The sequence below is a fragment of the Streptomyces sp. 7R007 genome (assembly GCF_054850255.1).
Window position 1 is genome coordinate 1 of the sequence record NZ_JBTWMV010000003.1, and the last position, 112,239, is coordinate 112,239.

The following is a 112,239-nucleotide window of genomic DNA, read 5'->3' on the forward strand; positions in this document are numbered from 1 at the left end:
CTAGCTGCCGTCCATCAGCTTCGTGACCTTGAGTGTGTCTTCTCCATCTGCTTCACGCAGGTGGTCAGCTGACGATGGATGTCACGTAGCAAGTGCGTGCTGCCCGGCGCCGGGTTGAACCCGATATGCGTGTACGGGTTGTCGACGCAGGGATTTCAAACCTTGCGGGCGCTCCGAACCGCGAATTCCTGCATCCGTTCGGCGATCTCCTTGGCTCCGTAACGCCAGTCTTTCTGGAACTCGTCATACGCCTTGTACCTGTTTCAGTCTTGCTTCTGTTCGCGCCGAACATCACCGGTTGACGGCCTGGATTTCCTGGACGACGACGTTCTGGGTGGCGCCGAAAGTGCCGTCGGGAAGATCGCCGCCCGCTCCGCCGGAGCCGGTCCAGTGGATCTTCCAGGTGAGGGTGGCCTTGAGCGGGTACGAGTCGCCGTCCGAGGAGCGGAGGTATTTCACGCCGCAGGGCGGGGTCTCGTCGGCCTGGCCCTTCGCGTACGGCTCGCCGATGCGGCCGTTGTCGAACCGGCAGACGCCGGAAGCCGGGTAGGTGACTGCGTCCGAGGTGCCCGGGTCTATCTTCAGCGACACCGGCTCGGCCGTCGTCGTCGCGTAGATGCCGAGCACCGGCACGGAGGCCGTGACGGAGACCGGCTTGAAGGCGGCACTGTCCAGCCACGCCCAGGTCGGAAGGTTGACCTTGGTCGTGTTCGCGGGAGCCATGGTCACCTTCGTCCCCGGGACGCGGATCTCGTTGTAGGCGAGTTCGGCGAGGATCTCGGGAGTGACGGCGTTCGGAACGTCAGCGGGGGGCGGATCTCCCTTGTCCACCCAGAAGTAATCCTTCGTGCACGAATCCCAGCCGGGGGGATAGGTCTTGTTGACGTACGACCCCCACCAATACCCCTTGCCGCTCTTGTCCTTGTTGAAGGCCTTGTCGGGGTCGTTCGCGTTGTACTTCGCGCGCTGCTGGGCGTCCCACTCGTAACCCGTCGAGTCCGCCCCCCAGATCGGCTCCAGATACGCCTGCAACCCCTCCGGGGTGTACATCGGCGCGTACCAACAGGGAGGCGGAGCCCAGGATGTGGTGGATGTGACAGGGCCGGCGGTGCTGCCAGAGCCGTTGTTCGAGCGGTCGAAGACGATGACGCTGGCGGAGATGTTCCCCTGTCCGTCGGAGCTGCCCTGCTGTTCAGGCTGGCCGGCGGTGCCGGCGTCACCGCGACCGCCGGCGTAGGCGGCCTGAGAGGCCAGCACGGGCATGCACACCAGCGAGGCCACGATCGCTGTTCTGACGTACTTGTTTACGGCTGGCACGCCTTGTCCCCCCGGTTCGACGCGATGTCCGTCGTCTGCCAGACGCCCTGAGCGTTCTTCGCGAGGGCGGTGTGGTAGAGCACATAGCTGTCGGCTGTGGTCGGCGTCTTGTCGACCTTGCCGGTCTTCTTGTTCTTGAGGAACGACTTGCTTTCGTCGGAGCAGTAGGTGACGTACGCCTTGCTGTCTCCGGACAGGGTCACCTCGCGATCGAAGTACCGGGTCTCACCGATCCAGGTGTCGTTTTTGTCGATGTATCCCTGCACGAACGTGATCGCCGCGTTGAGGGCCTTACCCGTGTTGTAGAAGCCGAGGGGCTTCGTCCCCGTGCTGCCCTGGAAGATCGCGTCGTCCATCGAGTTGACGCTCATGGCGCTGTCCGCCAGGACTGCATCCTTCGTCGCGTTACCTGTCTTCTCGTCCTCGAAGACATTCTTGGCATAGGAGGGGAACGTGATCTCCGGGCGGCCGGCGGAGTCCGACGCGCTGGGTGTGGGGGAAGCGGGCGTCTTGCTGCCCGTGTCGGCTCCCGCGATCTTGTCGTTGTCTTTGCTCTTGGGGCTGTCGTCGCTTCCGCACGCGGACAGCGACAGGGCCGCAGCGGCGGTCAGCGCGATCGCTGCGAGCAAGGTGGGGCGGCGGTTCACGGTCGACTCCCGGTGAGACGAGGCTTCTCTTGAGCGAACCAAAGCTATCCGGGGGCATCCGGTGAAACCAGCGCGAGGCCTGTCAACCTATGGAGCGTATGCGGCCAAATCCGCCTCGCAGGCGCCCTTTTGAGGCGTCACAGTTGCGTAACACGATGACTGACTCATGCGGCGCTGTACTGAATCCGCCGTTCCACTCATGAAGAAGCAAAGCAGAACGTCCGGCGGTACGTGAGCTGTTGAGTTGCAGCTGCGTCGATGGGACGATCCCGCCGGCGCCCCGGGCAGCCCTCATGTCTTCACAGTCACTCAAGGCCCCAGGGCCGCGAGCCAGTCAGCAATCCGCGCCAGGACCGGGCCGGTCAGGTGCTCGGCGTCGGATGTGTAGACGGGCCATCGGAGTTCGGCGCAGGCGAAGAAGGACTCACCCCATGAGTTGCCCCAGGTGCGGGCCTCGCGTTCGCCTGTCTGTGGTGGATCCCGCCAAGCCAAGCCCCGGGAATCGGGGTCGGAGTCGGGGTCGAATTGGTGCAGCCATTCCGCTGGCTTCCGGGCCTTCCCACGTGGTTCGGGGTGAAAAGGGGGCATCTTGCGGCGACGCCCGATGTGACAGCCAACGCTTCTCCTGTTCGAGATCCTCGGTGTTGTGCTACATCCGTCCTGCTCCGTCAGCCTTTCTGCACAGCTCACTCCGGGTGTAGCGGTACTTCTTCTCTCTGGGCAATCAGTCTGGCCAGTTCATAGGAGTCAAGGGTGCCGATTGGACGCCGTCGCAGTTCATGGATGTGGATTTCACCAGAGAGGTCGAATCCTCGGGCGGGTCCGGCCAACGACCGCCTTCCAGTTGTTCCAGTGACTGGGAGAGGTCTGGGGACTCGTTCTTGGCAAGGCCCCTTTCCGGCCGACGTGGCTTGGCCCCTCGACGTACGGGAGCACGCTGTGCTCGACGTGTCCGGGGAAAACACCGCCTGCGTCGTTCCCGGAGCCTTCCGCTCTCACGAGCCCCAGGTCGCCCGTCGCCCTCAAATCAGCAACCGCTCCGGATCGACGAGTCCCGCAACTTGATCTCGCGGGAGTGGTCATCCGCGGCGGGGATGATCTCGTCGAGGACGACCACAGTAGCGGCTTCCATCCAGTCGATGGATTGGTCGCGGTCGATTGAGAAGTGACTGACGCGGAAGAACTCGACGCGCAGTCCGTGCTCGTGATTCCGCTTAGATCCGGTATGCACGCCGCCCCCGTACCTCTGGGAGCTGCGTCGGAGACGCACGCAGGTCTCTTAGCGGTTGACGGCTTGGATTTCCTGGACGACGACGTTCTGGGTGGCGCCGAAGGTGCCGTCGGGGAGGTCGCCGCCCGCTCCGCCGGTGCCGGTCCAGTGGATCTTCCAGGTGAGGGTGGCCTTGAGGGGATAGGTGCCGTCGCCGGAGGAGCGGAGGTATTTCACGCCGCAGGGCGGGGTTTCGTTGGCCTTGCCCTTCTTGTACGGCTCGCCGATGCGGCCGTTGTCGAACTGGCAGACTCCGGAGGCCGGGTAGGTGACGGCGTCCGCAGTGCCCGGGTCGATCTTGAGGGACTGCGGTGTCGCGGTCGCGGTGGCCTCAATGCCCAGGACGGGTACGGAGGCGGTGACGGAGACCGGCTTGAACTGGGCGCTGTCCAGCCACGCCCAGGTCGGGAGGTTGACCTTGGTCGTGTTCGCCGGGGCCAGGGTCACCTTCGTGCCGGGCACGCGTATCTCGTTGTAGGCGAGTTCGGCGAGGATCTCCGGGGTGACGGCGTTCTTGACGTCGGCGGGAGGGGCGTCGCCCTTGTCCACCCAGAAGTAGTCCTTCGTGCACGAGTCCCAGCCCGGGGGGAAGCTCTCGTTGACGTACGAGCCCCACCAGTAGCCCTTGCCTGACTTGTCCTTGTTGAAGGCCTTGTCGGGGTCGTTCGCGTTGTACTTCGCGCGCTGCTGGGCATCCCACTCGTAACCCGTCGAGTCGGCCTCCCAGATCGGCTCCAGATACTTCTGCAGCTCCTCCGGCGTGTACATCGGGGCATACCAGCAAGCCGGCGGCGTCCAGGACGTGGTCGACGTCAGCGCGCCAGTGGAACCACCGCTGCCGTTTTTCGAACGGTCGAAGACCACACCACCGACAGTCACGGACACCTTGCCATTGCCGTCGGTGTTGGCCTCTTCCGTACTCGATGGATTCTGAGTCTTGCCGTCCAACTTGTCGTCAGCGTGCGCCACGCTGGGGAGAACGAAAAGGGAAAGGCACAGCCCTGTGACGACAGCTGCTGCAAGCATCTTCGAGTTGTGACTCAGGGCTGGCACTCGGCACTCCCACTCTGCGAAACCATCTTCTCGATGACCCAGACGCCCTTGCTGTTCTTTTTGAGCGACGTGTGGTAAATGACGTAACTCTGCGCCGTGACCTCGGTCTTCTTGATCTTGTCGGGAAGGTACTTCACATATGCCTTACCCTGGTCCTCACAGTAGCTGAGTGAAGCCGTACCGTCTTTGTTCACGGCAACTTGGGGGTCATAAAATCGATAAGCGCCGGTGATGCTGGCCTTGTGGTCCACATAGTTCTGGATGAACTTCTGTGTGCCGGCGGCGGCTTCGCCCTCGTAATAGTAGAGGTATGCCTTGTCCAGCGCGTTCTGATGAACGATCGCCAAGTCGACGGCCTTGATGGACTGCTCGCCGTCCGCCAGGACCGCATCCTTGGCGGAGTCGCCCGTCTTGGGCCAGTCGAACGTGTAGGAGAGGTCCGACGGCATGTGGAGCACCGGTCGGTCGGCGCTGGTCGAGGCCGAGGAACTCGGAGAAGCAGACGCCGTCTCTGCCGTGTCGGCTCCCGCGATCTTGTCGTTGTCCTTGCTCTTCGGGCTGTCGTCGCTTCCGCATGCGGACAGCGACAGGGCCGCAGCGGCGGTCAGCGCGATCGCTGCTAGCAAGGTGGGGCGGCGGTTCACGGTCGACTCCCGGTGGGGCGAGGCTTCTCTTGAGCGAACCAAAGCTATCCGTGAGCATGGGGTGGCACCAGAGCGGAACCCTTCACCGAAGGAACGTATGAGGCCAAATCGGGTGCCGACAGCGCTGCTTGGGGCGTCACGGTTGCGTAACACACGGACCAGTCCGTTCCGGGTCACGCCGAGGGAGTTATTCCACTCTTGAACCAGCAAAGGGAGGTGGCCCGGGTATGGGGCGGCGTTGGCGGGACGGGCGGGGGACGTTGGTCGTGGGCGGGGAGAGTGGACCCGGTGCGGTTTCCGTCCCGTTGGAGATTGCCACGTCGTATCGGGCCCGTACGAGAGGGCTGTTGGGGCGGGATTCGGTCGAGGGGGTCATGCTGCTGTCGCCGGCCAGCGGTGTGCACACCTTTCGTATGCGCATGCCCATCGACGTCGCCTACCTCGACCGCCGGCTCGACGTCATCGCCGTGCGCACCATGAAGCCGGGGCGACTGGGGCTGCCCCGGCTTCGTTCCCGGCATGTGCTGGAGGCCGAGGCCGGTGCGATGGCGGGGTGGGGGATCAGGGCCGGGGTGCGGGTGGCCGTGGAGACCGTGGCGGCCGACGGCACCTGATCCGGACACCTCTCACGACGTGCCCGAGCGGGGGAACGTCACCTCCACTCGGCGGTTCTTCTTGCGGCCTGCTTCTGTCGAGTTGTCGGCGATGGGGTACTGCTCGCCGTAACCGCGTACCTCGAACGTGATGTTCGGATCGTTCAGGTCCTGGTCCAGCACTCCCTGTACGGCGTCCGCGCGCTGCTTGGACAGGACGTCGCCGTGGGCCGACGAGCCCAGGTTGTCCGTGAAGCCGAAGACCCGGACCTGGGTCGCGTTCTGTTTCTTGATCTCGTCCGCTATCGCGGCGATACGGGCCTTCGCCTCCTCGCTCAGCTTCGCGCTGTCCTTGCTGAACAGGACCTCCGCCTGCAGCGCGAACGTCACCGACGTGTTGGTGTCCTCACGGCGTTCCTCGCCGCCCTGGTCCTCCACGACCGACTTGATGTCCAGCACCTTGGGCTCGGCGAGCGTGGCGCCCTCCGGCAGCTTCAGGTCGGGGTCGTTCGGGTCGACCTGGACGGGGGCCGACGCCGACGGTTCGGTGCCCGGCGGGGCGCTCGCGCCCGGGGTTTCGTCCGCGTGGGCGGTCACGGCTCCGACGATGTTCGTCGCGACCATGAGGGTGGCCGCCGTGATGAGGAGGGGGAGGCGTGGTGGGGTGGTCATGGTCGCAGTCACGATCATGGGGCGCCTCATCCTGAGATCTTGATCGTGCCGCTGGAGAAGGTGGGTAGTTGGAAGGTCACCTCGGTGGTGGATGCCGGCGGGGAGGGGAACTGCATGAAGACCGGGACGGTCTGGCCGGCTTGGAGTGTTCCGAGGCCGGTTGTCGTCAGCGGTCGGCCCTCGGTGTCGCGGAGGATGTAGTAGCGCTTCTTGCCCTGGGAGTCCACGAGCGTGGCACCACCGAGAGAAATGCCGTGCTTGACGATCTCCGTCTCGTCGCCGCTCACCTGGGGCGGAATGACGAGAGACTTCGCGCCGTCGTTCTTCAGATTGCCGCTCACGGTGACGAAGCCACCGGAGTCCCTCTCGGCGGAGGTGATTTGGAGCAGCAGACCGTCCGTGCCCTTGAGTTCGAGCATCGGCGCGTCCGACTGGCCTTCCTGAGCACTCGGCTGCGATCCACCGCTCTTCGAGGCGGACGCCGACGAGTCCGGCTTCTTGCCGTCGTCGCCGCCCCCGCCTCCGCAACCGGCCACCCCGAGGGCCAGCCCGGCCGCAACGGTCAACGCGACCATCCCCCTGCGGGCCTGCGCCGTGAACCGAATGCTCATCGCTCCGCTTCCTTCTTCAACTCGTCGTTCGCTTGTCAGTCGGCCAGGTGGACGTCGAAGAGGTCCTTCGGTTCCGGGAGGTCGGTGAGGTCGTTCGGGTCCAGGTCCCAGTTCCGGTCCTTGCAGGTGAGCTGCGGCAGCGTGTCGTGCCCGGCGTCCTCACCGGGGAGCTGGAACGTGCACAGCGGCTCGATCACGGCGACGGCGTGGGCGTCCGACCTGATGTTCTCCGTGCCGGGCACGGTGGACTCGCCGACGGACTTGTTGGTCTGGACGTCGACCGTGTAGCGCATGTCCACGGGGCCGTTGCAGCCGGTCACACGGGCATCGTTCGCCGCGGCGAGCTCGTAGGCGCGCCAGCAGGTGTTGCCCGCCCCGACACCGTCGAAGATGTCCTGCCACTTGGTCGGGTCGAGTACGGCGTCCAGCCAGTCGCCCGCCAGTTGGTCCCGTGTCTCCTGAGCCGCCGCCAGCGCGGCGGCGTCAGCCGCCGTCTGCGATCCGTTCCGGTTCGCCGCGGCCTGGCCGACCGCGAAGTAGGCGAACGCGAGAAAGAGCAGGCCCGCCACCACCGTGATGTAGATGGGGAAAGCCTGCCCTGCGTCGCTGTACCTGCGCGAAACCGTCAAGTGATCTCGTTGATCTTCGCGAGGATTTTCTGCAGGATCGTCTGCCCGATGTTCGTGCCCGTCACCGCCAGCACGATCGCCACCACCACCGCGATGATGCCCAGGTACTCGACCGCCGTCTGCCCCGCGTCCCCCGTGCGTCGCCGAAGGGCCTGCGTCGTCGTGTTTCGCCAGCCGTTCACGCGCACCTTCGCCGCCACGGCCTTCTTCAGCATCAGGTCGCTCATGGTGCTCCCCTCGGGGTTCGTTTCCGACGCCGGAACCGTACGGTGACGCACCCCGGGCGGCAGAGGGTCCCAGGGCCCAATTGCGGGCCCAAACACCACGCTGGACTCTTCCCCGGGCCGTCATCGCGGTGCCGTTCCCAGCCACTTGGCCGTGGCCTCCGCGCGGCTGGTGCTGTGGAGCTTGGCGAAGATGCGGTTGATGTGGTTCTTGACCGTCTTCTCGCTGATGAAGCAACTGGCGGCGATCTGCTGGTTGTTCATGCCGGATGCGATGAGGTCCATGATCTCCGCCTCCCTCGCGCTCAGTCGGAACCGCGACTTGGACTCTTCAGAGAGTGCCACAGGTGGTTGCGTTTGCGAAGGGGGTTTCTCAAAAATACTTGTATGCAGAGGATGTTGAGGGGTGAATTCGTGTGCGATCGCATCGCTCGGTGGCGCGGTCCGCCGCAGCTGCGCCAGCAGCGCACCCGCCGCCGTGTGCGTGAGGTACGCCCTGCCCTCCTTCACGTCCCGTACCGCCGTCACCAGTTGGTCCGCCGTGAACTCGCCGTGCACCAGGTAGCCTCCCGCCCCCCGGCGCAGCGCCTCCTGGACGATCTCCGACTCCCTGCTGTACGTGAGCATCAGGACCGGGGCGATCCGCACCAGGTGTGGGAGGGCCGCGATGCCGTCCACCCCGGGCATTCTGACGTCGAGGAGGACCACGTCGGGGCGGTGGCGCCGTACCGCCTCGTACGCCTCGCGGCCATCCGCGGCCTCCGCCACCACGCTGATGTCCTCGCGGCCGGAGAGGAGGGCCGTCAGGCCCGCGCGGACCACCGGGTTGTCGTCGGCCACCACCACCGTGAGCGATGCCGGTGCTGGGGTCGCCTCAGTTGCGAACGGGCTGGTCATCCCCCGGTCCCTCCCTTCTCACGGCCGCCAGCGGCAGCTCCAGCCGCACCTCCGTGCCCCTCGGATGGGCACCGCGCCCGATGCGGATGCGGGCGCCCACCGAGGCGGCCCGTTCGACCATGCCCAGCAGGCCGAAGTGGCCCTCCTTGCGGAGCTGTTCGAGGGTGGTGTCCGGCGGGAGGCCGCGGCCGTCGTCGTAGACGCTGATGCGGAGCAGGCCCTCGTGCACGCCCGCGGTCACCTCCACCCGGGTTGCGGACGCGTGCCGGTGGGCATTCTCCATCGCCTCGGCGGCGATGGAGAGGAGTTGGCGGCCCACGGCGGGCGGGATGGGGGTCGTCAGGCGGTCTCCGGTCGGGGAACACGTCGCCGGTACGCCCGTGCGTGCGCTGAAGTCGCCTGTGCGGTCCGTCAGTTCGCTCAGGACGTCCGTGCCGTGGTCGGGGTCGTGCTCGCGGCGCAGGTCCGTGAGGAGTTCGCGGGCCTCCGTGGCGGCGCGGCGGGCCGAGCGGGCCACCAGGTCCGCCTGCCGTCTGATCAGGGCCGGGTCCATGGTGTCCGTGGCCGCCGAGTGCGCCAGGCCGTCGGCCGCGAGGGCGACTCCGTGCAGGGTCTTGGCCACCGAGTCGTGCATCTCCCGTGCCAGACGGGCCCGTTCCGCGCTGACCGCCTCCGTGACCGCCAGCCGTGCCTGGACCTGCGTCAGCGCCTGGGTGGCGGTGCCGAAGCGGAGCATCAGGCCGCGCAGCGACGAACCCACGGCGCCCGCTATCACGCACAGGCCGGGGAGGAGGAGGGACTCCGCCAGGTTCGCGTGCAGGTCTCTCGTCGTCGCGTAGACCAGGAGCAGGATCAGCGACTGGAGCGAGGCGAAGCAGGCCGCTCCGCGCCAGCTGTAGACGATGCCGGCGAGCAGCGGGGTGCAGACGCTGACGTAGGCGAGGGTCGTGTCCGGGCCCGCCGAGACCAGGAGGAGGGAGCCGAAGAGGGTGTCCACCGCGAGGAGGGTGGGGTGGCGCAGGAGGAGGGGGCCGAAGCGTTCCCAGTCGCGGTAGAGGACGTACGAGCCCATGAAGGTGACCACGACGGCGGCGCCGACCAGGCGGGTGGGCACGCCGGGGGCGGCGTTGAGGAGGGCTGCGGGGGCGGCGAGGGCGATCATGGCCAGGCGGAACGCGAAGACCTGGCGGCACATGGCCTGCAGGGCGTTGATCTGGAGGGGGATGGTGGGGGCGGCGTGCGTACGGCTGCCGGATGCGGCCCTACGACGCCGCCCCGGACGCCACCGCGGCCGCCGTTGCGGGACGTCCACCCCACCCGACGCCTCCGGCCCCGCCGCTTCCGCCACCGACTGCTCCGCACCTGCGAGTGCCCCCGCCGACTCCTCCGGACCCGCGAGTGCCCCCGCCGACTGCCCCGGACCTGCCAGTCCCGCCGCCGACTCCTCCGCACCCGCGAGTGCCCCCGCCGACACCTCCAGCCCTGCCAGTCCCCCCGCCGACTCCTCCAGCCCTGCCAGTGCCGCCACCGACTGCCCCGCACCTGCCAGTGCCACCACCGACTCCTCCGGACCTGCCACTCCCCCCGCCGACTCCTCCGGACCCGCGAGTGCCCCCGCCGACACCTCCAGCCCTGCCGGTTCCCCCGCCGACTCCTCCCGGACCACCAGCCCTTCCGGTCTCCCCGTCGACTCCTCCGGCCCTTCCGTACCCGACCCCGGCCTCCCCGGCCCCTGCGGCTGCCGCGGCACCCCCGCCAACCGCACTCCGGCCGCCGCCCCCCGGTCCACAGCCTCCTCCGCCGCCACCGGCACCGCCGTCTCCGCCGCCACCCCCGACGCAGTGATCTCCGGCGTCACAGGCCGCCGTCGCCACAGCAGTCCCGTCGCTTCCCTCGTGTCGTCCCTCGTGGCCCTCGTATCCCGTGTGCCCCCTGTGCCCCTTGTGCCCTGTATGTCCTTCGTACCCCTTGCGCCCTGTGTATCCCTCGTGCCCCTCGTCATCGCCATCCGTCGTCGCCCCCGTTCACGGGCCCGTGATGGTGCCGAAGTCGGTGCCCGAGCCCAGTAGCAGGCCCGCGCCGAGCAGGAGCAGCGTGGCCGGCACCATGAACGTGGTGATCATCAGCGTGGCCCGGGGCACGGCGCGCGCCGCCTTGCGGCGGGCGTTCTGCGCGTCCGTGCGGCGCATGTCCTTGGCCAGGGATACCAGCGTGTCGACGATCGGCGCGCCGAGTTCCTCGCCCTGCTGCAACGCCGTGACGAACATGGCGACCTGCTCGGAGTCGTTGCGCCGGCGCAGTTCCGCGAAGGCCTCGCGGCGGCTCATGCCGAGGTCCATCTGGCGCAGGGTGATGCGCAGTTCGTCGGCCCAGGGGCCCTCGTAACGGGTGGCGACCCGGTCCAGGGCCTGGCGGAAGCCGAGGCCCGCGCTGACCACGACGGCCAGGACGTCGAGGAAGTCCGGGAGGGTGCGCTCGATGACGTCCTTGCGGATGCGGATCGCCGCCCAGATGCCGACCTCCGTCCACAGGGCGCCGAAGGCCAGCAGGAGCAGGGCGACGAAGTACTGGCCGCGCATGAGGAAGACCAGGAAGCCGACCGCGCCGAGGAAGCCGTAGACCGCCCGGCGGGCCGCGTAGCGGTCGATGGTCAGGCCGCCGGGGTTGCCCGCGAGGTCGATCTTGCGCCGGTACCTGGCGACCAGCGTGGGGCCCATCAGGCGCAGCACCGCGGGTGCGTAGCGCATGCCGAGGCGGTCGATGAGGGAGTCGACCGCGCCGGTGCGGGTGGCGCCGACCTCCAGGGCGAGCACCAGGTCGCCGGGGAGTTTGGTCTCCGCGCGGTACATGCGGATGCCGGCGAAGACGCCCCAGACGCTGAGGCCCATGGCGAGGGCGAGCAGGAGAGCCATCGGTGTCGCCCTCCTCAGACGTCGATGCGGGACATGCGGCGGATGAGGACGAAGCCGACGGCGTAGAGCGCGAAGGCGATGAGGACGCAGGCCTGTCCGATCGGGGATCCGGTCATGCGCTCCAGGGCGCCGTCCTTGACGCCGTTCATGAGGAACAGCGCGCCGATGCCCATGACGGGGACGGCGTACGAGGTCATGGTCACCTGGGAGAGCTGGGTGCGGATCTCGCGCCGGGTCTCCTTGCGTTCCTCCAGGGTCTCGGTGAGGTTGCGCAGGGCGCCGACGACCTGGCCGCCGGCCCGGTTGGAGAGGACGAGTGTGGTGACGAGGACGACCAGTTCGCGCGAGGGCAGCCGGTCGGCGAGGTCGCCGAGCGCCTCGTCGAGGGACTGGCCGATGGCGAGTTGGTTGGCGACCTTCTCCAACTCCTCGCCCGCGGGCGCCTCCAGTTCCTCCGCGGCCATGCCGATCGCGGTGCGCAGGGCGAGTCCGGCCTGGGTGGCGTTGGCCAGGATGCGGGCGAGTTCGGGGAGTTGGTTGATGAACTTCTCGATGCGTTTCTGCCGCTGCCAGTTGAGGAACTGCACCGCCACGCCGATGCCGAGCAGTCCGGCGAGGGGGCCGAAGAAGGGGGCGAGGGAGGCCTGGCCGACGAGCCAGAGGGCGGCGACCGTGGCGAGCATGTAGGCGAAGAACTCGCCGGGGGTGACGTCGAGGCCGGTGGCGGCCAGCCGCAGTTCGAGTTTCTTGCCGAGCCTGGTGCGGCGCAGGCGGCGGTCGAGGCGGCGGAAGCGGCGGGTGCGGCCTGCGGCCGGTATCTGACCGGTGTGCGAGAGGCGTTCGACGAGGGCGGCGCGGTCGGCCTTTCCGGCGGCGTAGCTGTGCAGGCCGGCGACGGCCAGGAGGCAGGCCAGCAGGGTGACGCCGGTGGTGAGGGTGACGAGTTTCTGCAGTTCCATGGGGGACGGCACCTACCTGGCTTCTCGGGTGGCGAGCTGGTCTGCGGACTGGGCGACGCCGAAGGCCTGCGGGATGGGCTGGTTGGCCATGTAGAGGCGGTCGGCGGTGCGGCGGGTGAGCGGGAAGTGCTGGAAGGCGCCGTGGATGCGGCCGTCGGGGGTCATCGGCCGGGCGTTGAAGCGGGCCACGGTGGCCAGGCGGTACGGCTCTCCGCCGTGGCTGTCGAGCAGGGCGACCTCGGTGACGCGGCGGACGCCGTCGGCGAAGCGGGTGAGTTGGATGATGACGTCGACGGCGCTGTTGATCTGGTCGTGCAGGGCGACGAAGGGGACCTCGACGTCGGACATCGAGGCCAGGGTCTGGAGCCTCATCAGGGCGTCCTCGGCGCTGTTGGCGTGCACGGTGGCGAGCGAGCCGTCGTGGCCGGTGGACATGGCCTGGAGCATGTCGAGGGACTCGCCGCCGCGGACCTCGCCGACGACGATGCGGTCGGGCCGCATGCGCAGGGAGTTGCGGACCAGGTCGCGGATGGTGATCTGGCCGTTGCCCTCGACGTTCGGCGGGCGCGACTCCAGGCGGATGACGTGGGACTGCTGGAGCTGGAGTTCGGCGGAGTCCTCGATGGTGATGATGCGCTCGCCCTCGGGGATGAGGCCGGACAGGGCGTTGAGGAGGGTCGTCTTGCCGGTGCCGGTGGCGCCCGAGACAATGATGTTGAACTTCGCCTGCACCAGGCCCGCGAGCAGGAACAGGATGTGCTCGTCGAGCGAGCCGAAGCCGATCAGCTCGTGCAGGGTGAAGGAGCGCGGGAAGCGGCGGATGGTGAGTGTGGCGCCGGTCAGGGACAGCGGCGGGATGATGACGTTGACGCGCTCGCCGGACGGCAGGCGGGCGTCGACCATCGGGTTCGACTCGTCCACGCGGCGGTTGACCGTGGACACGATCCGCTCGATGGTCTGCATCAGCTGGTCGTGGGAGGCGAAGCGCAGGGGCAACTGCTCGACGCGGCCGCCCCGTTCGACGAAGATGGCGTCAGGGCCGTTCACCATGATCTCGGTGATCGAGGCGTCCTCCAGCAGGGGTTCGAGGATGCCGAGGCCGAGCGCCTCGTCGACGACCCGCCGGATCAGCTGCGAGCGTTCGACGGTCGACAGCACCGGGCCCTCGCGGCTGATGATGTGCCCGAGCACCCGCTCCAGGCGCGCCCGGCGCTCGGCCGCCGCCAGCGAGCTCATCTCCGCGAGGTCGATCTCCTCCAGGAGCTTGGCGCGGTAGGAGGCGACGAGGTGGCCGTCCTCGCTCCGGTGGCCGTTCTCCTCGGGGGAGTTGATGCGTGCCCGCAGGCTCATGGTCGGTGCTCCTGTCGTGCCGGGCGGTTCAGTGGTCGAGCGGCATGGTGGCGGTCTTCCTGGCGTCCCCGAAGCCGTCGTAGCCGGGGATGATCGAGGGGATGTGGATCGTGGCGGTGACCGTGACCTCGTCGCCGCCGCCCGAGGCGGGGCAACTGGTCTGGTCCGCCAGCCAGTCGCTGACCGCCTGCCGGCAGCCGTCCTGCGCGCTGTTGCCGAGGGAGGCGCTGCGCGCGCCGGCCCGGGCGGCGGTGCCGGCCTGCTGGACGGTGTAGGCGATCAGGCCAAGCTGGACGACGGCCAGGGCGACGAACAGCAGGACGGGCAGGAACCCGAGGTACTCGATGGCGACCTGACCGCGGTCGCGCCCGTCACGGTCGTACGACATCTCAGGGCTTCGCCTCCTCCACCGCGCCCGCGTGGCCGTGCACCGTGAACGGCAGGCTGATCGCCCCCGGGAACAGGACGGGCACCTTGATGCCGACGTCCGCCCGGACGTAGCCGCCACCGGTCGTGCATCCCGCGTCCGCCCCCTCCCGCCACGCGCCGGACAGCTTCGACAGCCCCGCCTCCCGGCACTTGCCGTCCCGGTCGCCCTCGGCCGCCGTGCCCGCCCGTACCGCCTCGTCGGCAGCATTCCCCGCGAGCGAGAACGCGTACCCCACGAGCACGAGCTGCCACAGCACCACCAGCGTGACGATGATCGTCGGCGCCATGCCGAGGAACTCGACGGTGACCTGGCCGCGGTCGTCGCGCCGCCCGCTCATGGCCCCAGCTCCCTGCGCCGCCGGAAGCTCACCGACCCGCGGTCCCCCCGGGCCCGTCCGCCGCGCTGCGCCCCTTCGACGGCCTTCACCAGCCCCAGCTCCCCTGCGAGGGTCCACAGGGCCTGCTTGACCGTGCCCTTGTGGTCGAGTTCGTGTATGCGGCCGGCGTCGACCGCGCCCTGGAGTTCCTTGAAGTTGGCGGGGATCGCGGTCCCCGCGAGGGCGGTGCCGGTGATCTTCCGGATCAGCGAGGGCTGGATCTCCGTGCCGCGCGAGTGCCGGTTGACGACCACCGTGGTCTCCTCCGCCTTGCGGATCTGGAGGCGGTCCCACATCCGCACGGTCCGTTTGGCGCCGCGGACCGCGACCACGTCCGGGGTGGTGACCAGCAGGGCGGTGTCGGCCATCTCCACCGCCGCCGCGCCCGCCCCGCCGAGCTGCGCCCCGCAGTCGATGACCACGACCTCGTAGCGGGTGCGCAGGGCGCTGACGATCTGCCGGGCGGCCCGGTCGGTGACCTCCTCGCCGCGTTCGCCCTCGCCCGGTGCGAGCAGCAGCGCGAGGCCGGTGTCGTGCCGGAAGACGGCGTCGGCCAGCACCCGGGGCGAGATGTCGGTGATGGCGGCCAGGTCCACGACCGAGCGGCGGAACTGCACGTCCAGGTAGGAGGCCACGTCGCCGGTCTGCAGGTCCATGTCGACCAGGGCCGTGGCGCGGCCCGACGCCTGGGCGGCGAGGGCGAGCTGGATGGCCACCAGGGTCGCGCCGACGCCGCCCTTGGCGCCGCTGACGGTCACGACCGTGCCGCCGACACCGGTGAACACGTCGCCGCCGGCGCCGAGATGGCGGCGTACGCCGACCGACCACTGGGCCACCGCCTGGACGCGGCTGGCGAGTTCCTCGTAGCTCAGGGGCAGGGCGACCAGGCCGCGGGCGCCGTAGTCCATGGCCGCCTGGAAGAGGCCGGGGCTCGCGTCGGAGGTGATGAGGATGACGCCGACGGCCGGGAAGCGCAGGGCGACTTCGCGGATCAACTCCAGGGCCGGGACGGGGCCGATGCGTTCGTGGACGACGACGACCTCGGGCAGTTCGTCGATGGACTCGGCGGCCAGCCGGGCGAGGGTGTCGACGAGCTGGGTGGAGTCGGTGACCGGGGTGACCGGCTCGGCGTCGGGGAGCTGGCTGAGCAGTGTGGTGAGGGAGCGGACCGCGTCCACGTCGCCGACTGCCGGGAGGATCCTCGTGGGCATGGCGGCCTCTCACTTGTCCTTGGCGAGTTCGTAGGTGCGGTCCTGCTCGGGGATGCTGCCGGTCTCCCCCGGCGCCACCAGGGCGAGGCGGACCCGCTTGGCGAAGGACTCGGCGTAGGTGAGGCGCTGGGCGTCCAGTGCGGAGAGCGCGAAGGTGATGGGGACGACCTCGGTGGCCTGGTTGGTGCGGTCGGCGGAGTCGGGCTGGAGGGACTTGAGGTCGCCGACGTCGAGGACTTCCGCGTTCGTTACGATGATCTTGGACTGGTCGGGATCACCCTCCCGCTGTCCCTCGAAGGTGGCGTAGACGTTGACCTTGGAATCCGGCGTTATCTTGCCGGCGACGCCGGTCGCCGCATCGATCATGATGGCGACCTCCTGCTGCCCGGGCTGCAGGGCGGGCTGATCGACGATCATGTCGCTCTGCAGCAGGGAGCCCTTCTTCAGGGTGGTCACCGCGATCTTGCCGCGGACGGCGTCGAGATCGGTGACCGCGTTCGCCGACAGCCACCGCTTGGGCATCGTCGTCTTCTCGAACTGGGCGGCGTTCAGGCTGGTGTACGGCTTGATGTCGTCCTTGACCTCGTACGCCGTGACCTCGGGCCCGACCTTGGACTTCACGTCACTGATGACGGACAGCACGCCGGCGAAGGCGCCGAGGGCGCAGACGACCGACAGAATCAGGAGTAGCACGCCGCGGCGCTGACGGGAGTTCATGAACCGTACAACCTCATTGGGGGATATCGGTCGAGCGGAATCGAGCGGGGACGTGCCGTGGGCTCACCCGGCGGGGAGCTGGTTCTCCAGGAAGGGCGGTGTGGCGGAGCAGAAGACGCAGCGGTCGCCGATGACGTCGAGCCCGCACCAGTGGCAGGGGCTCTGCCGTACCGACGTGACGAGCTGGTAGAGGACGGAGAGATCGGGGAGGAAGGCGGCGAACTCGACGAGCCGGCCGGTCCCCCACCACTGGACGGACTCCGCCGGCAGGGCGGCCTCCCGCAGTCCCTGGACGCTCCACTGCTTGGCCAGGTCCGCGCCGACCCAGTCGGACTGGAGCTGGCCCTTGGCGACCAGCATCCAGGTGCCGAACTCCGGTCCGGCGAGGGCGGCGCCCGGGGCGACCTTGACCAGGTGCGGCTCGGGATGGGCGAGGACGGCGAACTGGCTGCCGGGGACCCAGGACTTGGCGTGCGACTTCAGGTTGACGGGGACGCGGTCGAGCCGGGCCACGGAGCCCAGCAGGGCCCCGGCGTGGATGTAGTGGGTGAGCAGCCGGCCGGCCGAGGCGAGCACGCCGGGGCCGAGGTCGCAGGACGCCAGTTGCCGCAACTGGCGCACCAGGACGGCGAGTCCGAGCGGGGGCAGATCGGGGCGGAAGAGGGCGATACGGTCGCTTTCCAGCAGCGAGCGGATGGTGTGCAGGCGCCGCTCCACCTCCGGGGCGACCGCCCGGGAGCAGACGACGACCACATGGCCGTAGCTCTCGATCAGCCCCTGCATCACGCCGAGCGCCCGGTCGAGGGGCTGTCGGTCCAGGTCCGGCAGGACGACGGCGGGCAGGGTCCGGTCGTCCAGCGGCGGCAGCGCCATGTCGGCACTCGTCACGGCGATGGCAGTGGGCACGCGCGGCTCCCCGTGTTACGCCTGTCGGATTGCCGGTGTTACTCCGGTGCACCGAGATGACTTCACTGCGTGACTACCTCAGCACTGTATCCACGCCTCTGTGACCGGAGAACAGCGTTTGTGTAGCTGGCGAGGAACTGTCATTTCACAAGAGGCGTCAAAACGGGGCAGGTTCGAGCTTTTCGTCGGTCTCGGTTCGACGTCGCCCCCCGGTTCGGTTTGGTCTGGACCTATTGACAGACACATTGGTCTGGACCAGCTTATTGTCATGTCCCCTCACACACGATCCCTGCGGCTGTGGTCCTCGGCCGCCCTCGCCGCTCTCGCCCTCTCCTTCGCGGGCACCGGCCAGGCGTCCGCCGCGGACGTCAACAACGTCAAGAACGCCGGCTTCGAGTCCGGCCTGAGCAACTGGACCTGTTCGGCGGGCAGCGGCACCACCGTCTCCTCGCCCGTGCACACCGGATCGGCCGCCCTGAAGGCCACCCCGGCCGGGCAGGACAACGCCCAGTGCACCCAGACGGTGGCGGTCAAGCCGAACTCGGCGTACACGCTGAGCTCCTGGGTGCAGGGCGGATACGCCTTCCTGGGCGTGACCGGCACCGGCACCACCGACGTGTCGACCTGGACCCCGGACTCCTCGGGCTGGAAGCAGCTGTCGACGAGCTTCACCACCGGCGCCGCCACGACCTCGGTCACCGTGTACACGCACGGCTGGTACGGGCAGGCGGCGTACTACGCCGACGACGTGTCCGTGTACGGCCCCGACGGCGGCGGAGGCGACCCCGCCCCCACCGTCCCGGCCGCGCCGGGCGGCCTCGCCGTCTCCGGTACGACGTCCTCGTCCGTCTCCCTGTCCTGGAACACCGTGTCGGGCGCGACCGGTTACAACGTCTACCGGGACGGCACCAAGGTGAGCGCGGTGACCGGCACGTCGGCGACCGTCACCGGCCTCGCCGCCGCCACCTCGTACTCCTTCCAGGTCACGGCGACGAACTCGGCCGGCGAGTCGGCCAAGTCCGCGGCGGTGACCGGGACGACGGCCTCCGGCGGCTCCGGCGGCGGCAGCGCGCTGCCCAAGCACGCGGTCACCGGCTACTGGCAGAACTTCAACAACGGGGCGACGGTCCAGAAGATCTCCGACGTGCCCTCGCAGTACGACATCATCGCGGTCGCCTTCGCCGACGCCACCACGACGCCGGGCGCGGTGACCTTCACGCTGGACTCGGCGGGGCTGGGCGGTTACACCGTCGACCAGTTCAAGGCCGACATCAAGGCCAAGCAGGCGGCCGGCAAGAAGGTGATCGTCTCCGTCGGCGGGCAGAACGGCACCGTCTCGGTGACCGACTCGGCGTCGGCGACGAACTTCGCCGACTCCGTCTACTCCCTGATGCAGACGTACGGCTTCGACGGCGTCGACATCGACCTGGAGAACGGCATCAACGCCACCTACATGACCCAGGCCCTGCGCGCCCTGTCCGCGAAGGCCGGCTCCTCGCTGGTCATCACCATGGCCCCGCAGACGATCGACATGCAGTCGACGTCCAACGGCTACTTCCAGACCGCGCTGAACATCAAGGACATCCTCACGGTCGTCAACACCCAGTACTACAACAGCGGTTCCATGCTGGGCTGCGACGGCAAGGTCTACAGCCAGGGCTCGGTCGACTTCCTCACGGCCCTCGCCTGCATCCAGCTGGAGGGCGGGCTGTCGCCGTCCCAGGTCGGTCTGGGCGTGCCCGCCTCGACCAGCGCCGCCGGCAGCGGGTACGTCTCGCCGACGGTCGTGAACAACGCCCTCGACTGCCTGGCCCTGGGCACCAACTGCGGTTCCTTCAAGCCGTCGAAGACGTATCCCGGTCTGCGCGGCGCCATGACCTGGTCGACGAACTGGGACGCGGCGGCGGGCAACGCCTGGTCCAGCGCGGTGGGACCGCACGTGCACGGGCTGCCGTAGCCGGGAGGACGTGAAACATTTCCCCGGGCTCACCGCATCAATGAAGTGAGAACGGTACCGGCGGACAGGGGGAACGGACGATGAGACAGGCACGCGCGGACGAGTACGCGGAGTTCGCCTCGGCGCGCGCGGGCCATCTCTACCGTTCCGCCTGTCTGCTGACCGCCGGTGACACCCATCTGGCCGAGGATCTCGTGCAGGAGACCCTCGGCCGGCTGTACGTCCGGTGGGGACGCGTGGCGCGGGTCGGCAACCCCGCGGGGTACGCGCAGACCGTTCTCGCGCGTACGTTCCTCGCCCATCAGCGCCGGCGCAGCAGCACCGAGCGCGCCACCGACGTGCTGCCGGACCTGGCCCAGGACGGCTCCGGCGACACCCCGCTGCGGCTGACGCTGCTGGAGGCGCTCTCCCGGCTGCCCGCGAAGGACCGGGCGGTGGTCGTCCTGCGCTACTGGGAGGACCGCTCGATCGAGGAGACCGCGGACGTCCTGCACGTCAGCTCGGCCGCCGTGCGGACCCGCTGCGTGCGGGCGCTGGGGCGGCTGCGGCAGCTGCTGGGCGAGGACCTCGGCGAGTACGCGCGTCCCTGAACCGTTGCTGACCCCTCACCCTCACTTCGCGAAACGGTGGTTCGTCATGCCCGACGTCGCACAGCACAGCGATCCCTTCGAGCAACGGCTCGCCGCCGGCCTGCGGGAGACCGGCGCCGTCTTCGAGACCGACCGGGCCGCGCTCGTCACCGCCGGCGCGCTGCGCGGGCGGCGGCGGCTGCTCAGGCGGCGGGCGGCCGTCGTGGGCGGGGCGGCCTCGCTCGCGCTCGCCGGCGTGGGCGGGGCGCTGCTCCTGCCGGGCGGCGGCACCTCCCCGCGCCGGGCCGAGTCCTCCGTCGGCACCAGCGGCCGCTCCGCCACCCCGGCGCCCACGCACGTCTCCGGCGCGCAGCTGGTGCGCACGCTCGAAAAGCTGCTGCCGGACGGCCAGTTCAGCCAGGCCGCGGCGCGCGGCACGGACGAGAAGCCGGGGCCGTACGTGCGTCTCGTGTACGACGACGGCCGGGGCGCGGCGGCGATCGGGGTGAGCCTGGGGCGGGTCGAGCCGGGCAGCGACGAGGCGCGGCAGGCCACCGAGTGCCCGGGGAAGGCGTTCGCCCACTACGACGCCTGCACGACGACCCGGCTGGCGGACAGCTCGGTCGTCATGGTCCTCCAGGGGTACGAGTATCCGGACCGGCGGGTCGACACCAAGTGGTGGACGGCCGAACTCGTCACCCCCGAGGGGCAGCACGTCAGCGTCAGCGAGTGGAACGCCGCCGCCGAGAAGGACGCGCCGGTCACCCGGCCGCAACCGCCGCTGTCCGCGAGCCGGTTGCGCACGCTCGCCGCCGATCCCGCCTGGCGTGCCGCCGTCGACGCGATCCCGCCGGACCCGGCGAAGCCCGCCGCCGAGCCCGGCGCGACCGCCACGGCCGCCGAGGTGCCGATCGCGCCGGTGCTCAGGAGCCTGCTGCCCGGGCGGACGTTCACGGTGTCGGAGGACAGCGGCGACGACAGCGGCTTCGGCTATCTCGTCCTCGACGACGGCAAGGGCAGGAGCCTGGTGCAGGTCAACGTGCAGAGCGACATGTCGGACGTCGAGGACCAGCTCTTCGGCGCCGACGCCGAGGTGCTGGCGGACGGCACGAAGGTCGCCACCCACCAGGGGCCCGGCGAGAAGGGCGGCTCGGGGGTGGTGATGTGGACCGTCGACACCCTCCGCACCGACGGCCGGCGGGTGGTGATCAGCGCCTTCAACTCCGGTGCGCAGGACACCCCGGCGACCCGCGCGACGCCGGCGCTGACCATGAAGGAGCTGCGGGCGATCGCCCTGAGCCCCAAGTGGGGCTGAGCCCCGGGTGTCAGGAGGGGCGGTAGCAGTCGCCGCCCCCGCAGGTGCCCAGCTCGAACCAGACCGTCTTGCCGTCCCCCTCCCGGTGGCAGCCCCAGCGCAGCGCCAGCGCGTCCACCAGGAACAGCCCCCGTCCGCTCTCGGCCGTGCCCGCGTCGAGCAGCCGCGGTACGCGCCGGCCGGTGTCGTGGACCTCGCAGCGCAGGACGCCGTGCGCGGCGGACAGGGTGAGGCGGAAGGGGGTGGCCGCGTGTACCAGCGCGTTGGTGGCCAGCTCGCTGACGAGGAGTTCGGCGACGTCCGCCACGTCCTCGCGGTCCGCGAGCCCCCATCCCTCCAGCTGTCGGCGGACCTCCGCGCGGGCCTCGCCGACCGCGGAGGGGCGGGGGTCGTACGCGACGCTCAGATGCCCCGCCCCCATGGGCGGCTGGGGGTACGGAACGGAGGCGTGCAGCATGCATCGAGGATCGCCCCTCCGGGGCCGGGACGCACGGGGAGGACTACCCGAATCCATACCTGCACCGCCTCCCGGCTACCCGTACTGCAGCCGTACGGCCGCCCCGTCCCGTTCGTCGCGGACGTCGACGTACGCGCACACCTGCCGGGTGAACCACAGCCCCTGTTCCGGCTCCAGTTCGCCGGTCGGCGGCGGTACGAAGCCGGCGAGCGGGTCGTCGACGCGGCGCGCGAGGCGCAGTTCGCACACGCAGGCCGGCGCGCGGCCCCACAGCAGGGTGCCGGTGACGGGTCCGAGGGAGGCGGCGGCCGCGGTGACGGCCTCGGTGAACAACTCGGCGTCCGCCGGGCCGAGTCCGCGGGCGGCGGCAGCGGCGCGGACGGCGTCGGCGTACGGCCCGTCGAGCGGCTGCGCGTCCGGCGGGGGCTCCGGCAGCGGGCCGGCGTCGAGTTCCGCGGCGACGCGGTGGGGTTCCTCGTAGGTCCCGGTGCCGGGGTGGGCGCGGCGGGCGGCCTCGACGACGGCGGTGCCGGCGAGGCGGGTGTCGTAGGCGCACAGGACGGTGGTGGCCTGCGCGGCGAAGAGGAGGTTGGCGAGGGCCTCGTAGCGGATCCACTCGGCGGCCTCGCGCGGGGAGCGTCCGGCGCGGCCGTTCCAGACGGGTTCCATGAGCAGGTGGACGCGGCCGCCGGGGCCGGCGTGCGCGGCGAGGTAACCGGCGGCCTGGGCCACGGCGTTGGCGGCCGAGCCGGTGTACCAGTCGGTGTGGTCGAGGAACTCCACCCGCTTGGCGTCGGCGCCCAGGGAGTCGCGCAGGGCGTCCAGTTTGCCGGGGGCGGCGATGGCGACGGGCGGCGGTTCGTCCGGGGCGCCGAGGCCCTCGGCGAGGAAGGGGAGGGCGGCGGCGACGAACGCGTCGTCCGCGCCGAAGACGGCCATCCGGTGATCGAAAGCGGTCGTGCGGTGATCGGAAGGGGTCATGCTTCTCCTCCGGGTCGGGATGTGCGGTCCGGGTGGTGTCAGCGCTGCGCGGCCACCCAGGCGGCGATCTGGCTGCGGTTGCTGAAGCCGAGCTTGCTGAGGATGCGTTCCACATGGCCTTCCGCGGTGCGTCGGGCGATCACCAGGTGGTCGGCGATCTGCTGGTTGGCGAGCCCCTGGGCGACGAGTCCGGCGACCTCCGTCTCCCGGCGGGTGAGCCGGACGCCCTGTGCGGACGGGGAGCCGGGCGGCGCGGCGGCTCCCTCGGTCTCGGGGACGCCGTCGCCGAGCGCGTAGGCGGCGATCCGGGCCAGGCCGAGGCAGCCGCCGCGCGCGTACGCCCGCTCGTAGGCGTCCGGGCCGAGGGCCGCCCTGGCCTGTGCCTCGCCGGTGCGGCGGGCGGCGCTCAGCGTGTCCGAGCCCCAGCGGTCCTGGTCGATGTCGGCCCAGACCCGGTCGGCGCCGCCGTGCAGCACGGCGGCGCGTTCGTGGGCGCCCTGCTCGGCGGCGATCTGGCCCAGCAGGTCGAGGGTGAGGGCCATGCCGGTGACGTCGTTGACGGCGAGCTTGAGGCCGAGCGCCTCACGGGCGTGCCGGTCGGCACGCGGCCAGTCCTTCTGCACGGTGCGGGCCAGGGCGAGCATCCGCAGGACGTAACTGCGCACCCATTCGTCACCGTGCTCCTCGCACAGCCTGCGGGCCCGCTCGCACACCTCGACGGCCCGCTCCGCCTCGCCCAAAAAGCCCAGGGCGCAGGCGAGTTCGACCTGGTCGAGGCCGTACAGGCTCAGGTGCTGGCCGGGCACGGGACCGCGGGCGACGGCGGCCTCGAAGTGGGCGAGCGCGTACGACAGGTCGTCGCCGAACAGCCGGATGACGCCGACGACGTACTCGGCGTGGGCCGCCTCGGCCGCGTCCCCGAGGCGGCGGGCGAGGGCGCGGGCGCGCTCGGCCAGGCGCAGCCCGCCGGGGAAGTCCTGGCAGACGGCGGCGAGCAGGCCGGCCACCCACAGGCCGCGGGCCCGCTCGCGGGTGGGCTCGGGGTTGACGTCGAGGGCGCGGTCGATCCAGTACCGGCCCTCGCGGGGCGCCCCGCAGGCGTGCCAGTAGAACCACAGGGTGCCCGCGAGCCGCAGCGCGGCGGGGCGTTCGCCGGGCGCGGTGAGGCTGAAGTCGAAGGCGGCGCGCAGGTTGTCCCGGTCGGCGTGGAGGCGGGCGACGATCTGCCGCTGGCCGGGCCCGAACCAGGCGCGTTCGCAGGCGGCGGCCCGCTCCTGCATCCAGTCCCGCTGCCGTCTTCGGACCGCCGCCTCCTCGCCCGCCACGAGCCGCAGCCGGTCGAGACCGTACTGGCGCAGGGTGTCCAGGAGCCGGAAGCGCACGCCGTCCGGGCCGGTCTCCCGGCTCAGTACGGACTTGTCGACGAGCCCGGCGACGGCGTCCAGCACCTCGTGCGGGCGCACCCGTTCGCCGTCCGCGCACACCGCCTCCGCCGTCGGCAGGTCGAAGCCGCCGGCCAGCACGGAGGCCCGCGCCCACACCAACTGCTCCTGCCCGCTGCACAGTTCGTGGCTCCAGTCGACGGCGGCGCGCAGCGTCTGGTGGCGCGGCAGGACGGATCTGGAGCCGGCGGTCAGCAGGCGGTAGCGGTCGTCGAGGCGTTCCAGGAGCTGGTCGAGGCCGAGGACGCGCATCCGCACGGCGGCCAGTTCGATGGCCAGCGGCAGGCCGTCGAGGCGGTGGCACAGGCGGGCCACGGCGGCGCGGTTGGCGGAGGTGAGCCGGAAGCCGGGCAGGACGGCGGCGGCCCGGTCGGCGAACAGCGCGAGCGCGGGGTAGCCGTCGGCCGCGTCGAGGTCGCCGTCCGGGTCGGGGACGGGCAGCGGGCGCACCTCCATGAGGTGCTCCTCGGTCAGGCCCAGGCGGTGGCGGCTGGTGGCGAGGATGCGGACGCCGGCGGTGCCGCGCAGCAGGGCGGCGGCGAGGTCGGCGCAGGGCGGCAGGAGGTGTTCGCAGTTGTCCAGGACGAGGAGCAGGCGCCGGTCGCGCAGATGGTCGGCCAGGACGTCCAGCGGCGGGCCGGCGGAGTGGTCGTGCAGGCCGAGCGCGTCGGCGACGGCGACCGGGACCAGGGCCGGGTCGTCGAGGCCGGCGAGGGGGACCAGGCGTACGCCGTCGGGGAAGGCACGCTCGACGCGGGCGGCGATGCGTCCGGCGAGGCGGGTCTTGCCGACGCCGCCCGGGCCGGTGAGGGTGACCAGGCGTGCCCGGGCGAGCAGTGCACGTCCTTCGTCCTGCTCGCCGCGCCGGTCGACGAAGCTCGTGGTCTCGACCGGGAGATGACGACGGTCCCGTCGTGGCGCTGATCCGCCCATGATCAGCACTGTCCTCTGCGGAACGGCATATATGCACGTTCCGATCACACCCGTGGGTGAGGTTCGGCCGCGGGCCTACCGGGGGTGGCCGGCAGGCGTAGACTGCGCCGCTACTCCTTGTCGAGGGCCTCGTCCCCGGTGTCCGCCGCGCCGTCCCCGGCCGCCTCCGCGTCGTCCTCGAAGTAGGCGTCCAGGACCGCGTCCAGTTGCTCGTCCCACTCCTTGAAGCGGGAGCGGGACGCCGCTTCGATCTCGATGGGATACCAGCGGCGTTCGGGGGTGTGGACGGTGATGGTGATCCGCTTGCCGAAGCGGGGGATCTCGGTCTCCACCGCGCCGATCTCGTCCCAGCGGAACTCGCACTGCTGGTCGTCGAGGGAGAGGCGTACGCCCCTGCGGTCGGCGACGATCCTCGCGCGGCGGTCGGCGGCCTCGAAGACGGGCCCGTCGGCGGGCTCGCCCTCCGTCTCCTCGCCGGCGGCCTCCTCGGCCTCCGCCACGACGGCCGTCCCGGCCGCGTCCTCCGGCTCCCCGGACTCCGCGGACTGTCCGGACTCCTCGGTCGCTTCGGGCGCGGCGTCCTCCGGCTCCCCGGCTCCGGGCGTGGTGAGGCCGGGGATGAAGGCCGGGTCGAACCCGGCGCCCGTCACGGGCTCGCCCTTCAGGGGCTGGCTGCTCGAACCTATGCGCTGCTCCACAGCGGGCAGTATGGTCGACGATCCTGTGTCGGACACAGCCAGCCCCAACTTCGTTATCAGACTCCTACACGACCACACTGACCGCGCCGGCCACCACGAATCCCACCACCGACAGCACCGACTCCAGCACGGTCCAGGTCCTGAGGGTGTCCCGCTCGCTGACGCCGAAGTACTTGGCCACCATCCAGAAGCCGCCGTCGTTGACGTGCGAGGCGAAGATGGAGCCGGCCGAGATGGCCATGATGACGAGGGCGACGAAGGCCTGTGAGTCATGGCCCTCGGCGAGGAGGGGGGCCACGATGCCGGCCGTGGTGACGATGGCGACCGTGGCCGAGCCCTGGGCCACGCGCAGGACCAGCGAGATCAGGTAGGCGAGGACGATCACGGGCAGGCCGACGTCGTGGAAGGTGTCGGAGAGGGCCTGGGCGACCCCGCTGGCCTTCAGGACCGCGCCGAAGACCCCGCCCGCGCCGACGACCAGGAGGATGTTGCCGACGGGCTTGAGGGAGGCCGTCGAGACCGTCTCCAGGGACCTGCGCGACCAGCCGCGGCGGATGCCGAGGAGGTAGTAGGCCAGGAGCAGGGCGATCGTCAGGGCGACGAAGGGGTGGCCGAAGAACTCGACGACGGAGCGGCCGGTGGAGGGGTCCAGGGCGATGGAGGAGAAGGTCGCGGCGAGGATCAGGATCAGCGGGGTGCCGATGACGCCGAGGACGGTGGCCAGCGGGACGGGGTCCTCGCGCAGCTCGACGCCCTGTGCGCGCTGCTCGTCGACGACGGCCAGCCGGGCCTCCGCCGCCGCCTCCACCATGTCCTGCGGCACGGGCACGAAGACGCGCCGGCCGATCCACGCGGAGAACGCCCACGCCGCGAGCACCGCGGGGACACCGCAGACGACGCCCATCAGGATGACCCAGCCGAGGTCGACGTGGAGGAGTCCGGCCGCGGCCACCGGGCCGGGGTGCGGCGGCAGGAAGGCGTGGGTCATCGACAGGCCGGCCAGCAGCGGCAGGCAGTAGAGCAGGATCGACTTGCCGGTGGGGGTCCCCCCGGGACGGAGCTCGTCGGAGTCTTGGGGGAGCTTCGCGGCGGCGTACACGATCGGCGCGAGGACGAAGATGCCGACGTCGAAGAAGACCGGGATGCCGAAGATCAGGCCGGTCACGCCCATGGCCAGGGGCGCGCGCTGCTCGCCGAAGAGGGCCAGCAGCCGCGAGGCCAGCACCTCGGCGCCGCCGCTGACTTCGAGGATGGCGCCGAGCATGGTGCCGAGGCCGATGATGATCGCGACATGGCCCAGGATGCCGCCCATGCCGGACTCGATGGTGGAGACGGCGTCCGAACGCTGGACCGTGCCGAAGAGTTCGGTGACGGACAGGCCGGCCAGCAGGCCGACGGCTATGGAGACGGCCAGCAGCGCCACGAAGGGCTGGAGTCTGACCTTGATGATCAGGAAGAGCAGCAGGGCGATGCCGAGGGCGGCGACCGTGAGGAGACCGGCCGTGCCGTCGACGAGGAGGAGCAGACCGCCGGTGTGGGGTGGGGTCTCGGGGGCGGCCGCGGCGAGCGGATGGGACATGAGGGGGTCCTCTGGGTGGGTGCATACAGCTTTCGGGCAGGGGGGATCGCGGCACGGCAGCCGGTGGGGCGTGCCGTGCCGTCGTACGGCGTGCGGGAGTTGAGGGGGCGTCAGCCGAGGACGGCGAGCGCGTCGATCTCGATGAGGAGTCCGGCGGGCAGGCCGACGTAGACGGTCGTGCGGGCCGCGGGGGGCTGGGTGAGGCCCTGCTCCTCGAAGTAGGCGTTGTACAGGTCGTTCATCTCGGCGAAGTGGTCCACGTCCGTCAGATAGACGCGGATCATCATCACGTCGTCCCAGCTCGCGCCGCCCTCATCCAGGACGGCCTTGACGTTGGCGAGGGTCTGGAGGGTCTGCTCGCGCAGGGTGGGGCCGGCCGGCGTCGGCGGCTTGCCCTCCTCGGCCGGGAGGAAGCCGACCTGGCCGGCGACTTGGAGGATGTTCCCCTTCCGGACGCCGTGCGAGAACTTCGCGGGCGGGGTGGTGTGGGTCGAGGGGGTGAGCGCGATCTTCTCGGTCATACGGGGTCCTTGGGGTCCTTGGGGTCTTTCGCTGGGGTTCTGCCGGAGTACTCGCCGCTGATCGCGTCGGCCGTGCGGCGCACCAGCGGGAGCAGGGTGAGGAGTTCGTCGGCGGTGACGACGACGTTGGGCGCGGAGACCGACATCGCGGCGACGACCCGGCCGTCGGCGCCGCGGATGGGGGCGGCGACGCAGTTGATGGACTCCTCGTGGCCGCCGAGGTCGGTGGCCCAGCCCTGTTCGCGCACGCGCTCCAGCTCCTTGAGGAAGGCGGGGGCGTTGGGGGTCGAACGGGGCGTGTACAGGGGGTAGTCGAGCTTGTCGGCGAGGGCGCGGCGCTCGGGGTCGGGGAGGTCGGCGAGGAGGAGTTTGGCGACGGCGGCGACGGTGATGGCGACGGGCTTGCCGATCCGGGAGTACATCCGCACCGGGTAGCGGCTGTCCACCTTGTCGATGTAGAGCACCTCGTCCTCCTCGTGGACGGCGAGGTGCACGGTGTGGCCGCACTGTTCGTTGAGGCGTACGAGGTGGGGGTGGGCGATCTCGCGGATGTCGAGGTTCTCCATGGCCTCCTGGGCGAGGGCGATGAGGCGGGCGCCGAGGCGGTAGCGCTGGTCGGACTGGCGGTAGACCATGCCGTGTTCGTGGAGCGTGCGCAGCAGGCGCAGGGCCGTGGACTTGTGCACGCCGAGGCGGTCGGCGACCTGGCCGAGGTCGGCGGGGCCCTCCGCGAGCAGCGGCAGGATGCTCAGCGCGCGGTCGACGGTCTGGCTCATGGGGTGCGTACCTCCTCCGGGGCCGTGCCGGCCTGCGTCCAGCCGGGGCCGAGTCGAAGTGTCTCCCACGCCCGGTCGTCGAGGGCGGCGAGCCGGTCGGCGTGTGCGCGGGCGGGGGGCGGGGCGAGGTCGCCGGGGACGGTGAGGGCGGCGGCGGCCCAGAGGTGCGCATGACGCAGCCGGTCCTCGACGGACAGCCCACGCAGGGTGGCGGAGAGAAACCCGGCGGCAAAGGCGTCACCTGCCCCGGTGGTCGCAACAACGTCAACGACAAGCGCACGAACGAAAACACTCGCCACGGGGGCCGGCACGCGGCCGGCGACTCGGCTCGACGGACTGCCCACGGCTTCGACGAACGGACGACCGGCCGCTTGGGACTGACGGCTGCCGGTCGTGGGCGCGGGGGCCGACGGATTGCCGGCGACTCGACTCGACGGACGGCCCGCGGCTACGGCGGACGGACGACCAGCCGACTGGGGCTGACGGCCACCGGTCGCCGACGCAGGGGCCGACGGATAGCCAGCGGCTTCGGCGGGCGAACCCCCGGCCGCCTGGGACTGACCGCTACCGGCCGTCAGCGCGGGAGCCGGCGGATCACCCGCGGCTCGACTCGACGGACGGCCCGCCGCTTCGGCGGACGGACGACCAGCCGCCTGGGACTGACGGCCACCGGTCGCCGACGCAGGGCCCGGCGGATAGCCGGCGGCTTCGGCGGGCGAACCCCCGGCCGCCTGGGACTGACCACTACCGGCCGTCAGCGCGGGAGCCGGCGGATCACCCGCGGCTCGACTCAACGGACTGCCCGCCGCTTCGGCGGACGGACGACCAGCCGCCTGGGACTGACGGCCACCGGTCGCCGACGCAGGGGCCGACGGATAGCCAAAGGTTTCGACGGGCGAACCCCCGGCCGCCTGGGACTGACCGCTACCGGCCGTCGACGCGGGAGCCGGCGGGTTGCCCGCGGCTCGGCTCGACGGGCTGCCCACGGCTTCGGCGGACGGACCGTCGGCCGCTTGGGGCTGACGGCTGCCGGTCGTGGGCGCGGCGGTCGACGGGCTGCCCGCCGCTTCGGCGGACGGACGGCCAGCCGCCTGGGGCTGACGGCTGCCGGTCGTGGGCGCGGCGGTCGACGGGCTGCCCGCGGCTTCGACGGGTGAACCCCCGGCCGACTGGGGCCGGCGGCTGGCGGGCGGGTCAAGCGGTGTGGGGAACCGTGCGGCCGGGTTCCCGAGGGCGTCGGCCGATACGAATGCCGTCGCTCCCCTCGCCCCCTGCTTCACCACCAGCACCCCCGGCTCGGGCAGCGCCGCGCGCACCGCCTCCGGGCCGCCCGACACCCCCCACGCCTCCTCCGCCTCGTCCTCCCCCACGAACACGATGTCGGCTCCCCGTGCCAGGTCCAGCAGCACCCCGGGATCGGCGGCACCCCGCCACAGCCCGGGCCGGTGGTTGACGTCGAAGGAGACGAGCGGGCGGCCGCCGGGCCGGGGAGCGGTGAGCGCGCGCAGCAGCCCCCGGCACTCCTCGGACAGCGCCGCCGTGATCCCCGACAGATGCAGCACCCGCCCCGCCCGCACCGCCGCCACGTCCACGTTCTGCGCGGACATCGCGGACGCCGCGGACCCGGCCCGGTAGTACGCCACCTCGTGCGCGTCCGTCCCGCGCTCCCCCGCCGTGCGGAAGTAGACGCCGGTCGGGCGGGCCGGATCCCGCCGCACCGCCGAGACGTCGACGCCGTACCCGCCGATCGTCTCCACCAGATGGTCGCCGAACCCGTCCGCGCCGACCCGGCTGACCCAGCGCACGGCGTGCCCGGCGGCGGCCAGCGCGCACGCCACGTTGGACTCGGCCCCGCCGATCCCCCGCTCGAAGGACGGCACGTCGGCGAGGCGTCCGGGCCGGGTGGGCAGGAAGGTGACCATGGACTCGCCGAGCGCGACGACGTCCACGACGTCGAAGGCGCTGCGGGCTCCGGTGGCGGTCACGATGGTCGTAGCTCCCAGGTCGCTCGGGGGTGGCGGCTCCGTTGACCCCGCGTTGGCCGAGATGTTAGACAGCAGTGAGCGACATACGCAATGGACGTTGCATGCACTGCAACGCACCTGATCAGGGAGGCTGCATGGACCGCGGCACCGGCTCCGAAGCCCTCGCCCGCCTCGCAGAGGACCGCGTCGACCACCGCTTCAAGGGCCTCCCCCCGGACGCCGCCGGCCTGACCGTCGCCGAGCTCACCGCGCAGCGCCGCAACCTCTTCACCGGCGGCTTCACCACCCCCGTACTGGCCCTGTCCGCCGAGCGCCTGGAGCACAACCTCGCGCTCATGGAGACGTACGCGACCCGCCACGGCCTGGCCTTCGCCCCGCACGGCAAGACCTCCATGGCGCCCCAGCTCTTCCGGCGGCAGATCGACCGCGGCGCCTGGGGCATCACCCTCGCCGTCCCCCACCAGGTGCGCGTGGCACGGGAGTTCGGCGTCCAGCGGGTCTTCCTCGCCAACGAACTCGTCGACCCGGCCGCGCTGCGCTGGATCGCCTCCGAGCTCGCCGCCGACCCCGGCTTCCGTCTCGTCTGCTACGTCGACTCCGTGCGCGGCGTGGAGCTGATGGACGCGGCCCTGCGGGGGTCGGCCCGTCCTCTGGACGTCGTGGTCGAGCTCGGCGCCGGCGAGGGGGCCCGCACCGGCGTCCGGACGGAGGCGGAGTGCGCGGCCGTGGCCGACGCGGTGGCGGCGGCACCGGCGCTGCGGCTGGTCGGTGTCGCCGGTTACGAGGGCGAGGTGCCGCGGTCCGACCCGGAACGGGTGCGGGCCTGGCTCGGCCGGCTGGTCGCGCTGGCCGCCGACTTCGACCAGGCGGGCCGGTTCGCGGGGCTCGACGAGATCGTCGTGAGCGCGGGCGGCAGCGCCTGGTTCGACGCGGTGGCCGAGGTGTTCGCCGGAATCCCCGAACTGTCCGCGCCGGTCCTGAAGTTGCTGCGCTCCGGGGCCTACGTCTCGCACGACGACGGCCACTACCGGAAGGTCACCCCCTTCAACCGGGTCCCCGAGGAGGGCGCGCTGGAGCCCGCCTTCCGGCTGTGGACGCAGGTCGTCTCCCGCCCGAGCGCCGGGCAGGCGTTCGTGAACGCGGGCAAGCGCGACGCCGCGTACGACCTCGACCTCCCCTTCGCCCAGGTGGTCCGCCGGGACGGCGTGGAACGCCCGGCCACCGGCGTCTCGGTGACCTCCCTGTCCGACCAGCACGCCTGGCTGCGCACCACGCCGGAGGCGGACCTGGAGGTCGGGGACTGGCTCGGCCTGGGCCTGTCGCACCCGTGCACGTCCTTCGACAAGTGGCAGCTGATCCCGGTGGCCGAGGCGGACGGGACGGTCGTCGAGTACATCCGCACGTTCTTCTAGGAGGAGCCATGGAGCAGCTCGTCATCCGGGACGCCGACGTGGTGGACGGCAGCGGGGAGCCGTCGTACCGGGCCGACGTGGTGGTCGACGACGGCCGGATCGTGTCGATCGTCAAGGAGGCCGCGGCCGCGGGCTGCCAACGGCCGAAGGCCATGCGGGAGCTGGACGCGGAGGGGCTGGTCCTCTCCCCCGGCTTCATCGACATGCACGCCCACAGCGACCTGGCGCTGCTGCGCGACCCCGACCACAGCGCGAAGGCCGCGCAGGGGGTCACCCTCGAAGTCCTGGGCCAGGACGGGCTGTCGTACGCCCCCGTCGACGACCGCACCCTCGCCGAGGTCCGCCGGGCGATCACCGGCTGGAACGGCGCCGGGGACGACATCGACTTCGACTGGCGCACGGTCGGCGAGTACCTGGACCGGCTGGACCGCGGGATCGCGGTGAACGCGGCCTATCTGATCCCGCAGGGCACGGTGCGGATGCTCGCCGTCGGCTGGGAGGACCGCGAGGCGACGCCGCGGGAGCTCGACCGGATGCGGCAGTTGGTCGCGGAGGGCATGGAGCAGGGCGCGGTCGGCATGTCGTCGGGCCTGACGTACACGCCCGGCATGTACGCCAAGGACGCCGAACTGGCCGAACTGTGCCGGGTGGTGGCCCGCTACGGCGGCTACTACTGCCCGCACCACCGCTCCTACGGCGCCGGCGCCCTGGAGGCGTACGAGGAGATGGTGGCCCTGGCCCGGGAGGCGGGCTGCGCCCTGCATCTGGCCCACGCCACCATGAACTTCGGCGTGAACGAGGGCCGGGCGCCGCAGCTGCTGGCCCTGCTGGACGAGGCGCTGGCGGCCGGGGCGGACATCAGCCTCGACACGTATCCCTACACCCCCGGCAGCACCACGCTCGCGGCGCTGCTGCCGAGCTGGGCGAGCGAGGGCGGGCCGGAGGAGGTCCTCAAGCGGCTCGGGGACGAGGAGACGGCCGAGCGGATCCGCCACGATCTGGAGGTGACCGGCTCGGACGGCTGTCACGGGGTGCCCGTCGACTGGGACACGATCGAGGTCTCCGGTGTGGCGGACCCGGAGCTGGCGGACTTCGTGGGCCGCACGGTCCGGCAGTCGGCGGACGCGCGCGGCGAGAGCCCCTGGGCCACCGCGCGGGGCCTGCTGCTCGCCGACCGGCTGGGCTCGACGATCCTCCAGCACGTGGGCCACGAGGAGAACGTGCGGCAGATCATGCGGCACCGCGTGCACACCGGCGGCTCGGACGGCATCCTGCAGGGCGCCAAGCCGCACCCGCGGGCGTACGGCACCTTCCCGCGCTATCTCGGCCACTACGTACGGGAGTTGGGGGTGCTGTCGCTGGAGGAGTGCGTCGCCCATCTCACCTCGCGTCCGGCGGCGCGGCTGCGGCTGCCGGACCGGGGCCTGGTCCGCGAGGGCTACCGGGCCGACCTGGTCCTGTTCGACCCGGAGACGGTCGCGCCGGGGGCGACCTTCGACCACCCGCGCGCCCTGCCGACGGGCATCCCCCACGTCCTCGTCGACGGCCGGTTCGTGATCGAGGACGGGCGGCGCACGGACGTCCTGGCGGGCCGGGCGGTCCGTCGCAGTCCCGTGCGACGGAACGCCGGCAGCGGGCGCTGACCTACGGCTTGGGCAGGGTGCAGCCGGCGGCGCTCAGGTCGAGCTTGTTGCCGATGCCGAAGCAGGCCGGGATCTGGTAGGTCTCCTCGGCGTAGTTGATGCCCTCACGGACGGTGACGTTGCCGTTCTCGTCGACCTCGCAGGGGTTGTTCTCGGTGCAGCGCTCGCCGTCCTCGTTGCCGGTGTTGTTGACGGCGACGACCTTGCCGGTGGCGTTGTCGACGACGGGCGAGCCCGAGGTGCCGCCGATGGTCTGGCAGGCGGAGGTGTAGCGGACCGAGTCCTTCCAGGTCCAGTCGCCCTCCTTCAGGCGGTAGACGAAGCCGTCGACGTTGCAGGCGTAGGTCCGCTTCCAGTAGCCGGAGACGACGGTGATGGCGGTGCCGGCGGTGGGGTGGGTGTCCTGGAGGGTGAGCGGGCTGATCCCGTACGTGCTCCTGATCGCGGCGTACGTGGTGGTGAGCTGGTAGATCGTGACGTCCGTGTCGGTCATCGTCGAGTACGCCACCTTGCCGGCGCGCAGGGTGCCGACCCGGGTGGCCGAGGAGTTGAGCAGGCCGAAGGTGCGGCTGGAGGCCTGGTCGACGATGACCTCGCCGGGCTCCGGGAAACCGGTCTCCAGGCAGTGGCCGTTGGTCATCACCAGCGCCGGGTCGGTGTCGGCGGAGCTGGGGAAGCGGATGACGGAGCCGGAGCAGTTGCTGAGCGAGACGGTGCCGGCGAAGGTGACGGCCTGGAGGGTGGGTGCCGTCTTCGCGGACGCCGACGTCTCGGCGGACGCCGGCCCCGCGACCGCGGGCGCCGCGCCGGCCCCGGCGAGTACCAGGGCGGTGAGCACGGCGCCGAGAGGCTTCTTCATGTGGGGGTCCCCTCTTACGACTCGAGCGACCGGAGATCTTCCGGCCGCCCATTTTTTTGTCATGTGCATTGTGAGGGGAGGGGTGTGGTGCGGCAAGGTGGTGTTTCAGGACCGGCGTTGGCGGATTTCCGCGCAGACCGCGCCGGCTTGCGGGATCGGTGAGCCCCGCGTCCGCGAGAACTCCATGCGCGGTCCCCCTTCGGCAGGGTCAACCCATCGAGGGGGAGGGCGAGTCGAGGGGCGGGCGGTTTCAGCCGGGGCCCTTGGTCGCGCCCGAGCCGTGGCCCTTGCCCGGCTTGCTGCCGGAGTTGCCGGGTGCCGTGTCGGCCGGGGCGGGGGTCGCGGGCGCCGTGGTGGGCGCCGGCGTCGCACCGCCGCCCGCCGCGCCGCTCTTCGTGGCCGTCGGCGCGGAGGACCGCGCGGTGTCCGGGCCGGGCGCCGAGGCGCCGTCGGACGGGCCGGAGGCGCTCGCCCCCGACGCCGTCGTGTCCCCCGGCGCCGGGGTGGACGCGCCGGACGTGCCGTCCTGCCGGCTCGCCCCGTCCTGCTGGCCCCGCACCCCGGAGTGCGGGCCGCCGGAGGACGACGAGTCGAAGGGGCCCGCGACGACCACGCCGACGGAGAGGACGCCCAGCGCCCCCACGGCGATCGCCACCCGGCGCCCGAGCGGGCCACGCCGACGGCGCCGGCCGGCGCGGCCGGGGTGCGCCTCGGCCGCCACCGGCAGTTCGGCCGTCTCGTCGTACGCGTTCTGCCAGCCGTGCGCGGCGGCCGGGTCGGCGTACCCCTCGTAGGGGACCGACTCGGGCAGCGGGTGGTACACGTTCGGCGGATCCTCGGCTTCCCGCGTCGCCGAGTACGCGCCGTACGCCCCGCTTTCGTGCTTCCGGTGCCTGGACATGGCCGCGCATTGTAGGGACGCGTGGGGCCGCTGAGACAGCTACCGGCGATAACAGCCCAAACCGCTCGTCTCACGTGGCGGATAACACGGCCCAAAGGGCGTTACCGGGCCGTAAGCTCCCAGACATGCAGGTGATCCAGTCGACCAAGCTCGCCAACGTCTGTTACGAGATCCGGGGCCCGGTGCTGGAAGAGGCGATGCGGCTGGAGGCGGCCGGGCACCGCATCCTCAAGCTGAACACCGGGAACCCGGCCGCCTTCGGCTTCGAGTGCCCGCCCGAGATCCTGGAGGACATCCTCCGGAACGTCTCGACGGCGCACGGCTACGGCGACGCGAAGGGACTGCTCGCCGCGCGCCGGGCGGTCGTCATGCACAACCAGACCCTCGGCATCGAAACGGACGTCGAGCACGTCTTCGTCGGCAACGGCGTCTCCGAGCTGATCGTGATGGCGATGCAGGGCCTGCTGGACGACGGCGACGAGGTGCTCGTACCGTCCCCGGACTACCCGCTGTGGACGGCCGCGGTCTCCCTCTCCGGCGGCACGGCGGTGCACTACCGCTGCGACGAGCAGTCCGACTGGATGCCCGACCTCGCGGACGTCGAACGCAAGGTCACCGACCGCACCAAGGCGATCGTCGTCATCAACCCCAACAACCCCACGGGCGCGGTCTACGACGAGGCGATGCTCAAGGGGCTCACCGACATCGCGCGCCGGCACAACCTGCTGGTCTGCTCCGACGAGATCTACGACAAGATCCTCTACGACGGCGCCACCCACACCCCGACGGCCGCGGTCGCCCCCGACCTGCTGACCCTCACCTTCAACGGCATGTCGAAGGCCTACCGGGTGGCCGGCTACCGGGTCGGCTGGATGTCGATCTCCGGGCCGCGCGCGCACGCCGACTCCTACATCGAGGGCCTGACGATCCTGGCCAACATGCGCCTGTGCGCGAACATGCCGGGCCAGCACGGGGTCGTGGCCGCGCTCAGCGGACGGCAGACGATCAACGACCTGGTCCTGCCGGGCGGGCGGCTGAAGGAGCAGATGGACACGGCGTACGAGCTGCTCACGCAGATTCCGGGGGTGAGCTGCGTACGGCCGAAGGGGGCGCTGTACCTCTTCCCGCGCCTGGACCCCAAGGTGTTCAAGATCAGGGACGACCGGCAGCTGGTGCTGGACCTGCTGCGGCGCGAGAAGATCATGGTCGTCCAGGGCACGGGCTTCAACTGGGCGGAGCCGGACCACTTCCGGGTGGTGACGCTGCCGACGGTCGGGGATCTGCGGGACGCGGTGACGCGGATCGGGAACTTCCTGTACGGATACAGCCAGCCGTAGACCTTCCCCCATCTTTCTCAGCCCGCTCAACTTTAGACGAAATCTAAGCTAGGATGGTTTCCTGACAGCTTCTGGAGGCCATCCATGTACGAACCGATCCGCACCAAGTCGGTCCACAGCACGATGGCCGGCACGACCGAGGACTTCCCGGGCCGTTCCCGCGAGGAGGAGCTGGACATCCAGCTCGCGGGTCATCTGGCGGCGCTGCTCGCCGTGACGGACGAGCTGCGGGCGGCGACCCCGTCGGCCGACCTGGACCGGGCGGCCGAGCGGCTCGCCGGGCAGGTCGCCCGGTTGCGCGGCGGACGGCAGCCGGCCCGGATGGCGGTGACGCCGACGGGCGAGGACCCGGGCACCCTGCACCGGCGGGCGCACGCCCTCGCCGGCCGCGCCCTGGTCGTGGCGGCGTCGCGTGCCGACACGGCGGCGGCGATCCTCGCCGCCGAACAGATGGACGTCCACACCGCGGCCCTGGAGCCGCGGGAGCTGGCGTCCACCTGAGCCCCGCCGGGGGCTCCCCCTGACGGCCCCGGTCCGCGTGCACCCGCAGCGACGCGCGGACCGGGCGCCACACACCGCGCCGGCTTCGGCCGCGGTGCCCCTTCGCCGCAGGGGTTGATGTCGTCCTGCGGGTGCGGCGGCGTGGTCGATCGCGCGGTTCCCCGCGCCTCTTCGGGGCGCGTTGCAGGGCCGGGGCCGGTTGGACACCGTCCATTCACCCGCCACGCCGGGGAATGTCGGGTTCCGGGAGCACGCTCCCCGGCGTGAGACGTATCGCAGGGATCGTCCTCGCGGTTCTGCTGATGGGCGGCGTGGTGGCCGCCGTCGTCGCGGGCCGGGAAACGGACGACAAGAGCACGGCAACGAAGACCGTGCGGATGGTGATCGGGTCGGAGAAGGCCGAGTACTTCGCCGATCCGGACGTGGTGAAGGCCCTCGCCGCCAAGGGCTACACCGTGCGGGCCGAGACCTCCGGGTCCTGGGCCATGGAGGGGCTCGGCCTCAAGGGGTACGACCTCGCGTTCCCGTCCAGCCAGGCACCCGCCGTCGCGCTGGCCGCCCGCCACAGGGTGCGCGGGACGCTCCCCCGGCCCTTCTACTCGCCTCTCGTCGTGGTGGCCCACCGCAGCGCCGCCCGGGTGCTCGCGGCGAACGGGCTGGCGACGCTGGACACCGCGCACCGCGGCACCCTGAAGATGGCCGCGTATCTCGACGCCGCCCGCCGGGACCGTACCTGGCAGCAGCTCAAGGGGGCCGGGAAGTACGGCGAGTTGAGCGGGACGCTGTTCATCTCCAGCACCGACCCGGAGTCCTCCAACTCCGGCGCCCTCTACCTCGCCGCCGCCTCCTACGTGGCCAACGGCGGCCGGGTGGTCGCGAGCGAGGCCGACGTCGACCGGACCGAGCCGCTGCTGAGGAAGCTGGTCACCGTCCAGGGCGCCCAGCAGTCCGGCTCGGACGCGGTCTTCCGGGACTTCGTCAGCGGCGCCGGCAACCCGCTGGTGTGGGTCTACGAGTCCCAGGTCGCCTCGCTGCTCGTGGACGGGCAGAAGCCCGGCGACCTCGTCGTGCTCTACCCCGACACCACGGTCAACAGCGACCACACCGTCGTCCCCCTGACGGACGACGGCCGGGCCCTCGCCCAACTCCTCTCCACTGACGCGGAGTTGCGGCGGCTCGCGGTCCGGCACGGTTTCCGGCCGCAGGGCGAGGCCACCGGGTTCGCCTCGGACACCACCTACCTCAAGCAGGAACTGACCGGCGTCCGGCAGGCGCCCGTGCCCACCTCCGCGGTGCTGCGCGAGATGGCCCGCCGGGCCCGGGGATGAACGGGGGATCGATCACATGACCGAAGAGACGTTCACTCTCACACCGCCCGAGGCGGTCGCGCCCGTGCCGCGGGAGAAGGCCGGCGGGCTGGTGCCCGTGGACGACGGGGTGCGCACCGACATGGCGCGCAAGGCGTCCGCGTACGTCGCCGACCTGGCCGCCCTCGACGCCCGCTCGCCCGAGTTCGCCGGCAAGGTGGGCGAGATCACCGCCCTGGGCGCCGGGGAGATGCGCACCGCGGCCGCGCAGTCCAACCGGATGCTGGAGCGCACGGTGCGCAGTCTGCCGGCCAAGGGCGGGGACGCGCAGTCGAAGGTCGCCGGCTCCCTCGTCGAGCTCAGGCGCGTGGTCGAGGACCTGGACCCGCGGGACCTGCCCGCCGGCAAGGGCCGCAAGCTCCTGTCCCGGCTGCCCGGCGGCAACAGACTGCGCGACCACGTCGCCAAGTACGCCTCCGCGCAGGGCACGTTGAACAGGATCGTGGGCTCGCTGCGCGGCGGCCAGGACGAACTGCGGCGCGACAACGCGGCCTTGCAGACCGAGCGGGTCCGCCTCTGGGAGACGATGGGCAAGCTCCAGGAGTACGTCGTGCTGACCGAGGCGCTGGACACGGCCGTCGAGGAGCACATCGCCGCCGTCGCCGACCCGGAGGCGGCCGACTCGCTCCGCGCCGACGTGCTCTTCCCCGTCCGGCAGAAGCACCAGGACCTGCTCACCCAGCTCGCGGTGTGCGCGCAGGGCTACCTCGCCATGGACGTCGTACGCCGCAACAACGACGAGCTGATCAAGGGCGTGGACCGCGCGGCCACCACAACCGTGTCGGCCCTGCGCATCTCGGTGATGCTGGCCTCCGCGCTCGACCGCCAGAAGAAGGTGGTCGAGCAGGTCGACGCCCTGCGCGGCACCACGGAGGACCTGATCCGGGGCAACGCCGAGATGCTCGCCACGCAGAGCGGGGAGATCCAGCGGATCGCCGCGGACCCGGCCGTGGGGGCCGAGACCCTGCGCTCCGCGTTCCAGCAGATCTACCGCACCCTCGACGCGATCGACACCTACAAGGTGCAGGCGACCGAGGCGATGGCGTCCACCGTCGAGTCCCTGACCGCCGAACTGCAGAGCGCGAGCGCCTACTTGGAGCGCAGCCGGTCACGCGGCGCGCTGGAAGGGGGCCTCGCGTGAGACACCGCGCCCTCCTTTCCGCCGTCACCGTCGCCGTCTGCGCGGCGGTCGTCCTGGCCGGCTGCTCCCCGGCGCGGCAACCCGACCCGGCCGCGGCCCGGCCCGGCACCCTGCGCGTCCTCGCCTCCAGCGAGCTCGCCGACATGACCCCGGTGCTGGAGCAGGTCCGCCGGGACACCGGCCTCACGGTCCGGCCCACCTACATGGGCACGCTCGACGCGGTGAGGCTGCTCGCCACGGGTGAGGCCGACGGACGGTACGACGCCTTGTGGCTGTCCTCGAACGACTACCTGCGCCTGCGTCCCGACGCGGCGAGGAAGGTGGTGTCCGAGACGCCGGTGATGTCCAGCCCGGTGGCGATCGGCGTGCGGACGGCCACCGTGCGGCAACTGGGCTGGAAGCCGGCCGAGGTCACCTGGTCCGACGTCGAACGGGCCGTCCGGGGCGGCCGGCTGACGTACGGCATGACCGACCCGGCGCGCTCCAACTCCGGCTTCTCCTCCCTGATCTCGGTCGCCTCCGCCCTCTCCGGCGCGCAGTCCGCGCTCACCGACGACGACGTGCGCAAGGCCACGCCCCGGCTGAAGGAGTTCTTCGCCGGGCAGCAGCTGACCTCCGGCTCCTCCGGCTGGCTGGCGGCGGCGTACACCAGGCGCGGGAACGTCGACGCGCTGCTCAACTACGAGTCCGTCCTCAAGGGCATCCCGGGCCTGACCGTCATCCGCCCCAAGGACGGCGTCGTGACGGCCGACTACCCGCTCTCCTCCCTCGCCGCCACGAGCGACGCCACCCGCGAGGAGGTGCGCCGGCTCACCGCGGACCTGCGCACCCCGGAGATCCAGCGGCTGATCACCGACCGCACGCACCGCCGCCCGGTCGTCCCCTCCGTCCGCCCCGCGGCCGGCCTCGACACCGACCGGCGCCGCGAACTGCCGTATCCCGGCAGCCTCTCCGTCGCCGACGACCTGCTCGCCTCGTACGAGAACAAGCTGCGCCGCCCCTCGCGGACCGTGTACGTCCTCGACACCTCGGGCTCGATGCGCGGCGACCGCCTCAGCCGGCTGAAGAAGGCGCTCTCCGCCCTCACCGGCGACTTCCGCGACCGGGAGGAGGTCACGCTGATGCCGTTCGGCTCGCAGGTGAAGAGCGTCCGCACGCATGTCGTGGACCCGGCCGATCCGCAGTCGGGCCTGAACGCCATCCGCCGGGACACCGAGGCCCTGTCCGCCGACGGGGACACGGCGATCTACACCTCCCTGGAGAAGGCGTACGAGCATCTGGGCACCGCCCGGGACGCGTTCACGTCGATCGTGCTGATGACGGACGGCGAGAACACGACCGGCGACAAGGCGGGCGACTTCGACGCCTTCTACCACTCGCTGGACGCGCCGCAGCGTCAGATCCCGGTCTTCCCCATCGTCTTCGGCGACTCCGACCGCGCCGAACTGCAGCACATCGCCGAGCTGACCGGCGGCCGTCTCTTCGACGCCCGGCAGGGCTCGCTGGACGGCGCCTTCGAGGAGATCCGTGGCTACCAGTAGGGTCCTGGGCTACCTGGAGTCCCGCAAGAACATCGCGGGCGGCGCGGCCGGGCTGGCGGGGCTGGTGCTGACGTTCGCCGGGGTGGCGGGGCCGTACTGGCCCGTGGTCGTGGCCGGTCTGTACGGCGCGGGTGCCCTCGTCGCCCCGCCGGAGCGGCCGGCGGTGCCGGACTTCCCGGACCCGACGGCCCAACTGGACGAGCTGCGCGCGGACTTCGGCCGGCTGGGCGGGTATCTGGCCCAGGTCGACCTGCCTCCGGCCGCCGCGGGCCGCCTCACCGAACTCACCGGCCTGCTCACGGCGTTGCTGGAACCCGGCTGGGTGACGGAGGTGCTCGCCCGGGACCCGGAGGGCGTGCACGCGCTGTCCCGGACCGTACGGCAGGACCTGCCCGAGGCGGTCGACAGCTACGTGCGCACGCGGTGGTGGTCCCGGATGACCCCGGGCTCCGAGCCTCCCGAGCGCCACCTGGAGCGGCAGTTGTCCCTGCTCCAGCGGGAGGCGGAAGCCCTGGCGACCGCACTGCGGGAGGCCGAGGCCCGCCGGCAGGAGACCCACACCCGCTACTTGGAGGAACGGTCGCCGTGACGGCGCTGTGTGCCCCGGCGGCGAAGGGCCCGCCGTGGTGCTTCCGTCGGGGCGGACGGAGACGCCACGGCAGGCCCACGAGCCACGCACGCCGTTGTACGCGGCCTCGCCGGCTGTCCCGCGGCCGGCCGTGACGATCACTGGTCAGGGCACATCCCAGCCGGCCGCGGAGTCCTCGTCGGACGTCAGCCCAGGCGCTCCACCAGCGCCCGGTACTCGTCCCACAGTTCCTTGGGCGTGTGGTCGCCGAACGTGTCGAGGTGCTCGGGGATGAGCCCGGCCTCCTCACGCCACACGTCCTTGTCGACGGTGAGCAGGAACTCCAGGTCGGACTCGGACAGTTCGAGCCCCTTGGTGTCCAGCGCCGCCGGCGTCGGCAGCACGCCGATCGGCGTCTCGACGCCCTCCGCCCTGCCCTCCAGCCGCTCCACGATCCACTTCAGGACGCGGGAGTTCTCGCCGAAGCCGGGCCAGACGAACCTGCCCTCGTCGTTCTTGCGGAACCAGTTGACGTAGTAGATCTTCGGCAGCTTGGACTGGTCCTTGTCCTTGGCCACGTCGATCCAGTGGGCCATGTAGTCGCCCATGTTGTAGCCGCAGAACGGCAGCATGGCGAACGGGTCGCGGCGCAGTTCGCCGACCTTGCCCTCGGCCGCCGCGGTCTTCTCGGAGGCGACGTTCGCGCCGAGGAACACCCCGTGGTTCCAGGTGAAGGACTCCGTCACCAGCGGCACCGCGGAGGCGCGCCGGCCGCCGAAGAGGATCGCGGAGATCGGCACGCCCTTGGGGTCCTCCCACTCGGGCGCGATGATCGGGCACTGCGAGGCCGGCACGGTGAAGCGGGCGTTGGGGTGGGCGGCGGGCTCCGGGGAGTCCGGGGTCCAGTCGCGGCCCTTCCAGTCGGTGAGGTGGGCCGGGGTCTCCTCCGTCATGCCCTCCCACCAGACGTCGTTGTCGTCGGTGAGGGCGACGTTGGTGAAGACGGAGTTGCCCCACAGGGTCTTCATCGCGTTGGCGTTGGTGTGCTCGCCGGTGCCGGGCGCGACGCCGAAGAAGCCGGCCTCGGGGTTGATGGCGTAGAGGCGGCCGTCCTCGCCGAACCGCATCCAGGCGATGTCGTCGCCGATCGTCTCGACGGTCCAGCCGGAGATCGTCGGCTCCAGCATGGCGAGGTTGGTCTTGCCGCAGGCGCTCGGGAAGGCGGCGGCGACGTACTTGGACTCACCGGTGGGCGGGGTGAGCTTGAGGATCAGCATGTGCTCGGCGAGCCAGCCCTCGTCGCGGGCCATCACGGAGGCGATGCGCAGGGCGTAGCACTTCTTGCCGAGCAGGGCGTTGCCGCCGTAGCCGGAGCCGTAGGACCAGATCTCGCGCGTCTCGGGGAAGTGCGAGATGTACTTGGTGGAGTTGCACGGCCAGGGCACGTCGGCCTCGCCCTCGGCGAGGGGGGCGCCCAGCGTGTGCACGGCCTTGACGAAGAAGCCGTCGGAGCCGAGCTCGTCGAGGACCGCCTGGCCCATGCGCGTCATCGTGCGCATGGAGACCGCGACGTAGGCGGAGTCGGTGATCTCGACGCCGATCGCGGACAGGTCGGAGCCGAGGGGGCCCATGCAGAACGGGACGACGTACATCGTCCGGCCCTTCATGGAGCCGCGGAAGATGCCCTTCTCACCGGAGAAGATCTCCCGCATCTCCGCGGGGGCCTTCCAGTGGTTGGTCGGGCCGGCGTCCTCCTCCTTCTCGGAGCAGATGAACGTCCGGTCCTCGACGCGGGCGACGTCGGTCGGGTCGGAGGCGGCGTAGTAGGAGTTGGGGCGCTTGATCGGGTCGAGTTTCTTGAAGGTGCCCTTCGCGACGAGCTCCTCGCACAGGCGCTCGTACTCGGCCTCTGATCCGTCACACCAGACCACGTTGTCCGGCTGGGTCAGTTCCGCGATCTCGTTGACCCACGAGATCAGTTCCTGGTGGTTGGTGGGGATCACGGTGGGAGCCGCGATGTCGCGCGCCACGATTGCTCCTAAATGAGGGATTTGTGATTTTGGAGGCCCCGTGGGGGCTGCGACCCGGATGCTGACTGGCTGGATCTTCAGCGCTCATCCGGTGCCGACCGCACTCATTTGATGATCCGAGTCGAGTGCCCATATGTCCAGAGGGCCTCACAAGTGAGCGGAGTGGGGATCGTCACGCCCCAGCGTGTTTCCGCGCGTGATTTTGCGTGCACGTTGAGTTCACCTGAAGCTTCTTTTGCCGGACACCCGGGCGCCCGGACGGCGTGAGATGATGGCCACTCTTCGCCAGTTCTCAGCCCGCACTCATCCGTAACTTACGGTTCCGTAGGTACGATGCCGGACATGACTGCGCCCGTCCCCGACGCCGCCAGGAACTCGCCGGCCGCCGGCCGCCGTCCCGAGGCGAGCTCGATTCCGCACCAGATCAAGCACCACGCCCAGCAGCTCGCCGAACCCATCAAGCCGAAGCTGCGCGGCTGGCTGCACCTCGGCATGTTTCCGGCCGTCCTGATCGCGGGCCTGGTGCTCACCGCCCTCGCCGACTCCCCCCGCGGCCGCATCGCCTGCGGGATCTACGCCCTGACGGCCTGCCTGCTGTTCGGCGTGAGCGCGCTGTACCACCGGGGCAGCTGGAGCCCGCGGATGGACGGCGTCCTGCGCCGACTGGATCACGCCAACATCTTCCTGATCATCGCGGGCACCTACACCCCGCTGACGATGCTGCTGCTGCCCGGCGCGAAGGGCCAGTGGCTGCTGTGGGGCATCTGGGGTGCGGCCGCCGCGGGGATCGTCTTCCGCGTCTTCTGGGTCGGCGCCCCGCGCTGGCTCTACACGCCCTGCTACATCGCGATGGGCTGGGCGGCCGTCTTCTTCCTGCCGGACTTCATGCGCACCGGCGGCATCGCGGTACTGGTCCTGGTGATCGTCGGCGGCCTCCTCTACAGCGCGGGCGGCGTGATCTACGGCATCAAGCGACCCAACCCGTCACCGCGCTGGTTCGGCTTCCACGAGGTCTTCCACTCCTTCACGCTGGCCGCGTTCGTCGTCCACTACGTCGGCATCTCCCTGGTGGCGTACCAGCACGCGTAACACCGCACCGCACCGCAGGGCCACGGCTGCACAGCCGTGGCCCTTTTTGCATGCCGAAAACGATCGAACGCCGATGCCGATTGACAGGAACTACATTTTGAGAGTTACTTTCATTTCATGGTTACTACCACTCCTGATCCTCGCCGCTGGTGGGCCCTGGGCGCCCTGGTCGCGAGCATGCTCACGCTCGGCTTCGACACGACGATCCTCAACGTGGCGCTGCCGACCATGGCCGCCGACCTCGGCGCCACCACCGGCCAGCAGCAGTGGATGGCGGACGCGTACATCGTCGTGTTCGCCGCGCTGATGCTCCCCGCCGGACTCCTCGGCGACCGGTTCGGACGGCGCCGGATGCTGGTCGCCGGACTCGGCGTCTTCCTCGCCGGTTCGCTGATGGGCGCCCTGGCCGGCGACGTGAACTGGGTCGTCGCGGCCCGGGCGTTCATGGGCGTCGGCGGCGCGCTGGTCACCCCGCTCGCGCTGTCCGTGCTGCCCTCGCTGTTCGGCCCCGAGGAGCGCGCCAAGGCCGTCGGCATCGCCTCGGCCGCCTCCGCGCTCGGCCTGCCGCTCGGCCCGATCATCGGCGGCTGGCTGCTGAACCACTGCTGGTGGGGCTCGGTCTTCCTGGTCAACGTCCCGATGGCGGCGATCGGCATCGCGGCCTGCGTCTTCCTGCTCCCCGAGACCAGGGACCCCGCCTCCCCCACGGTCGACGCGCTCTCCACGGCGCTCACCGCGACCGGCCTCGGCGCCCTCATCTACGCGATCATCGAGGCACCCGACCGCGGCTGGGACGACGCGCTGGTGCTGGGGACGTCCGCCGCCGCCGCGGTGCTGCTCACCGCGCTGGTGCTGCGCGAGCGGCGCGCGGCGCGTCCCATGCTCGACATGTCGCTGCTGGCACAGCGCGGCTTCCTGTTCAACACGCTCGCCGCGACCCTGGTGATGTTCGTCATGTCCGGCCTGCTGTTCGTGCTGCCGCAGTACCTCCAGGCGGTCCTCGGCCACGACGCCTTCGGCACCGGGCTGCGCCTGCTGCCGATGATGGGCGGACTGATGGTCGCCGCCCGGGGCGCCCAGCCGCTGGTCGCGAAGTTCGGCTCGCGGGCCGTGGTCAGCGCCGGCCTGGTGATCCTGGCCTTCGCCGCGCTGCTCGGCAGCCGTACGACGACCGGCTCCGGCTACGGCTTCACCGCGCTGTGGCTGTCGGTCACCGGCTTCGGGTTCGGCTTCTCGTTCGTGCCCGCGATGGACGGCGCCCTCGGCGCCCTGCCGCGCGACCGGGCCGGCAGCGGCTCCGGCCTGCTGATGACGCTGCGCCAGGTCGGCGCCGCCATCGGCGTCGCCGTGCTCGGCAGCCTGCTCGCCGGCGTCTTCCGTGACCGCCTCGACGTGACGGGGCTGCCCGCGCGGGCCGCCGACACCGCCGGGGACTCGGTCGTCGCCGCCCACCTGATCGCCGAGAAGGCGCACTCGGCGCACCTCGCCGCCTCCGCGAACAGCGCCTACGTCCACGGCATGGACGTCGTCCTGCTGGTGTGCGGCATCGCGGCGCTCGTCGCGGCCCTGCTGGCGGCCGCCCTGCTGCCGAAGCCGGCAGCACCCGTTCCGGCCGCCGATCCCACCGATCCCGCCATGGCCGCCCGGGCCGCGGATGCCCGACAATGAACCCCATGACGGCCGCACACTCCCCCCTCTCCCCCGCCGACCGCCCCCGGCTCGGCCTGCGCGAACGCAAGAAGATCAAGACCCGCGAGGCGATCCGCGCCGCGACCTACGGGCTGGTCAGGGAGCAGGGATACGACGCCACGACGATCGAGCAGATCGCCGAGCGCGCCGAGGTGTCGCCGTCGACCGTCTTCCGGTACTTCCCGACCAAGGAGGACATCGTCCTCACGGACGAGTACGACCCGCTGATGGCCGAGGAACTGCGCAACCGGCCCGCGGACGAGCCGTTCACGGACTCGGTGCGGCACATCATGCGCAGGGCCATCACGCTCACCATGGCGCAGGACCCCGAGATGATCCGGATGCGGGCCCATCTCGGGGTCACCGTCCCCGCCGTGCGCTCCCGGATGTTCGAGAGCATGTCGGCAACCGGGCGCCTGCTGCGCACCGCCCTCGCCGAGCGCTCCGGTCTGGACCCGGACTGCCTGGAGGTGCGCGTCTACGCGATGTCCCTCATCGGCGGTCTGATGGAGGTCTCCATGTGCTGGGCGGAGAACGGCTTCGAGGGCGAGCTGACGGACTACATGGAGCGCGCCCTGGACGTCATGGAACACGGCCTGCCCACGAGAAAGTCCTGAGCCCGCCGGTCCCGCCCGTGCCATCCTGACCGGGTGAACGGTCCCGAGATCAACGTCGAGTTCGCCCACGAACTGGCCCTGTTCGTCCAGCGCGACCGGCGGCGCACCCTCGTCACCGACGGCGTCTCCTCCCTGGGGCACGTCGTCGAGTCGGCCGGCGTCCCGCTCACCGAGGTCGGGACGCTGTGGGTCGACGACCACGAGGTGCCGGCGTCGTACGTCCCCGCCGCCGGCGACTTCGTCCGGGTACGGCCCGTCGAGCGCCCCCAGCGGGTCCCCGGCGCTCCCCTGCGCTTCCTCCTCGACGTCCACCTCGGCACCCTCGCCCGCCGGCTGCGCCTGCTGGGCGTCGACACGGCGTACGAGTCGACCGACATCGGCGACCCCGCCCTCGCCGCCCGCTCGGCGGCCGAGCGGCGCGTCATGCTCAGCCGCGACCGGGGCCTGCTGCGCCGCCGGGAACTGTGGGCCGGCGCCTACGTCTACAGCACCCGCCCCGAGGAGCAGCTCAGGGACGTCCTGGACCGCTTCCGTCCCGAACTGCGGCCGTGGACGCGCTGCACCGCCTGCAACGGCCTGCTGCGGGAGGCCACCAAGGAGGAGGTGGCGGACCAGTTGCAGGGCGGGACGCAGCGCTCGTACGACGTCTTCGCGCAGTGCCGGGAGTGCGGGCGCGCGTACTGGAAGGGCGCGCACCACGAGCAGCTGGTGGCCATCGTGGAACGCGCCCTGGCGGAGTTCGCGCGGTAGCTAGTTCCTGCGCAGATCGCCCCTTCCGCAGGCCGTCCCGTCCTTGTCCGGGTCGAGGCCGAGCGGGTCGTCCCGGCCGTTGACCTTCAGGCGGCCGTAGTCGTTCTTCTTCAGCCAGGCGCAGCGCGCGGCCGTCGTCTTCCTCACGCCCTTGGGGAAGGCGGTCGGCACGCACACGTTGACGGAGCCGTAGTGCCGGTCGCAGCCGGAGACCGTCACCGGCACCGGCTGCGAGGTGCGCTTCTTCCCGGGCCCGGTCACCTTGCCGGAGAGGGCGTCGGCGAAGGCGTGGACGTGCGCGTCGGCGGTGTCGGCGCTCAGGGCCGCCGGGCCCTGCAGATGGACCCACTTGGCCACCGACGGGACGCCGTTGGCGTCGACCGCGAAGAGCATGTACCAGCCGGGCGGGGCGAGGTCGGGGTTGTTCGTCACGTTCAGGTCGACGTTGTCGCCGTCCACGGACAGCGGCAGGTCGACGAACCGCTGGTTGGGGTCGGAGGAGTGGGTGACGGCGGCCGGGCGGATCAACTCGGCCTTGACGACGGGGTGGTCGACGGTGATGCGCTGGGTGGTGCCGTAGGTCCACTCGGTGTCGATCAGCGAGGTGATCACCGGGCGCTCGCCCTTGAGGAGGTAGGGCGGGGTGTAGATCGACACGTTGTGGTTCCAGGTGCCGTTGCCCGGGTTGTCGCCGGTGGCCATCACCCGGCCGTCCGGGAGCAGGAACGCCGACGAGTGGTAGCCGCGCGCCTCGGGGTCGGCGGCCACCGGGTCGAAGGTGTTGGTGGCGGGGTCGTAGAGGGAGGACTCGTGGACGGGGTTGGCGCGGTTGTGCAGCGCGCCGCCGGTCTCCAGCACCGTGCCGTCGGGCAGCAGTACGGCGGAGACGTACATCTTGCCCTGGCCGCCGGTCTCGGCGACCGGTCCGTTGCCGAGGTCCACCGTGCCCTGCGGGATCAACGGGCCCGCCGTGTAGGCCGGGTTGGCCTGCTTCAGGTCGATCACGTCGGTCAGGCGGTTCGCGTCCGGGTTGGAGTCGATGTTGCCGCCGCCGATGGTGAGGACCTTCTGGTCCTGCGCCGGCGGCAGCAGCACGCTCGCCGACTGGTCGCGCTGGTCCTTGTTCTGCAGCCCCGGGACCTGCGTGATCGTGTTGGCGTCGTAGTCGTAGACCGCCGCGCCGGTACCGGGGATGTTGTTGCCGAAGACATGGCTGCCGGAGTAGAAGAGGCGGCCGTCCTGCATCAGGATCATCGACGGGTACAGGCCCCAGTACGACCAGGTCTGGTTGACCTGCGACAGCGACAGCCACTTCTGCTGCGCGTCGGACCAGTACTCCGCGGTCACCGAGCCGGTGGAGTCCTCGCGCAGGCCGCCGAAGGAGATGACGTCACCGTTGCCGAGCTCGGTGGCCGACGGGTACCAGTGGCCGTCGTTGAGGTCGTTGGTCTTGGTGTAGGTCTCGGTGGCCGGGTCGAAGACGTACGAGTCCTTGAAGCCCTCGTAGCCGTGCGAGCCGTCCGCCGCCGGGAAGGCCTTGTTGCCGCTGAGGACCAGGACCCGCCCGTCCTGGAGCTGGATGTGCCCGGCGCAGAACATGTCCTTCGGCGTGGGGATGATCTTGTAGGTGCCGTCGGCCGGGTTGTAGACGGCGCTCGTGAAGGTCCCGGCGGCGAAGTTCTCCTCGCTGTTGCCGGAGCCGGCGATCAGCAGCACCTTGCCGTTGTTCAACACGACGGAGTGCATGGAGCGCACGGGGTTCTGGGTGGGCAGCACGTCCCAGCGGCCGTTGGCGCACTCGTCGGCCGTGCCCGTGCAGGTGGCGGGCGGTACGGGGGCGGTGACCTGCTCCATGGTGTAGTCGTCGGTGGTCGCCGAGCCGGTGCCGTACACGGAGACGCCCCAGGTGATCCGGTCGGTGCCGGCCGGGACCTCGGGGGTGCGCACCGTGGCCTGGGTCCAGCTGCCCTGCATCTCCAGCGTCTTGAGGTCGGTCCAGTACTGCCAGCCGGCGGTGCCGTCGTGCCGGAAGAGGGTGATGTTGGCGTCCGGCGTGGTCGTCTTGTACCAGAGGCCGAGGTCGTACTGCCGGCCCGGCGTCACCACGGGCGCGCAGGCCGCGGACTCGGTGATCAGCGCCTTGCGGTCGCCGTCGACGCGCCGGGTGAGCGTGACCTTCATGGCCTTGGCGCCGCTGTGGGCGTCGCTCGTCGTGTCGAAGGTGAAGTCGTTGTCGCCCCAGCCGGACCTCTCCCAGCAGGCGGGCATCCCGTCGCCGCCGCCGGTCTCGAAGCCGGGGTTGGTGACCAGGTTGGCGGCGGAGGCGGACGGGGGCGCGCCCAGGAGGAGGGCGCAGGTGAGCGCGCCCACCCCCAGCAGGGCGGTTCTCCTGCGGTGTCTCGTGCGGGGTCTCATGCGGTGCTCCTTGCTGCACGGCTCCTGCGGGGCAGGTACACCAGCGCCTCGGTGCCCACGAAGCGCAGGACGAACGTCGTCACCAGCGCCAGCGCGGTGGCCGCGAGCACGCCCATGCCGAAGCGGCTCACGAACACCGCGATCAGCGGGATGCGCAGCACCAGGTCGGCGTTGGCGAGCAGCGCGAACCGTCCGGCGCGGTCCCACCAGCGCCGGTGGCGGCGGCGGTCGCGGAAGAGCAGGTGCTCGATGAGGAGGAAGTTCCAGGCGACGCCGAGCTGGTTGGCGAGGATCTCGGCCGGTACGTAGTGCAGGCCGACGCCGGTGAGGGCCCACAGGGCGAACAGGTTCGGGGCGAAGCCGCTGGCGCCGATGAGCCCGAAGCCGACCATGCGGGCGACCGGGGAGGCGGTGCGCAGGCCGGCCAGGTGGCGCAGGAAGCGCAGGCCCTCCCGCGCGGAGGACTTGGACTCGCCGGCGAACCGCTCCTGGAAGACGAACGGCACCTCGGTGACCTGCCGCAGACGGCTGCGCACCGCCAGCTCCAGGAGGATCTTGTAACCCAGCGGCCGGAGCGTCTCGGCGGCCACGCAGCTGCGCCGGATGGCGAAGAAGCCGCTCATCGGGTCGCTGATGCCGTGCAGGCGGCGCGGGAAGAGCGACTTGGCCAGCCAGGTCGCGCCGCGCGAGACGGCCACCCGGTAGCCGCCGGCCAGCCCGGCCCGGCTGCCGCCCTCGACGTAGCGGGAGGCGACCACGAGTTCGGCGTGCGCACGCTCGCCGGTGGCCACCAGCTCCGGTACCAGGGACGGCGGATGCTGGCAGTCGCCGTCCATGACGACGACCCAGTCCGCCCCGGCCGCCCGCAGCCCCTCCACGACGGCGCCGCCGAGCCCGCCCACGGGGTCGTCGCGGTGCAGGACGGTGACCGGGAAGGGGCAGTCGCGGGCCGCCTCGCGGATGACCTCGGGGGTGTCGTCGGTGGAGTCGTCGACGAAGACGACCTCGCAGGGCAGCCTCGCGGGCACCGACTCGGTGATCTGGTGCAGGAGTTCGCGGATGTTGGCGGACTCGTTGTACGTCGGCACGACGATGGTGACGGCGCCGGGTTCCGGGATCTCGGTGGCGCGGAGGCCGGGGACGGGCGCGGTGTACTCGTGGCTGCTCATCGGGCGCCTCCACTGGCGGTGATCCGCCTGATCTCGATCCGGTCCGCTCCGGTGCCGAAGGTGGCGACCGGCGCCGAATGGGCGAGCGCCGCCCCGACGTTGGGCAGGTCCACCGCGTCGCGCCGCACGGTCGGGGAGGCGACGACGTAGTCGAGGTCCCGCCAGCCGCGCGACATGGTCCTCGTCACGGCGGGGTCGAGGTCGGCCTTGTAGAACCAGATGACGCCGGTCCCCGGCCGGTACCCGTCGTGCACCAGGTCCAGCCAGAGGGCGTCGTCGACGAGGACGCGGGTGTCCTCGGGGTCCGCGACCTCGGTGGCCAGCCAGCGGGCGGCGGCCCGGTAGGGGGCGTTGGCGTCGGCGGTCAGGGCGGTGCGGTCGCCGTCGTACCACTTCGGTACGACACAGGCGCCGGCCGCCAGGGCGAGGACGGCGGCGAGCGCGTACCGGCCGGCCGTCCACCGGCGCCGCTCGCCGGGGCGGCGCCCTCGGCGCAGGACGGCGTGGGCGACGGAGGCGGTGCCGCCGGCGAGGACCAGGGCGAGGAACGGCAGCGCCTGGATGACGTACATGGCGGGCAGGTAGCCGTTGGGACGCAGGGCGAGCGCGGTCAGGATCGCGACGGTGAGGGCGGGTCCGGCCAGGGCGCGGGCGGTGACCGACCAGCGCCAGGTGACCACCAGCAGCAGCGCGCCGGCGAGGCCGCCGAGCGGCAGGATGCGGTCGTAGTAGAGCCACGAGTGCAGCACGCCCCACGAGCCGGAGCCCTCGTGCAGGATGAAGCCCGAACCGGGTCTGGTCATCTGGTACGTGACCCCCTCCCAGAGCGAGACGTGCCCGCCGCCGGGCAGCAACTCGCCCTTGAGCAGGGCGAAGAGAGGGTAGCCGAGACCGATCAGCGCGCAGGCGGTGACGGCGCCGGTGAGGGCGAACTTCCGGGTGTCGCGGTGGCTGTGGCGCCACATGGTGACGAACAGGGCCGGCAGGACGACGAGCATCGTCTCCTTGGTGAGCACGGCGGTGGCGGCCGCGAGCCCCGCCCCGAAGTGGTGCCACAGGTGCCGGCTCGGGGAGGCGGCGAGGGTGAAGGCGAGGAGCGTCCACATCACCGCGAGGTTGTCCAGGAAGATCTCGCGCTGTAGCACGACCGACAGCGGGGAGAGGCCGAACAGGGCCATGGCGAGTCCGGCGGCCCAGCGGGGCAGCGCGAGGCGCCGGGCGAGGACGTAGACGAGGACCGCGCTGATCGCGGAGACCACCAGCATGACGGCGCGCATGGTGCCGACGGTCATGGAGCCGGGGCTGATCCAGGACGGGATCCAGGTGAACAGGGCGAGCTGGATCCAGCCCAGGGGCGGGTGGTCGTACCAGTACGTGTAGTGGGCCAGGCCCCGGCCCTGCTGGACCGCCCAGGCCTGGGCGAGGTAGGTGCCCTCGTCGTCGCTGAGGGTCGGGTAGTCGGCGATGTTCCAGCCCTGCACGACGAGGATCGCCACCAGGAGCGCGCCGCACAGCAGCAGGTCGGGGCGGGAGGAGCGGAGGCGGGCCGGCGGGGCCGTCCGAGCGGCCGGACCGGTTTTCGGCGCAGGCGGATGCTGCGCGGTGACCGTGGCAGGGGTCACCGCGGGAAGGGTGGAGGTCACGCGGGGACGTCCTCTCGGATCGCTTCGGCGGTGGGCAGGTGCGCGCCGACGTGCGTGGTCAACTCCCAGTCGGTCCGGCCGCGTTGCTCACGCCATACGGCGCGGATCGCGGCCCCGGCGAGGAGGACCTGGTAGAAGGGGCCGCCCACGACGAGCTTGGCGTAGTGGACGGGGCGGACGCGCAGGCCGTACTGCTTGCCGAAGTCGTGCAGGCCGACCACCTCGAAGACGAAGGTGACCGCCGCGGTGACCAGCGGCAGGAAGGTGAGGAAGGCGATCCCGACGGGCACGTCGAGGAAGAGCGCGACCGCCGCGTTGAGCGGGATGACGACACCGGAGAAGGCCTGCAGGAACGGCGTCATCAGGGTGTAGCGGGCCAGCAACCGCTGCCCGAAGCCCGGGAGTCGGCGCCAGTCGCGCTTGCGGTAGACCTGCAGGAAGCCCTGGTTCCAGCGGGTGCGCTGCTTCAGCAGCGACATCAGCGTGCCCGGGGTCTCCTCCCGGGTCACCATGTCGGAGTCGTAGGCGACGACGACCTTCTTGCCGGCGCTGGACAGCCGCACGCCGAGGTCGCAGTCCTCGGCGAGGCAGTCGTCGTCCCAGCCGCCGGCCTCGCGCAGCACGTCGGTGCGGACGAAGACGGTGTTGCCGCCGAGCGGGATGAACCCCTTCTGCGCGTGCAGGTGCAGGCGGGAGCGGAACCAGAAGAAGTACTCCAGGCAGTTGCGCAGGGAGTACCAGCTGGAGTGGAAGTTGATGAGCTGCACACCGCCCTGGACGACGTCGGCGTGGGTCGTGCGGAAGGCGTGGTCGACGTGCGCGAGGAGTTCGGGATGGACCTGGTCCTCGGCGTCGAAGACCCCGACGACGGCGCCGCGGCAGTGCGGCAGCGCCGTGTTCATGGCCTTCGGCTTGTTCTTCTTGTCGTGGGTGTCGACGACGACCCGCACGCGGGCGTCGCGTTCGGCGGCCCGGCGGGCCACCTCCGCGGTCTCCGGGTCGTCGTGTCCGACGATGACGATGATCTCGAAGTCGGTGTGGCTGGACTCCAGCAGCCGCTGGATGGTGTGGTCGAGCACCGCCTGTTCGTGCCGCGCGGGCAGCAGCAGCGAGAAGGAGACGTGCCCGTCGCCGTCGGGCCGGCCGAAGCGGGTGGACGCGAGCACTTCCGGCGTGCGCCAGGCGTGCATCTGCCACCACAGGGTGAACGCCGCCATCCAGAACAGGGCCAGTGAGACGGCAGCGATGAATACGGACGTGAGCAAGAAGATCCCCCCAGATCCCGAAAGCCCCCTGTCGCGACAGCGAGTGACTCCTGCCGCGTTTCTGTGGAGACGTTAGGGGGGGTCTGTGAAGCCCACGGGCCGCTTCAGTGAAGAGCGCGTTTCATCCCAACAGCCCTCCAGAGCGCACAATTCGACCGCCGGTCGCGCCCACGGCTCCGGAAGCCCGCGGTTTCACCTGTTCAACGCGGTGCGCAGGTCCTCCGGATCGGTGGTCGGGGCGTCGCAGGTGAAGTTACGGCAGACGTACGCCGTGGGCAGTCCCTGCCGCAGGGGCCGGTCGGCGAGCAGCGGGAACTCGTCACTGTCCGCGGTCCCCACGGCGACCACCGCGCCGGGGGCGGTGCCCAGAAGTGCCGTACGGTGCAGGGCTTTTGTCGCCTCGTCCGTCAGGGACGGCCCGACGATCGCGACCTCCCGCGGCCCGTCGAGATACGCCTCCGCGACGGCCAGCCCCCAGCCGATGAACCGCGGCACCCGCGGCCCGAGCGCCTTGACCACGCCGAGCGCCTTCCCGGCGGCGGTGCGGTGGGGCTCGGCGCCGGTCTGGGCCGCGTAGCCCAGCAGGGCGCCCGCGGCGGCGCTCCAGCCGGACGGCGTCGCGTTGTCCGTCGGGTCCTGCGGCCGGCGGATCAGCTTCTCGGCGTCGGCGGCGGTGTCGTAGAGCGAGCCGGAGTCGTCGGTGAAGCGGGTCAGGACGTGGTCGAGGAGGAGTCCGGCGAAGTCCAGCCAGACGCCCTCGCCGGTGACGGACGCGAGCGCGAGGAACCCCTCGGCGACGTCGGCGTAGTCCTCCAGCACGCCCGCGTTGGCGCCCGCCCTGCCGTCCTTGCTGGTGCGGACGAGCCGGGCGTGCTCGTCCAGGTGCAGTCGTACGAGGAGATCGGCGGCGGCGGTGGCGGCCTCGACCAGGTCGGGGCGGTCGAAGTAGGCGCCGGTCTCCGCGAGGGCGGCGATCGCGAGGCCGTTCCAGGCGGCGACGACCTTGTCGTCCCGGCCGGGAGCGGGGCGCCCGGCACGCCGGGCCAGCAGCCGCGCCCGCACGGAGGCGATGCGGTCGGCGTCGAACACGCCCTCCTGCTGCGGCAGTTGCAGCACCGACTGGCCGTGCTCGAAGGTGCCCTCCTCGGTGACGCCGAAGTACTGCGCGGCGAGTTCGGCGTCCTCGGCGCCGAGCGCCTCGGTGAGCTGCTCGGGCGTCCACACGTAGTACGCGCCCTCCACGTGCCGCCCGCTGCCGTCGTCGCTGTCGGCGTCCAGCGCGGAGGCGAACCCGCCCTCGGGCGTGCGCAGTTCGCGGACCATGAAGTCGGCGGTCTCCAGCGCCACGCGGCGCGCGAGATCGGAGCCGGTGGCCCGCCACAGGTGCGCGTACACGCGGCACAGCAGGGCGTTGTCGTAGAGCATCTTCTCGAAGTGCGGCACCACCCACGCGCGGTCGACGGAGTAGCGCGCGAACCCGCCGCCCAACTGGTCGTAGATCCCGCCGCGGGCCATGCGCTCACAGGTGTCCCGCGCCATCTGCAGCGCGCCCTCGGATCCGGTGCGCGCGTGGTGGCGCAGCAGGAACTCGATCACCATGGACGGCGGGAACTTGGGCGCCCCGCCGAATCCGCCGCGCTGCGGGTCGTACTCGCGGGTGAGGCCCAACAGCGCCTGCGCGAGCTGCTGTTCACCGGGGGCGTCGGCGTCGCCGTAGGAGATCTCGCGTCCGGCGAGGTCGCGCACGATCTTCTCCGCGACCTCCGCGACCTCCTCCCGCCGCTCGCTCCACGCCTGATGGACGCCTTGCAGCACCTGCCGGAAGGACGGCATGCCCTGGCGGGGCGCGGGCGGGAAGTAGGTGCCGAAGTAGAAGGGTTCGGCGTCCGGGGTGAGGAAGACGGTCATGGGCCAGCCGCCCTGGCCGGTGGCGGCCTGGACGGCCTCCATGTAGACGGCGTCGACGTCGGGGCGTTCCTCGCGGTCGACCTTGACGCTGACGAAGTGCTCGTTGAGGAAGTCGGCGGTGGCCTGGTCCTCGAAGGACTCGTGGGCCATGACATGACACCAGTGGCAGCTGGAGTACCCGACGCTCAGCAGGACGGGTTTGTCGCTCTTCCGGGCCTCGTCGAAGGCCTCGGCCGACCAGGGCCACCAGTCGACGGGGTTGTCGGCGTGCTGGAGCAGGTACGGGGACGTCTCATGGGCCAGTCGGTTCACCCTTCCACTCTCCCACGGGCTCGGGAGCGGCGTAGAAACGCAGGTTCACGTGGCGCGCCCCCTCGGGTGCGTCCTCCGGGGCGTGGCCGTAGCGGTCGAGGAGGTCCTGATAGGCGCGGACGAAGGCGTGCAGGTCCTCCTTGGTCATCCAGGTGCCGGTGCGCTGGACCTGGGCCCAGCCGGCCGGGCCGCGGTACTCCTCGTGGGCGCGGCGGAACAGCCGGGTGTCCATCTCGATCTTCAGCAGGGCGAGTTGCTCGGCCGCCGCGTACTCCTCCGCGGGCATGGCGGCGGGGTCGGGGGTGGTGTGGCGGAACGGCAGCGAACGCCACCAGCGTTCCCGGCCGCCGGACTTCTCCGGGATCTCCTCGATGAGCCGCTGCTCGGCGAGTTTGCGCAGGTGGTAGCTGGTGGTGCCGGAGCTCTCGCCGAGTTCGCGGGCGAGCACGGTGGAGTTCGCCTCACCGTGCCGGGCGAGGTAGTCGAGGATCCGGCGGCGCAGGGGGTTGCCGAGGGACTTGTAGAGGGCGGTGCGTTCGAGGCTGGTCGGTTCGGGGGCGGGGGCGGGTGGTTCGGGGGCGGCGGGGTCGGGGAGGCCGTCGGTCATGCGGTCACGGTAACCCCGAGGACCCTGAGAGATCCCTGATGTCCGCCGAATTTCCTTTGCAGAGATTTCTCTGCGGTCTAGAGTGGGCGCATGCGAACGAAATGGACGTTGATCCTGCTGGCCGCAGCCGCGGTGACGCTCGTGCCGTGGATGGTGGTGCTCGGCCTGACGCTCCCGGCCGACACGGAGGTGCGCAACTGGCCCCTGGCCTGGATCGGCCTGGACGTCCTGATGGCGGCCGGCTGCGCGGCGACCGCCCTGCTCGGCTTACGCGGTGACCCGCGCGTGCGCCTCACGGCGTCTGCGTCCGCCTCGCGGTGGGCGGGCGCCGTACCGGGCACTGAGTGATCGCCGCACCCTCGCGCTCCCGGCCCGCCCGAAGGACACTCTTAGGCAATGCAGTTGCCGCAGGAGGGGGACGTGACATGCGGGACAGCCATCGGGCGGAAGCCGAACGGCTGTTGGCCCGGGCCGTGGAGGAGGAGGTACGGCGCTCCGGTGGCCGCACGGACGCGGGGGTGCTGCTGTCGCGGGCGCGCGGGGCGCTGGACGCGATGGCGCAGACGGCCGCCGAGGAGTACGCCGCCTACACACGCGCACTGGACGAGGCGGAGGCCGGCCGGCTCACCTTCGCGCAGCGGTACGCCAAGGAGGGCGCCGGCACCCCCGTGCTGGTGGCGGTCGTCGCCGCCCTCGCCGCGGTCGTCGCCGACCTGGCCCTCGGCACCGACGCGGGCACGGCGTTCGGCGCGGGCGTCACCGTCGGGGTGGTCGGCGCCGCGGCGACGGTCGTGAAGGTGGCCGGCTCCCATCTGCCGGCCGCGCACCACCGCGCCGGCGCCGCGAGCCAGCCCGGCGGACCCGAGCAGCTGCGGTTGCAGTGGCTGACGGCGCTGGAGGTGCGCGGCATCCGTCCCTTCCTCGACCAGCAGCGCGTCCTGGCCGCCTCCACCGGCCCGAAGAAGACGGGCCCGCAGCTGCGCGGCGCGGACAAGAGCGCGGCGGCCCGCGGGCGCAGCGTGCTGGCCCAGTCCTTCGCCCAGCTCCCGGAGCCGGGCGGGGTGTTCGCGGGCCGCCGGCAGGAGCTGGCGCGGATCCGGCAGTGGGTCCAGGCATCCCGCGCCAGCACCCGGACCCGCCCGACGGTCGTGGTGCTGCACGGCGCTCCCGGCAGCGGCCGTACGACACTCGCCGTCCGCGCCACGCACGAGCTGAAGGACTACTTCCGCGGCGCCTGCGTGGTCGACCTGCGCGGCGGCAGCCCGGAGGAGGAACCGCTGCCCACCCGGGACGCCCTGCTGCACCTGCTGAACCGGCTCGGGGCGCCGCGCGAGCAGTTGCTCTTCCGCGAGCGGTCCTCCCCCGACCAGCAGGTCAAGCGGCTGAGCGAGCTGTACCACCAGCATCTGACGGGGCTGCCGGTCACCATCGTCCTGGACGACGCCTCGGATCCGGAGCAGGTCCGCACGCTGGTCCCCGAGCGCTCCGACAGCCTGGTCCTGGTCACCGCCCGGGAGCCCCTGGAGCTGCCGTCCGATCTGCAGGCGTGGGTGCACCAGTTGCCGGTGGAGGCACTGGACGCGGCGGGCGCCGAGGAGCTGCTGGCAGCGGCGGCGCAGGACAGCTCCGGGCCCTACGACGCGGAAGCGGCGACGCGGGTGCGGGAGTTGTGCGGCGGGCTGCCGCTGGCGCTGCGCATCGCGGGCTCCTCGCTGGGCCCGCGTTCACCGCGCGGGCTGGCCACGGACCTGGGGGCGTACGGCCCCGTCGAACCGGTCGAACGCGTGCTGTGGCTGCGCTACACCGACCAGTCCGAGCCGGCCCGCCGCCTGCTGCGCCGGCTGGCCCTGGCGGGGCGCGCCTCGCTGGGGGCCGCGGCGGCGGCCTCCCTGCTGGCGACCGACGAGTCCGAGGCGCGGCGCCACCTGACCGCGCTGACCGACGCCGGCCTGATCGACCACGTGCGCGGCAACCGCTACCGGCTGCACGACCTGGTGCGGGCCTTCGCGCAGGCCCGCCTCCTCGACGAGGAGGACCCGGCCGAGCGCACGGCGGCGCAGGAGCGGCTGATCGTGAACTACGCCGACCTCGCCGACTCGGTGCTGCGCCTGGTCGACGGCAACATGTCGACGCGCTCGGACCGGTTCAGCCCGCACGGCTTCACCTCCCTGGACGAGGCGCTGCGCTGGCTGGACGACGAGTCGAGCTTCATCACCTCCACGCTGCGGCACGCGGAGGGCGTCGACCAGGCGGCGGTGCTGAGCCTGCTGGGCGCGCTGTGCGACTACTGCCTGCTGCGCGGCGACCTGTACCGCCTGGGCGAGATCAGCGAGCTGGCGCAGGCCGTGGACCAGGGGCTGCTGGTGCGCTCGGTGCAGTGGCGCACGGGTATCGCGGCCCGTCAGCTGGGCGAGCTGGACAAGGCCCGCACGACGCTGGCCTCGGTCGTCGAGCTGTACCGGGACGCCCACCACGACGCCGGCGCGGCCCGTGCCCTGGGCTCGCTCGGCATCACCCTGCACCACCAGGGCAACCTCACCGAGGCCGCGGCCAAACTCCGCGAGGCGCTCGCCCTGCAGTCGGCGCCGGAGCTGGAGACGGACCGCGCCTGGACGATGCACGCGCTGGCGGCGGTGGAACGCGACCGCGGCCGGGTCGCCGAGTCGCTGCGCCTGCTGACCGAGTCCCTGGTGCTGCACCGCGCCGGCGAGTCCGTGCACGGCGAGGCCTGGGCGCACTTCCAGCTCGGCCAGCTCTCCTTGCGCAGGGGCGACGTCCCGCGCGCGGAGTCGGAGCTGCGCGCGGCCCTCGACCGGTACGGCCGCACCCATGACGCCCGCGGCGAGGCCTGGGCGCTGACCCAGCTGGCCCGCGCCCGGCTGGTCGCCGGCGACCCCTCGCCCGCGGTGGACGGCCTGCGCCAGGCGGCGGCCCGCCACCGGGAGAACGAGGACGCGCGCGGCGAGGCCTGGACGATCTACTACCTGGGCCAGGCGCTGGAGGAGACCGGCAACCTGGATCTGGCGGTGCGCGAGCTGGAGCGCTCACGGACGATGTTCTCCCGGATGCGGGACGTCTACGGCCTGGCCTGCGCCCGCCACCACTCGGCCCGCGTCACCCGCGACCAGCGGGCGGCCCAGACCGGCTCACTGCGCAACTCCGGCTTCGCCCGCCAGCTGCTGGTCGACGCCCGCGCCGACTTCCAGCGCATCGGCGTGGCGCACGGCGAGGCGTGGACCTGCCTGGAGCTGGCGGTGGTGGAGGCGGGCAACGCCCGTACGCAGCAGGCGCTGACGCTGTGCGACGACGCGACCACCCTGTTCACGTCGTACGGCGACCGCCGCGGCGAGGACTGGTCCCGTTTCCTGCGCTGCACGCTGCTTCCCTACGCCGCCCCCGGCGGCGTGGAGGTGGGCACGGCGGTGGCCCAGCAGGACCTGGCGGAACTGACCCGCACCGGCCACCCCCTGCGCGACGAGAAGCTCGACGACTACGTCCACGCCTACGCCCTGCTGCTGGAACGCGGCGTGAACCTGGAGGCGGGCTGGCAGGCGTGGCGCCTGGGCATGGTGCCGAGCCGCCACGCACGGGAGGTCATGGGGGTGGCGGTGGAGGCTTCGTCCCGGTGACGACGGCGGTGGCGGGGGCGGCCGGCTTCCGGCCCGCTCGCCCCCGCTGCCGCTCCGCTCGGGGGTTCAGCCCTTCGCGGGCGAGCCCTCGGCCGGGTTCTTCTCGGACGCCTCCGGGTCGGCCGCCTCCTTGAAGTCGACCTTGCCCATGTGCTTGTTCATGGACTTCATCAGGCCCCACACCGCCAGGGCCATCACCGCGAAGACGATGAAGCCGAGGACGCCGGGGGTGACCTTGTTCTCGTCCACCTCCTTGGCGAGGGGGACGAGGTGCGTCATTGCCAGGCTCGCGCTTGCGCTCATGTCAGGCATTGTCCCTCAGGGTCAGCGGATGCCCGCAAAGAGGTCGTCCTCCGGGAGGGAGGTGTCCACGAGCGACTTCGCCAGTTCGTACTCCTCCGTCGGCCAGACCTCCTTCTGGATCTCCATCGGGACCTTGAACCAGCCACCGTCGGGGTCGATCTGGGTGGCGTGCGCGATCAGCGCCTTGTCGCGGATCTCGAAGAAGTCGGCGCACGGGACGTGCGTGGTCAGCGTCCGCTCGGTGCGCTCGAACTCCGCCCAGCGCTTGAGCCAGTCCCCGTAGGGAGACTCCATGCCGCGCTCCAGCAGGGCGTTGTGCAGCGCCTCGGTGCGGGGGCGGTTGAAGCCCTGGTTGTAGTACAGCTTCTGCGGCTGGTACGCCGGGCCGTACTCGTCCTCCGGGTACTTCTCGGTGTCCGCCGCGCCCTCGAACGCCACCATCGAGATCTTGTGGGTCATGATGTGGTCGGGGTGCGGGTAGCCGCCGTTCTCGTCGTAGGTGGTGATCACCTGCGGGCGGAACGAGCGGATCTTGCGCACCAGTTCCCCGGCCGCCTTGTCCACGTCCTCCAGGGCGAAGCAGCCCTCGGGCAGCGGCGGCAGCGGGTCGCCCTCGGGCAGGCCGGAGTCGACGAAGCCGAGCCACTCCTGCTTCACGCCCAGGATCTCGCGGGCCTCGTCCATCTCCTTCTTGCGTACCTCGTGGATGTGCTCCTCGATGTACTTGTCGCCCTGCAGCTTCGGATTGAGGATGGAACCGCGCTCCCCGCCCGTGCAGGTCACGACCAGCACGTCCACCCCCTCGGACACGTACTTCGCCATGGTGGCCGCGCCCTTGCTCGACTCGTCGTCGGGGTGGGCGTGCACGGCCATCAGTCGCAGCTGGTCAGTCAAGACTCAATCCTCGGTAAGTCGGCGCCCGGTGTGACAAGGCGCGATCGGCGGCTTCTATAGTGACCGAATCGGGAGGCGAATAATTCCGGGCCCGTCCTCGGAAGCCCCCCTCGCGGAAAGGACGATCATGAGTACGGCGAGCACGCGGCTGCCCGAGGGCCGCTACGGCCGCTCCTCGGACGAGCGCGCCGACCGCAAGCTCAAGATCGCCGGTGCCGTGCTCGGCGCCCTGCTGCTCGCGCTGGTCGGCTACTTCGCCTACCACTACGTGGGCCAGAACAAGATCAGCGCCGAGGTCATCACCTTCGACGCCTCCCAGGACGCGGTGAAGATCCACCTGGAGGTCCGCAAGGACGCCGACGCCCGCGGCTACTGCACCCTGCGCTCCCAGGCCGCGGACGGCTCCGAGGTGGGCCGGGCCGACTTCCGCTTCGACGGGCACGCGACCCGCATCGACAAGGTCGTCACGCTCCGTACGACGTCCCGGGGCACCACGGCCGAGCTGCTCGGCTGCCACGCGGACTGACGACGCCCGGCGCCGGTCGCAATACCTGGCCTCCGACCTGCGCCGACATGATTCTGATGGCTTATGTCCTCCCCCTTGCGCCGCTGAATTGTTAGGCTCGTGGTTTCGCCCATCCGTGAAGGAACATTCTTCTGGGTAGGGCGATGCTTTGTATTCCCAGTACCTACGAGGAGCACCTGTGACCCAGACCAGCGAGAACGTCACCTGGCTGACTCAGGAGGCGTACAACAAGCTCAAGGACGAGCTTGAGTACCTTACTGGTCCCGCGCGCACGGAGATCGCCGCCAAGATCGCGGCCGCGCGCGAGGAGGGCGACCTGCGTGAGAACGGCGGGTACCACGCGGCCAAGGAAGAGCAGGGCAAGCAGGAGCTCCGTGTGCGCCAGCTGACCCAGCTCCTGGAGAACGCGAAGGTCGGCGAGGCTCCCACCTCGGCCGACGGCGCGGTCGCGCCCGGCATGGTCGTCACGATCGCCTTCGACGGCGACGAGGACGACACCCTGACCTTCCTGCTCGCCTCCCGCGAGTACGCCAGCGCCGACATCGAGACCTACTCGCCGCAGTCCCCGCTGGGGGCCGGCGTGATCGGCCACAAGGTCGGCGAGGACGCGGAGTACGAGCTGCCCAACGGCAAGAAGGCCTCCGTGCGGATCCTGAAGGCCGAGCCGTACAACGGCTGACCCGGCCGTACGGCGGCTGACCCGCCGCCCCACGTGCCCCTGACCTGCCCCCGGCGCCCCCGTGACGCCGGGGGCGTCGTCATGCCGTGGCCGAGCGGTACTTGCGCACCGCGAGGGTCCTGAAGACGACGATGATCAGCGCCGAGTAGATCAGCGAGGCCCACACCGGGTGCTGCATGGGCCAGGCGTCCGACTGCGACTGGCCCGGGTTGGCGAACAGCACACGGCACGCCTGCGCGGTGGCGCTGAAGGGGTTCCACTCGGCGATGTGACGCAGCCACGGGGTCATGTGGCTGGTGTCCACAAACGCGTTCGAGATGAACGTCACCGGGAACAGCCAGATCAGCCCGCTGGAGGTGGCCGCCTCCGGGGTGCGCACCGACATGCCGATCAGGGCGCCGATCCAAGTGAAGGCGTACCCGAGCAGGAGCAGCAGGCCGAAGGCGGCGAGCACCTTGCCGGCGTTGGTGTCCCCGTCCGACCCGACGCGCCAGCCGACCAGCAGGGCGACCACGGCGAGGACCACCAGGGTCAGGGCCGTCTGCACCAGGTCGGCGAGGGTGCGCCCGGTCAGCACCGCCCCGCGCGCCATGGGCAGCGAGCGGAAGCGGTCGATGAGCCCCTTGTGCATGTCGTCGGCGATGCCGGCGCCGGAGCTTGCGGTGGCGAAGGTGACCGTCTGCGCGAAGATGCCCGCCATCAGGAAGTTCTTGTAGTCGGTGGCGCTGGTGCTGCCGCCGATCTGCATGGAACCACCGAAGACGTAGGTGAACAGCACCACGAACATGATCGGCTGGATCAGTCCGTAGATGATCATCTCGGGGATGCGCGACATGCGGATCAGGTTGCGCTTGGCGACGACCATCGAGTCCCGGAAGGACTGGCTGACGGGGTTCGCGGCCGGCGCGATGCGCACGGCGTCGGTGACGGCGCTCACTTGGCGGCCTCCTTCTTCTGTCCGCGCCCCTTGGGCTCGGTGTCCTCGTCGCCGCTGTCGTCCTCGGCCTCGGCCACATGCCCTGTCAGCGACAGGAACACGTCGTCGAGGGTGGGGCGGCGCAGGCCGATGTCGTCTATCTCGATGCCGCGGACGTCCAGCTCGCGGATGACCTCGGCGAGCAGCTTGGCGCCGCCGGTGACCGGCACGGTGAGCTTGCGGGTGTGCTGCTCGACGGTGACCTCGCCCTTGCCGAAGCCGCCGAGGACCTCGCGGGCGGTCGGGATGTGCTCGCGCTCGTGGACCACGACCTCGACGCGCTCGCCGCCGGTGCGGGCCTTGAGCTGGTCGGAGGTGCCGCGGGCGATGACGCGGCCGTGGTCGACGACCGCGATGTCGTGCGCGAGGTGGTCGGCCTCTTCGAGGTACTGGGTGGTCAGCAGCAGGGTGGTGCCGCCGGAGACGAGCTGTTTGATGACCTCCCACAGCAGTTGCCGGTTGCGCGGGTCGAGGCCGGTGGTCGGCTCGTCCATGAACATCACCGGCGGGGAGACGACCAGGGCGGCGGCGAGGTCGAGCCGGCGGCGCATGCCTCCGGAGTACGTCTTCGCGGGGCGGTCGGCGGCGTCGGCGAGATCGAACTGTTCGAGCAGCTGGACGGCCCGGGCCTTCGCGTCCTTCGCCCTCATCTGGTACAGCTGACCGACCATCTGGAGGTTCTCCCGGCCGGTCAGGTACTCGTCGACGGCGGCGAACTGGCCGGACAGGCCGATGGAGCGCCGTACCTCGTTCGGTTGCCTGAGCACGTCGAGGCCGGCGACGACGGCCCTGCCGCTATCCGGTTGCAGCAGGGTCGTCAGACAGCGGACAGTGGTCGTCTTGCCCGCGCCGTTCGGCCCGAGCAGGCCCAGGACGGTGCCCTCGGGGACATCGAGGTCGACGCCGTCCAGAGCCTTGACGTCACCGAAGGTCTTCACCAGACCTTCGGCATAGATGGCGCCTGGCATGTGAGTCTCCACGTCGTCGGGGATTCTTCGGAAAGCCTGGGTTTGCGCGTTTTGTTCCGCCTGATGGACGGCGGAGGTAGCTTCACGGACACACCATAACGCGATGTATCGCGTCTCTCAACGGGTTTTCCCGAACGAGTGACGAAGGGTCCGCCAGCCAGGCAGGTGCGGGTGCTCGCCTCAGTCGATGACCGTGTAGCCCGCCTCGCGCAGGGTCCGGCCGACCTCGGCGCAGTGCTCCGGCCCCTTCGTCTCCAGGTGCAGCTCCACCTCCGCCTCCGTGAGCCCGAGCCGCGGATCGGTCCGTACGTGACTCACATCGAGGACGTTAGCGTCCGCCACTGACAACGCCCCGAGCAGCGAGGCCAGCGCCCCCGGCCGGTCCGTCAGCCGCAGCCGTACGGCCAGGTAGCGGCCCTGCGCCGCCATGCCGTGCCGCAGCACGCGCTGCATGAGCAGCGGATCGACGTTGCCGCCGGACAGCACGGCCACCACCGGGCCCTCGAAGGCGCGGGGATCGCTCAGCAGCGCCGCGACCGGGCTGGCGCCGGCCGGTTCGACGACCAGCTTGGCCCGCTCCAGGCACAGCAGCAGCGCGGTGGACAGCTCGTCCTCGCTGACCGTGCGGACCTCGTCCACCAGCTCCTCGACGATGCCGAACGGCACGTCACCGGGCCGCCCGACCTTGATGCCGTCGGCCATCGTCGCCGGCTGCCCGATCGACACCGGGTGCCCGGCCGCGAGCGAGGGCGGATAGGCCGCCGCGCCCTCGGCCTGCACGCCCACCACCCGCACGTCCGGCCGCAGCGCCTTCACCCCCACCGCGATGCCCGCCGCCAGCCCTCCCCCGCCGATGCCGACCACGACCGTGCGCAGCTCGGGGCACTGCTCCAGGATCTCCAGGCCGACCGTCCCCTGGCCCGCGATGATGTCGGGGTGGTCGAAGGGGTGGATGAACACCGCGCCCGTCTCGGCCGCATATGCCTGCGCGGCGGCCAGCGTCTCGTCGACCACCTGGCCGTGCAGGCGCACCTCGGCGCCGTACTCGCGCGTCGCGCTGATCTTCGGCAGCGGGGCGCCCTTCGGCATGAACACCGTCGCCCGCACGCCGAGCAGCGACGACGCCAGCGCGACGCCCTGCGCGTGGTTGCCGGCGCTCGCGGCGACGACGCCCGCGGCCCGCTCCTCGGGCAGCAGTCCGGCGATCCGGACATAGGCGCCGCGCAGCTTGAACGACCCGGTGCGCTGGAGGTTCTCGCACTTGAGGTGCACCGGCGCGCCGACCAGCTGGGACAGGTGCCTGCTGCCCTCCATCGCCGTCACCCGCGCCACGCCCGAGAGCATCTTCTGGGCTCCGCGCACGTCGTCGAGGGTGACGGGCCGCAAGGAGTCAGCCGTGCTGTAGCTCATGACTCAAGCATCGCAGTTCACAGGCGGCGGGCGGTGCTGTGACCAACCTCCGAGACTGGTTTGCGCAGCGCCGGTACGGCTTGCCCCCCGGCCGCGTACTCTGTCCCCCAATCCAGACCCCCTTCATGAAGTGAGCCTCCGGCCATGCCCACAACACCTGAAATGTCGATGGACATGACGACCGCCGGTGACACCGGTCTCCTCGACACGCTGCAGCACGAGGTGGCGGTCTTCGCCCGACGTGCCGAACAGACCCGGCTGGGCGGGGTCGGCCAGGTGCGCAACTCCATGGACCGCGCCGCCTACCTGCTGCTCAACCGCCTCGACAAGGAGGGTCCGATGGGCGTCAAGGCACTCGCCGCGAGCATGGGCATCGACTCCTCGACGGTCACCCGGCAGGTCGCTCCGCTCGTCGACACCGGCCTCGTCAAACGCACCTCGCACCCCGAGGACGGGCGGGCCGTGGTGCTCCAGCTCTCCCCGCGCGGGCAGTCCCGGCTGGAGGAAGTGCGCTCCTCGCGCCGTCAGTTGATGGCCGAGCTGACACACGACTGGGCGCCGGAGGAGCGCGAGACGTTCTGCGCGCTCCTCACACGCTTCAACACCGCGCTCTCCACCCGGATGGCGGCACAGGGAGTACCGGGTCCGGAGGCGTCGTCGGCGTCGTAGCGCGCCCACGCGTGCGTACGCGCGTACCCCCCGCTGACGTACGCCGCCGGCCCGGCTCGTCGTACGCGCGTGCCCCCGGCTCTTGACCGAAAGGCCACCCCTGGCCTCATATGAGACCGGGCCCGTCGTACGCGGTGGCGCACGCCGCGGGCGGCCGGGTCCGTTCCCTCAGGGCGCGTCAGGGCGGGAGGCGCGGTGCGACAACGACAGGCGTCCCAGAGCGCGCTTCGGACGCGGGAGTTCGAGGCGTTCGTCGCGGGCGCCGCGGGACGGCTGCTGCACGCCGCCACCCTGCTGACGGCGGAGGCGCCGGACGACAACCCCCGCGCGCGCCGCCTGCTGACGCTGGCCCTCGCCCACACGTACGCCTCCTGGGACCGGCTGCGCGGCGAGGACCCCTACGACCGCACCCGGCAGCATCTGGCCACCCGCTTCGCGAACGGGGTGTGGCACCAGTACGGCGGTCACGGCCGCGGCCGTCCGCACCCCGGCAGCGTCCTGGCCCGCCTGAGCCCGCAGGAGCGCCTGATCCTGGTCCTGCGGCTGTACGAGGGGGTCGCCGAGGAGCAGACGGCGGCGCTGCTCGGTCTGCCGACCGAACGCGTACGGACGATCTGCGACCGCGCCACGGCGACGCTGCTGCATCCGCCGCGGGAGCCCGCCCCGGCGGTGGCGGGCGCCGAGGTGGCGCCGTCATGACCGGCACCGCGCGCACCGGGAGGCACGGGTGAACCGGCCCGAACGCGAGGCCGCCGCACGGCGGATCATGGAGCGGGTGCCGCCGCCGGTGCCTCCCGGCCTGTACGAGGAGGTCGTCCGGCGCGGCGCGCGCATGCTGCGCCGCAGGACCATCGCGCGCCGGCTGGTGTACCTGCTGCTGTTCGGCGCGAGCGTGGCGTTCCTGGTGTGGGCGCTGATGGCGCGCCCGTGGGTGGAGCCGCCCTCGCAGACGACTCCCCCGCTGACCGGCTGGTGAGGCCGCGGCCCGCTCAGCCGAGGGCCTGCTGGAGGTCCTCCAGGAGGTCGTCGGCGTTCTCGATGCCCACGGAGAGGCGGACGAGGTCGGCGGGCACCTCCAGGGCGGAACCGGCCGCCGACGCGTGCGTCATGCGCCCCGGGTGCTCGATCAGCGACTCCACACCGCCGAGGGACTCGCCGAGGGTGAACACCCTGGCGCGGTTGCAGACCTCCACGGCCGCCTCCTCGCCGCCCTCGACCCGGAACGACACCATCCCGCCGAACGCCCGCATCTGCTTCGCGGCGACCTCGTGACCGGGGTGCTCGGGCAGGCCCGGGTAGAGCACGCTCGTCACGCGCGCGTGCCGGGTGAGCATGTCGGCGATCTTGGTGGCGTTCTCGCTGTGCCGGTCCATGCGCACCGACAGCGTCTTCGTGCCGCGCAGCACCAGCCAGGAGTCGAAGGGACCGGCCACGGCCCCCATGGCGTTCTGGTGGTAGGCCAGTTCCTCGCCGAGCGTCTCGTCGGCGACGATCAGGGCGCCGCCGACCACGTCCGAGTGACCGCCCATGTACTTGGTCAGCGAGTGGACCACGACGTCCGCGCCGAGCGACAGCGGCTGCTGCAGGTAGGGCGTGGCGAAGGTGTTGTCCACGACGAGCTTCGCGCCCGCGTCCCGGGCCACCTGGGCGACGGCGGCGATGTCGGTGATGCCGAGCAGCGGGTTGGAGGGGGTCTCCACCCACACGGCCTTGGTCTTCGGGGTGAGGGCGGCGCGTACGGCGGCCGGGTCGCTGCTGTCGGCGACCGACCACTCCACGCCCCAGCGCGCGACGACCTTCGCGAACAGGCGGAACGTGCCGCCGTACGCGTCGTTCGGGATGACGACGTGGTCGCCGGGGCTGAGCAGCGTACGCAACAGGCAGTCCTCGGCCGCCAGTCCGGACGCGAACGCGAGCCCGCGACGGCCGCCCTCCAGGGCGGCGAGGTTCTCCTCCAGGGCGGTCCTGGTCGGGTTGGCGCTGCGGCTGTACTCGTAGCCGCCGCGCAGGCCGCCCACGCCGTCCTGCTTGTAGGTCGAGACCTGATAGATCGGCGGGACGACCGCGCCGGTGAGGGGATCGGCGGTGTTGCCCGCGTGGATCGCCAGGGTCTCGAAGTGCTGACTGATGTGCCTGTCGCTCATGGGCTCCGAGGGTAGTGCGCGCGCGACGCGGATGACGTTTTCCACAGGGCCGCGGACCGGGTTGGCCAAGTGTCGGAGGCGTCTGGAACGCTTGTCGCATGACGATTCTCTGGGTCCTGATGGCGGTGGTCATGCTCGGCTTCGTGCTGCTGCCCGTGCTGCGGCGCCGGCGGGGCATGATCGAGCAGGTGCCGGCCGGCCATCCGGACGCGGCCGACCCCGCGAACTACGGGTTCGTGCGGGAGGAGGACCTCGACGTCCGCATGCCGGGCCCCGACCAGGACCTGCTGGACGTCCTGGACCTGGTGCAGCGCACGCAGGACTACCGCGCGGCCTCGCAGTTGCTCGCCGGCACCGAGACGGAGGGCGAGCGCCGCTGGCAGCGCGTGCAGGCCTTCGCGGGCGCCGCCTCCCTGGAGCTCCAGCAGCGGCCGGGCGGGGTCAGCGAGACGCCGGGCGGGCAGTGGCTGCGGGTGTGGCGGGCGGAGCAGCCCAAGGACGCGGGCGGGGCGGCCGTACACGCGGAGTTCCTGGCACAGCAGGCGTGGCGGACGTCGACGCCCGGCACGGAGGAGTTCCGGATCATCATGGAGGAGGCGCGGTCGGCGTGCGCCGACGCGGCCCTGCTCGCGCCGGGTGACCCGGTCCCGTACATCGTCGAGCTGTCGGTGGCGCGCGGGCTCGGCTACGCGCAGGCCGACTTCGAGCAGCTCTGGCTGAAGATCCTGGACCGCGCCCCCGCGCACATGGGGGCGCATCTGGCGGCCCTGCACTACTGGTGCGAGAAGTGGCACGGTTCGCGCGAGCTGGCGTACTCCTTCGCGGAGGCCGCCGCCGCGCGTGCCCCGCGCGGTTCGCTCCTGGCCGCGATGCCGCTCTTCGCGGTCTTCGAGCACCTTCCCGAGGTGAATCTGGTCAGCGGCTTCTACCAGAGCGAGGTCGTCACCAAGGCGATCCACGGCGCGCTGCACGCCGTCCACGCCGCCCGCCCCGACGACCCGATGCTCGCCCACGTGCGCCACATGCTGGTCTTCTTCCTGGTCCGCGCGGAGCGCTGGGGAGAAGCGATGAACCAGCTCATACACATCGACGGCCACGTCGGCGCCCTCCCGTGGACGCTGTCGGCGGACCCGGCGGCGGAGTTCGCGGTCTACCGCGCCCTCGCAGTGGCGGGCTACGAGGCCAACGGCGGCAGCCCGGCGAGCCTGCTGAACTGACCACACCGGCGCTCGGCGATCCACCCGACGTCACACTTCGTGCCGTCGGGGCCCTCTTGTCGGCGGAACCGACTTCGAGAGGGAGAGCCCAGTGAACATCGTCATCTTCGGGGCGAACGGACCGACCGGGCGTCTGGCCGCCGCACAGGCGAGTGCCGAAGGGCATACGGTCACCGCGGTCACGCGCCGGCCCGCGGCCTTTCCGGTACGCGGTCCGCGCCTGCGGGTGGTCGAGGCCGACGTTCTGGACGCGGCCGCGGTCGAACGCGCGGTAGCCGGGCAGGACGCCGTGATCTCGGCTCTCGGCGTCCCGTACGGCCGAAGCCCGGTCACCGTGTACTCCGTCGGCATGGGCCACATCGCGCGGGCCATGACCAAGCACGGCGTCCGACGCGTCGTCGGCGTGACCTCGACCGTGCTCTTCGGGACGCCGGCGCCCGGTGAGGGCTTCTTGTTCCGGAAGGTGCTGGAACCAGCCGTCGTACGTTTCATGGGGCGCTCCGTGTACGACGACATGCGGCGCATGGAGGAGATCGTCCGCGAGACCGACCTTGACTGGACGGTCATCCGCCCCGGCGGCCTGTTCGACAGGAGCGGGGTCAGCGACTACCAGGTCGGCACGGAGCGCCTCCCCGGCCGGTACACCGCGCGGGTCGATCTGGCGCACGCGTTGCTCCGGCAGGCCGTGGACGGCGGGCACGTGCGCGCCTTCGTCGATGTCCGCACCACACAGGACACCCCGGGCTTCATGGAACTCCTCCGCAAGGAGGCCTTCAGCGGCAAGGGCGGCAAGCGCGGGAGCGAGAAGGACCGCGCGCGTGGCTGACGATCACGGCCCCACCGGGAGCCGCGGTCCGTCAGCCCTGCGCCCGGCTCGGCAGGCGCCAGCCCGGGCGGGGGAAGTGGCAGGTGTAGCCGTCGGGGTAGCGCTGGAGGTAGTCCTGGTGTTCCGGTTCGGCCTCCCAGAAGGGGCCGACCGGCTCGACCTCGGTGACGACCTTGCCGGGCCACAGGCCGGAGGCGTCGACGTCCGCGATGGTGTCCTCGGCGATCCGCTTCTGTTCGTCGTCCACGTAGTAGATCGCCGAGCGGTAGCTGAGGCCGATGTCGTTGCCCTGGCGGTTCTTGGTGGTCGGGTCGTGGATCTGGAAGAAGAACTCCAGCAGGGCGCGGTAGTCGGTCTGCTCCGGGTCGAAGAGGATCTCGATGGCCTCCGCGTGCGTGCCGTGGTTGCGGTACGTCGCGTTCGGCACGTCACCGCCCGTGTAGCCGACCCGCGTCGCCGTCACGCCCGGGAGCCGGCGGATCAGTTCCTGCATGCCCCAGAAACATCCGCCCGCCAGCACGGCCCTCTGCGTCTGCGCGGCCATCGCGTCCTCCCATACTCGTCGGCTCGGCTCGGTCGTCGGAGCTCACCGACCACAACGCGCGAGGGGGCCGGGCGATTCCCCGCCGAGACGTCGGCCATCGGCGACCACATCAGTGGCGGATTGTCACACAAAAGGAAGGTGCAGTGATCAGATGTAAGCGAGAAAGGGCCAATACCCTCTGGCGCGTGACCGGCCGCTTTACCGTTTCGGCGCATCGGCGGAATTCCGTCGACGACCACGACAGGGGGAGGAAGCGGTGGCACTCAGCTACTCAACGGTTCAGGTACGGGTGAACGAAGGCGTGCTATGGGTGGCGGGCGAGGCCTACCCCCTGCGCAACATCTCCCACGTGGGGCAGCGCAGGCTGGAGGTCGACAAGCACGCGGCCTGGAAGCAGTTCATCGTGCGCACGCTCCTCTGCCTGTTCGTCGGTTCGTTCCTCGCGGCCGGTCTGGGAAGCGTCGGCGTCCTGCTCCTGCTCGCCGTGGAGGCCCTGCTGGTGTGGCGGCTCGTCGTCGCGCTCGGCAAACCCGATCTGTACGGCCTGGTCCTCAACACCTCGGGCACACAGCGTGACGCCGTCTGGTCCACGGACGGCGGCGAGATCCACCACCTCGTCGGCGAGATCACCAAGGCCATCGGCCACCCGGACATCGCCCAGGTGACGTACAACGTGCAGCACGCCGTGCACGGGGACTTCATCACCCAGTACGGAGCCGGCAGCATCGGCAAGGCCGGCCACAGCGGCTCCGGCAACATCGTGGCCTCATGAGCGGCGACCACTACCACCAGTACGGCGACGGCGCCATCGGCAACGCGTCGCACAGCGGCTCCGGTGACATCGTGGCCGGCGGCAAGAACGTGCACGGCTCCGAGCCGGCGGCGTCCCGGCTCGACGGTCTCCTGCGGGAAGTCCAGAAGCTCCGGCGGCATCTGGACGAGAAGGACCGGGCGGACATGGACGCCAGCGTCGAGGAGATCCGTTCGAACCCCTCCCGGGAGCGATTGCGGAAACTGCTCCAGAACATCGCCGGAATCGCCACCCTCATCGGGGAAGCGGGAGCCCCGGTGATCATCGCCGTCAAGGCGCTGCTGGGCTCGCCGTAAACGGCGAAACCGACGTACGCCGTACGTCCCGTCACCTCGCCGGTCCGCGCGGCACGCGCAGGCCGGCGAGTGTCGTGAGGGTCACGGTCGTGGCGGCCGTGGCGGTGAGGGCGGTGCGCTGGACGGCCGACTCGGTGAGGACGGAGGCGAGGCCAGCCGGGGCGGGATCGTGCCGCCGGTGAGGGCCGTGGCGAGAGGTGCAGGGGTGAGCGGGCCGGCGGCAACAGCACCGCCGCTCGAACGCGCCCCTCAGCCACCCCTCACCTCAAGGTCAGCCGCGTCCGTTGTCCCACCCTCGTCAGCTTCTCCGGGTTGCGGACGTAGTACAGGCCCGTGATGCGGCCGTTCTCGACCCGTGTGGCCATGATGCCGTCGAGCGTGCCGTCCAGGTGCAGGGCGAGGCCCGGGTTGCCGTTGACCACGGTGGGCGTCGTGGTGAGCGTGGCGTCGATCCGGCCGGAGCCGCCGACGATGAAGCGGGCCACCTTGTCGGCGCCGACGACCGGTCGCAGCGCGGCCTGTTTGACGCCGCCGCCGTCGCTGAGCAGGACGACCTCCGGGGCCAGGACGTCCAGCAGGCCCTGGAGGTCCCCCGTGGCCAGCGCGCGCCGGAAGGACTCCAGGGCCGCCCGGGTCTGGCTCGCGGAGACCGCCTCGCGCGGGCGCCGGGCGTCGACGTGGCGGCGGGCGCGGTGGGCGATCTGCCGTACGGCCGCCGGGGTCTTGTCGACGGCGGCCGCGATCTCGTCGTAGTCGATGCCGAAGACCTCCCGCAGGACGAAGACGGCGCGCTCGGTCGGTGACAGGGTTTCCAGGACGAGCATGAGCGCCATGGACACGCTCTCGGCGAGTTCGACGTCCTCGGCCACGTCCGGCGCGGTCAGCAGGGGCTCGGGCAGCCAGGGCCCGACGTACGCCTCCTTGCGGCGGGTCATCGTGCGCAGCCGGTTGAGGGACTGCCGGGTGGTGATGCGGACCAGGTAGGCGCGCCGGTCCCGCACCTGCTCCAGGTCGACCTTGATCCAGCGCAGCCAGGTCTCCTGCAGCACGTCCTCCGCGTCGGCCGCCGAGCCGAGCATCTCGTAGGCGACGGTGAAGAGCAGGTTGCGGTGGGCGACGAAGGCCTCGGTGGCCTCGGTCGCCGTCTCGGTGACGTGATCGCTCATCTCTCGTTCCCTCCCCCGTTCGGGCACGTCGGCACCCTAGACCGTCTGGTCGGCGACGGCCGGTGCTTCGGCGCGCCGCGCCGCCAGCACGCGTTCGCGCCGGGCGTCCTTCGCCCACCAGGTGCGCACGCCGGGCCTGCGTGCCTCGTACGACAGCTGCCAGACGGTGCTCCGGCACACGAACTCCTTGAGCCTCGCCCCCGGCCGCCCGCCGACGTACAGCGCGACGGCCGTGTCGTCCCGGCGGGCGAACTGGAAGATCCCGGCGCGGCGGCCCAGGCTCAGGCACTGGCCGGCGAACCCCACGTCGACGGCCGCCGGCGGCCGGCCCGCGATGCGGCTCAGCACGGTCTGCGCGGCCTGCGGTCCCAGCTGCACCGCGGACTGGCAGCCCATCCGGAACGGCAGGTCCGAGGGCGCCGCCGCGTCCCCGGCCGCGATGACGCGGTCGTCGTCCACGCTGGTCAGCGTCTCGTCCGTGAGCAGGCGGCCCAGCGCGTCGGTGCTCAGGCCGCTGCGCGCGGCCAGGTCCGGCACGCCGAAGCCGGTCGTCCAGACGGTCACCGCGCCGGGCACCGTACGGCCGTCGCCGAGCCGTACGGCGTCGGCCGTCACCTCGGTCACCTGGGTGCCGGGGCCGTCGAGCACGCGTACGCCGAGCGCGGCCAGGCGGGCGGCGACCGAGCGGCGGCCCCGCGGGTGCAGGTACGGGCCCAGCTCCCCGCCGCAGACCAGGGTCACCGAACGGCCCGCCTCCGCCAGTTCGGCGGCTGTCTCGATACCGGCCGGACCGGCGCCGACCACCGTCACGGGGGCCGTCGCGGGCGCGGCGGCGAGGACGGCACGCAGCCGCCGGGCCTCCTCCAGCGTGGCGATCGGGTGCGCGAACGCGGCCGCTCCCGGCACCCGCGGGTCGGCGCTGCCGCTGCCCACGGCGTAGATCAGGTAGTCGTACTCCAGCGTGCCGCCGCTCTCCAGCAGCACGGCGCGCCCGGCCGCGTCGATCCGGGTCACCGTGCCGACCACCAGCCGGACGCGCTCGGCCAGGACCTTGCGGTACTCGACGACGGCCTCGCCGGTCCCGCCCGCCACCTGGTGCAGGCGGATCCGTTCGACGAAGTCCGGGCGGGGGTTGATCAGGGTCACGGTGACGTCGTCGCGCTGCGTCAGCCGGTTCGCCGCCATGACGCCGGCGTAGCCTCCGCCGATGACGACGACATGGGTGGTGTGCTCGGTCATAGGTCTCTCCGTAGGTTGTCAGGCGGCGAACGGACGGATCCCGAACCGTCCCCACGCGATGAACACCGCGAGCGCGAGGTACGCGAGGTTGAGCAGGACGAACCCGAACTCGCCCAGCCGGCCGTGGGTGACCATCGCGCCGGCCATCAGCAGCACCCAGCAGACGGCGGTCACCGGCACCAGCACGGGCGCGACGCCGAGTGCGGCGGGCGCGATCAGGCCGACGGCGGCCAGCAGTTCCAGCGCCCCGAGGCCCTTGACGAAGCCGGTGCCGGCGTCCGCGGTCCAGCCGCCGCCGTGCGCCGCGGCCAGCTTCTCCTTGGGGACGAACACCTTGCTGACACCGCCGGTCAGGGCGACCGCGGCGAGCAGTGCGGCGGCGATCCACAGGGCGATGTTCATGGGCCCTCCTCCTGCGTTCCGGGACGTTTCCAGGGGTTCGGCCTCAAGACACCGGGTGATCGACCCCTGTGACAGGGGGTGACGCACGTCACATTGCACCCTCGCCGCACCCCGGAATTCGGTTGCCGCCGGCAGGCCCGAGGGCGCTCAATGGCCCCTATGGCCGACATCCAGGGCTCCTACGACGACCTGTTCACCGCCGTGCCCCACGCGCTCGCCGCCCTGCTGGACGCGGGGGACCTCGGCGGCTCGGTGGCGGTGTTCGTGGACGGCGAGCCGGTGGTCGACGTGTGGGGCGGGTACGTGGACGCCGAGCGGACGATCCCCTGGCAGCGGGACACGATCGTCAACGTCTTCTCCGTCACCAAGACCATGACCGCGCTGTGCGCGCTGCTGCTCGCCGACCGCGGGGAGCTCGACCTCTCGGCGCCGGTCGCCCGCTACTGGCCGGAGTTCGCCGCAGCGGGCAAGGAGGGCGTCCTGGTCCGGCATCTGCTCGCGCACACCGCGGGTCTGCCGCACTGGGACGGCCCGGTCGACGAGCTCTACGACTGGCCGGCCGCCACGGCCCGGCTCGCCGCGCAGGCTCCGCTGTGGGAGCCGGGCACCGCCGCCGGATACCACTCGCTCACCCAGGGCTTCCTGGTCGGCGAGGTGGTCCGGCGGATCACGGGGCGCAGTGTGGGCGCGTTCTTCGCCGAGGAGGTGGCCGGACCGCTGGGCGCGGACTTCCACCTGGGGCTGTCCGCCGAGCACGACGGGCGGGTGGCGCCCATGGTCCCGCCGCCGTCCCGCGACGAGGACTACACGGCGGGCTCCCCCGGCAACCCGGACGCCCCCGGCACCCCCTTCCGCGTCCGCGACGGCAACAGCGTCGCCTGGCGCCGCGCGCAGATCCCGTCCGCGAGCGGCTTCGGCAACGCCCGCTCGGTGGCCCTGGTGCAGTCCGTGCCGGCCTGCGGCGGGACGGTGGGCGGGGTGCGGCTGCTGTCCGAGGCGGGGTGCGAGCGGGCCCGCGAGGAGCAGTTCGGCGGGGAGGACCGGGTGCTGGGCATGCCGGTCAGCTGGGGCCTGGGTTACGGGCTGTTCGGCAACACCTACGGCTGGGGCAGCTGGGGCGGCTCGCTGGTCATGGTCGACGCCGAGGCGCGGATGGCGGTGGCGTACGTGACCAACCAGATGCGCGAACCGGCCGGCGACACGCGGGGGATGGAGCTGGTGATGTCCGCGTACGACGGCGTCCAGGGCCTGCGCGCCTGACCCGCCGCCCGCCCGGTCTCACCACGGCACCCCCGTCCCGTCCCACGAGAAGAACCCTCCCGTCGGCCCGTCGTCCGGCAGCAGGGCCAGGCGTACGGCCCCCTCGGCCGCCTCCGCCGGATCGCCGCCCGTGGCCCGCGCGCCGGGGACGAGGTCGGTGGCGCGGCGGCCGGGGGCGAGGGCGTTGACCTTGAAGCCGTCCGCGGCCAGGTCCTGGGCGTACAGGAGGGTGAGGGCGTTGAGGGCGGCCTTGGCGGCCCGGTAGGCGGCGGAGCCGGGGCGGCCCGGTTCGAACTGCGGGTTGGGGTGCGTGCTCCAGGCCAGTGAGGCCGTACCGCTGGAGACGTTGACGACGCGGGGCCGCGGGGAGCGGCGCAGGGCGGGCAGGAAGGCGTTGGTGACCTCCAGCACGCCGACGACGTTCGTCTCGTACGCCCGCCGGAACTCCGCGGCGTCGGACGCGGTCGGCGACGCCAGGGAGGGGTTGACGCCGGCGTTGTTGACCAGGACGTCCAGGCGGTCGACCCGGGCGGCGGCCGCGGCGACCGAGCCGGCGTCCGTGACGTCGAGGACCAGCAGCCGGGCGCCGTCGCCGATCTCCTCCACGGCCTCCGCTCCGCGCCCGGCGTCCCTCGATCCCACGTACACCGTGAAACCCTCTTCCACGAGCCGTCGGGCAATATGACGGCCGATTCCCTTGTTGGCACCGGTGACCAGTGCTGTGCGATCGCTCATGCCGGCCACGGTCCCCCGGCCGCCGGTCCGCCGCCAGGGACAGCCGATACCACCCACGGGAGCCCCACGGGACGGGAGGAGACGCCATGGCGAGGCAGGAGCTGGCCCGCTTCCTGCGGGAACGCCGCGCGGGTCTGAGTCCGCACGAGGCCGGCCTGCCGGCCGGCGCCCCGCGCCGCACGCCCGGGCTGCGGCGCGAGGAACTGGCGGAGCTGGCCCATATGTCGGTCGACTACTACGTACGCCTGGAGCAGGCCCGCGGACCGAGACCGTCCGCCCGCATCCTGGACGGGCTGGCGCGGGCCCTGCGACTGACCGCGGCCGAGCGCGACCACCTCTTCCGCCTGGCGGGATCGCCCACGCCCCCGGGCGCACGGTACGTGCGACGGGTACGGCCGCACGTGGTCCGGATGCTGGAGCGGCTGCCGGAGACCGCCGCGATCGTCACGGACGCGGCGTACGGGCTCATCGCCTGGAATCCGCTGGCGCAGGCGGTGTTCGGCGGGGACCTCGGGCACGGGACGACGAACCTGGCCCGGCGGCGGTTCCTCGGCGAGGGGCGGATGTACGAGAGCTCCAGCGCGCAGGAGTTCGGGGCGATCGTGGCGGCACGGCTGCGCCGGGCCGCCGACCGTTACCCGCACGACCCCGCGCTCGCCGCCCAGCTGGCGGAACTGCGCGCGGGCAGCGAGGAGTTCCGGCGGCTGTGGGAGTCGCGGCCGGTGCACGCGCCCGGCCACCGCACCAAGACGGTCGACCACCCGGCGGTGGGCCCGCTCCGGCTGAACTGCGATGTCCTGCTCGTCCCCGAGGACGACCAGGAAGTCGTCCTCGTCACGGCGGACCCGGGCTCGGCGTCGGCGCGGGCGCTGCGCGAGCTGGCCGCCGTGAGCGCCTCCGAGGACCCGGCGCCGCCCGGGAAACCCGTGGCGTCCGGCGCCCGTCTTCCGTAGCGTCTGCCCTCTTGTGCAAGCGGCGTCCATGGGGGGGTTTCACCGATGAGCAGTCATACGTTCCTGATCGGCGGCGGCTGGGACGCGACGGCCGCGTCCGACGTCTACGGGCCCTTCCTGCGGGCGGCTTCGGCGCCGGCCCCGCGCGTCGGGGTCGTCGTGCTCGACGAGGGGGACGGCGCGGAGCAGTTCGGGCGCTACGACGCCGTCCTGCGCAAGGTCGCCGACTGCACGCCCGTACCGCTGCTCGTGCCGCTCGGCGACCGGTTCGACGCCGGCCTCGTGGCCGGCCTGGACGGGCTGTTGGTGTGCGGCGGGCTGACACCCGCGTACCAGGAGGCGTTCGCGGACGGCCGGCTCGCCTCCGTTGTCACCGACTCGGGCATCCCGTACGCCGGTTTCTCGGCGGGGGCGGCGCTCGCGGCGCGGCGGGCCGTGGTGGGCGGATGGCTCGACGGGGGCGTCCCGGTGTGCCCCGACTTCGCCGCCGAGGACCTGGAGGAGGTCGAGGTCCGCGACGGGCTCGGGCTCGTGCCCTTCACGGTCGACGTGCACGCCGCCCAGTGGGGCACGCTGACGCGGCTGGTCACGGCGGTCGGCAGGCACCGGCTCGCCGGGGGAATCGCCGTGGACGAGAACACGCTGGTGGCGGTCGACCCGGACGGACGGGCGCGGGTCGCGGGGCGGGGGCGCGCACACGCGGTACGGCTCGGCGCGGACGGGGAGGTGCTCGTACGGTCGTACGGAACCGGCGAGGAGATCGCCCTCGGCGCCTGACCCCACCGCACGGCCCGGCACCGCCCTCGACGTACGGGCCGACGGGATGCCCTTCCGGCCTCACCGCTCTCGGCGTCGTGTTCGCTGCGACGGCGAAGGGAGCGGTGAGGCCGGGCGGTGGCCAACGGTCAGATGGTCGCCGTGTCGATCACGAAGCGGTAGCGGACGTCACTGGAGAGGACCCGCTCGTACGCCTCGTTGATCTGCTCCGCGCTGATCAGCTCGATCTCGGCGCCGATGCCGTGCTCGGCGCAGAAGTCCAGCATCTCCTGGGTCTCGCGGATGCCGCCGATGCCGGAGCCGGCGAGGGTCTTGCGACCGGAGATCACCGAGAAGAGGTTGAGCGAGATCGGCTCCTCGGGGGCGCCGACGTTGACCAGCGCGCCGTCCGTCTTCAGCAGCGACAGCAGCGCGCCGAAGTCCATCGGCGCGGACACGGTCGACACGATCAGGTCGAAGGTGCCGGCCAGCTCCTCGAAGGTCTTCGGGTCGCTGGTGGCGTGGTAGTGGTCGGCGCCCAGCTTCAGGCCGTCGTCCTTCTTGCGCAGCGACTGCGACAGGACCGTCACCTCCGCGCCCATGGCGTGCGCGAGCTTGACGCCCATGTGGCCGAGGCCGCCGAGGCCGACGATGGCGACCTTCTTGCCGGGGCCGGCGTTCCAGTGGCGCAGCGGGGAGTAGGTGGTGATGCCCGCGCACAGCAGCGGCGCGGCCACGTCCAGCGACAGGCCGTCCGGGATGCGCACGACGTAGTTCTCGTCGACGACGATCTTCTCGGAGTAGCCGCCGTAGGTGGGCTCGCCGTCCTTGCCGACGGCGTTGTAGGTGCCGACGCTGCCGCCGGTGCAGTACTGCTCCAGACCGGCCTTGCAGTTGTCGCACTCGCGGCAGGAGTCGACCAGGCAGCCGACGCCCACGCGGTCGCCGACGGCGAACCTGGTCACACCGGGGCCGACCGCGGAGACGACGCCCGCGATCTCGTGGCCGGGGACCATCGGGAAGATCGCCTCGCCCCAGCCCTCGCGGGCCTGGTGGATGTCGGAGTGGCAGATGCCGGCGAACTTGATGTCGATCAGCACGTCGAACTCGCGGACCTCGCGGCGCTCGATGGTGGTGCGCTCCAGGGGTGCCTTGGCGGCGGGAGCGGCGTACGCAGCAACGGTGGTCATGCCGGGTTCTCCTAGCGGAAGTCACACGCCCGGCTGCCTTCGGACCGGGCATGACGTCGAGCCTGCCGCACCGCTCGGGGTTTCACCCAGCCCACGCTTCTGCCTACGTCCAGCGTTCCTACCACTGACGGGGTCAGGCTGCTGTGCCTACCACCGTGAATACTGGACGCATGGACGAACAGCCCGAACCCGTACAGGAGCCCGCGAGCGCGCTGGACCGGCGGGCCGAGCTCAGCGAGTTCCTGCGCACCCGGCGGGCCCGGCTGAAGCCGGAGGACGTGGGCCTGCCGGACTTCGGGCGGCACCGGCGGGTGCCCGGCCTGCGGCGCGAGGAGCTGGCGCAGCTGGCGGGCGTCTCGGTGGCGTACTACACGCGCCTGGAGCAGGGCAACGGGCGCAACGTGTCGGCGGAGGTGCTGGACTCCATCGCGCGGGCGCTGCGCCTGACGGACGCCGAGCACGCGCACCTGACGCACCTCGCCAAGCCGAAGCAGCACAAGAAGAAGCCGGCCGCACGCAGCCAGCAGGTGCGGGGCGCGCTGCGGCAGCTGCTGGACAGCATCGACGGGGTGCCCGCGTACGTCTCGGGGCGGCGCTCGGACATCCTCGCCTGGAACCGGATGGCGGCGGCGGTCTTCGGCGACTGGTCGGAACTGCCCGTGCAGGAGCGCAACTGGGCGCGGCTGGTGTTCCTGCGGCCGGAGTACCGGGAGCTGTTCGTGGAGTGGGACCAGAAGGCGTCCGACATCGTCAGCTACCTGCGCATGGACGCCGGCTGCCACCCGGACGACCCGCGCCTGTCCGCGCTGGTCGGTGAACTCTCCGTCAAGAGCGAGGAGTTCAGGCGCCTGTGGGCCACCCACGACGTCAAGGAGAAGAGCTACGGCGTCAAGAACCTGTGCCACCCGCTGGTCGGCGAACTGACCCTGTACTACGAGTCCTTCCGCCTGGCCGACGACAGCGAGCAGAGCCTGGTCACCTACCACGCCGAGCCGAACTCCCCCTCGTCCGAGGCCCTCCGCCTCCTGGCCAGCTGGGGCGCCGACGCGACCCGCGCGGGCGCGGTCTAGCAACCCTCGGGCGCCGTCAGGACGTTGGCGGGGCGGCCGGCCAGGTACGAGGTCAGGTTGTGGTGGATCTCGACGAGGTTGGCGGTGCGGGCGGTGTCGGTGTACCAGCCGATGCCGGGGGTCAGGACGACGTTGCCGAGTCCGCGCAGTGCGTCGGCTGCCTCGTCGTCCGCGAGGTCGTCGAGGGCGGCGCCCGCGAGCCGGCCGTCGGTGAGCATCCGGACCAGGGCCGGCTGGTCGACGAGGGCGGCACGGCAGGTGTTGACCAGCACCGCCGTGGGCCGCAGCGCGGACAGCCGCTCGGCGCCGAGGATGTGCCGGGTGGCGGGGGTCAGCGGCAGGTGCGGGGACAGGACGTCACTGCGCCGCAGCAACTCCTCCAGGGACACGGGCGTGATGCCGGGGGCGGGGGCGCCGGTGCGGTTGGTACCGATGACGTGCATGCCGAAGCCGGCGGCGATGCGGGCGACGGCCGTGGCGATGCGTCCCGTGCCCAGCAGGCCCAGCGTCATACCGCCGAGCTGGCGGCCCAGAAAGGGCGGGTAGAGGTGGCTCGCGCCCTCGCGTACGGCCCGGTCGGCAGGCAGCAGGCGGCGGAGGACGGCGAGCAGCAGGGCGAAGGTGTGCTCGGCGACGGCCTGGCAGGAGTAGTCGGGGCAGTGCGCCACGGTGATGCCGCGCGCCCGCGCCGCCACCAGGTCCACGGTGTCGTGGGCGCTGGTCACCAGGGTGAGATAGCGCAGCCGGTCGACGTCGGCGAGCAGGGCGGCGTCGAGGCGGGTCCACTCCACGACGGCGAGGTCGGCGCCGCTGAGCCGGGCCGCGGCGGTGCGCCGGTCGGGCCGGTCGTGGAAGACCTCGAAGTCGCCGAGCTCGGCGAACCTGCGCCGCCAGGTCTCCGGCAGGTAGGTCGGCTCGTCCAGGTACACGATCCTCATGCTGCCCCCCTGCCGTGCGGGACCGGCTCGGCGCTCAGGGCGGCCCGGATCCGCACGCAGGCGGCGGCGAACAGGGCCGGGTCGCGGGCGAGCGCGAAGCGGACGTACCGGGAGCCGGCCCCGGTGTCGTCCCAGTGGAAGTGGTCGCCCGGCAGGATCCCGACCCCCTCCGCCGCGAGCAGCCCCACCACGTCGAGGGCGCCGAGCCCCGGATCGTCGACGTGCGCCCACGCGACGCTGATCGTGCCCCGCGGATCGACGGGGGTCAGCACCGTGCCCCTCAACGCCTGGTTCAGTGCGGTCCTGTTCGTGCGCACCGGCCGGCGCACCGTCGCCTCCAGCCCGCGCGCCGCGGAGTCCTCCAGGTACCCGGTCAGCAGCCGCAGCACGAACGGGCTGACGTTGAGCAGCAGGTCGTTGTGCAGTTCGAACAGCGGCCCGTACAGGTCGGCGCTGGTGGCGAGGATGCTGCACTTCAGGTCGAGGGTCGGCCAGGTCTTGCCGGTGTCCTCGACGCACAGGTAGGAGACGCCGGAGCGGTTGAGGACCGCGTACTGGTCCCACCGCTCGTAGGCGGTGTGGAAGCGGAAGGTCCAGTCGACGACCAGGAGGGTGCCGGTGGCGGCGCACCGCTGGGCGAGGCGCGCGAACCCGGCCCGCGTCAGCGTGAATCCGGTGGGGTTGTTGGGCAGGGTGAGAAACAGCGCCCCCGGCCGGTCCGGTCCGAGCAGCCGGTCCAGGCCGGGGCCGGTGAGGTCGCGCTCCGCGACGGGAGACAGCGCGGTGCCGCGCCGCCGCAGCAGCCCCGGGAGGTTGTCGAAGCAGGGGCTGAGCAGGCCGACGCGGGTCCCGCGGGCGGCGAGGAAGGCGGCGACCAGGTCGATGGACTGGGACGCCGACTGGCACAGCAGGGTGTGCCCCGCGTCCCGCGCGGTGGGTTGTCCGGCCAGCCCGTAGAAGCGGTACCGGAATTCCTTTTCGATCTCCCGCTGGGGCGTTCTCTCGCTCTCCGCGAAAAGCACCGGCAATCGGCTCACAATGCGCTGCTGGAACGGGTCCTGGAACTGGTGGGCGTGACCGTCGGCCAGGTTGAACTCACAGGCCAGGCCCAGATGTTCGTACTGGGTCAGATTCGGCAGATTCGGCGGATTCGGCGGACCGACCGGAGCTGTCACTTGGCTCTTCCCTTTCGGGGCGGGACGGTTGGGCCTGCTGGGGGGTGGACTCCGTCGGCGCATCCTCCCCGCCGGCCAGACGCAGCAGGAGATCATGGACGAGAAGTGCGGCCGTGAGGTATTGCCACACCTCCGGCTGGATCAGCAGGGGAAGCGCCATGATCAGTGCGGAGACCGCCATGGCCAGCCTGCGCCGCACCACGCGCGGCAGCCGCGAACGCCCCCTGGGTCCGGTCATATTCACCTCCACGGCCCTTTGTCGTTTCACGGTACGAGCGGATCTCACGAGTCATCAATCGCCTTCTGTACCGCGAGGACGGCGGCCGTTACCGTCGCTAGCGCGAGGCCCGGAGGAAGCGGCAATCGTCCTGCGTTGGGATAGCGACCATGACCCGTGAACCGCGACCTGTTGTCTTCGAGGCATCTCTGCGCAGCCTGCTGGACAGCCCGGCGCTAGCCGGGAACAGGAAAAAGCTGGCCCGTGCGCTGGGCGTCAACGAGGCGACCATCTCCCACTACCTGCATGGGCGGATCAGGCCCAGCTTCGACACCCTCGTCGGCATCGCCGACTTCTTCAACGTCAGCCTGGACTACGTGGTGTTCGGGGAACGGCCCCGGTTGCGGGCGCCCGAGGACCCGGTCGGGCTGCGGGCCCAGATCCGGCGGGCCGTCGTCGAGTCCAGCGACCTCAGCGGCCGGCACCTGGACATGGTCACCCGGATCAGCCGCAGGCTGGAGGCGAAGATCGACGCCGTCGCCCGGTCCCTCGTCGAGGAGAGCGAGGGCTGGGGGCCGGTCGGGTTCGTCACCGACGCCGAGGCGATCGGGCTGGAGGCGTGCATCACCCGGATGCGGATCATGACCCGGATGTTCCAGTCGGACGTCCAGGACGGCGAACCGGGCGCGTTCTTCGAGGTCGTCTCCGCCAACCTGCTCTCCGGGCGCCCGTACCACTACCTCCTGTACGGCGAGCGCGACTCCTGGCTGCCCGCCGTCGAGTCGTTCCGCACCCTGGTGACCCGCAGCGGCGTTCCCGTGGAACTCGCCCAGGAACTGCTGCAGTTCCGCGTTCTCGACCAGGAACTCGTCAGCTCGGTGTGCATTCTGGATCTCGATCTGCCACTGGTCAGCCGCCAGGAGCCGATCCTGCTGGAACGCCACCGGGACAACATCTCCCCCGAGGGAATCTGGGCCTATATGTCCATCGAACGCGCGGACGCCCAGGGAGGCGTGACGATCGAACCGCTGTACCTGGAGTCGACGCTGCGCCAATTCACCCGGGACTGGGCGGTCGCGCGCCCCCTTTGAGCCTGTGCGCCACTATGCTGGGGGACTCGCGAAAATCCTCACGCCTCACCATGGAGTGTCGTCGGATGAACCAGCCAGCGGACACGAACGCCGGAAACAGCAGCCCGGCGGACCCGCCCTTCGTGCCCGCGGATTTCGAGGTCCCCGGCGGATACCGCGACGACACATTCCGCCTGGTCCCGCTGCGCCCCACGCACAACGAACGGGACTACCGCGCCTGGACCACCAGCATGGAACACATTCGGCGCACCCCCGGATTCGAGACATACGACTGGCCGTTCTCGATGACGCTCGACGAGAACATGAGGGATCTCGTCCAGCACGCGGACGACTTCCGCAGCCGGACCGGATTCACCTATTCCGTGATGGACGAGGAAGACGACGTCATCGGCTGCGTGTACATCTATCCCTCGGGCCGCCCCCGGCACGCTGTGGTCCGCTCCTGGGTGCGGGAGGACCACGCCCATCTGGACGCCCGGCTGCACGACGCCGTCGACAACTGGCTGCGCAAGGCGTGGCCCTTCGCGGACTTCAGCTACGCGCCGCGCTCCAAGGAGTACGTGTGACTCCCAGGAGTCCGTCCGACTCCTGGCACCACGAACACGGACCGCCCGCCGGAGGGAGTTTCTCCGGCGGGCGGTTCGCTGGGGCTGTGTGACGTCTCGGGCTACTTGGCGTAGTACGCGTTGTAGATCGAGATCGTCGACTTGTTGCCCTTCTTGTCGGTGATCTTCGCGTGGAAGGAGATGGCCTTGCCCTTCTCCGGGTTCTTCACCGTGATCTTGCCGTGGACGACGCTGAGCTTCTTCCACGTCTGGCCGTAGTCGTACGAGACGTACACCGACAGCGACTTGAGGTTGCTGCCCTTGGCCGCGCCCTCGACGGTCACCGGGATGCTCACCGTCTTGCCGGCCTCGACGCGGCTGTCCAGGCCCGTGGTCGCGCCGAAGCGGGCCGTGGACGCGGGCAGCTTGGTGAGCGTGGACGCCTTCTTGGAGCGGAAGGTCCAGCTCGCGTCGATCCGGGTGGAGGCCGCGGCCACCTTGACCGTGCGCTTGACCGACGTCGTCAGCTTGTACTCGGCGTCACCGGCCGGGACCTTGAACTCCCCGTCACCGAACAGCGGGTCGTCGTTGGAGCCGACCTTGGTGCCGTTGCGGTACAGGGTGGTGGCGACCGACGTGAACAGCGAGGAGCCGGCGTGGCCCTTGCCGTCGGCGAACAGCGGGACGATGCCGTAGATGCTGTTGCCGTCGCGGTACAGGCCGTAGTCGGAGGTCAGGTGCGGTCCGAAGACGGCGGTGTTGAAGGTCGTCGAGTAGACCTTGCCGCCCTGGTACGCCTGCGGGCTGCCGATCGTGTACCCGGCCTCGGTGATCGGGAAGCCGTCCGCGTCCTTGCCGCCGTACTGCTCGAACTCCAGGTCCCACTTGACCCCGTTGACGGTGGACAGGTGGAGCTTGCGGGTGCCCGGCAGCTTCTGCTCGATGCCGATCGCGGAGGCGCCGCTGCTGACCGGCAGCCAGCCCAGCGCGCTGACCGCACCGGTCTTGTTGCTCGCCGCCGCGCCCATGCCGACCTTCACCGTGGCCAGCTCGGACGCCTTCCAGTGCTTGGTGTAGCCGGTGGCGAGCTGCTTGACGACGCCGCCGGTGGTGGCGTCGAACTCCTCGTCGTCACCCTTGGTCCAGTGGCCGTCCCACGACTGGGTCAGCGAACCGTCGGTGATCTGCGGACCGAGGCCCTTGGTGCGGAAGTTGTCGTACGAGTCCAGCCACCAGCCGAAGCCGAAGCCGCTGTCGGCGGTCGTGATGTCGTACTCGGGCGCGACGAACACCGACTTGGCGGCCGCGTCCGGGACCGTGATGTCGACCGGCTTCGCGGTGCGCGCGTCCAGCGTGATCGTCTGGTCCTTGGTGACGCTCAGCTTGGGCTGCGCCAGCCAGTCGACGCCCTTGGTGATGTCCTCCGGGTCGACGAAGACGCTGGTGTCGAGGATGTAGCCGCCCTTGGGAACACGGGCGACGACGGTGCCGGAGGCGTCGTACGGCGAGTAGAACTTGCCCTTGCCGAGGCCGGAGACGCCGGCCAGGGTGGTGCTGTAGTACTTCGCCGGCTGACCGTCACGGCCGATGAACTTCAGCGTGACGTCGTACGACTCCACCTCGCGCTGCACGGCCGCGGCCGTACGGACCGTCTGGCCGCCGCCCGTCGCCGTCACGTACGCGGAGTACGCGCCGTCGAGCGTGCCGCCCAGCTTGGTGTTGACGGTCAGGTCCACGGCGGCCTTGCCGCCCGCCGGGACGGTCACCTTGGTCGCGCCGAGCTTGAAGAAGCCCGCCGGGGCCGCCTGGCCCTTGGGATTGGTCGCGGCGACGGCCAGGTCCAGCGTGACGTCCTTCGTACCGAGGTTGCGGTACGTCACCTGCTTGGTGACCGGCTTGTCGTCGGTGTGCGGCCACTGCTGGGTGCCGAAGCTCACCGACACCGGGTCGGCGATCACGGACTGCTTGATGGCCTTGTCGACGGCGATACGCCCCGAACCCTGCTGGTACGGCGTGTACGTGCCGCCCTTGGCGGAACCGGTGAGCGCGCCCTTGAGCTCGGCGAACTTCCAGTCCGGGTGCTGCTGCTTGAGCAGCGCCGCCGCGCCCGCCACGTGCGGGGTCGCCATCGACGTACCCGAGATGGTCAGGTAGCCGGGCGGGTTCTCGCCGACCTCCTTGTCGATGACGCTGCCCGGGGCCGCGGCCGCGGTGATGTCCACGCCGGGGGCGGTCACGTCGGGCTTGATCTGCCCGTCGAGGCCGGGACCGCGGCTGGAGAAGGAGGCCAGCTTGTCGTTGTCGTCGACCGCGCCGACGGTGAGGGCGTCGGCGGCGCTGCCCGGGGAGCCGATGGTCTCCTCGCCGAAGTCGCCGTCGTTGCCGGCGGCGATGGCGAAGAGGACGCCCTTCTGCTCCGACAGCTTGTTGACCTCGGCCTCGAGCGGGTCGATCTCCGGGGTGTCGCCGCCGCCCAGGCTGAGGTTGACGACGTCGGCGCCCTGCTCGGCCGCCCACTCCATGCCGGCCAGGATCTGCGAGTCGTCGCCGTAGCCGTCGTCGCTCAGCACCTTGCCGTTGAGCAGCTTGGCGTCCGGGGCCACGCCCTTGTACTTGCCGTTCGACTTGGCGCCGGTGCCGGCCGCGATGGACGCGACGTGCGTGCCGTGGCCGAACTTGTCGGTGGCGTCGGGCGAGGTGGAGAAGTTCTTCTCGGCGATCACCTGGCCCTTGAGGTCCGGGTGGGTCGCGTCGATGCCGGTGTCCAGGACGGCGATCTTGACGCCCTTGCCGGTGTAGCCGGCCGCCCACGCCTTCGGGGCGCCGATCTGCGGCACGGACTTGTCGAGGCTGGCCTTGCGGACGCCGTCGAGCCAGACGTGCGCGATGCCGGAGGCGGTCTTGTCGCCGTTGGTGACGGCGTCCCACAGCTCGGGCGCGTCCTGCTGCGGGGTCTGCACCGCGTCGGCGTTGAGGGCCTTGAGGCTCTCGCGCAGCTTGCCCGCGTCACGGACGTCGGCCTTGGCGGCGCTCGCGGCGCCCTGGTAGCCGACGATGACCTTCAGGCCCTGCTTCTGGGACTTGCGGGTGGTCGCCTTGTTGAGCTCGGTGACGTCGAAGAGGCGCTGGTCCACCTTGCCGGTGGCGATGAGCCGGGCGACGTCGGCGGGTATGACGAGCGTGTGCCCGTCCGCCTTGCGGATCTGTACGGGTATGTGCTCGCGGCCCTTGGCCGGCTCCAGGCCGACGACCCGGCCCTTGGCGTCGACGGCGACCCGGTCACCCGTGATCAGCGTGACGCGGTGCTTGGCGGCGAGGGACGCCTTGGCGGCGGCGCTCGTCTGCTCGGGCTTGGCCTGCGCCGGGCTGGTCATTCCCGCCGCGAGGGCCACGGCCGCGGCGGCCGCGATCGTGCCCGCGCACGCCTTTTTCACTTGTCTACGCAAAACTCCCCCTAGCAGAAGGTCCGGGCGAATTCCCCGTTCACCCGGCCGGGGGTGGTCCCGCACGCATGAACGCGCGCACCCCCCGGGATACGCAGTATGCCGGGGGGTGATCAGGCCCTCAATAGATGAGAGGAGGGTGAGAGCCAACCTTCACGGTTGTTACGTGCCCGCAGGAAAGCCGTTACCGTTCCGCCGGGTCACGTACCCGCGTTCTCCTTGACGGTGAGCTTGCCCTTGCGGATCGTCGCCAGCCGCGGGGCCTTCTTCGCGATCGCGGAGTCGTGGGTGACCATGATGAAGGTCAGCCCCAACTCCTTCCACATCCGCTCCAGTACGTCCATGATCTCGTCGCGCATGGACTCGTCGAGGTTGCCGGTGGGCTCGTCCGCGAGCAGCACCTTCGGCTGCTTGACGAGCGCCCGGGCGATGGCGACGCGCTGCTGCTGGCCGCCGGACATCTCGGAGGGGAGGTGGCCGAGCCGCTCGCCGAGACCGACCGACTTCAGCGCCTCGGCGGCTCGTTCGCGGCGGTCCTTCACCTTCACGCCGAGCGGTACGAGAGCGGTTTCCACGTTCTCCTGCGCGGTGAGCGTGGGGATGAGGTTGAAGGACTGGAAGACGAAGCCGATGTTCTCGCTGCGGACCCTGGTCAGCCGGGCCTCGGAGAGCTTGGCCAGGTCGGTGCCGTCCAGGACGACTTCGCCGGCCGTGGGCCGGTCGAGGCCGCCGAGCATCTGCAGCAGGGTGGACTTGCCGCCGCCCGTGGGGCCCTGGATGACGAGGCGGTCGCCGTCGCCGATGGTCAGGTCGACGCCGTCGAGGGCGTTGATGGTCTCCTTGCCGCGGGTGTAGCGCTTGGTGACGCCTCTGAGTTCGTACATGGTGGGTCAACTCCTGGGATGCGTAAGGGGGTTCACTGACCGTCGGCTACTCGACGCGGCGCAGCGCATCCGCCGGGCGCAGCCTCGACGCCCGCCAACCGCCGAACGCACCCGCGATCAGGCCGCCGGCCACCGCCAGGCCCACCGCGATGGCGACCGTCGTCACGCTCACCGGAGCGGTGAGGGCGACGTCGAGGGTCCTGGCCGCCGCGCGGCCGGGGCCGCCGAAGCCGCCGCCACCGCCGGGGCCGCCGCCGAAGCCGCCACCGCTGCCGCCGCCCAACTGGGCCTGCAGGGTGGGGCTGATGGCCGTGACGACGTACGCGCCCGCCAGGCCGAGCGCGATGCCGAGCGCACCGCCGAGCAGACCGTTGACCATGGCCTCGCCGACGACCTGCCGGGTCACCCGGCCCGACTTCCAGCCGAGCGCCTTGAGCGTGCCGAACTCGCGCACCCGGCGGGAGACGGCCGAGGAGGTGAGCAGGCCGGCCACCAGGAAGGCGGCGACGAGGACCGCGATGGACAGCCACTTGCCGACGTTGGTGGCGAGGGAGGACGCGGTGGACAGCGAGCCGGAGACCGTGTCGGCGAGGTCGGCGGAGGTGGTGACCGTCGTACCGGAGACGTTCTTCTGGATCGCGGACTTGACGGAGCTGATCTTCTTGGAGTCGGCCGCCTTGACGTAGATCGTGGTGACCTTGTTCTTCGAGTCGCTGAGGGTCTGCGCCTGCTTCAGCGGGATGTAGACGTTCGCGGCCGCGTCACCGCTGTCGGCGGTGGCGATGCCGACGACCTTGAACTTGACGCTCTTGATGGTGATCGTCGAACCGACCTTGTACTTCTTCTCCTTGGCGTACGCCGAGTCGACGACGGCGACCTTGGCGTCGGTCTCGCTCGACTTGAACGTACGGCCGCTGGTGATCTTCGACGAGGTCAGCGGGCCGAGGGCCGGCTTGGTGACGTCGGTGCCGTAGACGGAGTAGTTGTTGACGTCGAAGTTGGCGCCGCCGCCCTGCACCTCGCCCTGGGGCTGTCCGGTGCCGCCGCCGTTGCCGCCGGGGAAGCCCTGCTGGTTGCCGCCGTTCTGGTTCTGCTGGAACTGGCCCCGGGTGAACTGGCCGCTCACCTTGATGACCTGGAGGCTCAGCCCGCCGACGGCGTCCGAGACGCCGCTCTGCGAGCCGACCTTGGACACGGTGGTCGTCGACAGGGTCTGGAAGCCCTGGACCATGACCCGGTCGCTGCTCTGCGTGGAGTCGGAGTCGTTGTCCTGCGCGTCGAACTGGAAGCGGGGACGCTGCGAGGAACTGGCCGCGGGCGCGGCGGCCTTGGTGACCGTCATGTCCGTACCGAGGCCGTACAGCGACTGCAGGACCTTGTCCTGTGCCTTCCCCATCCCGGAGGACACGGAGTTGACCACGATGACCAGCGCGATACCCAGCGCGAGGCCGGAGGCGACGACGAGCGCTGCCTTTCTGCGGCGGCGCAGTTCGCGCCTCAGGTAGGTGAAGAACATGGCCGCAAGGTAGGGACGGCGCGTGATGGCTCCATAAGGCCCATATAAGAGATGCATGAGAAGGCTGTGCGGGGGGCCTGAAACACCGATGCCGCCCCTGGGGGCGGCATCGGAAAGCTGTGGACCGGCGGTGCGTCAGAGGGCCGAGCCGGCCTTCCAGTCGGACCAGCTCAGGTTCCAGCCGTTGAGGCCGTTGTCCGGGGCCACCGTCTTGTCGCCGGTGTGGGAGACGACCACGACGTCACCGATGATCGAGTGGGTGTAGAACCAGTAGGCGGGCGTGCCGGTGTCGTTGGCGCCCTTGGTGTCGGACAGGCCCACGCAGCCGTGGCTGGTGTTGACGCTGCCGAAGATGGACTTGGCGCCCCAGTAGTTGCCGTGCACGAAGGTGCCGGAGTTGGTCAGGCGGATGGCGTGCGGCACGTCCTTGATGTCGTACTCGCCCTTGCCGTCGCTGTCGGTGAAGCCCACGGTCGCGCCGTTCATGCGCGTCTCCTTGTACTTCTCCGACATCACCATGATGCCCTCGTACGTCTTGTTCTCCGGCGAACCGGCGGAGATCGGGATGGTCTTGATGACCTTGCCGTCCTGCGTGACCTTCATCTGCTTGGTCTTCGCGTCGACGTAGGAGATCTGGTTGCGGCCGATGTGGAAGGTGACCGTCTTCTGCTGCACGCCGTAGACACCGGAGGCGCCCTCGACGCCGTCCAGCGCGAGCTTCAGCGTGACGGTCGAGCCCTCCTTCCAGTAGTCCTCGGGGCGGCAGTCCATGCGGTTGGCGTTGAACCAGTGGCAGACGACCTCCTGGCCGCTGCTGGAGGAGACCGTGATGCCCTTCTGGACGGCGGCCTTGTTGGTGATCGCCTTGTCGAAGTTGATCGACACCGGCATGCCCACGCCGACGGTCGAGCCGTCCTCCGGCGTGAAGGTGCCTATGAAGCTGTTGGCCGGGGAGACCGTGGTGAACGAGGCGTTCTCGTGGGCGACCAGACCGCTGGAGTCCTTCGCCGTGGCCGCCACCTTGTAGGTGGTCGAGCGCTCCAGTTGGACGCTCGGCTTCCAGCTGGTCTTGTCGGCGGACAGCTGCCCGGAGACGGCGGTGCCGTCGGCTGTCGTCATCGTCACGCTCGTCAGCGTCCCCTTGCTGACGGTGACGGCGGCGGAGTTGTTGATGGACGCGTTGGTCGACCCGTCCTTCGGCGTGATCCTGATCTCGGCCTGCGACGACTTCTTCGCCGCCGCCTCGTCGGCCTTGGCCTGCGAGGTGTCGTTGTTCCCGCTGCCGGAGGCGTTGTCGTCGCCGCCGGAACAGGCCGAGAGCACCAGCATCCCGCCGAGCAGTGCGGACGCGACCGTCAGGCCCTTGCGCCGCTTACTGTCCGTCATCACACGCTTCTCCATCGTTGCCGAATTCCCCAGAACCCCGAGAGTCCCCGTTGGCGGACCTCTGAACCACAGAACGTCAGCCGTCAACGCACTAGAACGCTACGACCGGTCGCTCCCGTTCCACATGCCCGGGAGGTGTGGGGCACGCCACTGTCCGCCCGTCCCCGGGGCGGAGACGACGAGACCCCGGACGGCGGGTGCCGGCCGGGGTCTTGCTGGTCCCGGGCCGCTCAGGCGACGCCGCCCGTCCCCTCGTCCTCGTCGTCATCCTCCTCGACATCATCGTCGTCCAGGTCCCAATCCGGCGAATCCGGGTCGTAGTCGATCTGCTCGCTGGACCAGGAGGCCTGCGCGAGTTCCACCCCGGGCACCTCGCTGACCAGGTCGAACGGGTCCACCAGATACGCCAGCGCCTCGGCCGTGTCTTCGGTCACAGCGCTCTCGGCGTGCGCCCGCTCCTCGTCCGGCAGCTCCGGATCGCCGGCGATCCGCCCCAGCGCCGCCCCGGTCAGGGCCTCGGTGTCCTCGACCTCGACGACGAGTTCCACGCGAAGGCGCACAAAACGTGATGTCTCTTCAGTGCTCATGGCGGGAGCGTACGGCCCAAACCTCCCGTGACTTTCCCGTGACCCACGTCTTTCACTAACATCGCTCCACACGGCCAATTCGCCAGTGCCACAAGGGGATCGATATTCCGTGTCATCCGCTCGCCGTCCGTTGCTGACCGCCACCGCCGCGGGAACCCTCCTGTGCGCCCTGTGGTTCGTCCCGTCCGCCAACGCGACCCAGGACAGCCCGGTGAGAAGTCAGCCCTCGGCGAGTGCGACGACGCAGGCCAGGGCCACTACGGAGGACACCTCGGCGACCGCCCGGGACGAGACCCAACTCGCCGACACGGGAAGCTTCGACACCACTCCGTACGTCGTCGGCGGCACTCTCTTCCTCACGCTGGGTGCCGGTTTCGTCGTCTATTCGGTACGCCGGGAACGTCTCGGGTTTTGAACTCGCTTGACGTTTCCTTGAACCGGACTTCATAGTCCGTTCATGAAGAGATCATCGGGGGCGCGACGCATAGGCGCCACGGCCGGCGTGAGCGCGCTGTCGCTCGCCCTCATCACGGGTTGCGGTTCGGACTCCGGCGACGACGCCGGGAAGCCCGCCGCGAAGGCGTCGGCGTCGACGGCCGCCGCGAAGGCCTACAGCGAGGCCGAGTTGGACAAGCTGATCATCAGCGCGGCGGACCTCGACGGCTACGACGTCCAGGCCGCCGACTCCGGCGACCGCTACGTCGACTCCAAGGACAAGATGACGGTGGCGGACGCCGCCTGCGAGCCGATCGCCTACGTCCTGTCCGGCTTCGCGCCCGGCGACGAGCGCGCCTACGTCAACCGCATGGCCTCCGAGAAGGCCGCCACGCCCACGGCCACGGGCACCTCCGACGAGGACCTCGACGCGGCCATGGACGGCCTTGAGGACATGCTGGGCTCGACGGTCACCATCGTCTCCCTGTCCTCCTACGACGGTTCGGGCGCCGAGGAGACGATGAAGGCGGTGTCGGACGCGGTGAGCGGCTGCGCCGGCGGGTTCACGCTGTCGGCGAAGGGCGAGGACACCGAGAAGTTCACGAAGGTCGCCGCCGAGAAGTCCTCGGGGACGGGCGACGAGTCGGTGGCGTTCGCGGCGACCGGCGAGGTCGACGGCGGCGACACCACGACGGTGCACGCGGAGGTCGTCCGGCACGGCTCGACGATCGCCACGTACTACTCGCTCAACCTGGCCGCGCTGGCCGGCGAGAAGAGCACCTACACGATCCCCGCCGAGGTGATCAAGGCCCAGTCGGCGAAGCTGACGTGACGCACCGGGGCCCCGCGCCGTCTGCGCAGGGCCCCTCGCGCTTCAGCGCAGCGGGCCGGTGACCTTCTCGACGGCGGCCAGCAGCCCGCCCTCGCGTACGAAGGCGTCGGCGGCGGCGAGGTCGGGGGCCAGGAAGCGGTCCGGGCCCGGGCCCTGGACGCCGGCGGCCCGGGCGGCCTCGATGACGGCCCGGGAGGCGGGCGCCGGGGTCAGGCCCTCGCGCAGCTGGATGGCGCGGGTGGCGGCGTACAGCTCGATCGCGACGACCCGGGTGAGGTTGTCGACGGCCGTGCGCAGCTTGCGGGCGGCCGACCAGCCCATGGAGACGTGGTCCTCCTGCATGGCGGAGGACGGGATGGAGTCCGCGGACGCCGGGACGGCCAGCCGCTTCAGCTCGCTGACCAGGGCGGCCTGCGTGTACTGGGCGATCATGAGCCCGGAGTCGACGCCGGCGTCGTCGGCGAGGAACGGCGGCAGCCCGTGGCTGCGGTTCTTGTCGAGCAGCCGGTCGGTGCGGCGCTCGGCGATGGAGGCGAGGTCGGCGACGGCGATGGCGAGGAAGTCGAGGACGTAGGCCACCGGGGCGCCGTGGAAGTTGCCGTTGGACTCCACGCGCCCGTCCGGCAGCACGACGGGGTTGTCGACGGCGGAGGCCAGCTCGCGCTCGGCGACCAGGCGGGCGTGCGCCATGGTGTCCCGGCCGGCACCGGCGACCTGCGGGGCGCAGCGCACCGAGTAGGCGTCCTGGACGCGCGGGGCGTCGTCCTGGTGGTGCCCGGTCAGGCCCGAGTCCTTCAGTACGGCGAGCATGTTGGCGGCGGAGGCGGCCTGGCCCGGGTGCGGGCGGATGGCGTGCAGCTCGGGCGCGAGGACCTTGTCCGTGCCCAGCAGGGCCTCCAGGCTCAGCGCGGCGGTGACGTCGGCCGACTTGTACAGCAGCTCCAGGTCGGCGAGGGCCATGACGAGCATGCCGAGCATGCCGTCGGTGCCGTTGAGGAGGGCGAGGCCCTCCTTCTCGCGCAGTTCGACGGGGGCGATGCCGTGCGCGGCGAGCAGCTCTCCGGCGGGCCGCACGACGCCGTCCGGTCCCTCCGCCTCGCCCTCGCCCATCAGGGTCAGGGCGCAGTGGGACAGCGGCGCGAGGTCGCCGGAGCAGCCGAGGGAGCCGTACTCGTGGACGACGGGGGTGATGCCGGCGTTGAGGACGTCGGCCATGGTCTGCGCGACCTCGGGGCGCACGCCGGTGTGCCCGGAGCAGACGGTCTTCAGCCGCAGGAACATCAGAGCCCGTACGACGTCCCGCTCCACGCGCGGCCCCATGCCGGCGGCGTGCGAGCGGACGATGTTGCGCTGCAGCTGGGCGCGCAGCTCCGGGCTGATGTGCCGGGTCGCCAGGGCGCCGAAGCCGGTGCTGACGCCGTAGACCGGGTCCGGCTTGGCCGCAAGGGCGTCCACGATCTCCCGGGCCGCGGCGAGCGCCGCCACCGCCTCCTTCGACAGTTCGACCCGCGCGCCACCGCGCGCCACGGCGAGAACGTCGTCCGCGGTCACCCCGGACGTCCCCACCACCACAGTGTGCATATCCATATTCAGGAGCGTACGCAGTGAAGACGGCGGTGTCACTACTGGGTGGGGGTTACGCCCCTTACATCGCGGAACGTCATCGGCCCCGGCCGCCTTCAGGGCTGCCGCCCCCGGAAGCGGCGTCGCTCGACCTCCCCCTCCCCGGAGGGCTCGTCCGCCAGGCGTACGACGGGGTCGTCGGGGCCCTGCCGGCCGGCGACGACCGGCGCGGGCGCCCGTTCCGCCTTCGCCCGGTACTGGGCCGCGTCCGCCAGTCTGAACAGGCGGCGGGCCGAGCGCACCGGCCCGATGGGGTCCGAGGTGCAGGCGACCCCGCAGGCGACGCCCTCGCCCAGCTCCAGCTCCGCGGCGCGGCGGCACAGTTCGTCGGCCGCCTTGACGACCTCGTCGGCGCTCGGCCCGACGGCGAGAAGGCAGAACTCGTCGCCGCCGAGCCGCGCGGCCAGCGTGCCCGGCAGCATGGCGCCGCACAGGGAGAGGACCGAGCCGAAGCGTTCCAGCAGGCGGTCGCCGACGGCGTGCCCGCGGGTGTCGTTGACGCGCTTGAGGCCGTTCAGGTCGCACACGACCAGGCTGACGACCGTGCCGTCCGCGCGGTGCCGCTCGATGGCCTCGTCCAGCCGGGCGTCCACGGCGCGCCGGTTGGCGAGACCGGTGAGCGCGTCGGTGTAGGCGAGCCGCCGCACCTCCTCCAGGCGCTCGGCCTGGGCGATCCCGGCGGCGACCACCGAGGCCAGCACCGTGGCGAAGTCGGCGTCGGCCCGCCCGAACACCGCCTCCCCGGCCGGCCGGGCCACGTACAGCTCGCCCCAGGCCCGTCCGTTCAGCACGATCGGCGCGACCACGCAGCAGCCGCGGCCGCGGCGGCGCAGGGCGGCGACGCGCTGGTGGACGTAGCCCGGGCGCCCGCCGGCGGCCGGGCCCTCGGCCGTCTCGACCCAGGCGTTGGGCTCGCCGCCGGCCGCCCAGCGCTCGTGCAGGAACTCGGTGATCTCCGGGAACTGGTGCACCGGGTACGACTCGTCGTCCGGGAACTCCCGCTCCCCCTCGGCCCGCTCGCCGACGTTCACGAGGACCCGCAGCCGTCCGAGCTCGCGCTCCCACACCGACAGCGCGGCGAAGCTCCCGCCGAGCGCCCGGCACGCCCCGGCCGCCGCCGCGCGCCACGCGTCGCGCGAGCCGTGGGCCGCCGCCATGCCCTGCGCCAACGCCACGACGGCCGCCAGCCGGTTGTCCTCACCCATCACTCCAGGTTAGGGAGGTTTGGACTGTTTCGTACGTTTGGTACGGCGCTGGGGTGACCGCGTGCCCACGCGGCGGCGGGACCGGTGTGTCACTCCCCCGGCCACCGCGGCTTGCGCTTCTCGTTGAACGCCGCCACTCCCTCCGCCCGGTCCCCGGAGAACGCCACCGACCGCCACGCCGCGTCCTCGACCTCCAGCCCGGCGCGCAGATCCAGGCCGTGCCCGAGCCGCAGCGCCCGCTTGGCCGCGCGCAGGCCGACCGGCGAGTTCGCGGCGATGCGGGAGGCGAGGGCGAGGGCCTGCGCGGTGTCCTGCCCCTCCTCCACCAACTCGTCCACGAGCCCGAGCTCCCGCGCCTCCGCCGCCTCCAGCCGGCGCGCCGTGAAGATCAGCTCGGCGGCGCGGGCGGCGCCCACCCGGCGGGGCAGCAGCTGCGTGCCGCCGCCGCCCGGGATCACGCCGACGGACACCTCCGGCAGGCCCACCACGGCCGTGCGGTCGGCCACGATCACGTCGCAGGACAGGGCGAGCTCGAAGCCGCCGCCCAGGGCGAAGCCGTGCACGGCGGCCACGGTGGGCACCGGCAGCTCCAGGACGCCGGTGTAGGCGGCCCGCGCGACGGGGCGCTGGCGCAGCAGGTCGGCGTCGGTGAAGGAGTTGCGCTCCTTCAGGTCGGCGCCGACGCAGAACGCCCGCTCGTGCGTCGAGGTCACCACGACGACCCGTACGTCCCGGTCGGCGCCGAGTGCGGCGCAGGCGGCGGCGATCGAGCGGGCCATCTCGGTCGAGACGGCGTTCATGGCCTTGGGCCGGTCGAGGGCGAGCTCGGCGACATGGCCCTCGCCATGCCGCCGCACCAGCACGAACTCCCCGAACCGCTCCTCACTCATGGCACCCTCCGGTCAACGCGTTAACGCCGGTTAACGACGACTTGCCCCGATCATCGCAGCCCCGGCACGCGGAGGGAAGGCCGGTTCCACCCTCCCCGGCCGACTCCCCGGCCGACAACCCGTTCGAGTGACATCCCACCCAACTCCCCTCCGACGTCCCACACGACCGCATAACGTGCGTCCGCCACGGCGCACCGGGGGCGCGAGCGCATCGGGGAGGGGTCACGATGACGGAAACGGCATTCCGAACGCCGAACAACCGACACACCCAGAGCTCGACGACCGGCACGCCGGGGACGGGCCGCACCAGGCCCGACCAGGAGACCGCCCACCAGACGGCTGAGACACCCCGAACGCAAGACGACACCACCCGGAAGACCCCGAGGAACATCCACACCGAGGGAGACGAAAGCGACCGGGGGCCAGCGAAAGCCAACCGAACGGAAGACGTGAACGCCCCGGGAACAGCGGAGACCATCCGGACCGGGGCTGCGAACACCCTGCAAGCGGCAGGGAGCGCCCAGCAAGGGGCAAACGGCATTCCGGCCGAAGACAGGAACGCCGGGCAGGTCGCGCAGCTCACGCAGCCCGAAGACGGAGAGACCCGGCAGGTTGGGCAGAGCACCCAGCCCGAAGACGGGAATGCCGGCCAAGTCGCACACAGCGCCCAGCACCAAGAGGAGACCGCCCGACCGGTTGGGCAGGACGCCCAGCCCGAAGACGAGACCGCCCGGCAAGTTGCGCACAGTCCCCAGCCTGAAGACGGGGATGCCCGACAAGACCCCCACAGCCCCCAGCCACGAGACGACATTGCCCGGCAAGTCGCTCACAGCGCCCAGCACCAAGGCGGGGACTCGCGGTGGGTTGTGGGGAGGCTGGGTCTTGGAGGGGATCGGGGTGTGGAGGAGGGGGGTGGACGGGGGCTCGATCAGGTCGTTGGGGCGCGGCTCTTCGGGGGGCGGCTTCGGGGGCGGCACCGTAGGCCCCGGCCCCGCAAGGTGCTGCTCGCCGCGGGCGGGGTCGCGTTGGCCGCCGGGGTGCTGAGCCTGGTGCGGCTGGCGCCGGAGTCGGGGGTCGGCGGCGGTGGCGCCGCGGAGGCCGAGCCCCGGCCGGACCAGGGACCCGGCGCCGACCGGTCGGCCGGTGTCGCCGCCACCGTGCCGGCCGTGCCGCGGGTGAGCCCGTCCTCGACGTCGGTGATGGGCGGGGCGACCACGCTGCCGAGCGCGGACTCCACCCTCGTATCCCTGCCGCCCACGACCACCAGCCCGGCGGCCACGGCAGGGACGGCGGACAGCGCGCCCGGCCCCGCGACCACGACGCTCCCCGAGGCCCCGGACACCCCGGCCCCCGAGCACACCGCCCGTCAGCCCGCCCCGACGACCGCAGCACCGCAACCGGCCCCGGACCCGAGCCACACCACTCCCACGGCCCCGCCCACGCAGCAGCCCAAGGACCCCGGCGTCTGCGTACCGGTCGTCGGCCTGTGCGTGGGCCTCGGACAGCACACATGAAGCCCCGGACCGCACAGGTGCCCGCTCGGCCGGCACAGGTGACCACTCGGGCAGCGCTGGTGCCTGCTTGCGTCGCGCTCGTCGCGCTAGTGACTTCAGTGACTGCTTGCGCAAGCGCCAGTCGCTCATCGAGACGCGCCGTGATCCACCACGCAGCCCACGTCCCTGCTCGGGCCGCACAGTGAAACCGCCAGGCCACGAGGGACTACGGCGTCGTCCCGCCCCGTCGGCTCAGTAGCCACGGTTCGACCACGCCCAGGCCGCGCACCGGGCGTTGCCACATCGGCTGGAGTGCGAAGCGGTACGTCGGCGGCTCCTCGCCCTCCTTCTCCGCGGTCGCCGCCTCCTCCGCCGCGGCCGCCTCCGAGGCCGGCGCCTCCCCCACCCGGATCAGCTCCTCCGCGAACGCGCTGTCGACGAGGACGGCGTCCCGGGGAGCTATCGAGGTGAGCCGGGAGGCGAGGTTGACCGTCGTACCGAAGACATCGCCCATCCGGGTGGTCACCGTGCCGAAGGCGATGCCGACGCGCAGCTCCGGCATGGTCTCGTCGTTGGCCATCGTCTCGATCAGCCGCAGCGCGATCTCCGCCGCGACCGCCGCGTCGTCGGCCGCGTACAGCACCTCGTCACCGAGCGTCTTGATGAGCCGTCCGCCGTGCGCGGCCACCAGGTCCGCGGCGGTCGTCTCGAAGGCCTCGACGAGTTCGCCGAGCTCCTCCTCCTCCATCCGGCGGGTCAGCCGCGTGAACCCGACCAGGTCGGCGAAGCCCACCGCGAGCCGCCGGTCCACCATCTCCTCGTCGTCGGCGGCCTGCACCACCCGGCCCGCGGAGGCGGCGAGCTGGCGGCGCCAGACGTAGACGAGGAACTCCTCCAGCTCCGGCAGCAGCAGCTCGATGATCGGGTACGTCACCTCGGTGCGGGTCATGCCGGGCTCGGGCGGCTCGGTCAGCCCCTCCAGGAAGGAGTCGATCTGCCACTCCGCCAGCCGCGCCGTCGTCTGCCCCGTGGACCGCGCCACCTGCACCGCCATCGCCTCGCTGAGCAGCCCCGCCTCCACCAGACCGGCCAGCCGGCGCAGCGCCAGCACGTCGGCCTCCGTCAGCGCCTTGGCCTGCCCGATGTCGGCGAAGCCCATCGCCCGCCAGAAGCGGGACGCCAGCTCCATGGAGACGCCCGCGCTGCGGGCCGCCTGAAACGGGGTGTAGCGCCGCTCGGCGCCCAGGATGAGCTGTTCGAGGCGCAGGGCGAGGGGATCCTCGCCCTGGTCGGCGGTGTCGTCGACGGTCACGCCTGTTGCCCTTCCGATCTGCCGCGGTCAGGTATCGACCGGGCTCAACTGTACGGCAGGTGTGCGGTAGCTCACGCCGGTCGCAAGTGGACGATGTCGCCCGCTCCCACCGGCGCCTGGACGCCGTCCGCCGTCGCGATCACCAGCCTGCCGTCGCCGTCGATCGCCACCGCCTCCCCGGCGAGGGAACGGTCGCCCGGAAGCTCGGCCCGTACCGTTCGTCCCAGCGTCGCGCAGCCCGCCGCGTACGTCTCCTGGAGACCGCTGGCCGCGGGGTCGCCGCCGGCCGTCCGCCAGCGGGTGTACCAGTCCTCCAGGGAGCGCAGGATGCCCCGCAGCAGGGTGTCCCGGTCGGTGCTGACCGCGTTCGCCAGGGCCAGGGAGCCCGCCTGCGGCACCGGGAGCTCCTCGGCGCGCAGGGTGACGTTGACGCCGACGCCGACCACCACGCCGTCGTCCCCGGCGCGCTCGGCCAGGATGCCGCCGGCCTTGCGTTCCTCGCCGCCGACGGTGACCAGGAGGTCGTTGGGCCACTTGAGTGCCGTGTCCACGCCGGCCGCCCGGGACAGTCCCGTGGCCACCGCCACGCCGGTCAGCAGCGGCAGCCAGCCCCAGCGGGCGACCGGGACCCCGGCGGGCCTGAGCAGGACGGAGAAGAAGAGGCCGGAGCGGGGCGGTGCCGTCCACTGGCGGTCCAGGCGGCCGCGGCCGGCCGTCTGCTCCTCGGCGACCAGCACCGACCCCTCGGCCGCCTTGCCGGCGTCCGCCAGGGCCACCAGGTCGGAGTTGGTGGAGCCGGTGCGCTGCACGATCTCCACCGCGCGCCACAGGCCGCCCTCCCGCACGAGCCCGCGGCGCAGCGAGGCGGCGTTGAGCGGCGGACGGTCCAGGTCGGACCAACGGCTGTCGTCTGATGCATCTCGCGGCGTCATGCAAGCCACCCTAGGTGTGTGAAACGCCGCACTGCTGATTCGTATCGTCACCACTACTCTACGGATGAGTAACCGTCCCCCCTTTTGAGCAGGCAGGGAGCCGCGATCCCGATGTCCGAGCCGGAAGAGATCGACATTCACACCACCGCGGGCAAGCTCGCGGATCTCCAGCGCCGGATCGACGAGGCGACGCACGCCGGCTCCGCACGCGCCGTCGAAAAGCAGCACGCCAAGGGCAAGTTGACGGCCCGTGAGCGGATCGAGCTGCTGCTCGACGAAGGCTCGTTCGTGGAGCTGGACGAGTTCGCCCGGCACCGCTCGACCAACTTCGGCCTGGAGAAGAACCGCCCCTACGGCGACGGCGTCGTCACCGGCTACGGCACGGTCGACGGGCGTCCGGTGGCCGTCTTCTCCCAGGACTTCACCGTCTTCGGCGGCGCGCTGGGCGAGGTGTACGGCCAGAAGATCGTCAAGGTCATGGACTTCGCGCTGAAGACCGGCTGCCCGGTCATCGGCATCAACGACTCCGGCGGCGCCCGCATCCAGGAGGGCGTCGCCTCGCTGGGCGCGTACGGCGAGATCTTCCGCCGCAACACCCACGCCTCCGGCGTCATCCCGCAGATCTCGCTGGTCGTCGGCCCGTGCGCGGGCGGCGCGGTCTACTCCCCGGCGATCACCGACTTCACGGTGATGGTCGACCAGACCTCGCACATGTTCATCACCGGCCCGGACGTCATCAAGACGGTCACCGGCGAGGACGTCGGCTTCGAGGAGCTGGGCGGCGCCCGCACCCACAACGCGACCTCCGGCGTGGCCCACCACATGGCCGGCGACGAGAAGGACGCGATCGAGTACATCAAGCAGCTGCTGAGCTACCTGCCCTCCAACAACCTCTCCGAGGCGCCGGTCTACCCGGAGGAGGCGGACCTCGCCCTGACGGACGAGGACCGCGAGCTCGACACGCTGGTGCCGGACAGCGCCAACCAGCCGTACGACATGCACACGGTGGTCGAACACGTCCTGGACGACGCCGAGTTCTTTGAGACGCAGCCGCTGTACGCGCCGAACATCCTCACCGGTTTCGGCCGCGTGGAGGGCCACCCGGTCGGCATCGTCGCCAACCAGCCGATGCAGTTCGCCGGCTGCCTCGACATCAAGGCCAGCGAGAAGGCGGCGCGCTTCGTGCGCACCTGCGACGCCTTCAACATCCCCGTCGTCACCTTCGTCGACGTCCCCGGCTTCCTGCCCGGCGTCGACCAGGAGCACGACGGCATCATCCGCCGCGGCGCCAAGCTGATCTACGCCTACGCCGAGGCGACCGTCCCGCTGATCACCGTGATCACGCGCAAGGCGTTCGGCGGCGCCTACGACGTCATGGGCTCCAAGCACCTGGGCGCCGACCTCAACCTCGCCTGGCCCACCGCCCAGATCGCCGTCATGGGCGCCCAGGGCGCGGTCAACATCCTGCACCGCCGCACCATCGCGGAGGCGGACGACGTCGAGGCCACCCGCGCCCAGCTGATCCAGGAGTACGAGGACGCCCTCCTCAACCCCTACGTCGCGGCCGAGCGCGGCTACGTCGACGCCGTGATCATGCCCTCGGACACCCGCGGCCACGTCGTCCGCGGCCTGCGCCAGCTGCGCACCAAGCGCGAGTCGCTGCCGCCCAAGAAGCACGGCAACATCCCCCTCTAAGGAGCCGCTGTGAACATCAAGGTCGTACGCGGCAACCCGACCCCGGAGGAACTGGCCGCCGCCCTGGCGGTGGTCAGGGCCCGCGCGGCGGCGGCATCAGCGGTGACGCCGGGTGCCGCGCCCGCCAGGGACTCCTGGTCCGACCCGTCCCGCATCGCCGCCCACCGCCTGCCCCAGCCGGGCCCGACGGCATGGACCCGCACGTACTGGCCCGGGTGACCGCAACCCCTCGGGGGCGCGCAGCGGCACAACCCCGCCCCCAACTTGAGTACCCGTACTCAGGCGCCGCCCCCGGCCAGGCCGCACGCTGGTGGCATGCTCTGGTCGGACCCCGAGAACGAACCCCCCGAGGAACTGCGCGACATGCAGGACATGTTGCGCAGACTCGGCGTTCTCATGGCGCTCGCCATGGTCCTGGCGATGATCGTGATCGGCCTGAGGTGAGCGCCGGTAAGGCCGCCGATACCCTGGCCGCATGACCGACCACCCCCGCCGTCTCATCCTCGCCTCCCAGTCCCCCGCCCGGCTGAACCTGCTCCGCCAGGCGGGGATGGCCCCCGAGGTGATCGTCAGCGGCGTCGACGAGGACTCCGTCACCGCCCCCACCCCGGCCGACCTGGCCCTCGCCCTCGCCGAGGCCAAGGCGTCCGTCGTCGCCGCCCGGCCCGAGGCGCACGGCGCGATCGTCGTCGGCTGCGACTCCGTCCTCGACCTGGACGGCGAGCCGCTGGGCAAGCCCGCCGACGCCGAGGAGGCCACCGCCCGCTGGAAGGCGATGCGCGGACGGGCGGGCACCCTGCAGACCGGTCACTGCGTCTACGACACCACCACGGGCCGCTACGCCTCCGCCACCGCGTCCACGGTCGTGCGGTTCGGCGAGCCCACCGACGAGGAGATCGCCGCGTACGTCGCCTCCGGTGAACCCCTCTACGTGGCGGGCGCGTTCACGCTCGACGGCCGCAGTGCGCCGTTCATCGAGGGCATCGACGGCGACCACGGCAACGTGATCGGCCTGAGCCTCCCCCTGCTGCGCAGGCTGCTCGCCCGACTGGGCGTCGGCATCACGGAGTTGTGGGCGCCGGCGGAGGGGTGACGGGGGAGCCGTCGCCGGGCTCGGTGTCCTCGGGCTCGGGCTCGGTGGCGGAGCCCGCCGCCGGGGCGTCGTAGGTCATCAGCAGCAGCACGATGAGCGCCAGCACGATCACCATGAACAGGAACGCCGACCAGCCCACCAGGCCCCAGGCGAAGGCGCCCAGCATCGCGTGCACCACGGCCGCGCTGATCAGCAGGATGCGCCCGAAGCCGGCCGGGGGCCGGTTGCGCAGCGCCACGAGGAGCGCGACGAGGCCGCACAGGGCGAAGTAGAGGCCGAAGACGACGCCGCCGATCTTCGACGACACCGACATCGCGTCCGGGTCGAGGCCGGCCAGGGACATGTCCTGCCGGTCGACGACGACCCCCAGGAACCAGTTGAGCGCGGCGACGCCGAGCGCCTCCACGAAGAGGACGACCGCCACGACCCATGCCACCGGCCTGCGTATCACCGGTCCCCACCCACTTTCGAGCCGAACCCTTGTTACCCGAAGTACGTTCGATGCGACATGAACGCTACTAACGGGTAAACCACGGGACAAGGGTTCGGCGCGGGGCAAAGATTCATTGGGCCATTCGTAGGGACTCCACAAAGAAACGGAGTGGCCCGCAGCACGCCCTCACAGAGACCTTGACCACATGGGAGAGCTAGGGTTGCCGGGAGGAGTCCTGCGTACCTAGGTGCGACAAGGGATTTCGCGGGTCGAGCGAGCCTCGAATCACGCTCCGTGTGGGCAAGCTCACCATTGGGGATGGGTCGAAGTGCCTCGTCGGCAGTCCCTAAACTCGGCTTGTTTCAAGGAGGGAGCCTCAATCGTGCGCAAGGTGCTCATCGCCAACCGTGGCGAAATCGCTGTCCGCGTGGCCCGGGCGTGTCGGGACGCCGGGATCGCGAGCGTGGCCGTCTACGCCGACCCGGACCGGGACGCTCTGCATGTCCGCGCCGCGGATGAGGCGTTCGCCCTGGGCGGTGACACTCCGGCCACCAGTTACCTCGTCATCGACAAGATCCTGAACGCGGCGCGCGAGTCCGGCGCCGACGCCATCCACCCGGGTTACGGCTTCCTCTCCGAGAACGCCGAATTCGCCCAGGCGGTCCTGGACGCGGGCCTGATCTGGATCGGCCCGCCGCCCTCGGCCATCCGCGACCTCGGCGACAAGGTCGCCGCCCGGCACATCGCCCAGCGCGCCGGCGCCCCCCTGGTGGCCGGCACCCCCGACCCCGTCTCCGGCGCCGACGAGGTCGTCGCCTTCGCCGAGGAGCACGGCCTGCCGATCGCGATCAAGGCCGCGTTCGGCGGCGGCGGCCGCGGTCTGAAGGTGGCCCGCACCCTCGAAGAGGTGCCCGAGCTGTACGACTCCGCCGTGCGCGAGGCGGTCGCCGCCTTCGGCCGCGGCGAGTGCTTCGTCGAGCGCTACCTCGACCGCCCCCGGCACGTGGAGACCCAGTGCCTGGCCGACAAGCACGGCAACGTGGTCGTGGTCTCCACCCGCGACTGCTCCCTCCAGCGCCGCCACCAGAAGCTGGTCGAGGAGGCCCCGGCGCCCTTCCTCTCCGAGGAGCAGGCCGCCGAGCTGTACCGCGCCTCCAAGGCCATCCTGAAGGAGGCCGGCTACGAGGGCGCCGGCACCTGCGAGTTCCTCGTCGGCCAGGACGGCACGATCTCCTTCCTGGAGGTCAACACCCGCCTCCAGGTCGAGCACCCGGTCACCGAGGAGGTCGCCGGCATCGACCTGGTGCGCGAGATGTTCCGCATCGCCGACGGCGAGGAGCTCGGCTACGACGACCCGGTCCTGCGCGGCCACTCCTTCGAGTTCCGCATCAACGGCGAGGACCCGGGCCGCAACTTCCTGCCGGCCCCCGGCACCGTCACCACCTTCGCCCCGCCCTCCGGTCCGGGCGTGCGCCTGGACGCGGGCGTGGAGTCCGGCAGCGTCATCGGCCCGGCGTGGGACTCCCTGCTGGCCAAGCTGATCGTCAGCGGCCGCACCCGCAAGGAGGCCCTGGAGCGCGCCGCCCGTGCCCTGGAGGAGTTCCAGGTCGAGGGCATGGCCACGGCCATCCCGTTCCACCGCGCGGTCGTCAGGGACCCGGCGTTCGCCCCTGAACTGACCGGTTCCACCGAGCCGTTCACGGTCCACACCCGCTGGATCGAGACCGAGTTCGTCAACGAGATCAAGCCGTTCGCCGCCCCGGCCGACACCGACACCGACGAGGAGGCAGGCCGCGAGACGGTCGTCGTCGAGGTCGGCGGCAAGCGCCTGGAGGTCTCCCTGCCGGCCTCGCTGGGCATGACCCTGGCCCGCACCGGCCTCGCGGCGGGCGCCAAGCCCAAGCGCCGCGCGGCCAAGAAGTCCGGCCCCGTGGCCTCCGGCGACACCCTCACCTCCCCGATGCAGGGCACCATCGTCAAGGTGGCCGTCGAGGAGGGCCAGGAGGTCAAGGAGGGCGACCTGATCGTCGTCCTCGAAGCGATGAAGATGGAGCAGCCGCTGAACGCCCACAAGGCCGGCACCATCAAGGGCCTGTCCGCCGAGATCGGCGGCTCCGTCAGCTCCGGCGCCGCCATCTGCGAGATCAAGGACTGACCTCCCGGCATCCCGTACGACATCCCGAGGCGCCCGGTGGACCGGAACAGTGAGTCCACCGGGCGCCTCGTTCACCCGTCCCCCGTGACGGTGGTCCTTGCGCCCTATCCGGCGGCCCGCGCCCACCCCGTGCCGTGCCGCACGAGCGCGAGGCCCGCGTAGCCGAAGGCGACGGCCGCCATGAGGAAGGACGCGGCGGCCAGGGGCGCGATGCCCCCGCCGTACCCGACGACGTTGAGCGGCATCGACAGGATCAGCAGCCAGGCCGCCCAGGCCGGGATCACGCGGCCCCGCAGCAGCGCGACGCCGAGCAGGATCGCGCCGATGACGTGGGCGGCGATGAAGTACAGCAGCGGGACGGTCACCACGGCCAGGTCGTTGGTGCCCTGCGCGACCTGCGCCATGACGTCCCGGCCGATGCCCTTGTCGAAGGCGCCGAGCGCCACGATGTCCAGTGAGGGCGTGGCGGTGACCGCGACGAGCCCGGTGCCGAAGAGGACCGAGCCCCACAGCCCGAGCTTCGCGGAGCGCGCCACGGCCAGCAGGGCGACGGCGACCAGTCCCGGCACGAACACGACCGTGCCCACGGTCCACAGCCACACGGCCAGCTCGGTCGCCCCGCGGTGCGCCTCGATGCTGCGGGCGATCTCCTTCGCCGAGCCGTTCGTGTCATACGGGTTCACGAGCATCGCCGCCGCGAACAGCACCATCCCGAGCGTGGCCGCGACCGCCGCGAGCAGCCGGGCGGTGCCGGGCCCGGACGCCGCCTCGGGCGCGAGCGTGGGCGTGTGCGAGGTGGCAGTCATGAGCGTCACTCCCCCTTGGCGGCCGCCCCCGTGCGGAGCGCCTTCCGCCAGTGAAGCGACCAGGGGGGACATCCGACCACCCGTCAATTCTGACGTGTCGCGACATATCGCCCCTAGGGCCGCTCAGTCGACGACCAGCCCGAGTTCGCGTCCCCGGCGCAGCAACGCGGCGGTGTGTCCCGCCTCCAGCTTCCGGTGCAGGGAGGCGATGTAGCCGCGCACGGTGGCCGGCGACAGCCCCATGCGCCGGGCGGTCTCGGTCGCCGTGTGCCCGAGGTGCAGATGGACGAGCGTACGGTGCTCCTGCTCGGTCACCCCGAACGCCCGGGCGACGGCCCGGACCCGCTCCAGGTCGCGCAGCAGCACCAGCGCCGGGAACCCTGCCGCGGCCGGGGGAACGCAGCGCACCTCGACGTCCCGGACGGTGAAGGTCCCGGTGCCGCCCAGCCGCGGATCGTCCCCCACGCGCCCGAGCAGCCCGGCGGCGACGGCGTCCAGCGCCCGCGCCCGCCCCCGCTCGTCGAGTACGGCGACCCCCCGCCCCCGGCCGCCCACCAGTCCCAGCGCCAGGGCGGCCAGCTCCCTCAGCCGCTCCCTCTCCCGCAACGCCCGTTCCACCACGGCCAGTTGCACCTGGGCGAACCCCAGCAGATCACGCTCGCGCTCACTGAAGTCCCGCCCGGCCCGCACCAGGGCGTACCCCTCCACGACACGCAGGTCCGAGCCCGCCGTCGAGACCAGGTGGCGCCGCAGCCCGAAGGGCCGGAAGTCCAGGTTGTAACAGTCGGTGCGCCGCCACTCCCGGTCCCCGGCGACATCGCTGACCCGCCAGGCCTCCGTGGTCGGCGTCTCCAGCAGGGCCCCGGTGAGCGGATGGTCGAGAGGATGGTCGTAGATGACCATCGGATCCTCGTGGAAGGACTCCTCGGGCAACGACAGCGTGGACAGCCCCACCCTGCCCACCGACAGCCGGTAGCACTGGGCCGCGTCGGCGGGAATCAACCCCAGCAAGGCGGGCAACGCCCGCTCGTGCAACTCCTGGACGGAGTCGACACCGTCCAACTCCCGCACGACGCCCACTGCACGACGCGCATCGCCGGCACTGATCTCCATCGCAAGCCCAGCCGACTCAGGGGCGCGGGGAACTGTGCGACCAGCCACAACGGACCCGCACCCGCCCGTACACCACGCACTCCCACGGCGCGCGGGCGGAACCCTCTACCGCCGCCGCAGATCCGCGACCCGCGCCCGCTGCTCAGCGGCCCCGGCCCCGGTCTCCCCGAGCATCCCCGCCGTCCTCAGCCCGGAGGGCCCCGCCCCCCGCCTGGGCCCCGGAAGGGCCACGTCCCGGCGGGCTTGACGCGGGGGGACGGAATCACCACCCGCACCACCGGAGCCCCCGGAGCTCCCCGAGGCCCCCGCGACGGCGATCTGCACACCTTGATCGGCCAGCGCCTGCAACTCCGTGGCGGCCCGGTCGTCGTGCGCCGGCGGCTCGTCGGTCACCAGCCGCGTGATCACGTCCGTGGGCACGGTCTGGAACATCGTGTCCGTGCCGAGCTTGGTGTGATCGGCGAGCACGACCACCTCCGCGGCGGCCTGCACGAGCGCCCGGTCCACGGAGGCCGACAGCATGTTGGAGGTGGACAGGCCCCGCTCGGCGGTGAGACCGCTGCCGGACAGGAACGCCCGCGAGACGCGCAGTCCTTGCAGGGACTGCTCCGCCCCGCTGCCCACCAGCGCGTAGTTGGAGCCGCGCAGGGTGCCGCCGGTCATCACGACCTCGACCCGGTTGGCATGGGCCAACGCCTGGGCCACCAGCAGGGAGTTGGTGACGACGGTCAGCCCGGGCACCCGGGCCAGCCGGCGCGCCAGCTCCTGCGTGGTCGTACCCGCCCCGACCACGATGGCCTCGCCCTCTTCGACGAAGCCCGCGGCGAGGTCGGCGATGGCCGTCTTCTCGGCGGTCGCGAGATGTGACTTCTGCGGAAAGCCGGACTCCCGCGTGAACCCGCCCGGCAATACCGCACCGCCGTGCCGGCGGTCGAGGAGTCCTTCTGCCTCCAGCGCGCGCACGTCCCGCCGTACGGTCACTTCGGAGGTCTGGACGACGCGGGCGAGCTCACGGAGCGATACGGCCCCGTTCGCGCGCACCATTTCGAGGATCAATTGGCGACGTTCTGCAGCGAACACGAAACTGACAGTAACGCCAATGACCGTCTGCTTTCAGGCGTTTGCGCCGAATAGCAGAAGTTGTTCGCAGGCAGGCACGGGAAGTGGTATAGAGCCTACCCGCCCCGACTATGCCGCACGCATGCTCGACAACTCCCCGTGACCAGCGGGGAATCCCTTTCGGCCGCCGCCGGCCTCAGACGTCGCCGCCGGTCTTCCGGGTGTGCAGCTGCCGGGCGACCTCCGCGATCGACCCCGAAAGGGAGGGGTACACGGTGAAGGCGTTCGCGATCTGTTCGACCGTCAGATTGTTGTCGACGGCGATCGAGATCGGGTGAATGAGCTCGGAGGCACGCGGAGCGACCACGACCCCGCCCACCACGATCCCGGTGCCCGGCCGGCAGAAGATCTTGACGAAGCCGTCGCGGATGCCCTGCATCTTGGCGCGCGGATTGCGGAGCAGCGGCAGCTTGACGACGCGCGCGTCGATCTTCCCGGCGTCCACGTCGGCCTGCGTGTAGCCCACGGTGGCGATCTCGGGATCGGTGAAGACGTTCGAGGACACGGTCTTCAGGTTCAGCGGAGCCACCGCGTCGCCCAGGAAGTGGTACATCGCGATACGTCCCTGCATCGCCGCCACCGAGGCCAGCGCGAAGACCCCGGTCACGTCGCCGGCCGCGTAGACACCCGGAGCGGTCGTCCGCGACACCTTGTCGGTCCAGATGTGCCCGGACTCGCGCAGCCTGACGCCGGCCCCCTCCAGCCCGAGCCCCGCGCTGTTGGGGATGGCGCCGACGGCCATCAGGCAGTGCGATCCGGTGATCACGCGCCCGTCGGAGAGGGTGACCTCCACCCGGTCGCCCACCCGCTTGGCGGCGGCGGCCCGCGAGCGCGCCATGACGTTCATGCCCCGGCGCCGGAAGACGTCCTCCAGGACGGCGGCGGCGTCCGGGTCCTCGCCCGGCAGCACGCGGTCCCGCGACGACACCAGGGTCACCTTGGACCCCAGGGCCTGGTAGGCACCGGCGAACTCGGCGCCGGTGACGCCGGACCCGACGACGATGAGCTCCTCGGGCAGCTCCGTCAGGTCGTACACCTGGGTCCAGTTGAGGATCCGCTCCCCGTCCGGCTGGGCGTCGGGCAGCTCCCGCGGATGCCCGCCGGTGGCGATGAGCACCGCGTCGGCGGTGAGCGTCTCCTCGGTCCCGTCCGCCGCGGCGACGACGACCTTCCGCGACCCGTCGAGGGCCTGCATGCCCTCCAGCCGGCCGCGCCCGCGCATGACCCGGGCGCCGGCGCGCGTCACGGACGCCGTGATGTCGT

Annotated in this window: 105 protein-coding genes and 2 pseudogenes (1 of these 107 only partly in view); 41 read left to right on the top strand and 66 right to left on the bottom strand. The window is 71.5% G+C overall.

Features of this window, described 5'->3' with window-relative positions; translation table 11 throughout:
* Window positions 1-291: 291 nt before the first annotated feature.
* From ACYF6T_RS05030 to ACYF6T_RS05050, 5 genes are all read right to left on the bottom strand, one after another.
* A complete protein-coding gene (locus ACYF6T_RS05030; RefSeq protein ID WP_461693733.1) occupies window positions 292-1,317 on the bottom strand; it encodes a hypothetical protein in 1,026 nt (341 codons plus the stop codon).
* Window positions 1,305-1,964, bottom strand: a complete 660-nt coding sequence (locus ACYF6T_RS05035) for a hypothetical protein (protein WP_461693734.1) — start codon at window positions 1,962-1,964, stop codon at window positions 1,305-1,307. The genes ACYF6T_RS05030 and ACYF6T_RS05035 overlap by 13 nt, the downstream gene beginning before the upstream one ends.
* Before the next feature lie 1,027 nt (window positions 1,965-2,991).
* Window positions 2,992-3,195: a hypothetical protein gene (locus ACYF6T_RS05040; RefSeq protein WP_461693736.1), complete on the bottom strand. Its 204-nt coding sequence runs from the start codon at window positions 3,193-3,195 to the stop codon at window positions 2,992-2,994.
* Window positions 3,196-3,243: 48 nt separating this feature from the next.
* A complete protein-coding gene (locus ACYF6T_RS05045) occupies window positions 3,244-4,287 on the bottom strand; it encodes a hypothetical protein (protein ID WP_461693738.1) in 1,044 nt (347 codons plus the stop codon).
* Window positions 4,275-4,931, bottom strand: a complete 657-nt coding sequence (locus tag ACYF6T_RS05050; RefSeq protein WP_461693740.1) for a hypothetical protein — start codon at window positions 4,929-4,931, stop codon at window positions 4,275-4,277. The genes ACYF6T_RS05045 and ACYF6T_RS05050 overlap by 13 nt, the downstream gene beginning before the upstream one ends.
* A 227-nt stretch (window positions 4,932-5,158) precedes the next feature.
* Here ACYF6T_RS05050 and ACYF6T_RS05055 point away from each other — a divergent pair, with 227 nt between their 5' ends.
* Window positions 5,159-5,545 (top strand): DUF192 domain-containing protein, encoded by a 387-nt coding sequence (locus ACYF6T_RS05055; protein ID WP_461693741.1) that lies wholly within the window; start codon window positions 5,159-5,161, stop codon window positions 5,543-5,545.
* Between the two features lie 12 nt (window positions 5,546-5,557).
* On the opposite strand, the gene ACYF6T_RS05060 is transcribed toward ACYF6T_RS05055, so the two are convergent.
* The 14 genes from ACYF6T_RS05060 to ACYF6T_RS05125 form a co-directional block, all read right to left on the bottom strand.
* Window positions 5,558-6,196 carry an OmpA family protein gene (locus ACYF6T_RS05060; RefSeq protein WP_461694178.1) on the bottom strand — a complete coding sequence of 213 codons (639 nt, stop codon included), beginning with the start codon at window positions 6,194-6,196 and terminating at the stop codon, window positions 5,558-5,560.
* 26 nt (window positions 6,197-6,222) lie between these two features.
* Window positions 6,223-6,807 (bottom strand): hypothetical protein, encoded by a 585-nt coding sequence (locus ACYF6T_RS05065; protein ID WP_461693742.1) that lies wholly within the window; start codon window positions 6,805-6,807, stop codon window positions 6,223-6,225.
* A 35-nt stretch (window positions 6,808-6,842) separates the two neighbouring features.
* On the bottom strand, window positions 6,843-7,436 hold the full coding sequence (locus ACYF6T_RS05070; RefSeq protein WP_461693744.1) for a pilus assembly protein TadG-related protein: 594 nt from the start codon (window positions 7,434-7,436) through the stop codon (window positions 6,843-6,845).
* Window positions 7,433-7,663: a hypothetical protein gene (locus ACYF6T_RS05075; RefSeq protein WP_461693746.1), complete on the bottom strand. Its 231-nt coding sequence runs from the start codon at window positions 7,661-7,663 to the stop codon at window positions 7,433-7,435. Before ACYF6T_RS05075 ends, ACYF6T_RS05070 begins: the two co-directional genes overlap by 4 nt.
* A 120-nt stretch (window positions 7,664-7,783) precedes the next feature.
* Entirely contained in the window at window positions 7,784-8,557 is a 774-nt protein-coding gene (locus ACYF6T_RS05080) for a response regulator (protein ID WP_461693747.1), read from the bottom strand.
* Window positions 8,535-10,112, bottom strand: a complete 1,578-nt coding sequence (locus tag ACYF6T_RS05085) for a sensor histidine kinase (RefSeq protein WP_461693748.1) — start codon at window positions 10,110-10,112, stop codon at window positions 8,535-8,537. Before ACYF6T_RS05085 ends, ACYF6T_RS05080 begins: the two co-directional genes overlap by 23 nt.
* Before the next feature lie 469 nt (window positions 10,113-10,581).
* Window positions 10,582-11,469, bottom strand: coding sequence for a DUF5936 domain-containing protein (locus ACYF6T_RS05090; protein WP_461693749.1), 888 nt, complete (start codon window positions 11,467-11,469; stop codon window positions 10,582-10,584).
* Window positions 11,470-11,483: 14 nt separating this feature from the next.
* The gene (locus ACYF6T_RS05095; protein WP_461693750.1) at window positions 11,484-12,428 is read right to left on the bottom strand and encodes a type II secretion system F family protein; all 945 of its coding nucleotides are present in this window, start codon (window positions 12,426-12,428) and stop codon (window positions 11,484-11,486) included.
* A 12-nt stretch (window positions 12,429-12,440) separates the two neighbouring features.
* Window positions 12,441-13,778, bottom strand: coding sequence for a CpaF family protein (locus tag ACYF6T_RS05100; protein WP_461693752.1), 1,338 nt, complete (start codon window positions 13,776-13,778; stop codon window positions 12,441-12,443).
* A 28-nt stretch (window positions 13,779-13,806) separates the two neighbouring features.
* Window positions 13,807-14,166: a TadE/TadG family type IV pilus assembly protein gene (locus ACYF6T_RS05105; RefSeq protein ID WP_461693753.1), complete on the bottom strand. Its 360-nt coding sequence runs from the start codon at window positions 14,164-14,166 to the stop codon at window positions 13,807-13,809.
* 1 nt (window position 14,167) lies between these two features.
* A complete protein-coding gene (locus tag ACYF6T_RS05110; RefSeq protein ID WP_461693754.1) occupies window positions 14,168-14,545 on the bottom strand; it encodes a pilus assembly protein in 378 nt (125 codons plus the stop codon).
* Entirely contained in the window at window positions 14,542-15,795 is a 1,254-nt protein-coding gene (locus ACYF6T_RS05115; protein ID WP_461693756.1) for an AAA family ATPase, read from the bottom strand. Before ACYF6T_RS05115 ends, ACYF6T_RS05110 begins: the two co-directional genes overlap by 4 nt.
* A gap of 9 nt (window positions 15,796-15,804) precedes the next feature.
* Window positions 15,805-16,512 carry a Flp pilus assembly protein CpaB gene (gene cpaB / locus ACYF6T_RS05120; protein WP_461693757.1) on the bottom strand — a complete coding sequence of 236 codons (708 nt, stop codon included), beginning with the start codon at window positions 16,510-16,512 and terminating at the stop codon, window positions 15,805-15,807.
* Window positions 16,513-16,575: 63 nt separating this feature from the next.
* Window positions 16,576-17,385: a hypothetical protein gene (locus ACYF6T_RS05125; RefSeq protein WP_461694179.1), complete on the bottom strand. Its 810-nt coding sequence runs from the start codon at window positions 17,383-17,385 to the stop codon at window positions 16,576-16,578.
* A gap of 301 nt (window positions 17,386-17,686) precedes the next feature.
* On the opposite strand from ACYF6T_RS05125, the gene ACYF6T_RS05130 reads away from it, so the two are divergent.
* The 3 genes from ACYF6T_RS05130 (at window position 17,687) to ACYF6T_RS05140 (ending at window position 21,259) form a co-directional block, all read left to right on the top strand.
* A complete protein-coding gene (locus ACYF6T_RS05130) occupies window positions 17,687-19,375 on the top strand; it encodes a chitinase (RefSeq protein WP_461693759.1) in 1,689 nt (562 codons plus the stop codon).
* A gap of 80 nt (window positions 19,376-19,455) precedes the next feature.
* Entirely contained in the window at window positions 19,456-19,965 is a 510-nt protein-coding gene (locus ACYF6T_RS05135) for a SigE family RNA polymerase sigma factor (RefSeq protein WP_461693760.1), read from the top strand.
* A 46-nt stretch (window positions 19,966-20,011) separates the two neighbouring features.
* Window positions 20,012-21,259 (top strand): hypothetical protein, encoded by a 1,248-nt coding sequence (locus ACYF6T_RS05140; protein WP_461693761.1) that lies wholly within the window; start codon window positions 20,012-20,014, stop codon window positions 21,257-21,259.
* A gap of 10 nt (window positions 21,260-21,269) precedes the next feature.
* Here the strand turns inward: ACYF6T_RS05140 and ACYF6T_RS05145 are convergent, their stop codons facing one another.
* From ACYF6T_RS05145 to ACYF6T_RS05185, 9 genes and pseudogenes are all read right to left on the bottom strand, one after another.
* Window positions 21,270-21,716 carry an ATP-binding protein gene (locus ACYF6T_RS05145; RefSeq protein WP_461693763.1) on the bottom strand — a complete coding sequence of 149 codons (447 nt, stop codon included), beginning with the start codon at window positions 21,714-21,716 and terminating at the stop codon, window positions 21,270-21,272.
* A gap of 75 nt (window positions 21,717-21,791) precedes the next feature.
* Window positions 21,792-22,697, bottom strand: a complete 906-nt coding sequence (locus tag ACYF6T_RS05150) for an anti-sigma factor RsbA family regulatory protein (RefSeq protein WP_461693765.1) — start codon at window positions 22,695-22,697, stop codon at window positions 21,792-21,794.
* A gap of 38 nt (window positions 22,698-22,735) precedes the next feature.
* Complete coding sequence (locus ACYF6T_RS05155; RefSeq protein WP_461693767.1) at window positions 22,736-25,072, bottom strand: ATP-binding protein; 2,337 nt, start codon at window positions 25,070-25,072, stop codon at window positions 22,736-22,738.
* 110 nt (window positions 25,073-25,182) lie between these two features.
* The gene (locus ACYF6T_RS05160) at window positions 25,183-25,770 is read right to left on the bottom strand and encodes a hypothetical protein (RefSeq protein ID WP_461693769.1); all 588 of its coding nucleotides are present in this window, start codon (window positions 25,768-25,770) and stop codon (window positions 25,183-25,185) included.
* Window positions 25,771-25,834: 64 nt separating this feature from the next.
* Complete coding sequence (locus ACYF6T_RS05165; RefSeq protein WP_461693770.1) at window positions 25,835-27,349, bottom strand: GntP family permease; 1,515 nt, start codon at window positions 27,347-27,349, stop codon at window positions 25,835-25,837.
* Window positions 27,350-27,459: 110 nt separating this feature from the next.
* Window positions 27,460-27,870 (bottom strand): RidA family protein, encoded by a 411-nt coding sequence (locus ACYF6T_RS05170; RefSeq protein ID WP_461693772.1) that lies wholly within the window; start codon window positions 27,868-27,870, stop codon window positions 27,460-27,462.
* Window positions 27,867-28,646 carry an IclR family transcriptional regulator gene (locus tag ACYF6T_RS05175; protein ID WP_461693773.1) on the bottom strand — a complete coding sequence of 260 codons (780 nt, stop codon included), beginning with the start codon at window positions 28,644-28,646 and terminating at the stop codon, window positions 27,867-27,869. The genes ACYF6T_RS05170 and ACYF6T_RS05175 overlap by 4 nt, the downstream gene beginning before the upstream one ends.
* Window positions 28,643-28,930 (bottom strand): annotated as a pseudogene (locus ACYF6T_RS05180) (PfkB family carbohydrate kinase); the annotation flags it as partial. The pseudogene ACYF6T_RS05180 and the gene ACYF6T_RS05175, both read right to left, overlap by 4 nt.
* A 933-nt stretch (window positions 28,931-29,863) precedes the next feature.
* A pseudogene (locus ACYF6T_RS05185) lies at window positions 29,864-30,631 on the bottom strand (sugar kinase); the annotation flags it as partial.
* Window positions 30,632-30,765: 134 nt separating this feature from the next.
* Between ACYF6T_RS05185 and ACYF6T_RS05190 the strand changes: the two are divergent.
* Window positions 30,766-32,043: an amino acid deaminase gene (locus tag ACYF6T_RS05190; RefSeq protein WP_461693774.1), complete on the top strand. Its 1,278-nt coding sequence runs from the start codon at window positions 30,766-30,768 to the stop codon at window positions 32,041-32,043.
* 8 nt (window positions 32,044-32,051) lie between these two features.
* Window positions 32,052-33,686 (top strand): N-acyl-D-amino-acid deacylase family protein, encoded by a 1,635-nt coding sequence (locus ACYF6T_RS05195; protein WP_461693775.1) that lies wholly within the window; start codon window positions 32,052-32,054, stop codon window positions 33,684-33,686.
* Window position 33,687: 1 nt separating this feature from the next.
* Here the strand turns inward: ACYF6T_RS05195 and ACYF6T_RS05200 are convergent, their stop codons facing one another.
* Both ACYF6T_RS05200 and ACYF6T_RS05205 read right to left on the bottom strand, forming a co-directional pair.
* A complete protein-coding gene (locus ACYF6T_RS05200) occupies window positions 33,688-34,545 on the bottom strand; it encodes a S1 family peptidase (RefSeq protein ID WP_461693777.1) in 858 nt (285 codons plus the stop codon).
* 250 nt (window positions 34,546-34,795) lie between these two features.
* Window positions 34,796-35,446, bottom strand: coding sequence for a hypothetical protein (locus ACYF6T_RS05205; RefSeq protein ID WP_461693779.1), 651 nt, complete (start codon window positions 35,444-35,446; stop codon window positions 34,796-34,798).
* A gap of 125 nt (window positions 35,447-35,571) precedes the next feature.
* Between ACYF6T_RS05205 and ACYF6T_RS05210 the strand changes: the two genes are divergently transcribed.
* From ACYF6T_RS05210 to ACYF6T_RS05235, 6 genes are all read left to right on the top strand, one after another.
* Window positions 35,572-36,783 carry a pyridoxal phosphate-dependent aminotransferase gene (locus tag ACYF6T_RS05210; protein WP_461693780.1) on the top strand — a complete coding sequence of 404 codons (1,212 nt, stop codon included), beginning with the start codon at window positions 35,572-35,574 and terminating at the stop codon, window positions 36,781-36,783.
* An 84-nt stretch (window positions 36,784-36,867) separates the two neighbouring features.
* A complete protein-coding gene (locus ACYF6T_RS05215; protein ID WP_461693782.1) occupies window positions 36,868-37,284 on the top strand; it encodes an SCO4983 family protein in 417 nt (138 codons plus the stop codon).
* Window positions 37,285-37,547: 263 nt separating this feature from the next.
* Entirely contained in the window at window positions 37,548-38,612 is a 1,065-nt protein-coding gene (locus ACYF6T_RS05220; protein WP_461693783.1) for a hypothetical protein, read from the top strand.
* A 16-nt stretch (window positions 38,613-38,628) separates the two neighbouring features.
* Window positions 38,629-39,792 (top strand): toxic anion resistance protein, encoded by a 1,164-nt coding sequence (locus ACYF6T_RS05225; RefSeq protein ID WP_461693785.1) that lies wholly within the window; start codon window positions 38,629-38,631, stop codon window positions 39,790-39,792.
* Window positions 39,793-39,845: 53 nt separating this feature from the next.
* Window positions 39,846-41,333, top strand: coding sequence for a substrate-binding and vWA domain-containing protein (locus tag ACYF6T_RS05230; protein ID WP_461694181.1), 1,488 nt, complete (start codon window positions 39,846-39,848; stop codon window positions 41,331-41,333).
* A complete protein-coding gene (locus ACYF6T_RS05235; protein WP_461693787.1) occupies window positions 41,320-41,922 on the top strand; it encodes a hypothetical protein in 603 nt (200 codons plus the stop codon). The genes ACYF6T_RS05230 and ACYF6T_RS05235 overlap by 14 nt, the downstream gene beginning before the upstream one ends.
* Window positions 41,923-42,107: 185 nt before the next feature.
* Here ACYF6T_RS05235 and ACYF6T_RS05240 read toward each other — a convergent pair whose 3' ends face one another.
* A complete protein-coding gene (locus tag ACYF6T_RS05240) occupies window positions 42,108-43,931 on the bottom strand; it encodes a phosphoenolpyruvate carboxykinase (GTP) (RefSeq protein ID WP_461693788.1) in 1,824 nt (607 codons plus the stop codon).
* 342 nt (window positions 43,932-44,273) lie between these two features.
* Between ACYF6T_RS05240 and trhA the strand changes: the two genes are divergently transcribed.
* From trhA to ACYF6T_RS05260, 4 genes are all read left to right on the top strand, one after another.
* A complete protein-coding gene (trhA, locus tag ACYF6T_RS05245; RefSeq protein ID WP_461693789.1) occupies window positions 44,274-45,020 on the top strand; it encodes a PAQR family membrane homeostasis protein TrhA in 747 nt (248 codons plus the stop codon).
* Window positions 45,021-45,137: 117 nt separating this feature from the next.
* Window positions 45,138-46,688 carry an MFS transporter gene (locus tag ACYF6T_RS05250; protein ID WP_461693790.1) on the top strand — a complete coding sequence of 517 codons (1,551 nt, stop codon included), beginning with the start codon at window positions 45,138-45,140 and terminating at the stop codon, window positions 46,686-46,688.
* A gap of 5 nt (window positions 46,689-46,693) precedes the next feature.
* The gene (locus ACYF6T_RS05255) at window positions 46,694-47,326 is read left to right on the top strand and encodes a TetR/AcrR family transcriptional regulator (RefSeq protein ID WP_461693792.1); all 633 of its coding nucleotides are present in this window, start codon (window positions 46,694-46,696) and stop codon (window positions 47,324-47,326) included.
* Window positions 47,327-47,359: 33 nt separating this feature from the next.
* Window positions 47,360-48,076, top strand: coding sequence for a Mut7-C RNAse domain-containing protein (locus ACYF6T_RS05260; RefSeq protein WP_461693794.1), 717 nt, complete (start codon window positions 47,360-47,362; stop codon window positions 48,074-48,076).
* Here ACYF6T_RS05260 and ACYF6T_RS05265 read toward each other — a convergent pair whose 3' ends face one another.
* The 6 genes from ACYF6T_RS05265 to ACYF6T_RS05290 all read right to left on the bottom strand — a co-directional run bounded on the left by ACYF6T_RS05265 (window position 48,077) and on the right by ACYF6T_RS05290 (window position 57,395).
* A complete protein-coding gene (locus ACYF6T_RS05265) occupies window positions 48,077-50,491 on the bottom strand; it encodes a galactose oxidase-like domain-containing protein (protein WP_461693795.1) in 2,415 nt (804 codons plus the stop codon).
* Window positions 50,488-51,660 (bottom strand): glycosyltransferase, encoded by a 1,173-nt coding sequence (locus tag ACYF6T_RS05270; protein WP_461693797.1) that lies wholly within the window; start codon window positions 51,658-51,660, stop codon window positions 50,488-50,490. The genes ACYF6T_RS05265 and ACYF6T_RS05270 overlap by 4 nt, the downstream gene beginning before the upstream one ends.
* Window positions 51,657-53,303: an ArnT family glycosyltransferase gene (locus ACYF6T_RS05275; protein WP_461693799.1), complete on the bottom strand. Its 1,647-nt coding sequence runs from the start codon at window positions 53,301-53,303 to the stop codon at window positions 51,657-51,659. Before ACYF6T_RS05275 ends, ACYF6T_RS05270 begins: the two co-directional genes overlap by 4 nt.
* Window positions 53,300-54,568 (bottom strand): glycosyltransferase, encoded by a 1,269-nt coding sequence (locus tag ACYF6T_RS05280; protein ID WP_461693800.1) that lies wholly within the window; start codon window positions 54,566-54,568, stop codon window positions 53,300-53,302. The genes ACYF6T_RS05275 and ACYF6T_RS05280 overlap by 4 nt, the downstream gene beginning before the upstream one ends.
* 192 nt (window positions 54,569-54,760) lie before the next feature.
* Window positions 54,761-56,788: a thioredoxin domain-containing protein gene (locus ACYF6T_RS05285; protein WP_461693801.1), complete on the bottom strand. Its 2,028-nt coding sequence runs from the start codon at window positions 56,786-56,788 to the stop codon at window positions 54,761-54,763.
* Window positions 56,769-57,395, bottom strand: a complete 627-nt coding sequence (locus tag ACYF6T_RS05290) for an ArsR/SmtB family transcription factor (RefSeq protein ID WP_461693803.1) — start codon at window positions 57,393-57,395, stop codon at window positions 56,769-56,771. The genes ACYF6T_RS05285 and ACYF6T_RS05290 overlap by 20 nt, the downstream gene beginning before the upstream one ends.
* A 90-nt stretch (window positions 57,396-57,485) precedes the next feature.
* Between ACYF6T_RS05290 and ACYF6T_RS05295 the strand changes: the two genes are divergently transcribed.
* Window positions 57,486-57,743 (top strand): hypothetical protein, encoded by a 258-nt coding sequence (locus ACYF6T_RS05295; RefSeq protein WP_461693805.1) that lies wholly within the window; start codon window positions 57,486-57,488, stop codon window positions 57,741-57,743.
* Between the two features lie 77 nt (window positions 57,744-57,820).
* Window positions 57,821-61,024: a tetratricopeptide repeat protein gene (locus ACYF6T_RS05300; protein WP_461693806.1), complete on the top strand. Its 3,204-nt coding sequence runs from the start codon at window positions 57,821-57,823 to the stop codon at window positions 61,022-61,024.
* A 66-nt stretch (window positions 61,025-61,090) separates the two neighbouring features.
* Here the strand turns inward: ACYF6T_RS05300 and ACYF6T_RS05305 are convergent, their stop codons facing one another.
* Both ACYF6T_RS05305 and mca read right to left on the bottom strand, forming a co-directional pair.
* Window positions 61,091-61,336, bottom strand: coding sequence for a hypothetical protein (locus tag ACYF6T_RS05305; protein WP_461693808.1), 246 nt, complete (start codon window positions 61,334-61,336; stop codon window positions 61,091-61,093).
* 12 nt (window positions 61,337-61,348) lie between these two features.
* Window positions 61,349-62,221, bottom strand: coding sequence for a mycothiol conjugate amidase Mca (mca, locus tag ACYF6T_RS05310; RefSeq protein ID WP_461693809.1), 873 nt, complete (start codon window positions 62,219-62,221; stop codon window positions 61,349-61,351).
* Window positions 62,222-62,348: 127 nt separating this feature from the next.
* Here mca and ACYF6T_RS05315 point away from each other — a divergent pair, with 127 nt between their 5' ends.
* Both ACYF6T_RS05315 and greA read left to right on the top strand, forming a co-directional pair.
* On the top strand, window positions 62,349-62,747 hold the full coding sequence (locus ACYF6T_RS05315) for a DUF4307 domain-containing protein (protein ID WP_461693810.1): 399 nt from the start codon (window positions 62,349-62,351) through the stop codon (window positions 62,745-62,747).
* A gap of 178 nt (window positions 62,748-62,925) precedes the next feature.
* Window positions 62,926-63,426 carry a transcription elongation factor GreA gene (greA, locus tag ACYF6T_RS05320; protein ID WP_461693811.1) on the top strand — a complete coding sequence of 167 codons (501 nt, stop codon included), beginning with the start codon at window positions 62,926-62,928 and terminating at the stop codon, window positions 63,424-63,426.
* Window positions 63,427-63,505: 79 nt separating this feature from the next.
* Here greA and ACYF6T_RS05325 read toward each other — a convergent pair whose 3' ends face one another.
* From ACYF6T_RS05325 to ilvA, 3 genes are all read right to left on the bottom strand, one after another.
* A complete protein-coding gene (locus ACYF6T_RS05325; protein WP_461693813.1) occupies window positions 63,506-64,363 on the bottom strand; it encodes an ABC transporter permease in 858 nt (285 codons plus the stop codon).
* Window positions 64,360-65,370, bottom strand: a complete 1,011-nt coding sequence (locus ACYF6T_RS05330; RefSeq protein ID WP_461693815.1) for an ATP-binding cassette domain-containing protein — start codon at window positions 65,368-65,370, stop codon at window positions 64,360-64,362. The genes ACYF6T_RS05325 and ACYF6T_RS05330 overlap by 4 nt, the downstream gene beginning before the upstream one ends.
* A gap of 180 nt (window positions 65,371-65,550) precedes the next feature.
* Complete coding sequence (gene ilvA, locus ACYF6T_RS05335; RefSeq protein WP_461693817.1) at window positions 65,551-66,780, bottom strand: threonine ammonia-lyase; 1,230 nt, start codon at window positions 66,778-66,780, stop codon at window positions 65,551-65,553.
* A gap of 162 nt (window positions 66,781-66,942) precedes the next feature.
* Between ilvA and ACYF6T_RS05340 the strand changes: the two genes are divergently transcribed.
* The 3 genes from ACYF6T_RS05340 to ACYF6T_RS05350 all read left to right on the top strand — a co-directional run bounded on the left by ACYF6T_RS05340 (window position 66,943) and on the right by ACYF6T_RS05350 (window position 68,425).
* Window positions 66,943-67,449, top strand: coding sequence for a MarR family winged helix-turn-helix transcriptional regulator (locus tag ACYF6T_RS05340; protein ID WP_461694183.1), 507 nt, complete (start codon window positions 66,943-66,945; stop codon window positions 67,447-67,449).
* A gap of 195 nt (window positions 67,450-67,644) precedes the next feature.
* Window positions 67,645-68,148 (top strand): sigma factor-like helix-turn-helix DNA-binding protein, encoded by a 504-nt coding sequence (locus ACYF6T_RS05345; RefSeq protein WP_461693818.1) that lies wholly within the window; start codon window positions 67,645-67,647, stop codon window positions 68,146-68,148.
* A gap of 28 nt (window positions 68,149-68,176) precedes the next feature.
* The gene (locus ACYF6T_RS05350; RefSeq protein ID WP_461693820.1) at window positions 68,177-68,425 is read left to right on the top strand and encodes a hypothetical protein; all 249 of its coding nucleotides are present in this window, start codon (window positions 68,177-68,179) and stop codon (window positions 68,423-68,425) included.
* 13 nt (window positions 68,426-68,438) lie between these two features.
* Here ACYF6T_RS05350 and ACYF6T_RS05355 read toward each other — a convergent pair whose 3' ends face one another.
* Complete coding sequence (locus tag ACYF6T_RS05355; RefSeq protein WP_461693821.1) at window positions 68,439-69,593, bottom strand: cystathionine gamma-synthase; 1,155 nt, start codon at window positions 69,591-69,593, stop codon at window positions 68,439-68,441.
* A 98-nt stretch (window positions 69,594-69,691) separates the two neighbouring features.
* On the opposite strand from ACYF6T_RS05355, the gene ACYF6T_RS05360 reads away from it, so the two are divergent.
* Together ACYF6T_RS05360 and ACYF6T_RS05365 are read left to right on the top strand one after the other, a co-directional pair.
* On the top strand, window positions 69,692-70,810 hold the full coding sequence (locus ACYF6T_RS05360) for a hypothetical protein (RefSeq protein ID WP_461693822.1): 1,119 nt from the start codon (window positions 69,692-69,694) through the stop codon (window positions 70,808-70,810).
* A gap of 91 nt (window positions 70,811-70,901) precedes the next feature.
* Window positions 70,902-71,636, top strand: a complete 735-nt coding sequence (locus ACYF6T_RS05365; RefSeq protein ID WP_461693824.1) for an NAD(P)-dependent oxidoreductase — start codon at window positions 70,902-70,904, stop codon at window positions 71,634-71,636.
* A gap of 31 nt (window positions 71,637-71,667) precedes the next feature.
* Here the strand turns inward: ACYF6T_RS05365 and msrA are convergent, their stop codons facing one another.
* Window positions 71,668-72,180 (bottom strand): peptide-methionine (S)-S-oxide reductase MsrA, encoded by a 513-nt coding sequence (gene msrA / locus ACYF6T_RS05370; protein WP_461693825.1) that lies wholly within the window; start codon window positions 72,178-72,180, stop codon window positions 71,668-71,670.
* A gap of 289 nt (window positions 72,181-72,469) precedes the next feature.
* On the opposite strand from msrA, the gene ACYF6T_RS05375 reads away from it, so the two are divergent.
* Window positions 72,470-72,952 carry a DUF6232 family protein gene (locus tag ACYF6T_RS05375; protein WP_461693827.1) on the top strand — a complete coding sequence of 161 codons (483 nt, stop codon included), beginning with the start codon at window positions 72,470-72,472 and terminating at the stop codon, window positions 72,950-72,952.
* Entirely contained in the window at window positions 72,949-73,287 is a 339-nt protein-coding gene (locus ACYF6T_RS05380; RefSeq protein WP_461693828.1) for a hypothetical protein, read from the top strand. Before ACYF6T_RS05375 ends, ACYF6T_RS05380 begins: the two co-directional genes overlap by 4 nt.
* A gap of 260 nt (window positions 73,288-73,547) precedes the next feature.
* On the opposite strand, the gene ACYF6T_RS05385 is transcribed toward ACYF6T_RS05380, so the two are convergent.
* From ACYF6T_RS05385 to ACYF6T_RS05395, 3 genes are read right to left on the bottom strand one after another with little or no spacing between them, the layout of a single operon-like run.
* Window positions 73,548-74,453: an RNA polymerase sigma-70 factor gene (locus ACYF6T_RS05385; protein ID WP_461693829.1), complete on the bottom strand. Its 906-nt coding sequence runs from the start codon at window positions 74,451-74,453 to the stop codon at window positions 73,548-73,550.
* A gap of 36 nt (window positions 74,454-74,489) precedes the next feature.
* The gene (locus tag ACYF6T_RS05390; protein WP_461693830.1) at window positions 74,490-75,692 is read right to left on the bottom strand and encodes an NAD(P)/FAD-dependent oxidoreductase; all 1,203 of its coding nucleotides are present in this window, start codon (window positions 75,690-75,692) and stop codon (window positions 74,490-74,492) included.
* A gap of 18 nt (window positions 75,693-75,710) precedes the next feature.
* Entirely contained in the window at window positions 75,711-76,094 is a 384-nt protein-coding gene (locus ACYF6T_RS05395; RefSeq protein WP_461693831.1) for a DoxX family protein, read from the bottom strand.
* 159 nt (window positions 76,095-76,253) lie between these two features.
* On the opposite strand from ACYF6T_RS05395, the gene ACYF6T_RS05400 reads away from it, so the two are divergent.
* The gene (locus ACYF6T_RS05400) at window positions 76,254-77,354 is read left to right on the top strand and encodes a serine hydrolase domain-containing protein (protein ID WP_461693832.1); all 1,101 of its coding nucleotides are present in this window, start codon (window positions 76,254-76,256) and stop codon (window positions 77,352-77,354) included.
* Window positions 77,355-77,372: 18 nt separating this feature from the next.
* Here ACYF6T_RS05400 and ACYF6T_RS05405 read toward each other — a convergent pair whose 3' ends face one another.
* The gene (locus ACYF6T_RS05405; protein WP_461693833.1) at window positions 77,373-78,089 is read right to left on the bottom strand and encodes an SDR family NAD(P)-dependent oxidoreductase; all 717 of its coding nucleotides are present in this window, start codon (window positions 78,087-78,089) and stop codon (window positions 77,373-77,375) included.
* Between the two features lie 86 nt (window positions 78,090-78,175).
* On the opposite strand from ACYF6T_RS05405, the gene ACYF6T_RS05410 reads away from it, so the two are divergent.
* Together ACYF6T_RS05410 and ACYF6T_RS05415 are read left to right on the top strand one after the other, a co-directional pair.
* Window positions 78,176-79,042: a helix-turn-helix transcriptional regulator gene (locus tag ACYF6T_RS05410; protein ID WP_461693834.1), complete on the top strand. Its 867-nt coding sequence runs from the start codon at window positions 78,176-78,178 to the stop codon at window positions 79,040-79,042.
* Between the two features lie 45 nt (window positions 79,043-79,087).
* Window positions 79,088-79,819 carry a type 1 glutamine amidotransferase family protein gene (locus ACYF6T_RS05415; protein WP_461693836.1) on the top strand — a complete coding sequence of 244 codons (732 nt, stop codon included), beginning with the start codon at window positions 79,088-79,090 and terminating at the stop codon, window positions 79,817-79,819.
* A gap of 128 nt (window positions 79,820-79,947) precedes the next feature.
* Here the strand turns inward: ACYF6T_RS05415 and ACYF6T_RS05420 are convergent, their stop codons facing one another.
* Window positions 79,948-80,988 carry an NAD(P)-dependent alcohol dehydrogenase gene (locus tag ACYF6T_RS05420; RefSeq protein ID WP_461693837.1) on the bottom strand — a complete coding sequence of 347 codons (1,041 nt, stop codon included), beginning with the start codon at window positions 80,986-80,988 and terminating at the stop codon, window positions 79,948-79,950.
* A gap of 170 nt (window positions 80,989-81,158) precedes the next feature.
* On the opposite strand from ACYF6T_RS05420, the gene ACYF6T_RS05425 reads away from it, so the two are divergent.
* Window positions 81,159-82,058: a helix-turn-helix domain-containing protein gene (locus ACYF6T_RS05425; protein WP_461693839.1), complete on the top strand. Its 900-nt coding sequence runs from the start codon at window positions 81,159-81,161 to the stop codon at window positions 82,056-82,058.
* On the opposite strand, the gene ACYF6T_RS05430 is transcribed toward ACYF6T_RS05425, so the two are convergent.
* Window positions 82,055-82,996, bottom strand: coding sequence for a 2-hydroxyacid dehydrogenase (locus ACYF6T_RS05430; RefSeq protein ID WP_461693841.1), 942 nt, complete (start codon window positions 82,994-82,996; stop codon window positions 82,055-82,057). The genes ACYF6T_RS05425 and ACYF6T_RS05430 overlap by 4 nt on opposite strands.
* On the bottom strand, window positions 82,993-84,171 hold the full coding sequence (locus ACYF6T_RS05435) for a pyridoxal phosphate-dependent aminotransferase (protein ID WP_461693843.1): 1,179 nt from the start codon (window positions 84,169-84,171) through the stop codon (window positions 82,993-82,995). The genes ACYF6T_RS05430 and ACYF6T_RS05435 overlap by 4 nt, the downstream gene beginning before the upstream one ends.
* 387 nt (window positions 84,172-84,558) lie before the next feature.
* On the opposite strand from ACYF6T_RS05435, the gene ACYF6T_RS05440 reads away from it, so the two are divergent.
* A complete protein-coding gene (locus ACYF6T_RS05440) occupies window positions 84,559-85,479 on the top strand; it encodes a helix-turn-helix domain-containing protein (RefSeq protein WP_461693844.1) in 921 nt (306 codons plus the stop codon).
* A 65-nt stretch (window positions 85,480-85,544) separates the two neighbouring features.
* Complete coding sequence (locus ACYF6T_RS05445) at window positions 85,545-86,045, top strand: N-acetyltransferase (protein ID WP_461693846.1); 501 nt, start codon at window positions 85,545-85,547, stop codon at window positions 86,043-86,045.
* A 101-nt stretch (window positions 86,046-86,146) separates the two neighbouring features.
* On the opposite strand, the gene ACYF6T_RS05450 is transcribed toward ACYF6T_RS05445, so the two are convergent.
* The 5 genes from ACYF6T_RS05450 to ACYF6T_RS05470 all read right to left on the bottom strand — a co-directional run bounded on the left by ACYF6T_RS05450 (window position 86,147) and on the right by ACYF6T_RS05470 (window position 93,840).
* Window positions 86,147-89,458, bottom strand: a complete 3,312-nt coding sequence (locus ACYF6T_RS05450; RefSeq protein WP_461693848.1) for a S8 family peptidase — start codon at window positions 89,456-89,458, stop codon at window positions 86,147-86,149.
* A 209-nt stretch (window positions 89,459-89,667) separates the two neighbouring features.
* On the bottom strand, window positions 89,668-90,351 hold the full coding sequence (locus ACYF6T_RS05455; protein ID WP_461693849.1) for an ABC transporter ATP-binding protein: 684 nt from the start codon (window positions 90,349-90,351) through the stop codon (window positions 89,668-89,670).
* 46 nt (window positions 90,352-90,397) lie between these two features.
* Window positions 90,398-91,867, bottom strand: a complete 1,470-nt coding sequence (locus ACYF6T_RS05460) for an ABC transporter permease (RefSeq protein ID WP_461693850.1) — start codon at window positions 91,865-91,867, stop codon at window positions 90,398-90,400.
* A 135-nt stretch (window positions 91,868-92,002) separates the two neighbouring features.
* Window positions 92,003-93,253, bottom strand: coding sequence for a L,D-transpeptidase (locus ACYF6T_RS05465; RefSeq protein WP_461693851.1), 1,251 nt, complete (start codon window positions 93,251-93,253; stop codon window positions 92,003-92,005).
* Between the two features lie 230 nt (window positions 93,254-93,483).
* A complete protein-coding gene (locus ACYF6T_RS05470) occupies window positions 93,484-93,840 on the bottom strand; it encodes a hypothetical protein (RefSeq protein ID WP_461693852.1) in 357 nt (118 codons plus the stop codon).
* Window positions 93,841-93,949: 109 nt separating this feature from the next.
* On the opposite strand from ACYF6T_RS05470, the gene ACYF6T_RS05475 reads away from it, so the two are divergent.
* Together ACYF6T_RS05475 and ACYF6T_RS05480 are read left to right on the top strand one after the other, a co-directional pair.
* A complete protein-coding gene (locus ACYF6T_RS05475) occupies window positions 93,950-94,255 on the top strand; it encodes an LPXTG cell wall anchor domain-containing protein (protein ID WP_461693853.1) in 306 nt (101 codons plus the stop codon).
* Between the two features lie 42 nt (window positions 94,256-94,297).
* Window positions 94,298-95,107, top strand: a complete 810-nt coding sequence (locus ACYF6T_RS05480) for a hypothetical protein (protein WP_461693855.1) — start codon at window positions 94,298-94,300, stop codon at window positions 95,105-95,107.
* Window positions 95,108-95,149: 42 nt separating this feature from the next.
* Here the strand turns inward: ACYF6T_RS05480 and hutH are convergent, their stop codons facing one another.
* The 3 genes from hutH to ACYF6T_RS05495 all read right to left on the bottom strand — a co-directional run bounded on the left by hutH (window position 95,150) and on the right by ACYF6T_RS05495 (window position 98,825).
* Window positions 95,150-96,688 carry a histidine ammonia-lyase gene (gene hutH, locus ACYF6T_RS05485; RefSeq protein ID WP_461694185.1) on the bottom strand — a complete coding sequence of 513 codons (1,539 nt, stop codon included), beginning with the start codon at window positions 96,686-96,688 and terminating at the stop codon, window positions 95,150-95,152.
* Between the two features lie 98 nt (window positions 96,689-96,786).
* Complete coding sequence (locus ACYF6T_RS05490; protein ID WP_461693857.1) at window positions 96,787-97,935, bottom strand: GGDEF domain-containing protein; 1,149 nt, start codon at window positions 97,933-97,935, stop codon at window positions 96,787-96,789.
* Between the two features lie 89 nt (window positions 97,936-98,024).
* The gene (locus ACYF6T_RS05495) at window positions 98,025-98,825 is read right to left on the bottom strand and encodes an enoyl-CoA hydratase/isomerase family protein (protein WP_461693858.1); all 801 of its coding nucleotides are present in this window, start codon (window positions 98,823-98,825) and stop codon (window positions 98,025-98,027) included.
* Window positions 98,826-99,823: 998 nt separating this feature from the next.
* Between ACYF6T_RS05495 and ACYF6T_RS05500 the strand changes: the two genes are divergently transcribed.
* A complete protein-coding gene (locus tag ACYF6T_RS05500; RefSeq protein ID WP_461693860.1) occupies window positions 99,824-100,339 on the top strand; it encodes a hypothetical protein in 516 nt (171 codons plus the stop codon).
* Between the two features lie 205 nt (window positions 100,340-100,544).
* On the opposite strand, the gene ACYF6T_RS05505 is transcribed toward ACYF6T_RS05500, so the two are convergent.
* Both ACYF6T_RS05505 and ACYF6T_RS05510 read right to left on the bottom strand, forming a co-directional pair.
* On the bottom strand, window positions 100,545-101,630 hold the full coding sequence (locus tag ACYF6T_RS05505; protein WP_461693862.1) for an adenylate/guanylate cyclase domain-containing protein: 1,086 nt from the start codon (window positions 101,628-101,630) through the stop codon (window positions 100,545-100,547).
* Window positions 101,631-101,701: 71 nt separating this feature from the next.
* Window positions 101,702-102,562 carry a biotin--[acetyl-CoA-carboxylase] ligase gene (locus ACYF6T_RS05510; protein ID WP_461693864.1) on the bottom strand — a complete coding sequence of 287 codons (861 nt, stop codon included), beginning with the start codon at window positions 102,560-102,562 and terminating at the stop codon, window positions 101,702-101,704.
* 111 nt (window positions 102,563-102,673) lie between these two features.
* On the opposite strand from ACYF6T_RS05510, the gene ACYF6T_RS05515 reads away from it, so the two are divergent.
* The 4 genes from ACYF6T_RS05515 (at window position 102,674) to ACYF6T_RS05530 (ending at window position 105,350) form a co-directional block, all read left to right on the top strand.
* The gene (locus tag ACYF6T_RS05515; RefSeq protein ID WP_461693866.1) at window positions 102,674-104,257 is read left to right on the top strand and encodes an acyl-CoA carboxylase subunit beta; all 1,584 of its coding nucleotides are present in this window, start codon (window positions 102,674-102,676) and stop codon (window positions 104,255-104,257) included.
* Window positions 104,258-104,266: 9 nt separating this feature from the next.
* The gene (locus ACYF6T_RS05520) at window positions 104,267-104,476 is read left to right on the top strand and encodes an acyl-CoA carboxylase epsilon subunit (protein WP_461693868.1); all 210 of its coding nucleotides are present in this window, start codon (window positions 104,267-104,269) and stop codon (window positions 104,474-104,476) included.
* A 96-nt stretch (window positions 104,477-104,572) separates the two neighbouring features.
* Window positions 104,573-104,701, top strand: a complete 129-nt coding sequence (gene mmpB, locus ACYF6T_RS05525; RefSeq protein ID WP_260844687.1) for a morphogenic membrane protein MmpB — start codon at window positions 104,573-104,575, stop codon at window positions 104,699-104,701.
* 31 nt (window positions 104,702-104,732) lie between these two features.
* Window positions 104,733-105,350: a nucleoside triphosphate pyrophosphatase gene (locus tag ACYF6T_RS05530; protein ID WP_461693871.1), complete on the top strand. Its 618-nt coding sequence runs from the start codon at window positions 104,733-104,735 to the stop codon at window positions 105,348-105,350.
* Here ACYF6T_RS05530 and ACYF6T_RS05535 read toward each other — a convergent pair.
* On the bottom strand, window positions 105,319-105,801 hold the full coding sequence (locus ACYF6T_RS05535; RefSeq protein ID WP_461693872.1) for a hypothetical protein: 483 nt from the start codon (window positions 105,799-105,801) through the stop codon (window positions 105,319-105,321). The genes ACYF6T_RS05530 and ACYF6T_RS05535 overlap by 32 nt on opposite strands.
* 364 nt (window positions 105,802-106,165) lie before the next feature.
* On the opposite strand from ACYF6T_RS05535, the gene ACYF6T_RS05540 reads away from it, so the two are divergent.
* Window positions 106,166-107,938, top strand: coding sequence for an acetyl/propionyl/methylcrotonyl-CoA carboxylase subunit alpha (locus ACYF6T_RS05540; protein WP_461693874.1), 1,773 nt, complete (start codon window positions 106,166-106,168; stop codon window positions 107,936-107,938).
* Window positions 107,939-108,042: 104 nt separating this feature from the next.
* Here the strand turns inward: ACYF6T_RS05540 and ACYF6T_RS05545 are convergent, their stop codons facing one another.
* The 4 genes from ACYF6T_RS05545 to ACYF6T_RS05560 all read right to left on the bottom strand — a co-directional run.
* The gene (locus ACYF6T_RS05545; RefSeq protein ID WP_461693875.1) at window positions 108,043-108,744 is read right to left on the bottom strand and encodes a hypothetical protein; all 702 of its coding nucleotides are present in this window, start codon (window positions 108,742-108,744) and stop codon (window positions 108,043-108,045) included.
* 123 nt (window positions 108,745-108,867) lie between these two features.
* Window positions 108,868-109,815, bottom strand: coding sequence for a helix-turn-helix transcriptional regulator (locus ACYF6T_RS05550; protein WP_461693876.1), 948 nt, complete (start codon window positions 109,813-109,815; stop codon window positions 108,868-108,870).
* 147 nt (window positions 109,816-109,962) lie between these two features.
* Complete coding sequence (locus ACYF6T_RS05555; RefSeq protein ID WP_461693878.1) at window positions 109,963-110,937, bottom strand: DeoR/GlpR family DNA-binding transcription regulator; 975 nt, start codon at window positions 110,935-110,937, stop codon at window positions 109,963-109,965.
* A 175-nt stretch (window positions 110,938-111,112) separates the two neighbouring features.
* On the bottom strand, window positions 111,113-112,239 hold the 3' portion of the coding sequence (locus tag ACYF6T_RS05560; protein WP_461693880.1) for an NAD(P)H-quinone dehydrogenase. It continues 322 nt past the right edge of the window; 1,127 of the gene's 1,449 nt are visible here — the last part of the coding sequence; its start codon lies beyond the right edge, outside the window; the stop codon is at window positions 111,113-111,115.

Coding starts and splice junctions, on each gene's coding strand:
- ACYF6T_RS05055 (WP_461693741.1), top strand. CDS start 5,159: ATGGGGCGGCGTTGGCGGGACGGGCGGGGGACGTTGGTCGTGGGCGGG.
- ACYF6T_RS05060 (WP_461694178.1), bottom strand. CDS start 6,196: ATGACCACCCCACCACGCCTCCCCCTCCTCATCACGGCGGCCACCCTC.
- ACYF6T_RS05065 (WP_461693742.1), bottom strand. CDS start 6,807: ATGAGCATTCGGTTCACGGCGCAGGCCCGCAGGGGGATGGTCGCGTTG.
- ACYF6T_RS05075 (WP_461693746.1), bottom strand. CDS start 7,663: ATGAGCGACCTGATGCTGAAGAAGGCCGTGGCGGCGAAGGTGCGCGTG.
- ACYF6T_RS05080 (WP_461693747.1), bottom strand. CDS start 8,557: ATGACCAGCCCGTTCGCAACTGAGGCGACCCCAGCACCGGCATCGCTC.
- ACYF6T_RS05090 (WP_461693749.1), bottom strand. CDS start 11,469: ATGGCTCTCCTGCTCGCCCTCGCCATGGGCCTCAGCGTCTGGGGCGTC.
- ACYF6T_RS05095 (WP_461693750.1), bottom strand. CDS start 12,428: ATGGAACTGCAGAAACTCGTCACCCTCACCACCGGCGTCACCCTGCTG.
- ACYF6T_RS05100 (WP_461693752.1), bottom strand. CDS start 13,778: ATGAGCCTGCGGGCACGCATCAACTCCCCCGAGGAGAACGGCCACCGG.
- ACYF6T_RS05105 (WP_461693753.1), bottom strand. CDS start 14,166: ATGTCGTACGACCGTGACGGGCGCGACCGCGGTCAGGTCGCCATCGAG.
- ACYF6T_RS05110 (WP_461693754.1), bottom strand. CDS start 14,545: ATGAGCGGGCGGCGCGACGACCGCGGCCAGGTCACCGTCGAGTTCCTC.
- ACYF6T_RS05115 (WP_461693756.1), bottom strand. CDS start 15,795: ATGCCCACGAGGATCCTCCCGGCAGTCGGCGACGTGGACGCGGTCCGC.
- cpaB (WP_461693757.1), bottom strand. CDS start 16,512: ATGAACTCCCGTCAGCGCCGCGGCGTGCTACTCCTGATTCTGTCGGTC.
- ACYF6T_RS05125 (WP_461694179.1), bottom strand. CDS start 17,385: ATGGCGCTGCCGCCGCTGGACGACCGGACCCTGCCCGCCGTCGTCCTG.
- ACYF6T_RS05130 (WP_461693759.1), top strand. CDS start 17,687: ATGTCCCCTCACACACGATCCCTGCGGCTGTGGTCCTCGGCCGCCCTC.
- ACYF6T_RS05135 (WP_461693760.1), top strand. CDS start 19,456: ATGAGACAGGCACGCGCGGACGAGTACGCGGAGTTCGCCTCGGCGCGC.
- ACYF6T_RS05140 (WP_461693761.1), top strand. CDS start 20,012: ATGCCCGACGTCGCACAGCACAGCGATCCCTTCGAGCAACGGCTCGCC.
- ACYF6T_RS05145 (WP_461693763.1), bottom strand. CDS start 21,716: ATGCTGCACGCCTCCGTTCCGTACCCCCAGCCGCCCATGGGGGCGGGG.
- ACYF6T_RS05150 (WP_461693765.1), bottom strand. CDS start 22,697: ATGACCCCTTCCGATCACCGCACGACCGCTTTCGATCACCGGATGGCC.
- ACYF6T_RS05155 (WP_461693767.1), bottom strand. CDS start 25,072: ATGGGCGGATCAGCGCCACGACGGGACCGTCGTCATCTCCCGGTCGAG.
- ACYF6T_RS05165 (WP_461693770.1), bottom strand. CDS start 27,349: ATGTCCCATCCGCTCGCCGCGGCCGCCCCCGAGACCCCACCCCACACC.
- ACYF6T_RS05170 (WP_461693772.1), bottom strand. CDS start 27,870: ATGACCGAGAAGATCGCGCTCACCCCCTCGACCCACACCACCCCGCCC.
- ACYF6T_RS05175 (WP_461693773.1), bottom strand. CDS start 28,646: ATGAGCCAGACCGTCGACCGCGCGCTGAGCATCCTGCCGCTGCTCGCG.
- ACYF6T_RS05190 (WP_461693774.1), top strand. CDS start 30,766: ATGGACCGCGGCACCGGCTCCGAAGCCCTCGCCCGCCTCGCAGAGGAC.
- ACYF6T_RS05195 (WP_461693775.1), top strand. CDS start 32,052: ATGGAGCAGCTCGTCATCCGGGACGCCGACGTGGTGGACGGCAGCGGG.
- ACYF6T_RS05200 (WP_461693777.1), bottom strand. CDS start 34,545: ATGAAGAAGCCTCTCGGCGCCGTGCTCACCGCCCTGGTACTCGCCGGG.
- ACYF6T_RS05205 (WP_461693779.1), bottom strand. CDS start 35,446: ATGTCCAGGCACCGGAAGCACGAAAGCGGGGCGTACGGCGCGTACTCG.
- ACYF6T_RS05210 (WP_461693780.1), top strand. CDS start 35,572: ATGCAGGTGATCCAGTCGACCAAGCTCGCCAACGTCTGTTACGAGATC.
- ACYF6T_RS05215 (WP_461693782.1), top strand. CDS start 36,868: ATGTACGAACCGATCCGCACCAAGTCGGTCCACAGCACGATGGCCGGC.
- ACYF6T_RS05225 (WP_461693785.1), top strand. CDS start 38,629: ATGACCGAAGAGACGTTCACTCTCACACCGCCCGAGGCGGTCGCGCCC.
- trhA (WP_461693789.1), top strand. CDS start 44,274: ATGACTGCGCCCGTCCCCGACGCCGCCAGGAACTCGCCGGCCGCCGGC.
- ACYF6T_RS05250 (WP_461693790.1), top strand. CDS start 45,138: ATGGTTACTACCACTCCTGATCCTCGCCGCTGGTGGGCCCTGGGCGCC.
- ACYF6T_RS05255 (WP_461693792.1), top strand. CDS start 46,694: ATGACGGCCGCACACTCCCCCCTCTCCCCCGCCGACCGCCCCCGGCTC.
- ACYF6T_RS05265 (WP_461693795.1), bottom strand. CDS start 50,491: ATGAGACCCCGCACGAGACACCGCAGGAGAACCGCCCTGCTGGGGGTG.
- ACYF6T_RS05270 (WP_461693797.1), bottom strand. CDS start 51,660: ATGAGCAGCCACGAGTACACCGCGCCCGTCCCCGGCCTCCGCGCCACC.
- ACYF6T_RS05290 (WP_461693803.1), bottom strand. CDS start 57,395: ATGACCGACGGCCTCCCCGACCCCGCCGCCCCCGAACCACCCGCCCCC.
- ACYF6T_RS05295 (WP_461693805.1), top strand. CDS start 57,486: ATGCGAACGAAATGGACGTTGATCCTGCTGGCCGCAGCCGCGGTGACG.
- ACYF6T_RS05300 (WP_461693806.1), top strand. CDS start 57,821: ATGCGGGACAGCCATCGGGCGGAAGCCGAACGGCTGTTGGCCCGGGCC.
- ACYF6T_RS05305 (WP_461693808.1), bottom strand. CDS start 61,336: ATGCCTGACATGAGCGCAAGCGCGAGCCTGGCAATGACGCACCTCGTC.
- ACYF6T_RS05315 (WP_461693810.1), top strand. CDS start 62,349: ATGAGTACGGCGAGCACGCGGCTGCCCGAGGGCCGCTACGGCCGCTCC.
- ACYF6T_RS05330 (WP_461693815.1), bottom strand. CDS start 65,370: ATGCCAGGCGCCATCTATGCCGAAGGTCTGGTGAAGACCTTCGGTGAC.
- ilvA (WP_461693817.1), bottom strand. CDS start 66,780: ATGAGCTACAGCACGGCTGACTCCTTGCGGCCCGTCACCCTCGACGAC.
- ACYF6T_RS05340 (WP_461694183.1), top strand. CDS start 66,943: ATGTCGATGGACATGACGACCGCCGGTGACACCGGTCTCCTCGACACG.
- ACYF6T_RS05355 (WP_461693821.1), bottom strand. CDS start 69,593: ATGAGCGACAGGCACATCAGTCAGCACTTCGAGACCCTGGCGATCCAC.
- ACYF6T_RS05360 (WP_461693822.1), top strand. CDS start 69,692: ATGACGATTCTCTGGGTCCTGATGGCGGTGGTCATGCTCGGCTTCGTG.
- msrA (WP_461693825.1), bottom strand. CDS start 72,180: ATGGCCGCGCAGACGCAGAGGGCCGTGCTGGCGGGCGGATGTTTCTGG.
- ACYF6T_RS05380 (WP_461693828.1), top strand. CDS start 72,949: ATGAGCGGCGACCACTACCACCAGTACGGCGACGGCGCCATCGGCAAC.
- ACYF6T_RS05385 (WP_461693829.1), bottom strand. CDS start 74,453: ATGAGCGATCACGTCACCGAGACGGCGACCGAGGCCACCGAGGCCTTC.
- ACYF6T_RS05390 (WP_461693830.1), bottom strand. CDS start 75,692: ATGACCGAGCACACCACCCATGTCGTCGTCATCGGCGGAGGCTACGCC.
- ACYF6T_RS05395 (WP_461693831.1), bottom strand. CDS start 76,094: ATGAACATCGCCCTGTGGATCGCCGCCGCACTGCTCGCCGCGGTCGCC.
- ACYF6T_RS05400 (WP_461693832.1), top strand. CDS start 76,254: ATGGCCGACATCCAGGGCTCCTACGACGACCTGTTCACCGCCGTGCCC.
- ACYF6T_RS05405 (WP_461693833.1), bottom strand. CDS start 78,089: ATGAGCGATCGCACAGCACTGGTCACCGGTGCCAACAAGGGAATCGGC.
- ACYF6T_RS05410 (WP_461693834.1), top strand. CDS start 78,176: ATGGCGAGGCAGGAGCTGGCCCGCTTCCTGCGGGAACGCCGCGCGGGT.
- ACYF6T_RS05415 (WP_461693836.1), top strand. CDS start 79,088: ATGAGCAGTCATACGTTCCTGATCGGCGGCGGCTGGGACGCGACGGCC.
- ACYF6T_RS05420 (WP_461693837.1), bottom strand. CDS start 80,988: ATGACCACCGTTGCTGCGTACGCCGCTCCCGCCGCCAAGGCACCCCTG.
- ACYF6T_RS05425 (WP_461693839.1), top strand. CDS start 81,159: ATGGACGAACAGCCCGAACCCGTACAGGAGCCCGCGAGCGCGCTGGAC.
- ACYF6T_RS05430 (WP_461693841.1), bottom strand. CDS start 82,996: ATGAGGATCGTGTACCTGGACGAGCCGACCTACCTGCCGGAGACCTGG.
- ACYF6T_RS05440 (WP_461693844.1), top strand. CDS start 84,559: ATGACCCGTGAACCGCGACCTGTTGTCTTCGAGGCATCTCTGCGCAGC.
- ACYF6T_RS05445 (WP_461693846.1), top strand. CDS start 85,545: ATGAACCAGCCAGCGGACACGAACGCCGGAAACAGCAGCCCGGCGGAC.
- ACYF6T_RS05455 (WP_461693849.1), bottom strand. CDS start 90,351: ATGTACGAACTCAGAGGCGTCACCAAGCGCTACACCCGCGGCAAGGAG.
- ACYF6T_RS05460 (WP_461693850.1), bottom strand. CDS start 91,867: ATGTTCTTCACCTACCTGAGGCGCGAACTGCGCCGCCGCAGAAAGGCA.
- ACYF6T_RS05465 (WP_461693851.1), bottom strand. CDS start 93,253: ATGACGGACAGTAAGCGGCGCAAGGGCCTGACGGTCGCGTCCGCACTG.
- ACYF6T_RS05470 (WP_461693852.1), bottom strand. CDS start 93,840: ATGAGCACTGAAGAGACATCACGTTTTGTGCGCCTTCGCGTGGAACTC.
- ACYF6T_RS05480 (WP_461693855.1), top strand. CDS start 94,298: ATGAAGAGATCATCGGGGGCGCGACGCATAGGCGCCACGGCCGGCGTG.
- hutH (WP_461694185.1), bottom strand. CDS start 96,688: ATGCACACTGTGGTGGTGGGGACGTCCGGGGTGACCGCGGACGACGTT.
- ACYF6T_RS05490 (WP_461693857.1), bottom strand. CDS start 97,935: ATGGGTGAGGACAACCGGCTGGCGGCCGTCGTGGCGTTGGCGCAGGGC.
- ACYF6T_RS05495 (WP_461693858.1), bottom strand. CDS start 98,825: ATGAGTGAGGAGCGGTTCGGGGAGTTCGTGCTGGTGCGGCGGCATGGC.
- ACYF6T_RS05510 (WP_461693864.1), bottom strand. CDS start 102,562: ATGACGCCGCGAGATGCATCAGACGACAGCCGTTGGTCCGACCTGGAC.
- ACYF6T_RS05515 (WP_461693866.1), top strand. CDS start 102,674: ATGTCCGAGCCGGAAGAGATCGACATTCACACCACCGCGGGCAAGCTC.
- mmpB (WP_260844687.1), top strand. CDS start 104,573: ATGCTCTGGTCGGACCCCGAGAACGAACCCCCCGAGGAACTGCGCGAC.
- ACYF6T_RS05530 (WP_461693871.1), top strand. CDS start 104,733: ATGACCGACCACCCCCGCCGTCTCATCCTCGCCTCCCAGTCCCCCGCC.
- ACYF6T_RS05545 (WP_461693875.1), bottom strand. CDS start 108,744: ATGACTGCCACCTCGCACACGCCCACGCTCGCGCCCGAGGCGGCGTCC.